This is a genomic window from Rhizobacter sp. Root404, assembly GCF_001425865.1.
Lineage (GTDB): Bacteria > Pseudomonadota > Gammaproteobacteria > Burkholderiales > Burkholderiaceae_C > LMDS01.
The window spans coordinates 55,726-164,953 of the sequence record NZ_LMDS01000006.1; the positions used below are offsets into that span (position 1 = coordinate 55,726).

A 109,228-nucleotide genomic window follows, 5' to 3' on the forward strand; every position below is an offset into this window, starting at 1 on the left:
GCTCCTGAAGGGGGATTCGAGTTCGTGCAGCCGAAAAAAAACCGCCGGGGGTGAGCCCGGCGGTTTTCGGAGATTCTTTGGCGCTTTACTTGGCGTGTGCGCTGGCCTCTCCGGCCGCAGGGCGGTGGGAGCTCCAAAAGTACGCAAAGTAAACGGCGCGGGAAATCATGGGCGCGAATGTAGCACAGGGTCTCGCGCCCGCCGCGCTCAGGCGGTGCCGCCGACCGTGAGGCGGTCGATGCGCAACGTCGGCTGGCCGACGCCGACCGGCACGCTCTGCCCTTCCTTGCCGCACACGCCCACGCCCGGGTCGAGCTTCATGTCGTTGCCGATCATGCTGACGCGGGTCAGCGCATCCGGGCCGTTGCCGATGATGGTCGCGCCCTTCACCGGGTACTGGATCTTGCCGTTCTCGACCCAGAACGCCTCGCTCGCCGAGAACACGAACTTGCCGCTCGTGATGTCGACCTGGCCGCCGCCGAAATTGGTGGCGTACAGGCCGCGCTTGAGGCCGGCGACGATCTCTTCCCTGGTCTTGTCGCCGCCCAGCATGTAGGTGTTGGTCATGCGCGGCATCGGCACCGCGGCGTAGCTCTCGCGGCGGCCGTTGCCGGTCGGCGCGACGCCCATCAGGCGCGCGTTCATCGAGTCCTGGATGTAGCCCTTCAGGATGCCGTCCTCGATCAGCACGTTGCGCTGCGAGGCGTTGCCCTCGTCGTCGACGTTGAGCGAGCCGCGCCGGTCGGGGATGGTGCCGTCGTCGAGCACCGTCACGCCCTTGGCGGCGACGCGCTGGCCGACGCGGCCGCTGAACGCGCTGCTGCCCTTGCGGTTGAAGTCACCTTCGAGGCCGTGGCCGATCGCCTCGTGAAGCAGCACGCCCGGCCAGCCCGGCCCGAGCACCACGCTCATCTCGCCCGCCTTCGCGGGCCGCGATTCGAGGTTGGTCAGCGCCGCGTTGACGGCGTCCTGCACGTAGCCTTCGATCACGTCGTCGTGGAAGTAGCCGAAGCCGAAGCGCCCGCCGCCGCCGCCCGAGCCGACCTCGCGGCGCACCTCGCCGCCGATCGTCTGCTCGGCGATCACCGTGACGCTCAGGCGCACCAGCGGGCGCACGTCCGCGGCCAGGGTGCCGTCGGCGCGCGCGACCATCACCACGTCGTACTCGCCGGCCAGGCCCGCCATCACCTGCACGATGCGCGGGTCCTTGGAGCGTGCCAGCTTCTCGACCTTCTCGAGCAGCGCGACCTTCTGCGTGCTGTCCAGCGTCGCGATCGGGTCCATCGGCGCGTAGAGCACGCGGCTCGCGCCGACCTTCTGCTTCGTGCCGACCTTGACCTTGCGGCTCTGGCCGGCCGCGGCGATCGTGCGCACCGTCCTCGCGGCGTCCATCAGCGCGGCCTCGGTGATGTCGTCCGAGTACGCGAACGCGGTCTTCTCGCCGGCGACCGCGCGCACGCCGACGCCCTGGTCGATGCCGAAGCTGCCGCTCTTGACGATGCCCTCTTCCAGGCTCCAGCCCTCGCTGCGGGTGTACTGGAAGTAGAGGTCGGCGTCGTCGATGCGGTGCGTCGCGATCGTCGCGAGCGCCTTGGCCAGCGTGGCCTCGGTCAGGCCGAACGGCTCGAGCAGCAGCGAGCGGGCAACGGCCAGGCGTTCGATCGTGGGTTCGCGAGAGATCATCGGAGCGTCCTGAAGCGGGGTGCGGCGATTGTAGGAGTCGGCCCCGCGGTACGCGCGCACGGCCGCGCTTGGCCCTGCGCACGACAGGAGCTGCCGTTCAGCGAGCGGACGCGAACGCCGCGGCGAGGAAGTCGAACACGAGCTTGAGCCGCGGCGTGCCGCGCAACTCGCGGTGCGCCGTGAGCCACAACGGCAGCGGCGGCACCGGGATCTTCGGCAGCACCCGCACCAGTTGCGGCGACAGGGCCGCGACGCGTACCATGCCGACGCCGATGCCCAGCCCCGCGAGCACCGCGTGCCAGGCCACGATCTGGTTGTCGCAGCGGAAGGCGAACATCTCCTTGCCGACCTGGAACCCGGCGTCGCGAAAGCCGCGCAGCATCTGGTCCGAACGGTCATAGCCGACCCATTCGTGCCGCTCCAGCGTCGCTGGCGTCGGCTGGCCCTGCGCCAGCACGTAGTCGCCATGGGCGTACAGCGCCAGCGGTTGGTCGGGCAGGCGGCGCGCGATGAGCGTGCCCTGCTGCGGCCGGACCATGCGCAGCGCGATGTCGGCCTCGCGTTCGAGCAGGTTCTCGACCGCGTTGCTGGCCACCAGCTCGACCTGGATCTCCGGGTGCGTGACGCGCAGGGCGCGCAGCATGTCCGGCAGCAGGTAGGCGCTGACCATCTCGCTGGCGGTGATGCGCACCGTGCCGGCCAGCGCCTGCGAACGGCCGGCCGCCACCATCGCGAGCTGTTGCGCGTGCTCGCGCATGCGCTCGGCCGGCTCGCGCAGGGCCGTGCCCGCGTCGGTCAGGCGCACGCCGCGCGTCGTGCGCTCGAACAGCGCATGCCCGAGTTGGGCCTCGAGCTGCGCGATCTGCCGGCTCAGCGTCGGCTGGCTGCTGCCGAGCGCCTGTGCCGCGCGGCTCATCGAGCCGCTGGTCGCGACCTCGAGAAACGTGCGAAGCAGACTCCAGTCCGGCTCGGCGCGGGCCGGTGATCCGACGATCTTGCTATTCATCGATGAATGACGTCCATGCAGCGGAGTCGATTGTGCATCGCGTCGCCGCGCCCAAGAATCAGGTCATCGATCCACCGTCCAGCGAGATCCGCCATGTCATCCACCGTCCTGATCCTCGGCGCCGCCGGTCGCATCGGCCAGTTGCTGGCGCTCGCCTTCGCCTCGGCCGGCTGGCACGTGCGCGCCCAGTCCCGCAAGCCGCTGCCGGTCACGCTCGCAACGCACAGCCGCGTCCAGCCGGTCCGGTGCGACGCGACCGACAACGCCGCGCTGGCGGCCGCAGCCCAGGGCTGCATCACGATCGTCAACGCGCTGAATCCGGTCTACACCGAGTGGGACCGCCTGGCGCTGCCGCTGGCCGACGCGGCGCTCGCCGCGGCGCGCGCCAGCGGCGCCCTGCTGATGCTGCCCGGCAACGTCTACAACTTCGGCCGCGAGCTCCCGCCGGTGCTGACGCCGGACACGCCCGAACGTGGGGACGTGCCGAAGGCGCGGATCCGCATCGAGATGGAGGCGCGCCTGGCCGCCGCCGCGCTCGACGGTGTCGACAGCGTCGTGATCCGCGCCGGCGACTTCTTCGGTGGCCCGGGGCCGGGCACGTGGTTCGACATGGCACTCGCGTCCAAGCTCGGCAAGGACCGGTTCGTCTACCCCGGCCGCGCCGACGTCGCCCACGCCTGGGCCTACCTGCCTGACCTGGCACAAACCTTCGTGAAGGTGGCGGAACGCCGCCAGCAGTTGCGCGGCCACCGGCGGCTGCACTTCGCCGGCCACACACTGACCGGCGAAGACTTCAAGTGGGCGTTCGAGGCCCAGACCGGCCGCACGCTGCGGCGCGTCGATCTCCCATGGACGCTGATCCGACTGGTGTCGCCGTTCGTCCCGATGTGGCGCGAACTGCAGACGATGCGCTACCTGTGGCAGCGCCCGCACGCGCTCGACGATTCGGCGCTGCGTGCGCTGATCGGCCCCGTGCCGCACACACCGCTGCCGCAGGCGCTGCGTGCGGCGCTGGTCGAACTCGACGCGCCGCTCGCCCCGCCGCTGAGCGCGGCCGGCGCAGCGACGCGCTGAGGCGCCCTAGTCGTCGGCGGCGGCGTTCTTCAGTGCCAGCGCACGCTCGTACAGCGCGTTGCGCGGCGCGCCGGTGAGTTCGGCCGCAAGCGCGACGGCCTGCTTCAGCGGCAGCGCCGCCATCAACGTGCGCAGCGTCGCGTCATGGGCCGGCGCCGTCGCGTCGGGCTCGGCGGCGGCGAGCGCGTGCACGACCAGCACGAACTCGCCGCGGCTGCGGTTCGCGTCCGACGCGAGCCACGCCGGCAGCGCGTTCGCGGGCAGCGTCTGCACGGTTTCGAACTGCTTGGTCAGCTCGCGGCACACCGTCACTGCGCGACCTGCGCACGCTTCGGCCAGAGCGGACGCGAGCGCTTCGATCCGGTGCGGCGCCTCGAACAGCACCTGCGTGCGCGCATCGCCCGCCAGGCGCTGCAGCGCCAGCGCGCGCTCGCCGCTGCGCTGCGGCAGGAAGCCGATGAAGGTGAAGGGCCCGCCGAGCGCATCGCCGGCGACGCTCAACGCGGCCACGGCGCTGCTGGCGCCCGGGATCGGCAGGGCCCGGTAGCCGGCAGCCTGAACCGCCGCGACCAGCGCCGCGCCCGGGTCGCTGATCGCCGGCGTGCCGGCGTCGCTGATGTAGGCGACCCGCTCGCCGCGTGCCAGGCGCAACAGCACGCCTGCCGCAGCTTCGCGCTCGTTGTGCTCATGGACCGCCAGCAGCGCCTTGGTCTCGATGCCGAGCTGGCGCAGCAGCGGCCCGCTGTGGCGCGTGTCCTCGCAGGCCACGGCGTCGACCAGCCCGAGCACATGGATCGCGCGCAGCGTGATGTCGGCCAGGTTGCCGATCGGCGTGGCGACCACGTACAGTGCGCCCGCGGGGTACTGCTGCGCGCCAGCCGCATGGGCCGCGGCGGACTGCAGCATCGAGAGCGAGTCGGCGGAGGATGAGGGCACGGCGGTTCCGGGTATGACGACCAAAGAGAGTGGCGACGCCGCCGAGGCGCGCGCCCTGGCGCACCTGCTGGCCCAGGGCCTGACCCTGGTGCGCCGCAATTATCGGGTCGCGCGCGGCCCGAACGCGCGCGGCGGCGAGATCGACCTGATCCTGCGCGAGCGCGACGGCACGCTGGTGTTCGCCGAGGTCCGCGCGCGGCGCTCGGCCAGTCACGGCGGCGCCGCGGCGAGCGTGTCCGCCGCCAAGCAGCGCAGCCTCATCCTCGCGGCGCAGTATTTCCTGCGCACCCTGCGCACCGTGCCCCCTTGCCGCTTCGACGTGGTCGCGATCGACGGCGCGCAAATCGAGTGGCTTCGCGGTGCGTTCGACGCCTGAGCGACCCGCCAGGGCGCGGGACTACGGCGCGCTATTCGCAGTTCCTACAGCCGCCAGGGCACGGCAGGACTAAGCTGCGTGCATGGACCCATCGTCCGCCCCGATCACCGGCATGGCCGAAGCGCTCGCGGCGGTGTGTCTCGTCGCCGTGGCGGTCAGCCTGCGGCCGCTGCGTTGCATCGGTCCTGCCGGGCCCGCCTGGGTCTGGGTCGCGACCTGGGCGGCGATGCCGGTCCTGTGGTCGCTCGATCGATTGCTCGCGAATCCGATCGTGCCGGTCATGTCGCTGGCGCCCTTGTCCGTGCTGCTCGCCGGCTGGCCGCTGACCGTCGTGATGATGGCCCCCGTGGCCCTGGTGGCCGGGCTGGCCGGGCACCTCGAGCCGTTCGAGGCGGTGCACCGGTTGCTGTGGCTGGGCCTGGCGCCCGCCACCCTGACGCTCCTGTTCGGTGCGGCGTCCCGGCGCTGGCTGCCCCGGCACCTGTTCATCTACATCCTCGTGCGCGGCTTCTTCGCGATCATCGTTGCACTGGCGCTGGCGGGAACCGCCGCGCTCGCCGTCGCGCCCGCGGTCTGGCCGGCGAGCGGGCTCGCACGGGGCGACCAGTGGCTCGGCACCCTGCTGGCAGCCTTCGGCGAAGCGACGATCAGCGGGCTCGTTGTGGCCGCACTGGTCGCGTTTCGGCCGCATCATCTCGCGACCTACACCGACCGCCTGTACCTGCCCCGCTGACGCCGCGTCGCAGGGAACTGGCGCGCCAGGACCGTGTCATATGATCCGTGGTCATGCTTGAACAACGAATCCAACAGCAGTTCTTCGACAGCGCCGACCTGAAATACGCCGCCGCCGAGGTTCTCGCGAAGCCCATCGCCGACGCCGTCAGCGCCCTGGTCGGCAGCATCACTGCGGGCGGCAAGGTGCTGGCCTGCGGCAACGGCGGCTCGGCCGCCGACGCGCAGCACTTCGCGGCCGAGTTCGTCGGCCGCTTCGAGCGGGAGCGGCCCGGTCTGGCGGCGATCGCGCTGACGACCGACAGCTCGATCCTGACCGCGATCGGCAACGACTACGACTTCAACGCCATCTTTTCGAAGCAGGTGCAGGCGCTGGGCGCGCCCGGCGACGTGCTGCTGGCGATCAGCACCAGCGGCAACTCCGCCAACGTGATCGCCGCGATCGAGGCGGCCCGCGCCAAGGAGATGGTCGTGATCGCGCTGACCGGCCACAAGGGCGGCAAGATCCGCGAGATGCTGACCGAGACCGACGTGCTCATCTGCGTGCCGCACGAGCGCACCGCGCGCATCCAGGAGGTGCACCTGCTCACAGTGCACTGCCTGTGCGATGCGGTCGACCTGCAACTGCTCGGCGAACAGGAAAACACATGACTTCCAAGACTTCCACCTGGCGCCTGAGCGCGCTGCTCGGCGCCGTCGTCGCCTCCACCGCACTCACCGCCTGCGCGCCGCTCCTGCTGGGTGGCGCGATCGTCGGCAGCTCGATGGTCGTCACCGACCGGCGCAGTTCCGGCGCGCAGGTCGACGACCAGGCGATCGAGCTGAAGGCCACCAAGCGCATCAACGAGACCATCGGCGACCGCGGCAATATCAGCACCACGAGCTACAACCGCATCGTGCTGCTGACCGGCGCGGTGACCAACGAGGCCGACAAGGCCGCCGTCGAGCGCGTCGTCTCGGCGATCGAGGGCGTGCGCTCGGTTGTCAACGAGGTCGCGATCGGGCCGACCGCGTCGTTCGGCAACCGCTCGAACGACACGCTGCTGACCAGCAAGGTCAAGGCCAGCATGGTCGACGCGAAGGACGTTCAGGCGAGCGCCTTCAAGGTCGTGACCGAGCGTGGCATCGTCTACCTGATGGGCCGCGTCACCGAGCGCGAAGCCACCCGCGCCGGCGACATCGCGCGCGGCGTCGGTGGCGTGCAGAAGGTCGTGAAGGTCTTCGAGATCGTCACCGAGGCCGAGCTGAACGATCTGCAGCCCAAGCCCGGCGCCGCGCCCAAGACCTGAGCGCGCGCCGGCGCGTGACTCAGCGCAGGCGGCGCAGCAGGCTCGAGGTGTCGAGCCGGTTGCCGCCCTGGGCCTGGATGTCGGCGTAGAACTGGTCGACCAACGCCGTCACCGGCAGCCGCGCACCGTTGCGCTTGGCCTCGTCGAGCGCGATGCCGAGGTCCTTGCGCATCCAGTCGACCGCGAAGCCGAAGTCGAACTTGTCGTCGATCATCGTCGGCCCGCGGTTGTCCATCTGCCAGCTCTGGGCGGCGCCCTTGCCGATCACGCCGAGCACCGCCTTCATGTCGAGGCCGGCTTTCGTGCCGAAGGCGATCGCCTCGGCCAGTCCCTGCACCAGCCCCGCGATCGCGATCTGGTTGACCATCTTCGCGAGCTGGCCGGCACCGCTTTCGCCGAGCAGCGTCACCGCCTTCGAGAACGCCATCGCGACCGGCTGGATCGCCGCGAACGCGGCCGCGTCTCCGCCGCACATCACGGTCAGCGCGCCGCTGATCGCCCCGAGGTTGCCGCCCGAGACCGGCGCGTCGATGAACTGCAGACCGCACGCCTGCGCGGCTGCGCCGAGTTCGCGCGCCACCTCGGCCGAGGCCGTCGTGTGGTCGACGAAGATCGCACCCGGCGCCATGCCGGCCAACGCACCGTCGTCACCGAGCACGACCGAGCGCAGGTCATCGTCGTTGCCGACGCAGCAGAAAACGATCTCCGCGCCGGTCGCGGCGGCCCGCGGCGTCGCGGCAGCGGCGTGCCCGTGCTCGGCCGTCCACTGCGCGGCTTTCGCCGGCGAGCGGTTGTAGACCGTCACGGTGTGGCCGGCCGCGGCCAGGTGTCCAGCCATCGGGTAGCCCATCACGCCGAGGCCGAGGAAGGCGACACGGCGCGCCGGAGTGGGTTCGTAGGTCCTGGTGCTCATCGAGGGGGTTCCTTGAAATGCGAAGCGGCCTCCGAAGAGGCCGCCGGAATGGTGTGCGCGAAGCCTACACGATCGTCAGGTGTTCGGTGCCGGCGGAGAGATCGCTGCTGCGTGCGCGCTGGCTGTGCAGCTTGATCTGCAGCCGCAGGTCGTTGACCGAATCGGCATTGCGCAACGCGTCCTCGAACGTGATCGCGTGACCCTCGTACAGGTCGAACAGCGCCTGGTCGAAGGTCTGCATGCCGAGCTCGCGCGAGCGCTTCATGATTTCCTTGATCTCGGAGACATCGCCCTTGAAGATCAGGTCGGAGACCAGGGGCGTGTTCAGCATGATCTCGACCGCGGCGACGCGGCCGCGCCCTTCCTGGCGCGGCATCAGGCGCTGCGAGATCAGCCCCTTCAGGTTCAGCGACAGGTCCATCAGCAGCTGCGCGCGCCGCTCTTCCGGGAAGAAGTTGATGATCCGGTCCAGCGCCTGGTTGGCGCTGTTGGCGTGCAGCGTGGCCAGGCACAGGTGGCCGGTCTCGGCGAACGCCACCGCGTGCTCCATCGTCTCGCGGTCACGGATCTCGCCCATCAGGATCACGTCCGGCGCCTGGCGCAGCGTGTTCTTCAGCGCCTGCTCCCAGCCCTCGGTGTCGATGCCGACCTCGCGCTGCGTGATGATGCAGTTCTTGTGCGGGTGCACGAACTCGACCGGGTCCTCGATCGTGATGATGTGGCCGAACGAGTTCTCGTTGCGGTAGTCGACCATCGCCGCCAGCGAGGTGCTCTTGCCCGAGCCCGTGGCGCCGACGAAGATCACCAGACCGCGCTTGGTGACCGCCACGTCCTTCAGCACCTGCGGCAGGTTCAGGCTGTCGATCGTCGGCAGCGTCTGCGGGATCGTCCGCATCACCATGCCGATGTTGCTCTGCTGCACGAACGCGTTGACGCGGAAGCGCCCGATGCCCTGCGGCGCGATCGCGAAGTTGCACTCCTTGGTGCGCTCGAATTCCGCCGCCTGCTTGTCGTTCATGATCGACCGCGTCAGTGCCAGCGTGTGCTGGCTGGTCAGCGGCTGCGGCGAGACCTTGGTGACCTTGCCGTCGACCTTGATCGCGGGCGGAAAGTCGGCCGTGATGAACAGGTCCGAGCCATTGCGCGACACCATCAGCCGCAGCAGGTCGTTGATGAACTTGGAAGCCTGATCGTGTTCCATGACAGGGTCCTAGCCGGGGAAGTTTTCGGGGAATTTGGCCTTGCCGCGCGCCTCGGCGGGCGAGATGACGTTGCGCCGCACCAGGTCGGAAAGGTTCTGATCCAGCGTCTGCATCCCCATCGCATTGCCGGTCTGGATCGACGAATACATCTGCGCGATCTTGGCCTCGCGGATCAGGTTGCGGATCGCCGCGGTGCCCAGCATGATCTCGTGCGCCGCGACGCGCCCGCCGCCGTCCTTGGTCTTGCACAGCGTCTGCGAGATCACGCCGATCAGCGATTCGCTCAGCATCGCGCGGACCATTTCCTTCTCCGCCGCCGGGAACACGTCGACCACGCGGTCGATCGTCTTGGCCGCGCTCGAGGTGTGCAGCGTGCCGAACACCAGGTGGCCGGTCTCAGCGGCCGTCAGCGCCAGGCGGATGGTCTCCAGGTCGCGCAGCTCGCCGACCAGGATCGCGTCCGGGTCCTCGCGCAGCGCACTGCGCAGCGCGTTGTTGAAGCTCAGCGTGTGCGGGCCGACCTCGCGCTGGTTGATCAGGCACTTCTTCGATTCGTGCACGAACTCGATCGGGTCTTCCACCGTCAGCACGTGGCCGAACTCGTTCTCGTTCAGGTGGTTGACCATCGCCGCCAGCGTGGTCGACTTGCCGGAGCCGGTCGGCCCGGTCACCAGCACCAGGCCGCGCGGCTTGAGCGACAGCTCGGCGAACACCTTCGGCGCGTTCAGCTGCTCGAGCGTCAGGATCTTCGACGGGATCGTTCGGAACACGGCGCCGGCGCCGCGGTTCTGGTTGAACGCGTTGACGCGAAAGCGCGCCAGGCCCTGGATCTCGAACGAAAAGTCGCACTCCAGCGTTTCCTCGTAGGCCTTGCGCTGGGAGTCGTTCATGATGTCGTACACCATGCCGTGGACCTGCTTGTGGTCCAGCGGATCGATGTTGATGCGGCGCACGTCACCGTGCACGCGGATCATCGGCGGCAGGCCGGCCGACAGGTGGAGGTCGGACGCCTTGTTCTTGACCGAGAAAGCCAGCAGCTGGGTGATGTCCATGAATCCGTGGGTAGGTTGGCGCGAAGTGCGGTGAACCAGACGGCAGGCTAGGCTCACCCTAAGCCCTGCGGGATACTCCGGCGCATTATGGCGATGATCGCAGACAACTTACAACAAGTGCACGAGCGCGTGGCCGCTGCGTGCACGCAGGCCACGAGGCCCGTGCGAAGCGTCACGTTGCTGGTGGTGAGCAAGACCTTCGATGCGGGCGCAGTTCGCGAGGCTGTTGCGGCCGGCGAGCACCGTTTCGGTGAGAACTACGTGCTCGAAGGCGTCGAGAAGATCGCTGCGCTGGCCGATCTGCGCGCGCAGCTCGAATGGCACCTGATCGGGCCGCTGCAGTCGAACAAGACCCGCATCGTCGCCGAGCAATTCGACTGGGTGCATTCGGTCGACCGACTCAAGATCGCGCAGCGGCTGTCCGAGCAGCGCCCCGCCCACCTGCCGCCGCTGCAGGTCTGCCTGCAGGTCAACATCAGCGGTGAACCCAGCAAGAGCGGGCTGAGGCCCGACGAGGTGCCCGATGTCGCCCGCGCGGTCGACGTGCTGCCCCGGCTGACGTTGCGCGGGCTGATGGCCATTCCCGAACCCGCCACCGACCTGGCCGCCCAGCGCGCCCCGCACCGCGCGTTGCGCGAACTGCTGACGCGGCTGCGCGCCGGTGGGTTGACGGGCCTCGACACCTTGTCGATGGGCATGAGCGCCGACCTCGAGGCGGCGATCGCCGAGGGCGCGACGATCGTGCGCATCGGCAGCGCGATCTTCGGCGCGCGCGGGATCCGGGCATCAGGCTGAGCGTCCACGCGGCAGGGCGCCGCGCCAGAACACGACCACGTTGCCCGCCGCCAACAGCAGCAGGCCGAACAGGGCTGGCGGGGTCCAGCGGTAGCCTTCGACGACCGCCGAGATGTTCAGCGCGACGATCGGAAACAGCACGGTGCAGTAAGCCGCGCGGTCCGCGCCGATGCGACCGACCAACGTGAGGTAGGCCGTGAAGCCGATCACCGAACCGGGGATCGCGAGGTACAGCCAAGCTCCGACGTACTGCGTCGACAGGTCGAAGCGCAACGGCTGGCCACTCGCCACCGCCCAGGCCGCGATCACGGTCGCGCCGATCGTCATGGCCCAGGCGTTGGTCTGGATTGGCGTCTGGCCGCGGCGCTGCATCGCCCCCGACAGCAGGTTGCCGAGCGAGAAGCAGGCGGTGCCGGCCAGGGCGAGGCCAAGGCCCCACCAGATCTGCGGTCGGCCCAGGTCCCTGAGCACCTCGCTGCCGAACAGCAGCAGCAGGCCCGCGAGACCGAGTGCGGCGCCGGCCATCACGCGCGCCGACAAGGCCGTGCCATGGAACAGGCGCCCGTTCAACGCGTTCCAGACCGGCGCGGTCGAGAAGCACACGGCCACCAGGCCGCTGGCGATCCACTGGCTCGCGTAGAGGAAGCACATGAAGTTCAGGCAGAACAGGCACAGGCCCTGGCCGAGCAGGTGGGGCCAGATCGCACGCGGCGGCAGCCGCCATTCGCGCCGCCACGCCAGCCACACCCATATCACCAGCGCGGCGAGCCAGAAGCGTAAGCGATCGACCACGGGATCGGCACGGTGCCGAGTTGCAGCTTGAGCGCGATCCAGGTCGTGCCCCAGATCAGCACGGTGGCCAGGTACAGCAGCAGGTTCGTCATCGTGCGAGCAGTCTGTCCCCACCCGCGCCGTCCGCGAGGCAGGAACTTGCGCATTTGTCGTGCGGTCCGCCGGAGGCAACCGCAGCGGCCGCTAAGCTGGGGCATGGACTCGCCCGCTTCGGCACCGTCACCCATTGCGCAGCTCTCGGTCGGCGGGGCGCTGCTGCGCTCGCGCGCCACGCTGCGCCGCGCCCAGGCGCTGCCCGAGGGCGTTTGGCTCGCGCACTGGCACAACGCAGACACCGCCGCCGACTACGTTCAGCCCGAGCACCACACGCTGTCGTTCTACCTCGAAGGCGGGCGCGCCGTGCGCTGCATGGAGGCGCCGGCGGCGCGGGGCGAACCGGGCGCGATGTGCCTCCTGCCGGCCGGGCACGACTCGCGCTGGTTGATCGAGGACGAGTTGCAGCTGATGCACCTGTACCTGCCACGGCTGCAACTCGCGCAGGCGGCCGAGCGATGGTTCGAGCTCGACCCGCGCACCGCCGCACTGGCCGACCGGATCTACTTTCGCGACGCACCGCTCGAAGCGCTCTTCACGCGCATCGCCGGCACCGACTGGCAGGTCACCGACGCGGACCTGCAGCTTCAGCAGCTGGCGCTCGACGTGCAGGCCCGCCTGCTCGGCGCCCACACCGTGCACCGGCCGCGCGCCGGCGCGTGCTGGAGTGCATCGAGGCCGGGCTCGCCCGGCACGGCGACCTGAGCCTCGCCGCCATGGCCGACGCCGCCCACCTGTCCACCTACCACTTCTCGCGCATGTTCCGTGCGCGGCGCCGGTCTGGCATCCGCCGCACGCTACCGCGCCGCGGGCCGGGGCCATGCCGGCGTCGGCGCCAGCGCCAGCGTCATGAACACGCTGTTCACGTCCTCGACATAGTCGCCGAACGGGCCGGTGCGGACGAAGCCCGCGCTTTCGTAGAGGCGGTGCGCCGGCGCGAAGGCGGCGACCGATCCGGTCTCCAGGCTCAGGCGCTCGTAGCCGCGCGAGCGCGCCGTCGCGATGATGTGCATCAGCAGGGCCCGGCCCGCGCCGGTGCGCCGCCGGGCCTGTGGCGTGCGCATCGACTTCACTTCGCCGTGCCGCGGATCGAGCTCCAGCAGGGCGCCGCAGCCGAGCAGCGCCTCGCCGTCCCAGGCGCACCAGAAGGTGATCCCGGGCTGGCGCAACTTGTCGAGATCGAGCGCATGCACGCTCTCCGGCGGCCCCAGTTCGTGCATGTGGCGCAGGTGCTCCTCGAGCAAGGCGTGGACGGCGGGGTGCGACAGGTCGTCGAGGCGGATGTTCATGGTGTGGCGTGGCGCTCGGGTGGCCGCACAGGTCAGGAGGTGGCGGTCGCGGGACGGCTTGCGGCGCGCTGCGGCGCTGCGGTCGCGATCACGACCGCATAGCGCGCGGGCCGGCGCGTCGGGTTGCAGAACTCGACCGGCCCCTCGATCCGCAGGGCCAGGCAGTCGCCCGCTTCCAGTCGGTGCGCCACGTCGCCGAGGGTGAGCGTCATCGTGCCCTCGAGCAGCCAGACCTGTTCCTCGATCGGGTTCGTCGGCGACCCGCCTTCGAGCAGCACGCGCTGGCCGGGCGGGAACTCGACCTCGACGATGCACAGCGGCGACGGGTGGTCTGGCGGCGAGACGTTGCGCCTCAGGTAGCCCGAGGCGGGGTCGCGCCACTCGGGCTGCTCGGCGCGGCGCATCAGCGGGCCGGGCGCGGCGCGCTCGGTCTCGAACAGCGCGGCCAGTGCGACGCCCAGGCCGGCCGCCACCTTCTCCAGCACCACCGCCGTCGCACTGGTCTCGCCGCGCTCGATCAGCGAGAGCGTCGAGCGACTGACGCCGCTGCGCATCGCGAGCGCGTCGAGCGACAGGCCTTGCCGCGCGCGCAGGTCGGCGACGCGACGTGCGATGCGCTGATTGAGATCGTCGACCGCTGCGGCACGTTCCTTCATGTTGGAACCATTGTCCAACATGTTGGATACGCATTCAAGAGGCCTCAGATCGGCAGCATCGTCGTGTTCTTCACCTCTTCCATCACCGCGTAGGTGCGGGTCTCGCGCACGCCGGGCAGCGCCCAGATCACCGAACCGACGAAGCCTCGGTAGGCGTTCATGTCGGCCACGCGGGTCTTGATCAGGTAGTCGAAACCGCCCGCGACGAGGTGGCATTCGAGGATCTCCGGCCGCACCTGCACCGCGGCCTTGAAGATGTTCATCGCGTCGTGGGTGGTGCGGTCGAGCACGACTTCGATGAACACCAGCAGGCCGGCGCCGAGCTTGTCCGGGTTCAGCCGGGCCTCGTAGCCGAGGATGAACCCGTCGCGGGTCAGGCGCTTGACGCGCTCCAGCACTGCGGTCGGCGACAGGTGCACCGCCTCGGCCAGCTTGAGGTTCGAGATGCGGCCGTCCGACTGCAGCACGCGCAGGATGCGGGTGTCGATCCGGTCGAGCAGCGGCGGTGGCGTGTCGTCAGCTCCCATGCCGAATTATTCTCCACCGAACCGCGGCGATTCGGAGATTAATGCAGGTAGCAAACCCATAGCCTAGCCATCCATCCCGCCCCACCGAGGTTCACGATGTTCGACTTGCCCGCCGCCCGCGCCCGCCTGCCCCAGCCGTATCGGGACGAATTCGAGGTCCTGGGCGCGCTGCTGAAGTCGCTGGAAGGGCAGGTCGACTGGCCGGCCGCGGTCCGCTTGGCGCGGCCGTGGGTGCAGTCGGTGCGCGACGACCCGGCCCCGTTCTGGGCGATGGAATCGCTGCTGCAGGAGTACCCGATCTCCACCGCCGAGGGCCTGGCGCTGATGCGTTTGGCCGAAGCGCTGCTGCGCGTGCCCGACGCCGAGACCGCGATCGCACTGACGGCCGACCAGCTCGGCAAGGCCGACTTCGACGCCGACTCCGGCGGCGCACACAAGCTGCTCGCGAACCTGTCGGCCAGCGCGATCGCGCTGTCGAAGAAGTTCCTGCCCGAGAGCGACGCCGAGCGCGGCATCCTGAAGCGCCTGGGTGCGCAGACGGTCGTCGCCGCGACCGTGCGCGCGATCCAGCTGCTCGGCAAGCAGTTCGTGCTCGGCCGCTCGATCAAGGAAGCGATGGGCGAGGCAGCGTCGGCGCGCAAGGCGTTGAAGGGGCTGCGCTTCAGCTACGACATGCTGGGCGAAGGCGCGCGTACCGAGGCCGACGCGCAGCGCTACCTCGCCTCGTACCTGAACGCGATCCACGCGATCGCCGGCGCGAAGAGCAGCGCCGGCCCGGAGGGGGCCGACGGCATCTCGATCAAGCTCAGCGCGCTGTTCTCGCGATACGAGGACGCGCAGCGCGAGCGCGTGTTCGCCGAACTGCTGCCGCGCGTCTGGCAGCTGATCGAGCCGGCCGTGCGGGCCGACATCAACCTGACGATCGACGCCGAGGAAAGCGACCGCCTCGAACTCTCGCTCGACGTGCTGGACGCGCTGGCCGCCCGCATCGCGCGCGAGTTCCCGCAGTGGCGCGGCTTCGGCCTCGCGGTGCAGGCCTACCAGACCCGCGCGCTCGACGTGGTCGCCGAAGTCGCGCGCATCGCGCGCGAACACCGGCTGCGCTTCATGGTTCGGCTGGTGAAGGGCGCGTACTGGGACGGCGAGATCAAGCGCGCGCAGGAGATGGGCCTGGCCGGCTACCCGGTGTTCACGCACAAGCACCACACCGACATCTCCTACCTCGCCTGCGCCCGCGCGCTGATCGCGAACGCCGACGTGATCTACCCGCAGTTCGCGACCCACAACGCCGGCACCATCGGCGCGATCATCGGCATGGCACAGGCCGCGGGCGCGAACTACGAGATGCAGCGCCTGCACGGCATGGGCGAGGGCGTGTACCGCGAGGTGATGCGCGACCCGCGCATCCCGGTGCGGGTCTACGCGCCGGTCGGCGAGCACCGCGACCTGCTCGCCTACCTGGTGCGGCGGCTGCTGGAGAACGGCGCGAACTCGTCGTTCGTGCACCAGTTGTCCGACGACGCCGTCGAGGTCGACATGCTGCTGGCGTCGCCGCTGGTGCCGGCGGCGCAGGCCGGCATCGCGGCGCCGGTCGCGCTGTACGGGTTCGATGGCCACCGCGGGCGCGCGAACTCGCGCGGCGTCGACCTGGCCTGCCTCGCCGAGCGTGCACCGCTCGACGCGGCACTCGCCGCGACCCGCGTCCCGGTGGTCCGCGAAGCCACCCGCGCCGAGGTCGACGCGGCGATGACGCGCCTGGCCGCCGGCGCCAAGGCCTGGAACGCCACCCCGCTCCCCCAACGGGCCGCGGTGCTGCGCCACGCGGCCGACGCCCTCGAAGCGCGCCTGCCCGAGTTCTGCGGCCTGCTCGTCAAGGAGGCGCACAAGACGCTGGGCGATGGCGTGTCCGAAGTGCGCGAGGCGGTCGACTTCTGCCGTTACTACGCCGACCAGGCCGAGGCGCGCCTCGCCACGCAGGTGCTGCCGGGCCCGACCGGCGAGAGCAACGAGCTGCACCTGCATGGCCGCGGCGTGTTCGTCTGCATCAGCCCGTGGAACTTTCCGCTCGCGATCTTCGCCGGGCAGGTCGTCGCGGCGCTCGTCGCCGGCAATGCGGTCGCGGCCAAGCCGGCCGAGCAGACGCCCGCCGTCGCGCAACGCTTCGTCGAGCTGCTCCACGCCGCGGGCGTGCCCGCCGACGCGCTCGCGCTCCTCCACGGCCCGGGCGAGACAGTCGGCGCGGCGCTGGTCGCCGATGCGCGCACGGCTGGCGTGTGCTTCACCGGCTCCACGGCGGTCGCGAAGCTCATCAACCGCACGCTCGCGGCCAAGGACGGCGCGATGGTGCCGCTGATCGCCGAGACCGGCGGCATCAACGCGATGATCGTCGACAGCACGGCGCTGCCCGAGCAGGTCGTCGATGCGGTCGTGCAGAGCGCGTTCCGCTCCGCCGGCCAGCGCTGTTCGGCACTGCGCCTGCTGTGCGTGCACGAAGGCATCGCAGACGGTGTGATCGAGATGGTGCGCGGCGCGCTGAAGGAACTGAACGTCGGCGACCCGGCGCGCCTCGCGACCGATGTCGGCCCGCTGATCGACTACGAGGCCTTCGCCGGCATCGGCGCGCACGTGGCGCGCCTGCGCGCGCAGGCCAGGACCATCGGCGAGGCTCCGCTCGCGTCCGAGGTTCCGCGCCTGATCGCGCCGATCGCGTTCGAGCTCGACGCGATCGCCGACGTAACGCAGGAGATCTTCGGACCGGTGCTGCACGTCGTGCGCTGGCGCGGCGATGTCGACGGGGTCGTCGCGCAGATCAACGCGCTCGGCTACGGCCTGACGCTGGGCATCCAGACGCGCATCGACTCGCGCGCGCTGCGCCTGGCCGACGCGGCGCGCATCGGCAACGTCTACGTCAACCGCAACATGATCGGCGCCGTCGTCGGCGTGCAGCCGTTCGGCGGCGAGGGCCTGAGCGGCACCGGCCCGAAGGCGGGCGGCCCGCACTACCTGTACCGCTTCTGTGCCGAGCAGACGGTGACGATCAACACCGCCGCGGCCGGCGGCAATGCGACGCTGCTGGCCGGCGGGCACTGACCCGGCTCGCCCGGGCGTTGACCGTGTGGGCGCGTTGAGGCCTGGTCACGCGCTCCACAGGCCGTGGCGCTTGTGCCAGTTCTCCAGCGACTCGTCCGGCATCTGCTCGAAACGCGCGTGCCCGTCGCCCGCCGGCACGTCGATCCAATCGGGCGCCCACGCCAGGCCGATCTCGACCACCTCGGGTGGCTTCGGCAGCGGCGTGTCGATCGCCGACGCGTGCGGGTGCACGAGCTCGGGCCAGCGCGAGTCGAAGAGCCAGAGCGGGCTGCCGCACTGCGTGCAGAAGCGTCGCCCGGCCGGCGAGCGCGTGGCACGCCGGCCCGGCTCGCGCAGCACGGCGTGGTAGACGCCGAGGTGCTTGCGGCCGCGCACCTTCAGCGTCGCGGCATCGGCACCCAGGTTGATCGCATAGCCGCCGCTGCCGGCCGTCTTGCGGCAGATCGAGCAGTGGCAGTGCATGAACGGCACCGGGCTGTGCGACTCGACGCTGAACGTCACCGCGCGACAATGGCATGAACCTTCCAGACGCATCCCCTTCTCCTTCGAGCATCGAGCCTTTCATGAACATGATCGCATTCATCGGCGGCGGCAACATGGCCAGCGCCATCATCGGCGGGCTGGTCAAGAGCGGCCGCCCGCCCGCGTCGATCGTCGTCATCGACCCGGGTGCGGCGCAGCGCGACAAGCTGCACGCCGATTTCGGCGTGCGCACGCTGGCCGCGGCCGACGCGACGCTGGCCCAGGCCGCGATGGTGGTGTGGGCCGTCAAGCCGCAGCTCTTCCAGGAGGCCGCACGGCCGTGCGCACCGTTCATCGGCCCAGCGCTGCAACTGAGCGTGATGGCCGGCATCCGCAGCGATTCGATCGCGCACGCCACCGGCGCGGCACGCATCGTCCGCACGATGCCCAACACGCCGGCGCTGGTCGGCCAGGGGATGACCGGGCTGTTCGCGCGGGACGCGGTCGGCGCCGCCGACCGCGCGCAGGTCGAGGCCGTGCTGGCGCCGACCGGCGCGCTGCTGTGGGTCGATCGCGAGGCCGATCTCGACGCGGTCACCGCGCTGTCGGGCTCCGGGCCGGCGTATGTCTTCTACGTCGTCGAGGCGATGACGCAAGCCGCTGTGCAGATGGGCCTGACCGCCGAGCAGGGCAAGGCGCTGGCGCTCGGCACCTTCGCCGGCGCGACCGCCCTGGCGCAGGCCTCGCCGGACGCGCCCTCGGTGCTGCGCGAGCGCGTCACGTCCAAGGGCGGCACGACCCACGCCGCGCTGACGTCGCTCGAGGCAGCGGGGGTCAAGGCCGCGTTCGTCACGGCGATCACCGCCGCGCAGCAGCGCGCGCGCGAGCTCGGCGACGAGTTCGGCCGCTAGGCGTCGTAGAGCGCCGAGATCTCGGCCACCGTCCGCACCACCGCGTGCCGCAGCGCCGCGGGGCGAATCACCTCGGCTTGCGGGCCGAGGCGCAGCATCTGTCCGGTCGCGTGCTCGATCGTCTCGATCGGGATCGAGACGCGTTGCCAGCCGGGCTTGACCCTGTCGGGGCGCGCGCTGGCCGCCGCCGCATCGCCGAGCGCAGGGCCCAGGTTCTGCAACCGCTTCATGCCGAGCGGCGTGACGCGCAGCACGGCCGTGCCCTGAACCAGCTCCGCCTCGAAGCGCCGGGTGGATTCGGTCCAGTACGCGGCCAGGTCGAAATCCTTCGGCCGCTCGAAGCGCTCGGTGCCCACCGCCAATTCCAGGATGTTCGACAGGCGCCAGGTCCGCGGCCCCTTGCCATGGCTCGCCACGACGTACCAGACGCCGGCCTTCAGCACGATGCCGAGCGGGTCGAGCCGGCGCCGGTTCGTGCCGCGCCAGCTCTCGTAGCGCACGTCGACCCGGCGCTCGCCCCAGACGGCCTGAGCGATGGCCGGCAGGTGATCGGTCTCGGCCGGGCCGCGGTACCAGTCGATCGGGTCGACGTGGAAGCGCGAGCTGACGCGCCGCGCGTCCTCGCGCCAGCCGTCCGGCAGCGCCGCCAGCAGCTTCAGCTGCGCCGAGGCCATCGCCTCGCCCAGGCCGAGATCGGCGGCCGGCCCGGGCAGGCCACCGAGGAACATCGCCTGCGCCTCGCGGGCCGTCAGCCCGTCGACCCGCGTGCGCCACCCGGGCTGCAGCACGAAACCGCCCTGCCGGCCGCGCTCCGCCCACACCGGCACGCCGGACGCACTGAGCTCGTCGACATCGCGGTACACGGTGCGCACCGACACCTCGAGTTCCGCGGCCAGTGCCTGCGCGCTCAGCCGGCCGCGGCCTTGCAGCAGCATCAGGATCGACAACAGGCGGCTCGCTCGCATGCGGGCCAGTGTGCTTCAAAAAGCTGACATCCGTTGGCAGGTATCGGTCGCGATCATGCCGTTCCAATGTTTGCCCGGAGCCTTCATGAACACCTTGCCCCCTGTCATCGAGTTGCGTCAGTACACCCTGCATCCCGCCCGTCGCGACGCGCTGATCGCGCTGTTCGAACGCGAATTCATCGAACCACAGGAGTCGCTCGGCATCACCGTGGCCGGCATCTTCCGCGACCTCGACGAGCCCGACCGCTTCGTCTGGTTGCGCGGCTTCGCCGACATGGCCGGCCGGCCCGCCGCGCTGGCCGGCTTCTACGACGGCCCGGTCTGGCGCACCCACCGCGATGCCGCGAACGCGACCATGATCGACAGCGACGACGTGCTGCTGCTGAATCCGGCGGACCCGCACGCCGTGCTCGGCGAAGCCGGCCTGGTGACCGCGACGGTGTGCACGGTGCGTTCCCACGCCCGCGCGCTGATCGACGCGTTCGAGCAGCACGTGCGCGCGCCGTGGCTGGCGGCCGGCGCGCAGTGGGTCGTCGGCCTCGTCACCGAGGCGTCGCCGAACAATTTCCCGCGGCTGCCGGTGCGCGAGGGCGAATCGGTGATCGTCTGGCTCAGCGGCTTTGCCGACGCCGGGGCGCAGCAGCGCCATGCCGCGCAAATGGCCGCGGGCGCGGACTGGCAGCGCTGGTGCGACGGACTGGAGACGCCCGCGTCGACACGGCGCCTCGCGCCGACCACACGCTCGGCGATCGGGCCCGCGTATGTCGGACGGCGGCACGACTTCGACTTCCTCGTCGGCCGCTGGGACGTCCACAACCGCCGTCTCGCGCGGCGCCATGTAGGCAGCACGGTGTGGGAGGAGTTCCCCGCCCTCGAACAGGCGACGACCCAGCTCGACGGTCTGGTCTCGGTCGACCAGATCGACTTCCCGACCCAGGGCTTCAGCGGCTGCACCGTGCGCACGCTGGACCTGGCCGCGCAACGCTGGTCCATCCACTGGATCAACAGCGGCAGCGGGCGGCTGGAGCCGCCGGTGCACGGCGGCTTTCGCGGCGACCGCGGCGAGTTCTTCGGCGACGACACGGACGACGGCCGAGCGGTGCGCGTGCGCTTCGTCTGGGAGCGCCTCGGCGGCGAGGCAGCGCGCTGGACCCAGGCCTTCGCCCTGCCCGGTCAGGCGTGGGAAACGAACTGGATCATGGAGATGCGGCGCCGGCCCTGAACGTCGCGGCTCAGTTCGGCAGCGACGTGCGCCGCCTGGTTCGCGGCGCCGATGCCGGCTTCCAGGTACGCGCGCGCCATGTTGCGGCCCCGGGCGATGCCGGGCGCGCGTCAACGCATGCAAACCCGGCATGGCGCCGCGCCCCGAAACGGCGCAGGCTGCGCCTACAGTGTCGCCCCATGCCGGTCACGCGCCACGAGCAGGTGGCCGTGCATGTCGCATCGTTCGATTCCCATGAAGAGACAAGCATGAGCCAACTTTCCTACGTCAGCCACACCGGCGGTACCGCCTGGGACACCTACATCTCCCAGGTCGACCGCGTCATCCCCTACCTGGGCCACCTCGCCCGCTGGTCCGAGACGCTGAAGCGCCCGAAGCGCGCGCTGATCGTCGACGTGCCGATCGAGCTCGACAACGGCGAGGTCGCGCACTTCGAGGGCTACCGCGTGCAGCACAACCTCAGCCGCGGCCCCGGCAAGGGCGGCGTGCGCTACCACCCCGACGTGACGCTCGAAGAGGTGATGGCGCTGAGCGCGTGGATGACCGTGAAGTGCGCCGCGGTGAACCTGCCGTACGGCGGCGCCAAGGGCGGGATCCGCGTCGACCCGAAGAAGCTCTCGCTGAAGGAGCTGGAGCGCATGACGCGCCGCTACACCAGCGAGATCGGCATCATCATCGGCCCGCAGCGCGACATCCCCGCGCCCGACGTGAACACCAACGGCCAGATCATGGCCTGGATGATGGACACGTACTCGATGAACACCGGCACCACCGCGACCGGCGTCGTCACCGGCAAGCCGCTGCACCTTGGCGGCTCGCTCGGGCGCGTCAAGGCGACCGGTCGCGGCGTGTTCGTCACCGGGCGCGAGGCGGCGCGCCGCCTCGGCCTGAGCCTGGAGGGCGTGCGCATCGCGGTGCAGGGCATGGGCAACGTCGGCGGCGCGGCGGCCGAGCTGTTCGTGCAGGCCGGCGCCAAGCTGGTGGCGGTGCAGGACCACACCGGCACGCTGGTGAACCCGAACGGCTTCGACATCGCCGACACCATGACCGTGCTGCACCGCGACGGCGGCATCGGCAACTACACCGGCGCCGAGCGGATCGACAACGAGGCGTTCTGGGACGTGGATTGCGACATCCTGATCCCGGCCGCGCTCGAATCGCAGATCACCGCCGCCCGCGCCAACCGCATCAAGGCCAAGCTGGTGCTCGAAGGCGCGAACGGCCCCACGCTGCCCGATGCCGACGACGTGCTCCACGACCGCGGCGTGCTGGTCGTGCCCGACGTGATCTGCAACGCCGGCGGCGTGACCGTCAGCTACTTCGAGTGGGTGCAGGACTTCTCGTCGTTCTTCTGGAGCGAGGACGAGATCAACCTGCGGCTCGACAAGATCATGGTCGACGCGCTGAAGAAGATCTGGGACACCGCCGACCGCCACAAGATCAGCCTGCGCACCGCCACCTTCGCGGTCGCGTGCGAGCGTATCCTCACCGCCCGCGAGGAGCGGGGCCTGTACCCCTGACGCCTCGCGCTGCCATCCCCACTCCAGGAGAACGACCGATGCTTCTTGCTCACGCCACCCGCCTGCTCGTGGCGGCCACCCTGTTCGGCCTCGGCGCCGTCGCGCAGGCTGCCGGCTTCACGCTCACCAGCGCGACCATCAAGCCGAACGCGCTGCTGACCGAGGCGCAGGTGTTCAACGGCTTCGGCTGCACCGGCAAGAACGTCTCCCCGGCGCTGAGCTGGCGCGGCGCGCCGGCCGGGACCCAGAGCTTCGCCGTCACCGTCTACGACCCCGACGCGCCGACCGGCTCCGGCTGGTGGCACTGGGTCGCCTTCAACATCCCGGCCAGCACCACCGAACTGCCGGAGGGCGCCGGCACGGCCGACGGCAAGGCGCTGCCCGCCGGCACCGTGCAGGGGCGCACCGATTTCGGCGCACCGGGCTTCGGCGGCGCCTGCCCGCCCAAGGGCGACAAGCCGCACCGCTACATCTTCACCGTGCACGCGCTGAAGACCGACAAGATCGAGGTGCCGGCCGACGCCAGCGCCGCGCTCGTCGGCTTCATGATCAACGCCAACCGCATCGGCAAGGCGAGTTTCACGGCCCGCTACGGGCGCTGATCGGCAGTCGTCCGGCGACCCCTTGAAAGGGTCGCGCCCCGCCAATATCTCCATCGACGCCCGGCCTGCGGCCCACCGCAGCGGGCGTCGATTTCGTTCACGAACCGCGAAAGGAGATACGGCCATGTATGCATCACTGCTCAACACCCCGGGCGCCCTGTTCGGCGACTTCGAACGCCTGCGCCGCGAGCTCGACGACGTGTTCGAGAGCGCGGGCATGCCCGCCAGCATCCGCTCGGTCGCGCCCGGGGCCTTCCCGGCCATCAACGTCGGCAACACGCCGCAGAACCTCGAGGTCTATGCTTTCGCGCCGGGCATCGACCCGGCGAAGATCGAGGTCACGGTCGACCGCGGCGTGCTGACGATCGCCGGCGAGCGCCCCTCGGACCTGCCGTCGCGCGAGGCGCGCAGCGGCGGCAGCGGCAACAACATCCCCAGCGTCTTCAGCCGCGAACGCATCAGCGGCAGCTTCCGCCGCGCGATCAGCCTGCCCGAGGACGCCGACCCGGCGCAGATCACCGCGCAGTACCGCGACGGCGTGCTGCACGTCAGCGTCGCGCGCAAGCAGGCGGCGCAGCCGACCCGCATCACCGTCCAGTAACCGCCACGCGAGGAAAGGAGAAACCGATCATGAGCAACGACAAGGACCTGACCACCCCCCGCGCCACCGACAACGCCGTGCGCACGTCCCCCGAGAGCGGCAACGGACGCGATCCGCGGGACACCCGCGCACTGCTGCCGCGCGTCGACGTGCTGGAGGACACCGCCGGCATCACGCTGCTGGCCGACCTGCCCGGCGTGGCGAAGGAGCGGCTCGAGCTCAAGGTCGAGGGCGACACGCTGCTGATCGAAGGCGAAGTCGGCACGCCGATGCCGGCGCAGATGCAGTCGGTCTATGCCGAGATCCGCGTGCCGCGCTACCGCCGCGCGTTCACGCTGAGCCGCGAGCTCGACAGCGCGCGCATCGAGGCGAGCATGAAGGACGGCGTGCTGCGCCTGCGCATCCCGAAACAGGAGCATGCACGACCGCGCCGCATCGAGGTGCGGGCGAGCTGAGCGAGCCCGTCAGCGCAGCGCGAACGCCGCCGCCGTTCCGGCGAACACCACGAAGCCGAGCCAGTGGTTGAGCCGGAACGCGCGGAAGCAGCCGTCGCGCGAGCGGGTGCGGATCAGCGTGTAGTGCCAGGCCGCGAGCAGCGCCGCCACGGCCAGGCCGGCGAAGTACGGCCAGCGCAGCCCGAGCTGCGCGCCGAGCACGCCCCAAATCGCGATGAACAGGCCGTAGAACAGCATCACGCCGGCCACGTCGAAACGGCCGAGCGTGATCGCCGAGGTGCGGATGCCGATCTTCAGGTCGTCGTCCCGGTCGACCATCGCGTACTCGGTGTCGTAGGCCAGGACCCAGAACAGGTTGCCGATCAGCAGGCCCCAGGCGAGCGGCGGAACCGTCCCCTGCACCGCCGCGAAGGCCATCGGGATGCCGAAGCTGAACGCCACGCCGAGCACCGCCTGCGGCATCGAGAAGAAGCGCTTGGTGAACGGGTAGGCGATGCTCACCGCGAGCGCGACGACGCTCCACGCGATCGTCGCGGCGTTGGTGGTCAGCACCAGCCCGAACGCGAGCAGCGCGAGCACCGCGCCGAGCAGCAGCGCCTCGCGCACGCCGACGGCGCCGCTGGTCACCGGGCGCTGCGCGGTGCGCTTGACGTGCTTGTCGAAGTCGCGGTCGGCCACGTCGTTGACCGCGCAGCCGGCGCTGCGCATCAGGAACGTGCCGAGCACGAACACGATCAGCAGATGCCAGCCCGGGAAGCCGCCGGCCGCGATCCACAGCGCCGACAGCGTCGGCCACAGCAGCAGGTAGGTGCCGGCCGGGCGGTTCCAGCGGATCAGGTCGAGGTAGAGGCGCATGCGTGTCATGCGCCGAATTATCGAAGCAGCTACTGCACGTGCAGCGCCTTCAGGCGCGCCAGCTTCGACGCATACAGGTCGTGGTCGCGCCGCGTCGTGCTCACCTCCATCGCCCGTGCCAGGTACTTCGCGGCATGGCCCGGATCGTTCAGCTCGGCGTAGCTCACGGCCAGCCAGAAGTGGAATTCCGCGTGATAGGGCGCGCGCGCGACCTCCTTCGAGAACAGATCGCGCGCCGCCTCCGGACGGCCCGCCCGCAGCGCGGCCATTCCGTCGTAGAAATAGCGGAACGGGGGAACGGACTCGAGTCGCGCCAAGGTCTGGGCGAGCGCCGTGGCCTCGGCATCCCGGCCCATATCCCGCAACACGAGCACGCGGTTGGCGAGAATCTTGGTGTTGTCGGGCTCGCGCACAGAAGCGCGTCGCAAGACCTGTTCCGCCGATTCGGTCAAGCCGCGATTTCGGTAGACGACGCCGAGCGTGATGTAGGCATCGACGAGTTGCGGGTCGATACGAAGTGCTTCGCGCACCCACCAATAGGCGTCGTCGGTCCGTCCCGCGACGAGCGATTCGACGGCGCGGTTGTTCAGGAACATCGCGACGACGGTGTGCTCCTCGATGGCGCGCGTTCGCGGCGCGTGGCCGTCCCGGGGCGGCAGAAAGTCGATCGTCAACGGCAGCTCGTTGCGCATGAACGCGCCGAGAAACTGCGGCGGGCGGTCTGCGAGCGTGAGATTCACATGACCCACCGAGATGTAGAGGCCCGTGGACCGATCCCACAGCTCGTTGCCCAGCACGAGCTGGTAGCGCACGTTGACGCCGAGCTCGCGCGCCAGCGCACCGGTCATCATCACCAGCGAGAGGCAATTGCCGGCGCGCGCCGCGAACGCCTGCGAGGCGGTGCGCGTCTGCACCGCGTCATATTCGAGCCGCAGTTCATCGCGGTTGTAGAGCATCTCGACCAGACGCCGCTTGTGATCGCCGAAATGCGATACGCCGACGATCCGCTCATCGAGGTAGCGCCGCATCTCCGGGCTGACGGCCATGGCCTGCCCAGCGTCGACCGGCGTCGAAGGCGGAACGAAGAGCTCGTCCCGGAGCAGGTCGGCGCTCGGAGGCAACGGCAGCGGCGCGGCGCAGCCGACCAGGAACATCGAAATCAGCGCGGCAACGACGAATTTCATGATGAGCACCCCTGCCCGATCTTCGGCGCTCGGACCGAAAATTGCGACCGTGTTTTCACGGTCGGCGCGGCCGGTCCGATTCAGCCGTCCAGCTGCTTCTGGAAAACCAGCCCCGCGTGCTCGCGCAGCGCGTGGAAGTGGATCTTCGGCCAGTTCTCCTGCATCGCGCGCAGCTCGCCGGCGTATTCGAGCAGCACGCAGGGCGCGCCGACGGCGTCGAGCGCCACCCGGTGGGCGTTGTCGTCGATGAAGCGCTTGAGTTCGCGCTCGCCACCGTCGGCGTCGTCGCAAGTGACCCAGCGCGCGACGTTGTAGCGCGCCGGCGCGATCCGGGCCTTCACGCCGTATTCATGCTCCAGCCGGTGCGCGACGACCTCGAACTGCAGCTGGCCGACCGCGCCCAGCAGCAACACCGAGCCGGCCACCGGGCGGAACACCTGGATCGCGCCCTCCTCGCCGAGCTGCTGCAGCCCGGAGCGCAGCTGCTTGATGCGCAGCGGGTCGGCCACCTCGACGCTGCGGAACATCTCGGGCGCGAAGAACGGCAGCCCGGTGTACTGCAGCGTCTCGCCTTCGGTCAGCGTGTCGCCGAGCTGCAGCACGCCGTGGTTCGGGATGCCGATGATGTCGCCGGCGAAGGCCTCGTCGAGCAGCTCGCGGCGCTGGCTCAGGAACGAGACGACGGTGTTCGGCCGCATCTCCTTGCCCGAGCGCGCGACCTTGATCCGCATGCCGCGCTTGAAGTGGCCGCTGGCCACCCGCACGAACGCGATCCGGTCGCGGTGCGCCGGGTCCATGTTGGCCTGGATCTTGAAGACCACGCCGGTGAGCTTGGGCTCCTCCGGCTGCACGACGCGCTGGATCGCTGCGCGCGGGCCCGGCGACGGCGCCAGGTCGACCAGCGCGTCCAGCACCTCCTGCACGCCGAAGTTGTTGACGGCCGAGCCGAAGAACATCGGCGTCTGCCGGCCCGCGAGGAACTCGGCCTTGTCGAACGGCGGCGCGGCGTCCCGCAGCAGCTCGATCTCTTCCTTGGACTGCGCGTACTGCATGCCGAAGCGCTCGGGGTAGACCGGGTTGTCCAGCCCGTCCAGAAACTCGGCGCCGCCTTCTTCACCCCCGAAGACCCGCATGCGCTTCTCGCGCAGGTCCATCACGCCGTGGAACGCCTTGCCCATGCCGACCGGCCAGGTGAACGGCACCACCTCCATGCCAAGCTCGCGCTCGATCTCGTCCATCAGCGCCATCGGCTCCTGCACCTCGCGGTCCATCTTGTTGACGAACGTGAGGATCGGCGTGTTGCGCGCCCGGCAGACCTGCAGCAGCCGCCGCGTCTGCGGCTCGACGCCGTTGGCCGCGTCGATCACCATCAGCGCCGCGTCGACCGCGGTCAGCACGCGGTAGGTGTCTTCCGAGAAGTCCTGGTGGCCGGGCGTGTCGAGCAGGTTGATCACGCAGTCGCGGTACTCCATCTGCATCACGCTGGACGCGACCGAGATGCCGCGTTGCTTCTCGATCTCCATCCAGTCGCTGGTGGCGTGGCGCGTGGCCTTGCGCGCCTTCACCGACCCGGCGATCTGGATCGCGCCGGAGAACAGCAGCAGCTTCTCGGTCAGCGTGGTCTTGCCGGCATCGGGGTGGCTGATGATCGCGAACGTGCGCCGGCGGCGGACTTCCTTGGCCAGCGGGGACGGAGTGGGCTCGGACATGCGTGCGCGGCCGCGTGTGCGGGCCGCCTCATGAGGACAACCCGCGATTATCGGCCGCCGGCGACGCGGCAGCCGGCGCGACGGTCAGCGCCGTGCCGGATCGATGTCCTTGCGCATCCAGTCGTCGATCAGCTTCTTCTCGTACGCCAGCGGGTCGCTCCCGTGGCGCAGGCTGCGCGACATGAAGGCCATGTCGCGCAGCCGGCGGGTGCCTTCGGTCATCACCGCGCCGTTCGCCGCCACGAGCTGGAAGCTCAGGTCGATGCGCGGCGGCGTGGTGTCGCGCACCACGCGCAGGTCGCTCCCGCCGCGTCGCCACGGCTCGACCTGGCCCGCCCGCTGGACATCGGTGATCGTCACAAGCAGCCGTTCGCCATCGGGCACGCTGCCGGCGGCGCGTCTGGCGATATAGCGGCTCAGGTCGTTGAGCCAGTCGGTTCGCGTGTTGAAGCGGCTCACTTCCGTGAGGGCTTCCGGGTTGCGGTAGCTGACCTCCACCTTGTCGGTCGACACCGGCGCGCCGGGCGTCACGGCCGAACAGGCGGCGCCTGCGGCACCCAAGAGCAGCAGCGCCATGCCGGCGCTGCGCAGCAAAACGATTGTCTTCATGGCGGCTTCCTTTCGCGTCGCTCGACGCGGGCGCGAGGCGCGGGCTACGGCGCCGGGATGAACGGTCGCACCACGTCCAGCAGACGCCCAACATACGCCTCTTTCTCGCCGACCGGCGCCGCGTAGTGCAAAGCCCGCGTCGCCGCGTCGACCCCGGCGCCGCGCACCATCAACCAAGCCGCGAGGTACTGCGAGGCGAGGCAACCGCCCGCGGTGGCGATCGGCCCGCGGGCATGGAACGGCGCCTCCTCGACGCGCACGCCCGCCTCGACCAGCCAGGGCTTGGTCGTCAGGTCGGTGCAGGCCGGCATGTCGGCGAGCAGGCCGAGCCGCGCCAGCAGCAGCGCGCCGGAGCATTGCGCGCCGATCAGCTGGCGCAGCGGGTCGAGCTGCAGCCGGTCGAGCAGCGCGCCGCGGCGGCCGTAGTCGGCGGCGATCGCGCGGGTGTAGATGCCGCTGCCGAAGATCACCGCATCGGCCTCGTTCGCGAACTCGAGCGGCTGCTGGGCCTGCACCGTGACGCCGTTCATCGACGTGACCTGCGCGCTCGGGCTCGTGATCTCGGCCTTCCAGCCGTCCGCACCGAGCCGGTTCAGCAAGCCGAGCGCGATGAACGAATCGAGCTCGTTGAAGCCGTCGAAGGTGAGGATCGCGATGCGCACGCCCGGACGTTACACGATCAGGCCTCGAGGTTGGCGCGCAGCATCCAGGCCGCCTGTTCGTGGACGGTCAGGCGCTGGGTCAGCAGATCGGCGGTCGGCTCGTCGCCGGCCCGGTCGGCGAGCGGGAAGATGCTGCGCGCGGTGCGGGCGACGGCCTCGTGCCCCTCGACCAGCACGCGCACCATGTCGAGCGCGCTCGGCGGCACGGCCGGCGCATCCTTCAGCGAGGTCAGCGCACCGAACTGCGCGTACGAGCCCGGCGCCACGTGCCCGAGCGAGCGGATCCGCTCGGCGATCGGATCGACCGCGTTCCACAGCTCGGTGTACTGCGCCATGAACATCGCATGCAGCGAGTTGAACATCGGCCCGGTGACGTTCCAGTGGAAGTTGTGGGTGGTCAGGTACAGCGTGTAGGTGTCGGCCAGCAGCCGCGACAGGCCGTCGCTGATCGCGCTGCGGTCCTTGTCGCTGATGCCGATGTGGATCTCGGCGCGGCGGCCGGTCGGCGTGGCCGATGCCTTCTTGGTCTTGCTGTTCTTTGCCATGGGGTCTTCTCCTGCGGCGGACGGTTGAAAGGTCAGGCCAGATCGTAGCGGTCGAGGTTCATCACCTTGTTCCACGCCGCCACGAAATCGCGCACGAACACGGCCTGGGCGTCGCTGCTCGCGTAGACCTCGGCGAGCGCGCGCAGCTGCGAGTTCGAGCCGAACAGCAGGTCGACGACCGTGCCGGTGAGCTTCAGTTCGCCGGTCTGGCGGTCGCGCCCTTCGAGCACGAACTCGGTGTCGGCCGACTTCTTCCACTGCGTGTTCATGTCGAGCAGGCGGACGAAGAAATCGTTGGTCAGCGCGTCGGTGCGCTCGGTGAACACGCCGTGCTTCGCGCCGCCGACGTTCGCGCCGAGCGAGCGCAGGCCGCCGATCAGCACCGTCATCTCGGGCGCGGTCAGCGTCAGCAGGTTCGCCTTGTCGATCAGCAACTCGGCGACGGCCGCCTCGTGGCCCTGGCGAACGTAGTTGCGGAAGCCGTCGGCCACCGGCTCCAGCGGCGCGAAGGAGGCGGCGTCGGTCTGGGCTTGCGAGGCATCGGTGCGGCCGGGGGCGAAGGGCACGCTCACCACGTGCCCCGCCTTCTTCGCCTCCGCCTCGATGGCGGCGCAACCGCCCAGCACGATCAGATCCGCCAGCGACACCTTCTTGCCGCCGGTCTGCGCGTCGTTGAACGCCTTCTGAACGCGCTCCAGCGTCGCCAGCACCTGGACCAGTTCGGCCGGCTGGTTGACTTCCCAGTCCTTCTGCGGCGCCAGGCGGATGCGCGCGCCGTTGGCGCCGCCGCGCTTGTCGCTGCCGCGGAAGGTCGAGGCCGAAGCCCACGCCGTGGTCACGAGCTGCGGAATGGTCAGGCCCGAGGCCAGCAGCTTCGCCTTCAGCGCGGCGATGTCGGTCGCATCGACCAGCGGATGGTCGACGGCCGGCACCGGGTCCTGCCAGAGCAGTTCTTCCCGGGGCACCAGCGGGCCGAGATAGCGCGAGCGCGGCCCCATGTCGCGGTGGGTCAGCTTGAACCAGGCGCGCGCGAACGCGTCGGCGAATTCCTGCGGGTTGGCCATGAAGCGGCGCGAGATCTTCTCGTAGGCCGGGTCCATGCGCATCGCCATGTCGGCCGTCGTCATCATCGGCGCGTGCCGCCTGGCCGGGTCGTGCGCATCGGGCACGGTGCCGTCGCCGCTGGCGCCGACCGGCTTCCACTGGTGCGCGCCGGCCGGGCTCCTGGTCAGCTCCCACTCGTAGCCGAACAGGTTCTCGAAGTAGCCGTTGTCCCACCGGATCGGGTTCTTGGTCCACGCGCCCTCGATGCCGCTGGTGGTGGTGTGCACGCCGTGGCCGGTCTCGAAGCTGTTAATCCAGCCCAGGCCCATGTGCTCGATGTCGGCGCGCTCGGGTTCGTGGCCGAGGTGCTTGGGGTCGACCGCGCCGTGCGCCTTGCCGAAGGTGTGGCCACCGGCGGTCAGCGCGACGGTCTCCTCGTCGTCCATCGCCATGCGGGCGAAGGTCTCGCGGATGTCACGGGCCGAGCCGAGCGGGTCGGGGGTGCCGTTCGGGCCTTCGGGGTTGACGTAGATCAGGCCCATCTGGACCGCGGCGAGCGGGTTCGCGAGCTCGCGGTCGCCGCTGTAGCGCTCGTCGCCGAGCCAGGTGGTCTCGCTGCCCCAGTTGATGTCTTCGCGCGGCTCCCACACGTCGGGCCGGCCGCCGCCGAAGCCGAAGGTCTTGAAACCCATCGATTCGAGCGCGACGTTGCCGGTCAGGATGAACAGGTCGGCCCACGACAGCTTGCGGCCGTACTTGGCCTTGATCGGCCACAGCAACCGGCGCGCCTTGTCGAGGTTGCCGTTGTCCGGCCAGCTGTTCAGCGGCGCGAAGCGCTGCTCGCCGCTGCCGCTGCCGCCGCGGCCATCGCTGGTGCGGTAGGTGCCCGCCGAGTGCCAGGCCATTCGGATGAAGAACGGGCCGTAGTGGCCGTAGTCGGCCGGCCACCAGGGCTGCGAGTCGGTCATCAGCGCATGCAGGTCCTGGATCACCGCATCGAGGTCGAGGGTCTTGAACTCGGCCGCGTAGTCGAAGTCTGCATCCATCGGGTTCGACAGCGGCGACTGCTGGTGGAGCAGCTTGAGGTTCAGCGCTTCGGGCCACCAGGCTGAGTTCGTGGTGGCGCGGGCGGCGGGCTGGGCGCCGGCGGCGAACGGACATTGGGCTTGCTCGGACATGGGTCTCTCCTGGACGGGTTGCAGCGGTAGGCGCCAGTCTAGGGAAGTCACATAGCTCAAGTCAATTGAACTATCCTATCCAATAGATAGGCGCGATCAGCCCGGGCCTTCGTGCCGCAGGCTGTTGCCCAGCGCCGTCTTGCGCACGATCACCGCGAACGACTGCACCGGCGCGGCCTTCTCGCCGTCCAGCCGCCACAGGATGCCCGGCGTGCGGATCGGCGTCGGGCTCTCGATCGGGATCATCTGCAGCCCGGTCAGCGCCGCCGGCACCGCGTTGATCGCGACGATCGCGCCGATCTGCGTGCGCAGCACCAGCCCGAGCATCGGCGCGATCGTCGACATCTCGGCGACGACGATCGGCTCGGCGCCGCTGGCCTTGAAGCACTCGTCGAGCAGCGTGCGGGTCGAGAAGTAGTCGGGCATCAGCACCAGCCGCTGTTGATGCAGCTCGACCATGCGGATGCGCTTGCGGCCGGCCAGCGGGTGGCTGTCGGAGACGACCAGCACCATCTCCTCGTTGTAGAGCGGCTCGAACCACAGGTCGGTCGGGCCGGTGGGCTTGTAGGCGATGCCGATGTCGAGTTCGCCGGCATGCAGCTTGGCGACGATCTGGTCGGCCGGCAGCTCGTCGATGCGCACCCGCACGGTCGGGTGCCGCGCCAGGAACTGCGCGACGCACTCCGGAATCAGCCCGATGTTGAAGGTGTGGGTCGCGCCGATGCAGACCTCGCCGGTCAGCCCGCCGCCGCCCGGCTTGAGCATCGCGATGCCGTGGTCCACCTCCTTCAGCGCGCGGGTCGCGTAGGCCAGGAACAGCTCGCCGGCCTCGGTCGTCACCACCTTCTTGCCGATGCGGTCGAACAGCGCCTGGCCGACCTCCTCCTCGAGCTGGCGGATCTGGTGCGACAGGGTCGATTGGGTCACATGGACGCGGTCGGCAGCCTTCGTGAAGCTGAGGTACTCGGCCAGCGCCACGAAGTAGCGAAGATGCCTCAGCTCCATGTAAACCCCCGGGTCGAATCGATGCCATCGATCATATCGATGTGAATTCACCATTTCCGTGCGGCGGGTGATCTCCCTAAGCTTCGCCTCCTGCCGAGACCCGGGGGAGTCGAGATGTCCGAGTACAACCAGGAAAAGCTGACCCAAGACGTGCTCGCCGCGTTCGCCAACACGCCCGATGCGCGCCTGCGCGAATTGATGACGGCACTGGTCAAGCACCTGCACGCCTTCGCCCGCGAGGTCGACCTGAAGCCCGACGAATGGCTGGCCGGCATGAAGTTCCTCGACGCGATCGGCCAGATCTCGACCGAGCGGCGCCCCGAGTTCATCCTGCTGTCCGACACGCTCGGCCTGTCGATGATGGTCGTCGCGCTGGAACAGGCCCGCGCCACCGGCGGCGCGAAGGGCGCGACGCCCGCGACCGAGGCGACCGTCGAAGGTCCGTTCTACTGGCCCGGCGCGCCGGACCTGCCGCTGGGCGCCGACATCGGCGAAGGCGTGCCCGGCGAGCCCACGTTCTACATGGGCCGCGTGACCGACACCGACGGCCAGCCGCTCGCCGGCGCGCTGCTCGACGTGTGGTCCGGCGACGGCGAGGGCAAGTACGACGTGCAGCTGGCCGCCGAGCCGACGATGCGCGCCCGCGGCCGCTTCCGCACCGATGCCGAGGGCCGCTACTGGTTCTGGTCGATCCTGCCGGCGTACTACCCGATCCCGGACGACGGCCCGGTCGGCACGATGATGCGCGCGACCGACCGCAGCATCTACCGCCCCGGCCACATCCACATGCAGGTCTCGGCGCCCGGCCACGTGATGCTGACGACGCACATCTTCGTCGCCAACAGCCCGTACATCGACCAGGACGCGGTGTTCGGCAAGCGCGACAGCCTGGTCGTCGACTTCGACCACCACGCGCCCGGGAAGGCCCCCGACGGCCGCGAGATGGCCAAGCCCTACCACTCGGCGAGCTACGACTTCCGCCTGGCACCGACACCCGCGCCGACCCCGGCCTGAAAGACGCTCCCATGAAGATCGGCAAAGCCACCGTTCCGCGCAGTTCGATCTGCACCTCCGATGAGCACACCATCGTCGTGCGCGGCCGCGACCTGTCGAAGGAACTGATCGGCAAGGTCTCGTTCATCGACCACTTCTTCCTGCTGCTGACCGGCCGCCCGCCGACCTCCGGAGAGGCGGCGGTGCTGAACGCCACCCTCGTCGCGATCGCCGAGCACGGCCTGGTGCCGAGCGTGCAGGCGGCACGCATGACGTTCGCCGCCGCGCCGGACGCGATGCAGGGCGCGGTCGCGGCCGGCATCCTGGGCTGCGGCTCGGTCGTGCTCGGCTCGTCGGAGACGGCCGGGCGCATGTATGTCGAGATCGATGCGATGGTGCAGGCCGGCACGCCGCTGGAGGCCGCCGCGCTGCGCGTGATGCAGTCGTGGCGCGCCGCCGGCAAGGCGATCCCCGGCTACGGCCATCCGCTGCACAAGGAGCGCGACGAGCGCGTCGGCGCACTGTTCCATGTCGCCCGCAACGCCGGCACCGACCTGCGCTTCATCGCGATCGCCGAGGCCGCTGAGGCGCAGATGCCGGCCGTCCTGAAGAAGGACCTCAAGCTCAACGTGTCCGGTGCGATCCCCGCGGTGCTGCTCGGCGCCGGCTTCCCGGTGCAGGCGCTGAAGGGCGTGCCGATCCTCGCGCGCACCGCCGGCCTGATCGCGCACCTGTTCGAGGAGATCAACGACCCGATCGGCTTCGCGCTGTCGTACCAGGCCACGCGCGAGGCGGTGTACGAGGGCCAGGTGCCGGCCGGCTTCGGAGCGCACCGATGATCCAGGTGTTGAACGGGCTGAAGGTCGTCGAGCAAGGGACCTTCATCACCGGCCCCGCGGCCGGCATGCTGCTGGGCGACCTCGGCGCCGACGTGATCAAGGTCGAGATGCCCGGCACCGGCGACCCGTTCCGCGCCTTCAAGGACGGCCTGTACAGCCCGCACTTCCAGACCTACAACCGCAACAAGCGCAGCATCACCCTCGACACCAAGTCCGAAGCGGACCGCGCGGTGTTCGACGCGCTGATCGCGGACGCCGATGTCTACATCCAGAACTTCCGCCCCGGCGTCGCCGACAAGCTCGGCGCCGGCGAGGCGCGGCTCCGGGCGCTGAACCCGAAGCTCGTCTACTGCTCGATCAGCGGCTTCGGCGCGACCGGCCCGGCCGCGAACCGGCCGGCCTACGACACCGTCGCGCAGGCCGCGAGCGGCTTTTTGAACCTGCTGGTGAACCCCGAGAACCCGCGCGTCGTCGGCCCTGCGATCGCCGATTCGCTGACCGGCTTCTACGCGGCCTACGGCGTGCTGGGCGCGCTGTTCGAGCGCAGTCGCACGGGGGTGGGCCGCACCGTCGAGGTCTCGATGCTCGAGGCGATGGCGCACTTCAACCTCGACGCGTTCACGCACTTCTTCCAGGCGAACGAGGTGATGGGCCCGTACAGCCGACCGAGCGTCTCGCAGTCGTACGTGCTGGAGTGCAGCGACGGCAAGTGGATCGCGCTGCACATGTCCTCGCCCGAGAAATTCTGGCAGGGCCTGGCCCACGCGATCGAGCAGCCCGACCTGTTCGCCGATCCGCGCTTCGCGACCCGCGACGCCCGCATCGCCAACCAGGAAACGCTGATCGGCCTGCTCGGCGAGCGCTTCAAGCGCCGCACCCGCGACGACTGGTGCGTGCGGCTGCAGGCCGGCGACGTGCCGCACGCGCCGATGTACGACACCAGCGAGGCGCTGGAGGATCCGCAAGCCATCCACCTGCAGATGACCACGCAGGCCGAGCACCCGGTGATGGGCCTGTTCCGCACCGTGCGCTCCCCCGTCTCGTTCGACGGCCAGCGCGCGCTGCACGTGCGTCCGCCGCCGACGCTGGGCGAACACAACGACGAGATCCGCGCGTCACTCCACCTGCCGAAGGCCTCCGCATGAACCGCCGCCACCTGATCGTGTCCTGCCTTCTGGCCGCCTTCGCCGCCGCCCACGCACAGGACGGCGCCGTCAAGATGATCGTGCCCTTCGGCCCGGGCACCACGACCGACACGATCGCCCGCGTCGTCGCCGAGGGCCTCGGCAAGGAGCTGAAGCAGACCGTCGTCGTCGACAACCGCGCCGGCGCCGGCGGCTCGGTCGGCACCGACCAGGTCGCGAAGGCCGCGCCCGACGGCAAGACGCTCGTGATGGGCACCGTCGGCACGCACGCGATCAACGCCGCGCTGTTCCGCAAGCTGCCGTACGACACGCTGCGCGACTTCGCGCCGGTCGCGTTCGTCGGCTACACGCCGACGCTGCTGGTGGTCGGCGCAAATTCGCCGATCAAGTCGCTGAAGGACCTGGCGGCGCTGGCCGCGCGGCCCGACGGCGTGACCTTCGCGTCGGCCGGCAACGGCACCTCGGGCCACCTGGCCGGCGAACTGCTCGCGCAGCGCCTGGGCGGCCGGATGATCCACGTGCCGTACAAGGAAGGCGCGGTCGCGATGACCAGCGTGATGGCCGGCCTGGCCGACTTCATGTTCTATCACCCGGCTGCCGTGATGCCGCAGATCAAGGCCGGCAAGCTGCGCGCGCTCGGCGCCAGCGGCGCGGTGCGCAGCAGCGCGGCCAGCGACGTGCCGACGCTGATGGAACAGGGCCTCAAGGACTTCGACCTCGTCGCCTGGTTCATGCTCTACGCGCCCGCGGCCACCCCGCCGGCCACGCTCGCGCAACTGCGCGGCGCGAGCGCTGCGGCGCTGGCGAGCTCCGAAGTCGCGACGCGGCTGCGCGAGCAGGGCGTCGAGCAGCGCGCGATGCGCGCCGACGAGATGGCGCCGTTCAACAAGGTCGAGCTCGGCAAATGGGCCGAGCTGGTCAAGCGCTCCGGCGCGCAGGTCGATTGAGATTCCCCGACAACAACTGGAGACGAGGCTGATGAACACGACGAACTTCTCGCGCCGCACCGCGGTGGCCGCCACGCTGCTCGGCCTGACGGGCCTCGGTATCTCGGGAGCGCAGGCGCAGACGCCCACCGGCGCGCCGATCCGCGTCGGCAGCACGCTCGCGCTGACCGGCCCGCTCTCGGCCACCGCGCAGATCCACAAGCTGGCCGGCGAGATCTACATCGAGCAGGTCAACAAGCGCGGTGGCTGGCTCGGCCGGCCGGTCGTCTGGGAGGTCAAGGACGACCAGTCCAAGCCCGACCTGGCCCGCACGCTGTACGAGCAGCTCGTCACCGCCGACAAGGTCGACCTGCTGATGGGGCCGTATGCGACCGGCGCGATCCTGTCGGCGATCGGCGTCGCGCAGCGCTACAACAAGGTGCTGGTGCAGCACACGCTGGGCATCCCGTCGCTGGCGAAGTACGACATGACCTTTCCGGCCTGGTCGATCGGCTCCGAGCCCCAGACCACGGTGCCGAACACCGTGTTCGACGCGCTCGCCGCCGGGCCGAAGCCGCCGAAGACCGTCGCGGTCGTGACCAGCAAGTTCCCGTCGATCCAGTTCATGAGCGCCGGCGCGCGCGAGGTGCTGAAGAAGCGCGGCCTGACCGAGGTGCTGTTCCTCGAATGGGACTTCGGCAACCGCGACTTCGGCCCGATCGCCAACCGCGTCAAGGACGCCAAGCCCGACTTCGTCTGGGTCGGCGCGATCGGCCTCGAGGGCAACCTGCTGCTCGACGCGATGAAGAAGATCGACTACGTGCCGCCGCAGCACTTCTACATGTACCCGGCGCCCGGCCCGCTGGTCTCGCTGCCGGAAGCGAAGAATGCGCTGTCGGTGACGATCTTCGAGGACCAGCCGCCGTTCACGTCGAACACCGGTGCGGCCGAGTTCGTCAAGCTGTACCGCGAGCGCGCCACCAAGGCGGGATTGACCGATCCGTCCGTCGAGACCCAGGCCGCCGCGTCTTACACCGCATGGCAGATCCTCGAGGCCGGCGTGGTCGCCACCAAGAGCATCGACGACAAGAAGATCGGCGAGTGGCTCAAGGCCAACAAGGTCGACACGCTGCAGGGCAAGCTGCGCTTTAACGGCACCGGCAATTTCGGCGACGACCTGATGCGCGTCAAGCAGGTGCAGAACGGCAAGTGGGTCGTGGTGTGGCCGAAGGAAGTGACCTCTGGCGGCGCGAAGCTGCTCGCGCAGTGATGTCCGCCCCCACGTCGCTTCGCTCCTGCCCCCCGAGGGGGCGCTCAGCCGCCTTGGGGCGGCCCGGCGCCGGCTGAGGCCCAACATGGGCTTCACGCTGCCCAGCGTCTCGCTGCTGTCGCAAAGCATCCTGTCGGGCATCTTCGTCGGTGGGCTGTACGGCTTGATGGGCCTGGGCCTCAGCCTGAGCTGGGGCCTGCTGCGGCTGATCAACCTGGCGCACTTCGCGTTCGCGTTCCTGGCGGCGTACCTGTGCCTGCAGCTCACGACGACGATGCACATCGACCCGCTGCTGACGCTGCTGGTGATCGCGCCGGGGTTCTTCGCGCTGGGGGCGGCGCTGCACTGGGTGATGGCACGCTTCAAGGTCACGCCGTTCAACTCGCTGCTGCTGACTTTCGGCCTGGTCGGCATCATCGAGGCGATCATCCAGACGATCTGGACCGCGGACTTCCGCAAGCTCGAATCGCACTACGGCGAGATGAAGTTCAAGGTCGGCGGGCTGTTCGTGCCGGTGCCCGAGCTGATCACGCTGGTGCTGGCCGTGGGCATCTCGGTCGCGGCCTGGGCGCTGCTGCGCTACACCGACCTCGGCAAGGCGATGCGCGCCGCGGCCGAGGACGCGCCGATCGCCTCGGCGTTCGGCGTCAACCAGCAACGCAACGCGCTGCTGCTGGCCGGCACGTGCGCGGCGCTCGCGAGCATCGCCGGCGTGTGCCTGGCGCTGAGCTTCACGCTCGCGCCGTCGCAGATCTACGCCTGGATCGGCGTGGTGTTCGCCGCGGTGATGCTGGGCGGCCTGGCGCGCCCGCTCGGCCCGCTGATCGCCGGCACCGTGATCGGCGTCAGCGAGGCGATCACGATGGCGGTGACCGCGCCGTCGTGGGCACCGATCGTGTCGTTCACGCTGTTGATCGTGATCCTGGTGCTGCGGCCGGGACGGGCGGCATGAGGGCCGCCGCGCCGGGCCGCCATAGGCCACGAAGGGGCCTATCGCCGTGGCCCCTGCAAGGCCCGACCCTCCCGGAGGGTCGCTCGACGTACTCGGCGAGCGGGGTGTCGTCATGAAGCGCACGCCTCGGATCATCGTTGCTGCCGCGATCGCGCTGGCCTTCGTCCCGCAGCTCGGCCTGCCGGCGTTCTACGACTCGCTGCTGTACCTGATGCTGCACTGGATCGTCCTCGCGACCTCGTGGAACATCCTGTCCGGCTACACCGGCTACTTCTCGTTCGGCCACGGTGCGTTCTTCGGCGCGGGGCTGTACACGACCAGCACGCTGCTGGCGCGCTACGAGTGGCCGTTCCTGTGGACGCTGCCGGTGGCGGCGCTGGTGGCGGCGGTGCTGGGCGTCGCGCTCGGCGCGGTGGTGTTCCGGGTCAAAGGCGTGCGCGGCGAACTGTTCGCGCTGCTGACGCTGGCGATCACGTTCGTGATCGGCACGATCGTCGTCAACACGCCGCTGGACGGCGGCAACGGCGTGTCGCTCAGCGCGGTGCCGATCCCGAAAATCGGGCCGACGGCCTCGTCGACGTTCTACCTCTTGGCGCTGGCCGCCGCCACCGCGACGCTGCTGATCGCCTGGGCGATCTACGTCTCGAAATTCGGCGCCGGCCTGTTCGCGATCCACGACGACGAGGACGCGGCCGAGGTCATGGGCGTGCCGACCTACCGCTACAAGCTGATGGCGCTGGCGATCTCGTGCGCGCTGGCCGGCGTGGCCGGCGGCATCCACGCCCTGTTCCTGTCGTACGTGACGGTCGGCGAGGTGTTCACGATCGCGGTGCCGCTGACCGTCGTGCTGATGAGCGTGCTCGGCGGCACGCGGCACTGGGCCGGGCCGGCCATCGGTGCGATCGCGATCACCGCGCTGCTCTACAGCTTCACCGCGGCCGATCACGCGATCGCCGGCAAGGCCATGGTCGGCGTGATCCTGATCGCGGCGATCCTGTTCATGCCGGACGGCATCCTCTCGCGGCTGCAGAAGCTGTTCGCGCGGCGCACGGCCGCGGTCCCGCTCGCGACACACGGCGCCCCGGCGCCCGCACCCGTCGACGCGCCGATCGCGCCCTCCGCCGGCGTCGCACCCGGCGAGGTGCTGCTGCGGGTGCGCGGCCTGAAGAAGTCGTTCAAGGGCGTGCACGCGCTGACCGGCGTCGACGTGGACGTGCGCCGCGGCGAGATCCTCGGCCTGCTCGGGCCGAACGGCTCGGGCAAGTCGACCTTCATCAACGTCGTCACCGGCCACTACACGCCGACCGCCGGGCAGATCGTGTTCGAGGGCCGCGACCTGACCGGCCGCGCCGCGCACGAGATCGCCGCGTCGGGCATCGCCCGCACGTACCAGATCCCGCGGCCGTTCGCGCACCTGAGCGTGCTCGACAACGTGGCGCTGGCGACGATGTTCGGCGGCGCGGTGCACGACGTGGCGGCCGCGCGCCGACAGGCGATGACCTGGCTCGACTTCACCGGCCTGCACGACAAGGCCGCCGCGCGCCCCGACGACCTGAACCTGCACCAGCGCAAGTTCCTCGAGCTCGCCCGCGCGCTCGCCTCGCGGCCGCGCCTGGTGCTGCTCGACGAGGTGCTGTGCGGCCTGACGCCGAGCGAGATCGACGACGCGGTCGCGCTGATCCGGCGCATCCGCGACCAGGGCTCGACGGTTCTGTTCGTCGAGCATGTGATGCGCGCAGTGATGGCGCTGACCGACCGGATCGTCGTCTTCAACCACGGCGACCTGTTGGCCGAGGGCAGCGCGACCGACGTGATGCAGCGCCCCGAGGTGATGACGGCCTACCTGGGGAAAGCGCATGCTTGAAGTCCGCGACCTGCAGGTGGCCTACGGTGCGGCGCGCGCGCTGTGGGGCGTCTCGCTCGACGTGCGCGCCGGCGAACTGCTGTGCGTGGTCGGCCCGAACGGCGCCGGCAAGACGACGCTGATCAACACGCTGGCCGGCATCCTGCGCGCCAATGCCGGGCGGCTCGTGTTCGAAGGCCGCGACATCACGCAGCTCGCGCCGCACCGCTTCTGCGAGGCCGGCATCGCGGTCGTGCCGGAGGGCCGGCGGCTGTTCACCGGGATGAGCGTGCTCGAGAACCTGGAGCTCGGCAGCTACCTGCCGGCCGCGAAGGCACATCGGCAGGAGTCGCTCGATTCGGTGCTCGACCTCTTCCCCGCGCTGAAGGCCAAGCTCGCCAGCGCCGCCGGCGAACTCTCGGGCGGCCAGCAGCAGATGGTCGCGATCGCGCGCGCGCTGATGGCGCGGCCGCGGCTGCTGCTGCTCGACGAACCGTCGCTCGGCCTGTCGCCGCTGATCGTGCACGACATGTTCGCCGCCATCCGCCGCATCAACGCCGCCGGCATGTCGGTGCTGATGGTCGAGCAGAACGTCGTGATGGCGATGCAGGTCTCGACCCGCGCCTACGTGCTCGAGGAGGGCCGCATCGTGGCCGAGGGCGCACCCGACGACCTGCTCGCCCGACCCGAAATCCAGCGCGCCTACCTCGGCGTGTAACGCAACCGGAGACCTCCCATGCTGTTCCCCACCACGATCGTCGGCAGCTTCCCGCAGCCGGACTGGCTGATCGACCGCGCCAAGCTGGCCGGCCGCTTCCCGCCGCGCACACGGGCGAAGGAGCTGTGGCGCATCCCGCCGCAGTATCTGGAGCAGGCGCAGGACGACGCGACGCTGATCGCGATCCGCGCGCAGGAAGCCGCGGGCCTGGACATCGTCAGCGACGGCGAGATCCGCCGCGAGAGCTACTCGAACCGCTTCGCGACCGCGCTCGAAGGCGTCGACCTCGACAACCCCGGCACCGCGCTCGACCGCTCCGGCCACCCGAACCCGGTGCCGCGCATCGTAGGCAAGATCCGCCGCATGCACGCGGTCGAGGTCGACGACCTGAAGTTCCTGCGCGCCAACACCGACCGCATGGTGAAGATCACCGTGCCCGGCCCGTTCACGATGCTGCAGCAGGCCCAGAACGACTTCTACAAGACGGAAGAAGAGGCGGCGATGGACTACGCCGCCGCCGTCAACGCCGAGATCCGCGACCTGTTCGCAGCCGGCGCCGACGTGGTGCAGATCGACGAGCCCTACATGCAGGCACGGCCCGAGAAGGCCCGCCAGTACGGCCTGGCGGCGCTGAACCGCGCGCTCGACGGCATCACCGGCACGACCGCCGTCCACATCTGCTTCGGCTACGCGGCGATCATCCACGAGCGGCCGAGCGGCTATTCCTTCCTGCCCGAGCTGGCTGGCTGCAGCTGCAAGCAGATCTCGCTCGAGACCGCCCAGTCCCACCTCGATTGCTCGGCCCTGGCCGCGCTCGACGGCAAGCGGCTGATGGTCGGCTGCATCGACCTGTCCGACCCGCAAATCGAGTCGGTCGCGACGATCGTCGAGCGCATCGAGCGCGCGCTGCCGTACGTCAAGCCCGAGAACGTGATCCTCGCGCCCGACTGCGGCATGAAGTACCTGCCGCGCGAGACTGCGATCGGCAAGTTGAGCGCGATGGTCGAGGCCGCGAAGGTGCTGCGGCAGCGCCACGGCGGCTGAGCCACGATGCTGTTCGCGTTCCACCTCGTCGATCGCGCCGATGCCGGCGACCTGCGCGCGCGCGTGCGGCCGGAACACAAGGCCTACCTCGCGCAAGCGGCGGACCGCATCGCGTTCGCCGGGCCCCTGACCGGGGACGACGGCCAGGCGATGCTGGGCAGCCTGCTGGTGATCGACTTCGCCGACCGGGCCGCGGCGCTCGCCTGGCTGTCACGCGAGCCGTTCACCGTTGCCGGCCTCTACGGCCAGACGCAGGTGCACGCCTTCCAGAACCTGTGGCCGCAGCGCACCGGGTTCGTCGCCCCACCGAACTGAGGAGTTTCTTTCAACCCAGCACTGCGCAAGCAGCACACCAAACAACGGGTCATGGCTGGGCGTGACTCACCTTTGAGGAGACAACGCCATGTGCAGACTCTGTGACGAAGGGAAGCCCCAGAACCATTACTTCGGCTCGCGACGAGGATTCTTCAAGGCCGCCGCGGCCACCGGCGTCGCGGCCACCGCGTTCGACCTGCTCGCCGCCGGCCCGGCCGCCGCCCATGAGGACAAGGCGCCGGACGACAGCGGCCAGCATGGCCGGCGCTACGTGATCCGCGGCGGCGCGGTGATGTCGATGGACCCGAAGGTCGGCGACTTCGCCCAGGCCGACGTGCTGGTCGAAGGCAAGAAGATCGTCGCCGTCGGGCGCAGCCTGCACGCCGGCGGCGCGGCCGAGATCGATGCGCGCGGCCGCATCGTGATGCCAGGCTTCATCGACACCCACCACCACCTGTTCGAGACCGCGCTGCGCAGCTTCCTGGCCGACGGCATCCTGATCAACGACGGCTCGGGCACGCGCAGCGCCGACCCGACCTACTTCGAATACATCCTGCTGAAGTTCGCGCCGGTCTACCGCCCGCAGGACGTCTACATCAACCAGCTGTTCGGCTCGCTGAGCCAGCTCGATGCCGGCGTCACGACCGTTCACGACATCTCGCAGATCCACCACTCGCCGCAGCACTCGGACGCCGCGATCAAGGGCGTGATGGACTCCGGGCGGCGCAGCGTGTTCGGCTACTTCGAGAGCGCCGGCGCGGCGATCCTCGGCACCAACCCGGGCAACAAGTACCCGGACGACGCGATCCGCATCAAGAAGCAGTGGTTCTCGTCCAGCGACCAGCTGATGACGATGATCATGGGCGGCGAGCTGTACCTGCCGGCCTACGAAAAGGCCTGGAAGATCGGGCGCGAACTCGGGCTGCAGGTGGCCGCGCACGTGCTCTCGCCGTTCGGCATCCGCCCGACCCTGGACCTGCTCGCGCAGGGCAAGGGCGGCGACAGCGGCACGCTCGGCCTCGGGCCGGACAACCTGTTCGTGCACATGACCGGCATGTCCGACCTGGGCTGGCAGCGGGTCAAGGAGGTCGGTGCGCAGGTCTCGCTGGCGGTGCCGATCGAGATGAACATGCGCCACGGCATGCCGCCGATCCTCAAGGCGCTGAGCCTGGGCATCGAGCCGTCGTTGAGCACGGACGTGGAGTGCACGCTGACGGCCGACTTCTTCACCCAGATGCGCTCGACGATGAACGTGCAGCGCGCGCTGGTGAACCAGATGGTGCTGGAGCAGGGCGCGCTGACGCCGCCGACCCAGTACCCGACGCCCGCCGCCGGTGTGCCGCCGCTGCTGACGACCCGCGACGTGCTGCGCTACGCGACGATGAACGGCGCGAAGGGCCTGCGCCTGGACAAGAAGGTCGGCTCGCTGACGCCGGGCAAGGAGGCGGACATCATCATCCTCGACGCCAGCGCGATCAACGTCGCGCCGCTCAACAGCGTGCCCGGCGCCGTGGTCTCGCTGATGGAGCGCTCCAACGTCGAGACCGTGATCGTCGCCGGCAAGGTGCGCAAGTGGAAGGGGCGTCTGCTCGACACCAACCTCGCGCGGTTGCGCACGCAACTCGAGGACTCGCGCGACTACCTGTTCAGCGCCGCCGGCATCGCGCAGGACGTGTTCCGCTGATCCGTCGCGGCCCGCACATCCGCGCGGGCCGCCGGTCGGTCACGACAGCCGCTTCACGCCTTCGAGCGGGCACGCGTAGATCGCGTTGCGCAGCGCCGCGATCGCCTCGTAGCGGGTGAAGGTGCGGCGCCATGCGAGCACCACGCGGCGCGTCGGCACCGGCTTGGTGAACGGGATGTAGGCGATGTGCGGCTGCTTGTCCTTCGGCACGCTCAGTTGCGGCACGACGGTCACGCCCATGCCCGAGGCAACCATGTACTTGATCGTCTCGAGCGACGAGCCTTCGAAGCTCTTGCGGATCCCCTCGGCCTCGCTGCTCGCGAAGCGCGCGTACTCGGGGCAGACCTCGAGCACGTGGTCGCGGAAGCAGTGGCCGGTGCCGAGCAGCAGCATGGTCTCGTCCTTCAGCTCGTCGGTGCTCAGGCTCTTGCGCTTGGCGAGCGGGTGCAGCTTGGGCACCGCGGCCATGAACGGCTCGTCGTACAGCGGCGCGACGGCCAGGCCGGTGTCGGGAAAGGGCTCGGCCATGATCGCGCAGTCGAGCTCGCCATTGCGCAGCATCTCGAGCAGCTTGGCGGTGAAGTTCTCCTGCAGCATCAGCGGCATCTGCGGCACGCGCTCGATCGCCTGCTTCACCAGGTCGGGCAGCAGGTACGGACCGATCGTGTAGATCACGCCCAGACGCAGCGGGCCGCTGACCGGGTCCTTGCCGCGCTGCGCGATCTCCTTGATCGCGGCGGCCTGCTCGATCACCATCTGCGCCTGGCGCACGATCTCCGCGCCCAGCGGCGTGACGGTCACCTCGTTGGCGCCGCGCTCGAAGATCTTCACGTCGAGCTCTTCCTCGAGCTTCTTGATCGAGACGCTGAGCGTGGGCTGCGAGACGAAGCACGCCTCGGCGGCGCGCCCGAAATGGTGTTCGCGGGCCACGGCGACGATGTAGCGCAATTCGGTGAGCGTCATGCCCGCGATTCTGTGGGCAATTCAGGCCTTCAGGTAGTCGGAGCGACCGCCGAGCCAGCGGTTCACGTGCGCGAGCGCGACCTCCGGGTGGCGGTCCAGCAGCAGCGTCGCCGCGTCACGGGCGAGGTGGACCAGCGCCTCGTCCTCGGCCAGGTCGGCGAAGCGCAGCAGCGGCGCGCCCGACTGGCGCGCGCCCATGAACTCGCCGGGCCCGCGGATGTCGAGGTCGCGGCGCGCGATCTCGAAGCCGTCGCCGGTCTCCAGCATCGCCTTCAGCCTGGCCTTGCCGGTGTCCGACAGCGGCGCGGTGTAGAGCAGCACGCACACGCTGGCCACCGTGCCGCGGCCGACCCGCCCGCGCAGCTGGTGCAGCTGCGACAGGCCGAAGCGCTCGGCATGCTCGATCACCATCAGCGACGCATTCGGCACATCGACGCCGACCTCGATCACCGTGGTCGAGACCAGCACCGCCATCTCGCCCGCCGTGAACAGCGCCATCACCGCGGCCTTCTCGGTGGCCTTCATGCGGCCGTGCAGCAGGCCGACCATGCGCTCGGGCAGGGCCGCACTGAGGTGCGCGTGGGTCTCGGTCGCGTTCTGCAGGTCGAGCGTCTCGCTCTCCTCGATCAGCGGGCAGACCCAGTAGACCTGCTGCCCCTGCGCGACCGCATCGCGGATGCGCCCGATCACCGCCTCGCGCTTGTCGTCGGCGAACAGCTTGGTGACGACCGGCGTGCGGCCGGGGGGGAGTTCGTCGATCGTGCTGACGTCGAGGTCGGCGAAGAGGGTCATTGCCAGCGTGCGCGGGATCGGTGTGGCGCTCATCATCAGCGTGTGCGGTTCGATCTGATTCGAGCGCAGCTTCTCGCGCAACGCCAGCCGCTGCTGCACGCCGAAGCGATGCTGCTCGTCGATGATCGCCAGCCCCAGCTTCGCGAACTGCACCTGCTCCTGGATCACCGCATGCGTGCCGACGACCAGCATGGCCTCGCCGGACGCGACCTGCGCCAGCATGGCGGCCCGCCCCTTGCCCTTGCGGCTGCCTGTGAGCCACGCGACCGTGATGCCCAGCGGCTCGAGCCAGCCGACCAGCTTGCGCAGGTGCTGCTCGGCGAGGATCTCGGTCGGCGCCATCAGCGCGCACTGCCAGCCGTCATGGATCGCGACCGCGGCCGCGACCGCGGCAACCACGGTCTTGCCGGAACCCACATCGCCCTGCAGCAGCCGATGCATCGGCACCGCGCGCTGCAGGTCGTGCGCGATCTCGTCGACGACCCGGCGCTGCGCCTTCGTCAGCGCGAACGGCAGCGCGGCGAGCAGCTGCTCCTGAAGCCCGCCGTTGCGGACGCGGAACGGCGGCGCGCGCTGCAGCTCGCGTTCGCGCTTGGCCTGCAGCTGCGAAAGCTGCTGCGCCAGCAATTCCTCGAACTTCAGCCGCTGCCAGGCCGGGTGGCTGCGGTCTTCGAGCGTCGCCAGGCCGACGTTCGGCGCCGGGTGGTGCAGGAACATCAGCGCCTCGCGCAGGTTCATCATGCCGGCCGGGACCGCCTCCGGCGGCAGCAGCTCCGACAGGTCGACGCGCGCGAGGTTCGCATCCATCGCCTTGCGCAGGTAGGCCTGCGGCAGCTGTGCGCTGGTCGGGTAGACGGGCGTCAGCGCGGTCGCGAGCGGCGCGCCTTCGGTCACGGCCTTGAAAGTCGGGTGGACCATCTCCAGACCGAAGAAACCGCCGCGCGCCTCGCCGCGCACGCGGACTCGGGTGCCGACCGCGAGCGCCTTCTGGTGCGACGGGTAGAAGTGCAGGAAGCGCAGCACCAGGTCGTCGCTGCCGTCGTGCAGGCGCGCGACGAGCTGGCGCCGTCCCCGGATCTGCACCTCGCACGATGCGACGACGCCTTCGACCTGGCCGACGCTGCCGTCGCGCAGGCTCGCGATGGACACCAGCCGGGTCTCGTCCTCGTAGCGCATCGGCAGGTGCAGCGCGAAGTCGATCGGGCGCACCAGGCCGAGCTTCTCCAGCGCGCGTTGCGGGCCGGACTTGTCCTTGGCGGCAGGAGAAGCAGTCACGGCGGGCATGGGAGAATTCTGCCCTTCTTCTTCCAGTTGGCACGGGCCGGTCCAGCCCTCAACCGCATGACGCCTACCTATACGCTGAGCGACTTCGATTTCGCTCTGCCCCCCGAACTGATCGCCCAGCAACCGGCCGCCGAGCGCAGCGCTTCGCGGCTGCTCGACGGCACCGGAAGCGCGCCGGTCGACCGCGTGTTCCGTGAGCTGCCGGCGCTGCTGCGCGCCGGCGACCTGCTGGTCTTCAACGACACCCGCGTGATCAAGGCGCGGCTGCTGGGCGCCAAGGCCAGCGGCGGCGCGGTCGAGGCGCTGGTCGAGCGCGTGCTGCCGGGCCATGAAGTGCTGATGCACCTGCGCGCGAGCAAGTCGCCGAAGGCGGGCAGCACGGTGCGCTTCTTTGGTGTCGATCGCACCGATGCGTTCAATGCCGAGGTGCTCGGTCGCGCCGGCCCGCAGGAGTCGCTTTTCCACCTGCGCTTCCCCGCCGACCCGCTGGCCCTGCTCGCCGCGCACGGCCACGTGCCGCTGCCGCCCTACATCACGCATGCCGACACGGCCGAGGACGAGCGCCGCTACCAGACCGTGTTCGCCGCCAAGCCGGGCGCGGTCGCGGCGCCGACGGCCGCGCTGCACTTCGACGACGCGCTGCTGGCCGAGCTGGCGCGCCGCGGCATCGCCACCGCCGGCGTCACGCTGCATGTCGGCGCCGGCACCTTCCAGCCGGTGCGCACCGAGATCCTGGCCGAGCACACGATGCACAGCGAGTGGTTCGACGTGCCGCGCGCGACTGTCGACGCGATCACGCGGACCCGCGCCGCGGGCGGGCGCATCGTCGCGGTCGGCACGACGACGCTGCGTGCGCTCGAATCCGCGGCGCGCGAAGGCGCGTTGCAAGCCGGCAGCCGTGACACCGACATCTTCATCACGCCCGGCTTCGCGTTCCGCGTCGTCGACGTGCTGATCACCAACTTCCACCTGCCGAAGAGCACGCTGATGATGCTGGTCAGCGCGTTCGCGGGCTTCGACCGCATCCGCGCGCTGTACGCCCACGCGATCCGCGAGCGCTACCGCTTCTTCAGCTATGGCGACGCGATGCTGCTGCAGCGCGCGCCGCACGACCCCGGGACCGACCATGCTGACCTTTGACCTGCTGAAGACCGAGGGCCACGCGCGCCGCGGCCGGCTGACCCTCAACCACGGTGTCGTCGAGACCCCGGTGTTCATGCCGGTGGGCACCTACGGCACGGTCAAGGGCGTGATGCCCGCGTCGCTCGAGGCGATGGGCGCGCAGATCATCCTCGGCAACACCTTCCACCTCTGGCTTCGGCCCGGGCTCGACGTGCTGAAGCAGTTCGGCGGCCTGCATCGCTTCGAGGCGTGGAACAAACCGATCCTGACCGACAGCGGCGGCTTCCAGGTCTGGTCGCTCGGCGAAATGCGCAAGATCAGCGAGGAGGGCGTGAAGTTCGCGTCGCCGGTCAATGGCGACAAGCTGTTCCTGACGCCCGAGATCAGCATGCAGATCCAGCGCGTGCTGAACAGCGACATCGTGATGCAGTTCGACGAGTGCACGCCCTACGAAACCAAGGGTCACCTGACGACCGAGCGCGAGGCCCGCGTCTCGATGGAACTGAGCCTGCGCTGGGCGAGCCGCTGCCTGACCGAGCACGCGCGGCTCGAGAACCCGAACGCGCTGTTCGGCATCGTGCAGGGCGGCATGTTCGAGAACCTGCGTGAGGAGTCGCTCGCGAAACTGGTCGAGCTCGACCTGCCCGGCTACGCGATCGGCGGCGTCAGCGTCGGCGAGCCGAAGCCGCTGATGCAGCGCATCGTCGCGCACACGCCGCACCGGCTGCCGGCGCACAAGCCGCGCTACCTGATGGGCGTGGGCACGCCGGAGGACCTGGTCGAGGGTGTCGAAGGCGGCGTCGACATGTTCGACTGCGTGATGCCGACGCGCAATGCGCGCAACGGCCACCTGTTCACCCGCTTCGGCGACCTGAAGATCCGCAACGCGCGCCACAAGGCCGACGAGTCGCCGCCGGACATGACCTGCACGTGCCACACCTGCGCGAACTTCTCGCGCGCCTACCTGCACCACCTCGACCGCTGCAACGAGATGCTCGGGCCGATGCTCGCGAGCATCCACAACCTGCACTACTACGTGAACCTGATGCGCGAGGTGCGCGAGGCGCTGGACGCCGGCGCGTTCGCGACGTTCGCGACGCGGTTCCGGGAGGACCGGGCGCGCGGGGTGTAGCGGTTCAGTCTTTGACGCTGTTCGCGCGCACCCAGTCCGCGAATTCCAGTTCACTCGACTCCCCGCCCGCGAGCCGCAGCATCGCGAGCACGCAATCGACATCGCTCGCCGTCAGCGACCAGCCGTTGAGCGCGAGGAAGAGTTCGACCGCGACAAACGCCGTGCGCTTGTTGCCGTCGACGAACGGGTGATTCTTTGCCAGGCCGAAGCCATAGGCGGCTGCCAGCGCGGCGGCATCCGGCTCGCCGTACGCCGCGAGTTGCAGGGGCCGGGCCAGCGCAGATTCGAGCAGGCCGGCATCCCGCAACCCCGTCGAGCCACCGTGCTCGGCGAGTTGCTCTTCGTGCACCGCGTGAATGACTGAAGGATCGATCCAGATCCACGGGTCGTTGGCCGGAGTCATTTCGCCAACTCATGGAGCACGTTGCGGCGCTTGCGCATGATCGCGCGCGCCGCCTTCATCTGCGCCTCGAAGGTCGGATCGTGCGGCGTGATGCGCAGGCCGTCGGCGCTGTCGGTCAGGTAGATCAGGTCGCCCTTCTCCACCTTCAGCCGCGCCAGCACCTCCTTCGGCAGGATCACGCCGACCGAGTTGCCGATCTGGGTGAGCTTGAGTGCGTGCATGGCGATGTCCGATAAAGTTATAACTTTCGTTATATTAATCGCCACGCCGACCCGACGCAAGCCGCGTCGTCGGAGATGTCTTACGCGGCGGGCGGCCGTCCCCCGATATCTCGCACGCTGCGCGGCGCCTAGTCTTCGAACCAGCCGAACGCCCCGTTCGCCGCATCCCCAGGGACACCGACATGGCCACCATCAACGACATCATGACCCGCGAGGTCACGACCATCCAGCTGACCGACCACCTGCAGACCGCCGCGCAGCAGATGCGCGACCTCGACGTGGGCGTCCTTCCGGTCTGCGACGGCGAGACGCTGGTCGGCATGGTGACCGACCGTGACATCGCGGTGCGCGGTGTCGCCGCCGGTCTCGCGCCCGGCGAAGCGTTGGTCTCGGACGTGATGACCGACGAAGTGCATTCGTGCAGCGCGACCGACACCGTCGACACCGCGATGAAGCTGATGGGCGACGCGCAAGTGCGCCGCCTCGCGGTGGTCGACCCGAACGGCAGGATCATCGGTATCGTCGCGTTGGGCGACCTGGCCACGCGCCAGAGCGCACCCACCGATGAAGCCCTTCGAGAGATCTCCGAGAACGACGCGCAGGTCTAGGCGCGCCATGGCGCCCGTGGCGGCCGAGGGCAAGCCGCCGCGCGGTCGCGTCGCGCTCTTTCGCGAACGCGTCCTCGGTCCCCAGTTCACGACGGTGCTGCAGCACCCCGGCGCGTTCGCGTGGAACACGCTGAAGGCGTTCCGCAAGAACCAGGGCCTGCTGCTTGCCGGTGCGGTCGCGTACTACGCGTTGTTGTCGATCGTGCCGCTGTTGATCCTCACCGTGATCGCGCTGTCGCACTTCGTCGACCAGGCGGCGCTGCTGCAGACGCTCGCGCGCTACCTCGAATGGCTGGTGCCGGGGCAATCGCGCGCGGTGATCGCGGAATTGTCGAACTTCCTCGCCCACCGCGAGCTGATCGGCGGGGTGCTGGTCGTCACGATGATCTTCTTCAGCACGCTGGCGTTCACGGTGCTGGAGAGCGCGATGACGGTGATCTTCCTGCACCGGCTGGTCGTGCGGCGCCGACATTTCCTGGCCTCGGCGATCTTGCCGTATCTCTACATCCTGTCGCTGGGCATCGGGCTCCTGCTGGTCACGCTCGTGGCCGGCAGCTTGCAGGCGATCGGCCAGGAGAACGTCGAGCTGTTCGGCCGCGCCTGGTCGCTGCACGGCGTGTCGGGCGCATTGCTGTACCTGCTCGGCGTGGCCGGCGAGATCTTCGTGCTGACGTCGGTGTACCTCGTGATGCCGGTCGGGCGGCTGCGGGTCAGCCACGCGCTGATCGGCGGCGTCACGGCGGCGGTGCTGTGGGAGATCACGCGCCACGTGCTCGTCTGGTACTTCGCGACGCTGTCGCAGGTCAGCGTCGTCTATGGCTCGATGACGACGGCGATCGTCGTGCTGCTCAGCCTGGAGATCGCGGCGACCCTGCTGCTGCTCGGCGCACAGGTGATTTCGGAGTACGAGCGGCTCGGCCGCACGGCCGCGAAGCCGGCCTGAGCTTCAGCGCGCGTTCACCAGAACGCCCACTGCCGCGTCGCCAGCACCCACACGCCGAGCGCCCCGTTGGTCACGGCATGCGCGATGACCGGCACCCACAGCTTGCCCGTGCGCACGTACAGCAGGGCGTACGCCAGACCGGCGACGATCGCTGCCAGCCACAGCGTGTGCGCCAGCACGAACACGAACGTCGACAGCACGATCGCCTTCAGCGCCACCTGCTGCGGCACGACCGATTCGAACTGCGGGCTCTGAATCCAGCGCATCAGGAACGAGCGCCAGAACAGCTCCTCCATCAGCGGCACGATCAGCGCGGCACCGATCCAGCGGGCGATCACCAGCGGCCAGATCAGCGCGCCTTGGGCATCGATCGGCAGGAAGGTCGCCGAGGGGCTGCCGATCGTCATCCACGGGGCGTCGAGGTGAATCCACAGCCCGAACACGACCAACCCGGCTGCGACCGCCAGCGCCAGTTCGGTCAGGTTGGGCCAGGTCTGCGCGACCAGCTCTCCGTATTCGCGCCAGAAGTACGCGAGCAGCCCGCCGACCACCAGCACCGTGAGGCCGTAGATCCAGCGCGGGTCGATGCCCCACGAGCCGTCGACCGGCACCGCGCCGCGCGCGGCCAGCAGCAACATGAATGCCGCGAACGGAAGGATGCGCGCGACGGCGGCGCGGCTCAACTGCAAGGCCATTCTTGTTCGACTCCCGGGGCGGCAAAAGCCGCAGAGGATGCCAGATCAGGAGGCCAGCAGGTGCGAAACCCTTTCACGCAGCCCGGCCGGCGTGACCGCGGCCGGCGCCACCGCGTCGCCGGCGACCAGACCGACCCGGCTGAACCAGCCGCGCCGGAACGGCTTGCTCATCGCCGAGCCGTCCTTGCGTGAGAAATACGAGCCCCACAGGTTCTGCAGCGCCAGCGGCACGACCGGCACCGGGTTCGATTCGAGTAGCTTCATCACGCCGCCCTTGAACTCGCCGAGCTCGCCGTCGCGGGTCAGCGCGCCTTCGGGGAAGATGCACAGCAGGTCGCCGTCGTTCAGCACCTCGCGCGCCTTCGCGAATGCCTGTTCGTAGGCGACCGGGTCGTCGCGCTGCGGTGCGATCGGGATCGCCTTGGCGAGCCTGAAGAACCAGCCGAGCACCGGCATCGCGAAGATCTTGTGGTCCATGATGAAGCGGATCGGCCGCGGGCTCGCCGCCATCAGCAGCACCGGGTCGACGAACGCGACGTGGTTGCACACCAGGATCGCCGCGCCGGTGGCCGGGATGTTCTCGTCGCCGCGCACCTTGAAGCGATAGACCAGGCGCGTGACGATGAACGCGACGAAGCGCAGGAAGTACTCCGGCACCAGCATGAAGATGTAGAACGCGACCACCGCGTTCAGCAGACCGGTGATCAGGAACACCTGCGGGATCGTGAAGTGCGCGGCCAGCAGCGCGCCGACGATCAGCGAACTCACGATCATGAACAGCGCGTTCAGGATGTTGTTGGCCGCGATGATGCGGGCGCGGTGGCTCGGCTGCGAGCGCAGCTGGATCAGCGCGTACATCGGCACGCTGTACAGCCCCGCGAACAGCGACAGCAGCGCCAGGTCGGCCATCACCCGCCAGTGCGGCGGCTGCGCGAGGAAGCTGCCCAGCGTGTAGCCGCTTGATGGCGCGAGGCCGCGCGCCGCGAAGTACAGGTCGATCGCGAACACGCTCATGCCGATCGCGCCCATCGGCACCAGACCGATCTCGACATGGCGCTTGGAGAGCATCTCGCACAGCAGCGAGCCGGTGCCGATGCCGATCGAGAACACCACCAGCAGCAGCGAGGCGACGCGCTCGTCGCCATGCAGCACGTCCTTCGCGAAGGCCGGGAACAGCGACAGGAACACCGCGCCGAAGAACCACATCCACGAGATCCCGAGCAGCGAGCGGAACACGACGATGTTCTCGCGCGCCAGCATCAGGTTGCGCCAGGTCTCGGTGACCGGGTTCCAGTTGATGCGCAGCTGCGGGTCGCTGCTCGGCGACGGCGGCACGCCCTGCGCCGTCAGCCGGCCGAGCAGCGCGACCGCGACGCAGCCGATCGCCACATAGTGCCGGCCGACTTCCGGAATCGCCACCAGCAGCCCACCCGCCACCTGCCCGAGCAGGATCGCGACGAAAGTGCCCATCTCGACCATGCCGTTGCCGCCGGTCAGCTCGCGCTCGTTCAGGTGCTGCGGCAGGTAGGCGAACTTGACCGGGCCGAAGATGGTCGAGTGCAGGCCCATCAGCAGCACGCAGGCGAGCAGCACGATCACGTTGCCGGTCCAGAAGCCGAACGCCGCGAGCGCCATGATCGCGATCTCGAGGTTCTTGACGAAACGGATCACCGCGGTCTTGTCGTACTTGTCGGTCGCCTGGCCGGCAGTCGCCGAGAACAGCAGGAACGGCAGGATGAACAGCGCGCCGATCACGAGGCCGGCCATGCTCGCCGGCAGCCAGCTGACCTGCAGCTGGTAGGTGATCATCACCGTGAACGCGAACTTGAACAGGTTGTCGTTGCCGGCCCCGAGGAACTGGGTCCAGAAGAACGGTGCGAAGCGCTTCTGCTTCAGCAGCGCGAACTGGTTCGGATGCGCGGCGGCGTGCTCGTTCGGGGTCATGCGGGTCCCTGTCGTGTTGTTGAGCGCAGGCGGAATCTACCGGATCACCTGGACCGGGCCGCCCAGGCCGCTGCGATTCATCCAGCTGAACACCGAGTCCACCGTGACGGTGTCGATGCGATCGGCGAAGCGCTTCTCGTTCGGGTGATCGTCGAACGCGACGTTGGCGGCGGTCAGGCGACCACCGAGGCGCTTCAGCGCGCCGATGCGCAAGGTCGTTGGCTGGTAGTCCTTCAGCTGCAGCCAGGCCTGCGCACGTTCGCGGGTGCGGGCGCCCGGCTCCTGCGTCATCGCCAGCGTCTCGATCGCCCACTGGTTCGACTGCTGGTAGCGCTGCGCCCACGGGTACGCGACCACGCTGTAGGCCGGTGTGTTGAGCTGCGCGAGCCGGGCGTTGTCCTTCAGCGCCGGCAACAGCTTCGCCTGCACCTCGGGTTGCGGCACGACGATCGCCGCCTCGTAGTCGAACAGGTCGTCCAGGAAGAACTCGCCGAGACCTTGCCGATAGACCGAGCCGTTGGCGGTGCCGCACTGGTTCAGCTTGTGGACGACGCGCCAGCGCTCGCCGTCGCGGTACGCGAAGCCGAGGTGCGAATAGCGCAGGTGGTACTCGCTCAGGTCCTGCCCGGCGCGCGCCAGCAGCACGACCTGCGCGCCGCTGCGCTCGAGCTGTCGCGCAGTGTGCTCGGCCAGCGCCATCGAGCGCTCGACGGCGGCGACGGTCGGCGGCCGGTTCTCGCAGCTTCGGCCGGCCTGCGCCTGAGTGGCCGCAAGCGCGAGCAGCGCCGCAGCGAGGCCGGCGCGCAGGGCGGGCGCGTTCACCGCGTCACCCGTTCGTTGTAGAGCAGCGCGTTGCCGCTCTCGTTCGGCACGAACGCGATCGCGCGGCTCGCGGTCGACAGCACCCAGCCGGTGCTGACGGCCGTGACGACGACCACGGTGCCGGCCGCCAGCGACAGGCCTGCCGCCGCCTGCCCGCTCAATCGCAGCGTCGTGCGGGCGCCGTCCGAGGCGCGCTCCAGCACGCACAGCGCGCCGGCCGCGGAATACTCGACCGCGACGACGCTGAGCGTCGCGCCAGCCGACAGCAGCACGACGGGCGCGGCGACCGACACCGCGATCGGCAGCGCCGACAGCGCGCTCGCCTCGGACACCTCCGAATGCGCCTGCGCGCCGGCGACAAGCCCGGCCAGCACGGCCGCGAGGGTGAAGTGACGAATCGATTTCATGAAGAGTCTCCGGATCGAGTCAGGGGTCAGGCGACGTCGCGCTCGGCGCGCATCGCTTCGTGGGCATCGCGCAGCGTCTTCGCCAGCGTGAACACGGTCGAGATCAGGAACAGCCAGCTGACGCCGAGGAAGGCCTTGTAGGTCGGGTTCACGTCCATGCGCCACAGCCCCCAGCCCGTCAGGACCATCGCCAGCGCGAAGCCGCCCCAGACGACCAGACCCCACATCGGCGTGTCGTTGCGGGCGATCTCGTTGTCCCGCACGTACTTGGCGAGCGCGAACGCGGTCGACAGGCAGAACATGTAGCCCATCACCATGAACGCCCGGTCCAGGTCGGCGCCGGGCAGGTAGGCCAGGCCGGTGCCGCAGAGCAGCACGGCCACACCGAACGAGACCCAGACCTGAAGTTTCCAGGCGCGGGTGTCTTGGCGGATCGAGGTGCGTGACATGAGGTGCTTTCGGGGTGGGTTGAACACGGAGCGAATGGTCGTCGTCGCGACCTCGGGTATCAATCACCCGAAGGAGGGTCGCAGAGTTGCAGCCCTCTGGTATCGTTTCAAGGTACTTTTGGGGACCGCATGAGCACCACCCACGACCTCGTCATCGCGCTGAAGGCCGAACTCAAGGCCGCCGGCATCACCTACGCCGACCTCGCCGATCAGCTCGGCATGGCCGAGTCCAGCATCAAGCGCATCTTCGCGAAGGGCGACATGCCGCTGTCGCGCATCGACGAGGTGCTGCGCGTGCTGAAGATGGACTTCGCCGAGCTCGCGCGCAAGATCGCCGACGCGCAACCGCTGCGCCGCGAGCTGACGCTGGAGCAGGAGACCGCGGTGGTGGCCGACCGCAAGCTGATGCTGCTGGCGCTGTGCTGCGTGAGCCAGTGGACCTTCGAGCAGATGGTGGCCACCTACGCGATCAGCGAGGCCGAGTGCGTGCGTTACCTGCTGCAGCTCGACAAGCTCGGCTTCATCGAGCTGCGGCCGCTGAACCGCTACCGGCTCAAGGTCGGCAAGGGCTTCCGCTGGCGCCCGCACGGCCCGGCGATGGCCTACTTCCGTGAGCACGTCGCCGACGACTACTACAGCGGCGGCTTCGACGGCGAGGGCGAGACGCTGATGCTGGTGCACGGCCACATCAGCACCGCGCAGGCGGTCAACTTCGTCGAGCGGCTACAGCGCGTCGGCCAGGACTTCGCGCAGCAGCACCTGGCCGACCAGAAGCTCTCCGCCGACCAGAAGGGCCACTACACCCTGGTCGTCGGCATGCGCTCGTGGCTGTTCGGCCCGTTCCGCGACCTGAAGCGCGGCGCGCCGCCGCCCGCCTGATCGATCGCACCTCAGCGCTGGCGGCGCCGCACCATCCAGCCCATCAGGCCGAGGCCGGCAAGCATCAGGGCGTAGGTTTCGGGTTCCGGAATCGGCGGCGTGCCGCCGTTGCTCTGCAGGAACGAGAACGTGTTCAGCGCATAGATCCCGTTGGCGTTCAGCGGCGAATAGCTGCCGCCGCAGACCGGCAGGCCGCACGCGGTGGTGGTCGAGATCATGTCGATGTCGGCAATGATGAACAGCGCGCCAGCGCCGGGCGCGTACTCGCCCGCCTTCCAATACGCCGAGGTGATCTGGCCCTCGGCGTTGGTACCCCCGACATGACCGTTGCGGGCGGCGATCGCGGCGGCGTCGAGCTGGCCGATGTTGTAGTACTGCTTGACGTCAGTCGCGACACCGAACGGGCCGTCGAACAGCGGCGCGCCGCCGTTCGACACCGAACCGGTGCTTTGGGTCGTGCTGATGCCCAAAGCGGTTCCGAGGCCGTCATGCGCTGCATCGTCCTGGAGCAGGAACAGATCGCCGCCGCCGAGAAAGAAGTTCATCACTGCCGCGCTCATCGGCGCAGCCTGCGCGTCGGAGATCCAGGTGCCGACGAACATGTTGACGCCCGCCAGCGTGCCGGCGTTCACGGCACCGAGCGTCGTCGTCTGGATGCTGCGGTTCACGACGCCGGCGGGGCCGAAGTAGACCGGGTTCTCGAGCGCCGCGCGAAAGCCGGTGAGATAGCTCCCGTCCCAGGCCCACGAGTCGCTGTCCGACGTGATGGCCTGGCTTGCGCCGCCGACCACGTACGGCGCAGCGACCGCCTGGAGAGCCGCGCCGCACAGCGCGAGCGCGGCGGCACCGCGCCGCAAGGTTGAAGAGGTGACTGACATGATGACGCTCCTTCGAAGTCCGGCCGACCGAAGGTGGCGACCGCGGCTGCGATGGTCGTGGCGCGCCGCCATCGCAGCCATCCCACGCTCGACGACCGCGCTCCCTATTCCTTGGGGGGCCGGCGACTCACGCGGCGCGCTGCTCGAGCAGGTAATTGGCGCCGTCGTACTGGCCGAGCACGTCGGTCAGGTACGGCAGCACGGTCAGCAACTCGTCGTGCAGCGTGAACGGCGGGTTGATCACGAACATGCCGCTGCCCGCGAGGCCGAAACCCTGCTGGTCGGGTTGCTGCACCGTCAGCCGCGCGTGCAGCCAACCCTTTGGCGCGAGGGCCTCGAGCCGCTTGGGCAGCTGCGCGGCCTCGAGCTTGCTGACCTGCGGGTACCACACCAGGTACACGCCCTCGGCGAAGCGCAGCAGCGCTTCGCGCAGCGAACTGATGACCTTGCCGTAGTCCTTGTGGCCCTCGTAGCTCGGGTCCATCAGCACCACGCCGCGCCGCGACGACGGGGGCACCTGGCCTTTGAGGCCCTCGAAGCCGTCGGTGTCGTAGACCGTCGCGCCGGGCACCTCGCCGATGTACGACTGCAGGATGCGGTGGTCGGTCGGGTGCAGCTCGAACATCCGCAGCTGGTCCTGGGCCCGCAGCAGCATCTGCGCGAAGGCGGGCGAGCCGGGGTATTGCTCGAGCATGCCGTCGGGATTGAACTGGCGCACGAGCTGGACGTAATCGGCCACCGCGGGCGGCAGGTCGTCGCGGTCCCAAAGACGCAGGATGCCCTGCTCGAACTCGCCCTTCTTCTGCGCGAAGCGGCCCTCGAGCGAGTAGCCGCCGGCACCGGCGTGGGTGTCGACCAGGCGGTACGGCTTGTCCTTCTGGTTCATGTAGCGCAGCACCAGCGTCAGCACGGTGTGCTTGAGCACGTCGGCATGGTTGCCCGCGTGGAAGGCGTGTCGGTAGGCAAGCATGGCGCTAGTGTCGTCGCGTTTGGAGGTCGGGGGCCGGGCAGGCACTGTAGCCGCTTGCGGGCAATCCGCTTTAACCGATTTCGCGGCGCGCCGTGCGCCGGCCTGTTATTCGGCGCAGCCGTACGATGGCTTCATCCACTGACTTCCCGGCCCGCCCGCATGACCACGCTGTTCGACCCCATCCACTTCGGCGACATCGCCGCCGCCAACCGCATCGTGATGGCCCCGCTGACGCGCGACCGCGCCGGTCCCGATCAGGTGCCGACGCCGTTGATGGCGACCTACTACGAGCAGCGCGCCACGGCCGGCCTGATCGTCACCGAAGGCACGCAGATCAGCGCCGAGGGCCAGGGCTACCTCGACACGCCGGGGATCTACAGCGCCGCGCAGATCGCCGGCTGGAAGAAGGTCACCGACGCCGTGCACGCCAAAGGCGGCAAGATCGTCGTGCAGTTGTGGCACGTCGGGCGGATCTCGCACCTGTCGCTGCTGCCGCCGGGCCTGCAACCGGTGTCCAGCACCGCAACCCGCGCGAAGGGCAAGACCTTCACCGCGCAAGGCTTCGAGGACGTGTCCGAGCCGCGTGCGCTGCGCACCGACGAGATTCCGCGCCTGATCGCCGACTACCGCCAGGCCGCGCGCAACGCGATCGAAGCCGGATTCGACGGCGTCGAGGTGCACGGTGCCAACGGCTACCTGCTCGAGCAATTCATGCGCGACAGCATCAACGACCGCACCGACGCGTACGGCGGCTCGCGCGAGAACCGCGCCCGGCTGGTCGTCGAGGTGATGACCGCGATCGTCGACGAGATCGGCGCCGGCCGCACCGGCATCCGCCTGTCGCCGGTCACGCCGGCCAACGACGCCGGGCCGGACAGCGACCCGCAGGCGACCTACGAGCTCATCGTCGAGAAGCTCGCGACACTGAAGCTCGCCTTCATCCACGTCGTCGAGGGCGCGACCGGCGGCCCGCGCGATGTGGCGCCGTTCGACTTCGCGGCACTGCGGGCGCGCTTCAAGCAGGGTCACCCGCAAGGCGCCTGGATCGTCAACAACGGCTACACCCGCGAGATGGCGATCGAAGCCGTGGCGAGCGGCGCGGCCGACATGGTCGCGTTCGGCAAGCACTTCATCAGCAACCCGGACCTGGTCGAGCGCCTGAAGCGCGACGCGCCGCTCGCGCAGCCGAACCGCCAGACCTTCTATGGCGGCGGCGCCGAGGGCTATACCGACTATCCGCCGATGGAGCTGGCCCCAGCCTGATCGACGCGCGGTCCCATGCAAACGGGCGGCCCGCGGGCCGCCCGTTGTCCACTCGAGGCGAGATCGATCAGGCGGGGATGCGCAACACCTGGCCCGGGTAGATCTTGTCCGGGCTGGTCAGCATCGGCTTGTTGGCCTCGAAGATCTTCGGGTACTCGTTGGCATTGCCGTACTGGGTCTTGGCGATCGCCGACAGCGTGTCGCCGCGCACCACCGTGTACCAGCGGGATTCGTCGGCCGGCTCGGCCGTCGTCATCGCGTCGTCGACCTGGGTGACGCCCGACACGTTGCCGCAGCACAGCACGACCTTCTCGCGGGTCGCCTGGTCGGCGGCCTCGCCGGCCACCGAGACGGTGCCGGTCGCGCCGTCGAACGCCACGTCGAGGCCCTCGACCTTCAGGTTCTGCGTCTTGATGTACGCGGTGATCGCATCGGCCGCGGTCTTGTTGGCGGCATCGACGTCGGGCGCTTCGGCGGCAGCGGCGGGCTTGTGACCGAACAGCTTTTCGCCGGCTTCCTTGATGAAACTGATGATGCTCATGGGTGCTTTCCTGGTGGGTGATCGAACGGATGCGGCTTCGATCGAGAGCTTTCAGCCGCACAGCCCCGCAATGTAGCGAGGCAGTGCAAAGCCGCGCAGCACCAATGGTCGGCGGTTGTAACAGGCGCCCGCTGCACGTGCCTCAGCGTCGGTGCGGCGCCACGCGCGCGCGGAACAGTTCCGCGATGCCGACCTCCTGCGGCCCGGGAACCCATTCGAACGCCTCGCCCGCACGCAGCGTGCCGGGGTGGCGCACGTCGAGGTAGAAGCCGCACCAGCTGTTCTGCACCATCAACTTCGACGCCTGCTTGAACCCCATCGCGGCATTGAACTTGAAGCACGGGAAGCGCGGCTCGCTGACCGCCAGCTCGCAATCCGGGAAGCGCAGCACGTCGCCGACACAGACCTGGTCCTCGAGCAGCCCGGCGATCGTCAGGTTCTCGCCCAGCGCACCGGGCACCAGCGTCTCGCCCCATGCCGCGGCGCGCGCCTGGGCCCGAACCGTCTGCCAGAACGGGTAGTGCTCGCTCGGATAGGCGTAGATCGCCTTGCCGGGCCCGCCGTGCACCGACAGATCGGCCTGCTCGTCGCCCGCGAGGCCGAGCGGCCCGACCTCGACCGGGCCGGCGACGCCCCGCTTGAGGATGCCGGTCATCACCTCGCGGTCGTCGATCAGCATCGGTCGCGCGGCGGACACGTTCAGGCTCAGCAGCTGGCCGAAGCGCGAGGCAGGATGGGTCACGGTGAGCGGTACTTTCCGTGGTGTGCGGCGACCACGCGGCGACCGCGTGGCCCGGCGACCCACGCGACGAACAGCTTGCCGGCGGGGTGTCGGCTGGCGAACGCGCGCATCACGTGCACCGGCTCCGCCAGCACCGGATCGCCTTCGACCAGCACGCCGAGCGGCGCGCCACCCTGCGCGGCCCAGGCGCCGCGCTCCACGAGCGCGTAGGCACCGCGGGTGCGCGCTTGCGCGATCAGGCGCGTGGCTGGGTCGCCGCTCGCGTACCAGGGCGCCACGGGCGCAATGCCGGCACGGCGCCAGAGCGCCTGTTCGGCCAGGTGCAGGCCGGAACCGTCGGCTGCGGACAGGAAGGTCACCGCACCGGGCATGGCGAGCGCGGCGCGCTGCACCTGCGCCAGCGCGGAGGCGGCGTCGGCCGCGCCGGCGATACCGGCCGGATCCTTGTCCCTTTCCTTGGACTTACCGCGCACCAGCGGGCCGACCAGCACGAACTCCCCCGTCGCGACCGGCTGGCGGTCGTGCGCGAAGCCCTGCTGCACCAGGCGCGCTTCGGCGTCGGGGGCGTTGGTCAACGCCGCATCCAGCTCGCCGCGCTCCAGCGCGTCCAGCAACGGCCGCGCCGGACCGGCCACCGACTTCACGGCGATTCCGGTATCGATGCCGAACGCGCGGAGCAGCGCCGGCGCCAGGCCCGACTCGACCAGCGACGTGTCCACGCCCAGGCGGAACGGGTCGGCGTTCGACCGTTGCGGCTGGGCCGCCCCGGGCGCCGTGACGGCGATCCACGGCAACGACAACAGCAGGCGGCGGCGCAAGGGCATGGTCGATTATCGCCAGGCCTCGAGGCGGCATAAAGTCATACCGAAAGCGCATGACCCCCCGGGAAATGGTGGTTACCTGCCCATTACACTGGGACGACAATCCCCAAAAGGAACTGTAGAGAGCGGCGCCGGTCCGACCGATTCGGGCGCTCGTAATCGGCCCGTAACCACCGTTGCGGGGCTTGCGCCCAGCGGCATTGGGCAAGCCGGTCCGGCCCCTGCTACGGGCCGAGCGGGTTTGCCCAATCCCGCTTTTTTTGACTCCGATGACTGGACCCACGATGAACCGTCCCGCAATGGAAGGCGTGCGCCTGAACGTGCCCTCGAGCGTTCGCCACGCCCAATTGATCGAATGGGTGGCCGAAATGGCCGCGCTGACCGAAGCCGCCGACGTCTACTGGTGCGATGGCAGCAGCGCCGAGTACGACCGCCTGTGTGCGCAGCTGGTCGCCGCCGGCACGTTCAGGAAGCTCAACCCCGAGCTCCGGCCGAACAGCTACCTCGCCTGCAGCAGCCCGAGCGATGTGGCCCGGGTCGAAGACCGCACCTTCATCTGCTCCGAGAAGAAGGAGGACGCCGGCCCCACCAACAACTGGATGGCGCCCGGCGAGATGCGTGAGCTGCTGCAGACGGGCCCGAACGCGCTGTTCCGCGGCGCCATGAAGGGCCGCACGATGTATGTCGTGCCGTTCTCGATGGGTCCGCTGGGTTCACCGATCGCGCACATCGGCGTCGAGCTGTCGGACAGCGCGTACGTCGCCGTCAACATGAAGCTGATGACGCGCATGGGCGCCAAGGTGCTGGACGTGCTCGGCACCGACGGCCATTTCGTCCCTTGCATGCACACCGTCGGTGCGCCGCTGGCCGCCGGCCAGAAGGACGTGGCCTGGCCGTGCAACACGACCAAGTACATCGTCCACTACCCCGAGACGCAGGAGATCTGGAGCTACGGCTCAGGCTACGGCGGCAACGCGCTGCTCGGCAAGAAGTGCTTCGCGCTGCGGATCGCGTCGACCATGGGCCGCGAGCAGGGCTGGCTGGCCGAGCACATGCTGATCCTCGGCGTCACCTCGCCCTCGGGCAAGAAGCACCACGTCGCGGCGGCGTTCCCGAGCGCCTGCGGCAAGACCAACTTCGCGATGCTGATCCCGCCGGCCCAGCTCGGCGACTGGAAGGTCACGACGATCGGCGACGACATCGCCTGGATCAAGCCGGCGGCCGACGGCAAGCTCTACGCGATCAACCCGGAAGCCGGCTACTTCGGCGTGGCCCCGGGCACCAACGACAAGACCAACTTCAACTGCATGGCCAGCCTGAAGCGCGACGTGATCTTCACGAACGTCGCGCTGACCGACGACGGTGACGTGTGGTGGGAAGGCATGACCGACACCCCGCCGGCGCACCTGACCGACTGGCAGGGCAAGGACTGGACGCCCGCGATCGCGAAGGAGACCGGCGCCAAGGCCGCCCATCCGAACGCCCGCTTCACCGTCCCCGCCACCAACAACCCGGCGCTCGACCCGGAATGGGACAACCCGGCCGGCGTGCCGATCGACGCGTTCATCTTCGGCGGGCGCCGCTCGACGACCGTGCCGCTCGTCACCGAGGCGCGCAACTGGGTCGAGGGCGTGTACATGGCCGCGACGATGGGCTCGGAGACCACCGCCGCCGCTGCCGGCGCGCAGGGCGTCGTTCGCCGCGACCCGTTCGCGATGCTGCCGTTCATGGGCTACAACATGAGCGACTACTTCCAGCACTGGCTGGACCTCGGCCGCAAGCTCGAGGCGTCCGGCGCCCAGCTGCCCAGGATCTATTGCGTCAACTGGTTCCGCAAGGGCGCCGACGGCAAGTTCGTCTGGCCCGGCTACGGCGAGAACATGCGCGTGCTGCAATGGATGATCGGGCGTGCCGACGGCACCGCGCAGGGCGAGGAAACCGCCTTCGGCGTCACGCCGCGCTACGGCGACCTCGACTGGACCGGCCTTGACTTCACGCCGACCCAGTTCGACCAGGTGACCCACCTGGACAACGCGGCGTGGAAGACGGAACTCGGTCTGCACGCCGAGCTGTTCCAGCAACTGGCCTACCACCTGCCGACCGAGCTGATCGCCGCGAAGGCCGCGTTGGAGCGTCGCCTGGCCGCCTGACGGCGCGTCGCCTCACCAAAGCAAAGGCCGGCGATCGCCGGCCTTTTTTCAGTGTGCGTGCGCGGTGCGCCAACTCGAGAACCACGCCGCCAGCCGCACCAGCGCGCTGATCGGCCCGTTCGCCTCGTGGTCGATCGCCGGCAGGCGGCTGCGCGGTGCGAACCGCGACGTGTCGTGGCCGTCAGTCCGCATACAGGCCTTCATGGCGTGCCGCGGCGGCGTACAGGTCGGCGGCGAAGCCCGGGTCGGTCTTGGCGTAGGTCGAGGCGAGCTGGCGGACCTTCTGGGCTTCGATCGAGGCCGATTCGGCGGCACCGGCCGCAGCGGTCGGCGCCGCGGTGCGCGCGGCCGGGATCAGGTTGGTCAGCGCGGCGAGCAGGTGATGGGCGAAGCGGTTGCGTTGCACGTTCGCGTGCAGGGTGGCGGTGGTCATGGTGTGTTCCTTGCTGTATTCGATTTGAGAGGTGGTGCGCGGCGCGTCAGGCCAACGGGCCCTGGCGGGACGCGGCCCGGAGTTCCTTGGCCAGTTCAGGCTGGAGCGCCTCGCACTGGGCGGCAAAGGCGAGCAGGTGGCGCTGGGCGCGGGCGCGACCGGCAGCCTCCAGCGCGCGCCAGATGACCGCACCGGCCTGCTTGAACTGACGGCGCAGACCGGCGCCGGTCGATGCGGCGGCCGCGGCAGCGGACGTCATCGGCAGCGATGTGACAGCGGTGTTCATGCGAATTTCCCTTCTTTGCCGGGGCCGTTCTGGTCCCGATGCGCAGATACTAGGGTTAACCCGGATAATTCGCCAATCAATCTTATGAATCGCCGTTATCACGACGGCGTATGACGAATGCCCACCGCGCTGAATTTCCGAACCCTCGACCTGAACCTGCTCCGCGTGTTCGACGTCGTGATGGCCGAGCGCAACCTCACCCGCGCCGCCGAGCGCCTGTCGATCACGCAACCCGCCGTCAGCAACGCCTTGAAGCGCCTGAAGGAGTCGGTAGGTGAGGACTTGCTTACGCGCGCAGCGACCGGCGTGAAGCCGACCCCGCGGGCCGAAGCCCTCTGGCCGGAAGTCCGCACGGCGCTGGGCCACCTGCGCGCGGCGCTGGCGCCCGGCGAGTTCAACCCGCAGACCGACGCCGCCAGCTTCCGGATCGCGATGGCCGACGCGACTGCGGCGCTGTTCATGCCGCCGCTCGTGGCGCAGATCGAGTCCAGCGAGGCGCTGGCCAACGTGCGGGTGCTGCCGTTGGCCACCCGCGACCCGAGCGAGATGCTGGAGCGCGGCGATGCCGACCTGGCGATCGGTTACTTCCCCGAAACGATCGCCGCGCTGACCAGCCAGGGCAGCGATTCGCCGCTCCACCATGCGCACCTGCACGACAGCGAGTACGTCTGCGTCATGCGCGAGGACCATCCGCTCGCCGCCGGCGAGCTGACGCTGGACGCCTTCTGCGCGGCCGATCACCTGCTAGTCAACTTCGCGGGTCGCCCGTACGGCCTGGCCGACCAGGCGCTGGCGGCACTGAACCGCAAGCGCCGCATCGTCCTGACGGTGAACCAATACTTCACGGCCGGTCGCGTCGTCGCCAACAGCAACCTGCTGACCGTGCTGCCGGCCTACTTCGTCGAGGCGACGGGCTACCACGAACACGTCGTCACCCGACCGCTGCCGTTCGACCTGGCCGGCTTGCACGTGGCGATGGTCTGGCACCAGCGCAACGACCGCTCCAGTGCGCACCAGTGGCTGCGCGCTCGGTTGCTGGAAGCCGCAGCGCAGCACACCGCCAACGGTTGACGCGGCGCGCTTCTTCCCGCATGCTCCGCAAAGTGGTCTAGACCACTTTGCCTCCATGCATGGAAAGACGCGCGATGAACTCCTCCACCGATCCGAACACGCTCGCCGACGCCGCCGCGCGCGGTGCACGCTCCGCCCCTGGCCGCGTCGTGCGCGCCCCGCACGGCAGCACGCTCCATTGCAAGTCGTGGCTGACCGAGGCCGCGTTCCGCATGTTGCAGAACAATCTCGATCCGGACGTCGCGGAGCGCCCCGAAGAACTGGTCGTCTACGGCGGCATCGGCCGCGCCGCGCGCGACTGGGCCTGCTTCGACAAGATCCTCGATTGCCTGCGCGTGCTGGAAGACGATGAATCGCTGCTGATCCAGTCCGGCAAACCGGTCGGCGTGTTCAAGACCCATGCCGACGCGCCGCGCGTGCTGCTGGCCAATTCCAACCTGGTGCCGAAGTGGGCCACGTGGGAGCACTTCCACGAGCTCGACCGCCAGGGCCTGTTCATGTACGGCCAGATGACGGCCGGCTCGTGGATCTACATCGGCACCCAGGGCATCGTGCAGGGCACCTACGAAACCTTTGCCGAGGCCGCGCGCCAGCACTACGGCGGCAGCCTGGCCGGCAAATGGATTCTCACCGCCGGGCTCGGCGGCATGGGCGGCGCCCAGCCGCTGGCCGCGACCTTCGCCGGAGCGGTTTCGCTGAACATCGAGTGCCAGCAGGCCAGCATCGACTTCCGGCTGCGCACCCGCTACGTCGACGAGCAGGCGACCGACCTCGACGACGCGCTGGCCCGCATCGCGAAATACACCGCCGAAAAGAAGGCGGTCTCGATCGCGCTGCTCGGCAACGCAGCGCGCATCGTGCCGGCGCTGGCCGAGCACTTCAAGAACGGCGGCTCGAACCGGCCGGCGCTGGTGACCGACCAGACCTCGGCCCACGACCTGATCCACGGCTACCTGCCGGCCGGCTGGTCGGTCGAGCAGTGGCAGGCGGCACAGGCAGACTCCTCGCAACACGCGACGCTGAAGGCCGCGGCTGCAAAGAGCTGCGCCGAGCATGTCAAGGCGATGCTGCAGTTCCAGGCGATGGGCGTGCCCACCGTCGACTACGGCAACAACATCCGCCAGGTCGCGTTCGACGAAGGCGTGAAGAACGCGTTCGACTTCCCCGGTTTCGTGCCCGCGTACATCCGCCCGTTGTTCTGCGAGGGCAAGGGGCCGTTCCGCTGGGTCGCGCTCTCGGGCGACCCGGAGGACATCCGCAAGACCGATCGCAAGATCAAGGAGCTGTTCCCGCACAACGCCCACGTGCACCGCTGGCTCGACATGGCGGGCGAGCGCATCGCGTTCCAGGGGCTGCCCTCCCGGATCTGCTGGCTGGCGCTGGGCGAGCGGCACCTGGCCGGGCTGGCGTTCAACGAGATGGTGCGCACCGGTGAACTGAAGGCGCCGATCGTGATCGGCCGCGACCACCTCGACACCGGGTCGGTCGCCAGCCCCAACCGCGAGACCGAAAGCATGCGCGACGGCACCGACGCCGTCTCCGACTGGCCGCTGCTCAACGCGTTGCTCAACTGCGCCGGCGGCGCGACCTGGGTCTCGATCCACCACGGCGGCGGGGTCGGCATGGGCTACTCGCAGCATGCCGGCATGGTGATCGTCGCCGACGGCAGCGAGGCTGCGGCGAAACGGCTGGCGCGCGTGCTCGTCAACGACAGCGGCTCGGGCGTGATGCGCCATGCCGATGCCGGTTACGAACTGGCGATCCGGACCGCGCGCGAGCAGCACCTGGACCTGCCGATGCTCGCGACGTGAGCGCCGCGCCGCAGCGCTTCGACCTGCGCGAGATCGCGCCGCAACCGTGGAAGAACGGCGCCGGCGTGACGCGCGAAATCGCGTTCGGCGGCGCCAGCGCCGGCGACTTCGACTGGCGGCTCAGTGTCGCCGAGGTCGCGCGCGATGCGCCGTTCTCGGCCTTCCCCGGGATCGATCGCTGCATCGTGCTGCTGCGCGGTGCCGGCATGCGGCTGCGCTCGCCGGACGGCACGCTCGATCACGCGCTGACCGTGCCGCTCGACCCGTTCCGCTTCAGCGGTGACGTGGCGCTCGACGCGACGCTCGTCGATGGGCCCTGCCGCGACTTCAACGTGATGACGCGCCGCGGCGCGTGGCGAGCCGAGGTCAGCGTGCAGCGCGGCCAGGGTCTGTTGTCACCCGCCGACGTGACGATGGTGATGTGCGTGGACGGCAACTGGACCGTCGATGGCGTGACGCTCGAGCCGATGCAGGGACTCCTGCTCGCCATCCCTCCGGCAGCGGGGTGGGGCGAAGGCGCCTCGCTGCTGGCGGTTCGACTCCTCGAAGACCGATCTCCATGAAGAACATGCTGCACGCCGAACACGCGTTGCTGCCCGGCGGCTGGGCGCGCGACGTGCTGCTGTGCTGGGACGCCGCGGGCATGTTGACCGGCGTGACCGTGGGCGCCGCGCCGGCACCCGACACCGTGCGCGCGAACGGCCCGGTCCTGCCCGGCATGCCCAACCTGCACTCGCACGCCTTCCAGCGCGCGTTCGCCGGTCTCTCGGAATTCCGCGGCGCAGACCGCGCCGACGACAGCTTCTGGACCTGGCGCGCGCTGATGTACCGCTTCGCCCGCGACCTCGGCCCCGACCAGCTCGAGGTCATCGCAACCCAGCTCTACATCGAGATGCTGCGCGCCGGCTACACCACGGTGTGCGAATTCCACTACCTGCACCACGCACCCGACGGCCAGCGCTACGCCGAGGCGGCCGAGATGTCGATGCGGCTGCTGGCGGCCGCCGAGCGGGCCGGCATCGGCATCACGCTGCTGCCGGTGCTGTACCAGGACGCCGGCTTCGGCGGACAACCGCCCAGGCCCGAGCAGCGGCGCTACCTGAACAGCGTCGACGCGCTGCTCGACCTCGTGCAGCGTGGCCGCGCGCACGGGGCGCGCGTCGGCGTGGCGCCGCACTCGCTGCGGGCGGTCGGACCGCAGGCACTGCGTGAGCTGCTCGCGGGCCTGCAGTCGATCGACCCGCGCGCGCCGATCCATCTCCACATCGCCGAGCAGCAGCAGGAGGTCGACGATTGCCTGACCTGGAGCGGGCAGCGCCCGATTGCATGGTTGCTCGCGAACGCATCGGTCGATGAACGCTGGTGCCTCGTTCACGCGACCCATCTCGACGCCACCGAACGCAGCGCGCTGGCGGCGAGTGGCGCCGTCGCCGGGCTGTGCCCGACGACCGAGGCGAACCTGGGGGACGGCGTGTTCCCGGCCGCCGCCTTCCTCGGCGCCGGCGGCGCCTGGGGCATCGGCTCGGACAGCCACATCAGCGTCGACGCCGCCGAAGAGCTGCGCCTGCTCGAGTACACGCAGCGGCTCGCGCAGCAACGCCGCAACGTGCTGGTCGGTGACGGTCGGCACGACGACGCGGCCCCGCGCCAGGTCGCCGATCACCTGTGGCTCGGCGCCGTCGCCGGCGGCGCACAAGCCAGCGGTCGCGCGGTCCGCGGCCTGGCGGTCGACCAGCAGGCCGATTTCGTCGTGCTCGATGGCAGCGGCCTGCTGGGCGGCCTGGGGCCGGCGCAGGCTCTCGCCAGCCACGTGTTCGCGAACAGTGGCCGCAGCGCGGTTCGCGACGTGTTCGTCGGCGGCGTGCAGCGCGTTCGCGATGGCGAGCACGCGCTGCAGGGCGTCGCCTGCCGGCAGTTCGTCGCCACGCGCAGCGCGCTGCTGCAGGAGGATTGAGCCGCCATGTCCACACCCGAGTTCGACCTGCTGATCCGCAACGTCCGCATCGTCGCGTGCGACGACGACGCCGGTGCGGCGTCGCCGCCTTCCTTCGTCGCGATCTCGAACGGCCAGATCGCGGCGCTCGGTCCCAGCGAAACGCTCGCCCCGGGCGCGACCGCGAAAGCCGAACTCGACGGCGCCGGCGCGCTGCTGACGCCAGGGCTGATCGACTGCCACACCCACCTCGTGCACGCCGGCAACCGCGCGCGCGAGTTCGAGATGCGGCTGTCCGGTGCGAGCTACGAGGAGGTCGCGCGGGCGGGCGGCGGCATCGTCTCGACAGTGCGCCAGACCCGCGCCGCCAGCGCGGACGACCTGTTCGCGGCCTCGGCACGCCGGCTGATCGAGCTGATGCGCCACGGCGTCACCACGGTCGAGATCAAGTCCGGCTACGGCCTGTCGCTGGCCGACGAGGTGAAGATGCTGCAGGTCGCGCGCGCGCTCGGCCAGCGATACCCGATCGACGTGCGCACGACGCTGCTCGCCGCGCACGCGATCCCGCCCGAGTTCGCCGGCCGCGCCGACGCCTACGTCGACGCGATCGTCACGCAGATCATCCCCGAGGCCGCGCGCCTCGGGCTGGCCGACGCCGTCGACGCGTTCTGCGAGCACATCGCGTTCACACCGGCGCAGACGCGGCGGGTGTTCGAGGCGGCGCGCGCGCACGGGCTGCCGGTCAAGCTGCATGCCGAGCAGCTGTCGAACCAGGGCGGCGCGGCGCTGGCCGCCGAGTTCGGCGCGCTGTCGGCCGACCACCTGGAGCACGTCGACGAGAGCGGCGTGCGGGCGATGGCGCAGGCCGGCACCGTCGCGGTGCTGCTGCCCGGGGCCTACTACTTCCTGCGCGACACGCAGCCGCCGCCGATCGCGCTGTTCCGCCAGCATCGCGTGCCGATGGCGATCGCCACCGACTGCAACCCGGGCACGAGTCCCGGCACGCACCTGCCGCTGATGCTGAACATGGCCTGCACGCTGTTCCGGATGACGCCATCCGAGGCGCTGCTCGGCGTCACGCGTCACGCCGCGCAGGCGCTGGGGCTGGCGCACAGCCGCGGCCGCATCGCGCCCGGCCTGCGTGCCGACCTGTGCCTGTGGGACGTCGACCAGCCCGCCGAGCTGGCCTACGCGATCGGCTCAAGCCCCTTGCGCGCGCGCCTGCAGAACGGCGTCCAGCATCCGCTGTAGCAGCGGCTGCACCTGTGCCGCCAGGTCGGGGCGGTAGTCGAACGGCGCCGTCTCGTTCATGTAGGTCGACTGGCACATTTCCAGCTGCAGCGCGTGCACGCCCGTGTCCGGCTGCCCGTAGTGGCGCGTGATGTAGCCGCCCTTGAAGCGACCGTTGCTGACCTGGGTGAACTGCGCCTGTCCGGCCATCGCCGCTTCGGCCGCCGCCTGCACGGCGGGCGCGCAACTGGTCCCGTTGGCGGTTCCCAGGTTCAGGTCCGGCAGCTTGCCGTCGAAGAAGCGCGGCAGCACGCTCGCGATCGAGTGCGCGTCCCACAGCACGACGCTGCCATGCAGTCCCCGCAGACGCGTCAGTTCGGCGCGCAGCGCATCGTGGTACGGCTGCCAGTAGGTCGCACGGCGCTGCTCGACTTCGCCGGGTGTCGGCGCCTCGCCGGGGCGGTACAGCGGCTCCTTGCGAAAGGTGTCCAGCGGCAGCAGGCCGGTCACGTCCTGACCCGGGTAGAGGCTCTCGTCCTTCGGCGGGCGGTTCAGGTCGACCACGTGGCGCGCGAAACGCGCCACCAGCGTGCTCGCGCCCAGCGCCCGCACGAACGCGTACAGCTGCGGCAGATGCCAGTCGACATCGGCGCGCTGCAGCGCCTGCGGGGTCATGCGCGCGGCAAGCGCGTTCGGGATGTCGGTGCCCGCGTGCGGGAACGAGACCAGCAGCGGCGCGGTGCCGGGCGTCAGCGTGAACATTGTCGAAAGTGGTCTAGACCGGTTGGAACCCGAGTGTAGACTGCGCGGCACGCGGCTTGCATCCGGGCTGCGCACCACCTCACATCCTCACGGGAGTCACGATGAGTCCAGTTCGCCGCCTCGCCAAGCTCACTTCGCTCGCCGCTGCGCTCGGCGCCGCCTTGCTCGCCGCATCGGCCTCGGCCCAGGACACCAAGGTCGCCATCGCGATCTCCGGCTGGACCGGCTTCGCGCCGCTCACGCTGGCCAAGGAAGCCGGCCTGTTCCAGAAGCAGGGCCTGGACGTGACGATCAAGAAGATCCCGCAGAAGGACCGCCACCTCGCGATCGCCTCGGGCGACGTGCAGTGCGCCGCGACCACCGTCGAGACCTGGATCGGCTGGAACGCCAGCGGCGTCGCGACCACTCAGATCTTCCAGCTCGACAAGAGCTACGGTGCCGACGGCCTGGTCGTCAAGCCCGGCATCGCCAGGGTCGCCGACCTGAAGGGCAAGACGGTCGCCGCGTCGGCCCCGGGTACCGCACCGTACTTCGGCCTGGCCTGGATCCTGAAGAAGAACGGCCTGTCGATGAAGGACGTGAAGGTGCTGACGCTCGAGCCGCAACCCGTCGCCAACGCGATGATCGCCGGCACGACCGACTTCGACGGCGGCATGACCTACGAACCCTATCTGTCCGCCGTCCGCGCCAAGCCCGAGGCCGGCAAGATCATCGCGACCACGCTCGACTACCCGATGGTGATGGACACCTTCGGCTGCTCGCCGAAGTTCCTGAAGGAGAACCCGAAGGCCGCGAAGGCGCTGGCCGACGGCTACTTCGCCGCGCTCGACATGATCAAGTCCGATCCGAAGAAGTCCTACGAGATCATGGGTGCGGACGTGAAGCAGAGCGGCGAAGCGTTCGAGAAGTCGGCCGCCTACCTGCGCTGGCAGGACAAGGCCGCGAACCAGAAGTTCTTCGCCGGCGAGCACGCGCAATTCACGAAGGAAGCGGCCGACCTGCTGCTCGAGATCGGCACGATCAAGGCGATCCCCGACCTGAAGGCGCTGGCCGACACCAGCTTCATCAAGTAAGCCTGCGCCGACGATCTTGAAGCCGCTGCGCGAGATCAGCCCGGGGCGCCGCAACGCCCTCGGCCTGGCCTTCTTCGTCCTGTTCTTCGTCGCGTGGGGGATCGCGACGCTGGGCGGCTTCGTCCCGAAGACCTTCCTGGCCGACCCGATCGCGATGCTGCGTTCCGGCTGGGTGCTGCTGACCGAGCAGGGCTTCGCGAAGGACATCGGCTTCACGATCTGGCGCGTGCTCGGCGGCTTCGTGCTGGCCGCAATCGTCGCGGTGCCGCTGGGCGTGGCGATGGGCGCGTACAAGCCGGTCGAAGCGTTCTTCGAGCCGTTCGTCTCGTTCGCCCGCTACCTGCCGGCCTCGGCCTTCATCCCGCTGCTGATCCTGTGGGCCGGCATCGGCGAGGCGCAGAAGCTGGCGCTGATCTTCATCGGCTCGTTCTTCCAGCTGGTGCTGATGATCGCGCTGCAGGTCGGCGGCACCCGGCGCGACCTGGTCGAGGCGGCGTACACGCTGGGTGCGAGCGATGTCGGCATCGTCCGCAGCGTGCTGATCCCCGCCGCGGCGCCGCAGATCGCGGAGACGCTGCGGCTCGTGCTCGGCTGGGCCTGGACCTACGTGATCGTCGCCGAGCTGATCGGCGCGTCGAACGGGATCGGGCACATGATCACCGACAGCCAGGCGTTGCTCGCAACCGACCAGATCATCTTCGGGATCATCACGATCGGGGCGATCGGGCTGGTGTCGGACGTGCTGTTCAAGCGTCTGAATCGGAGGATGTTCGGATGGGCATCGATCTGATGGGCGAGTTCGGCGCGTCGCGGCAGGCGGCACGCGGGCGCGCCTTTGCCGCTCCAACCGACGCACAGCCATGAGCACCCTCTCCATCCAAGGCGTTGGAAGAACCTTCCCCGCCGTCCACGGCGGCAAGCCGACGCTCGCGTTGCAGCCCACGAACCTCGACGTCGCGCACAACGACTTCATCACCGTGCTCGGGCCGTCGGGCTGCGGCAAATCGACGCTGCTGCGCATCGTCGCCGGGCTCGACACGCCCACGGTCGGCCAGGTGCTGCTCGACGGGCAACCGGTCACCGGCCCCAGCGCCGACCGCGGCATGGTGTTCCAGAGCTACACGCTGTTCCCGTGGCTGACGGTGCGCGAGAACATCTGCTTCGGGCTCAAGCAGAAGGGCATGCCGGCCGGTGAACAGGCCGAGATCGCAAAGCGGTTCATCGCCGAGGTCGGGTTGACGGGCTTCGAGTCGCATTACCCGAAGCAGCTGTCCGGCGGCATGCAGCAGCGCGTCGCGCTGGCCCGTGCGCTCGCCAACGATCCGAAGATCCTGCTGCTCGACGAACCGTTCGGCGCGCTCGACAACCAGACCCGCGCCTTGATGCAGGAGCTGCTGCTGTCGATCTGGGAGCTGCACAAGAAGACCGTGCTGTTCGTGACCCACGACATCGACGAGGCGATCTTCATGGCCAACCGCTGCGCGGTGTTCAGCGCGCGGCCCGGCCGCATCAAGAACGAATTGCGGATCGACCTGCCGTACCCACGGCACTACACGGTCAAGACGACGCCCCGCTTCTCGGAACTGAAGGCGCAGGTCACGGAAGACATCCGCGTCGAGACCTTGCGCGCGGTGCAGATGGAGCGGTAGCGGCTACGCGTCGATCCCGGCTTCCACCAGCGACGTCGCCGCGGCGATGTCCGGCGCCATCAACCGATCGACGCTCAAGTGCTCGACCTTGGCGCGCAGACGCGCCAACTGCGCCTCGAGTGCCTCGGACGAGCGCAGCGGCCGGTGGAACTCGACCGCCTGTGCCGCGCACAGCCACTCGATCGCCACCACCGCCGCGGTGTTGTCGAGCATCGCGTGCAGGCGGCGCGCGGCGAAGGTCGCCATCGAGACGTGATCTTCCTGGTTGGCCGACGTCGGCAGCGAATCGACGCTGGCCGGGTGCGCGAGCGACTTGTTCTCGGACGCGAGCGCGGCCGACGTGACCTGCGCGATCATGAAGCCCGAGTTCAATCCGCCGTGTTCGATCAGGAACGCCGGCAGGCCCGACAGGCCCGGGTCCATCAGCATCGCGGTGCGGCGCTCGGCGAGCGCGCCGATCTCGGCGATCGCGAGCGCGAGGTTGTCCGCGGCGAAGGCGACCGGCTCGGCGTGGAAGTTGCCGCCGGACAGCGCCTCCTTGGTGTCCGAGAACACAAGCGGGTTGTCGGAGACGCCGTTTGCCTCGATCAGCAGGATGCCCCAGGCGTGCTCGATCTGGTCCAGGCATGCGCCCATCACCTGCGGCTGGCAGCGCAGGCAGTACGGGTCCTGCACGCGGTCGCAGTCGAGGTGCGACGCACGCAGCGGGCTGCCGGCGAGCCAGTCTCGGTAGCGCGTCGCGACCTCGCGCTGGCCGCGCTGGCCGCGCACCGCGTGGATGCGGTCGTCGAACGGCGTGTCGGAACCCTTCGCGGCATCGACCGTCATCGCACCGACCGCGACCGCGGTATCGAAGACGCGTCGCAGGCGCTGCACCGCGTGGATCGCCAGCGCTGTCGAGGCCTGGGTGCCGTTCAGCAGCGCGAGACCTTCCTTCGGGCCGAGCTGCAACGGCGCCAGCCCGGCGTGCGCGAGTGCCTGCGCGGCCGGCATGCGTCGACCGTCGACGAACGCCTCGCCGACGCCGATCAGCACGCCGGCGAGATGCGCCAGCGGCGCCAGATCGCCCGAGGCGCCGACCGAGCCCTTCTCGGGCACGACCGGCAGCACGTCGGCGTTCAGCAGCGCGAGCAAGGCATCGATCACCTCGGGCCGCACGCCCGAGACGCCATGCGCGAGGCTCGCCGCCTTCAGCAGCAGCATCAACCGCACCACCGGCGCCGCCAGCGGCTGGCCGACGCCGGCGCTGTGCGACAGCACCAGGTTCTTCTGCAGCTGCGCGAGATCGTCGTCCGCGATGCGGGTCTGCGCCAGCTTGCCGAATCCGGTGTTGATGCCGTAGACCGCCGCGTGCTGCGCGACCAGCTCGCGCACCGTGGCGACGCTCGCCTCGATGCCGGCGCGGGCCGAGGCGGCGATCGCCCAGCGCGCGCCGCCGGCGGCGGCCTGCTCCAGCATCGTGGCGTCGAGTCGACCGGGGACGATGGTGTGCTGCGGCAGGGTCGAGTGCATGGATTGAACTCCAAAGTGGACTAGACAACTTTAGCATGCAGGTCGATAGAATGCGGCGATGAGATCACCCTCCGTGGCCACCCGCACGCTGCCGTACGCCACCGTCAAGGCGGCGTTGCGCGAGCGCATCGCGCAGGGCGGCTGGGAGCCGGGGGTGCGCCTGCCGTCGGAGCGCGAGCTGGTGCAGGAGTTCGGCTGCGCGCGCATGACGGTGCAGCGCGCGCTGCGTGAACTCGAAGAGGAAGGCCTGATCGAGCGCCGCCAGGGCTCCGGTTCGTACGTGGCCGAACTGCACCCGATTTCGAACCTGCTGCAGGTGCGGGATATCCACGACGAGATCCGCGAACGCGGCCACGCGCACACCACGCGGGTCGTCGGCGTCGTGCGCGAGAAAGCCGACGCGCGCACCGCGGCGGCGATGCGGCTGACGAAGGGCGCGCCGGTCTATCGCGTACAGCTGGTCCATCTGGAGAACGGCGTGCCGATCCAGCTCGAGGACCGGCATGTCAACCCGGCCCTGGCGCCGGACCTGCTGGCGCGCGACTTCACGCAGGTCACGCCGTCGTTCGTGCTGTTCGAACACGCGCCGCTGACGGAAGCCGAGCAGGTCGTCGAGGCGGTGCTGGCCAGCGCGGAGCAGGCGTCGCTGCTCGACGTGGCCGAAGGCAGCGCGCTGCTGATGGTGTCGCGCCGCACCGTCTCGCAAGGCGCCGTCGCATCGGTGGCCCGCCTCTATCACCCCGGCGCCCGCTACCGCCTGATCGGCCGCTTCTCCGTCTGACGGAGCGAACGATCACAATCCGGGCATGACGCCCAAAGAAACACCCCCGTCGACCGCCGCGCGCGCCCACGACCTGACCGACGCCGAGTTCGCCGAGCTCGACGACCTGCTGCTCGAGACTCCCGAGCCGCTCGAACCCCTCGACGCGGTGATGCTCGACGGCTACCTGTGCGGCGTGATCGTGCAGCCGGTGCTGCTCGAACCCGCGACCTGGCTCGCGCACATCTTCGACTTCGACGGCCGGCCGCTGCCGGACGAGGTCAATCAGGAATGGCTCGCCCGCACCACCGCGCTGATCATGCGCCGCCACGCGGCGCTGAACCGCGCGATCGTCGAGGACGGCTGGTTCGATCCGCTGGTGCTCGAGTTCGACGACGAGCACCCGCGCGAGCCGGTGCCGGAGGGCGAGATCGACCACATGGCCGGCCTGAGCCCGGTGTCGCAGTCGCTGATGCCCTGGGTCGCCGGCTTCCACCACGCCGCCGAGACCTTCCCCGACCTGGCCGAGATGCCCGACGACGCGGTGATGGCTGCCCTCGCGCGCCTCTACCGCCACCTGCCGGTCGAGGACGACGAGCAGCGCGAGCTGGTCGCGCTGCTCGACCGCGAGCACCCGCTGGCGACGCTGGACGACGCGATGGAAGAGCTGGTGGTCACGATTGCCGACCTGCAGGACCTCACCGCCGAGCAACGTTACAAGGTCGAGACCGTCAAGCGCGAGACGCCCAAGGTCGGCCGCAACGAGCCGTGCCCGTGCGGCAGCGGGAAGAAGTTCAAACAATGCCATGGAGCGTGAGCCCCGGCGCCGATGCGACTGCAGCTGCTGTCCGACCTGCACCTGGAGCGTGACCCGTCGTTCCACCCGAAACCCGCACCGGACGTCGATGTGCTGGTCCTTGCCGGCGACATCGGCTCGTACCAAGCCGGCTCGCGCCTGAGCGACGACGCTTTCGGGCTCGCCCGCTTCTCGCCGCTGCGTCCCGGTGCGCCCTGGCCGGTGGTGCTCTACGTCCCCGGGAACCATGAATTCGACGGGCTGGATTTCGACGCGACCACCGCCCGGCTGAGACGTGTGTGCGCCGACCTCGGCATCACCTGGCTCGAACGCGAGACCGTCACGCTGGGCGGCGTGCGCTTCATCGGCACGACGCTGTGGAGCGACTTCGACGCATTCGCCAGTGCGGCGACCAAGCCGACCGAGCAGGCCAAGCGGCGCGACAAGGCATTCCGCGCCGCGAACTTCTACCTGCGCCGCTTCACGACCCTGCGCGACGGCCAGCCGATGCTCGCCGAAGCGATCCGCGAACTGTCGCTCGACTGCCAGGCCTGGCTGCGCGCCGCACTGGCGCAGCCGTTCGACGGCACGACGGTGGTCGTCACGCATTTCGCGCCGAGCCTGCGCAGCGCCGACCCGCGCTACGGGCTCACGCCCGGCACCGCGGGCTTCTGCAACGCGATGGACGACTGGCTGCCGCGGGCCGACCTGTGGCTGCACGGCCACCTGCACTGCGCCAACGACTACCTCGCGCAAGGCGAGGCGGGCGCTCGGCCCTACCGCTGCCGCGTGGTCGCCAATCCACTGGGCTATGCCGACAAGGGCGAGCAGCTCGCCTTTCGCGAGGACCTGGTGATCGAGATCCCCGACTGAAGCGCCGGGCGCGCCGCGTCAGGCCCGCGCCGGCGGCGCCCCGGCCAGGCCGCGGAAGCAGGTCGAGAGCAACAATTCGACGATCCGCTCGTCAGTGAAGTTGGCGCTCGCCTTCAAGACGCCCGACACCGGGTCGCAGGCGCGGGCGTAGATCGTGTAGAGGATGACCTCGGGCGGCAGCGCCGGGTCCAGCTCGCCGGCGGCCTGCGCCGCCAGGATCCAGGCCCCGAGCAGGTCGCTGACCTGCATCACCCGGTCCAGGTAGGCGCGGTTGGCCATCAGCGCGCTGCGCAGGGCCGAGTTCTGCGCCGGCAGCGACGGCATCTCGCCCGCGAGCTGTGCCTGCATGGCCCAGCGGGTCACGGCTTCGAGGCGCTCGCGCGCGCTGGTGGTCTTGTCGCGCTCCAGGGTCTCGATCAACGCCAGCGCCCGGTCGAGCACGCCGATCATGGCTGCGGCGGCCAGGTCTTCCTTGGACTTGAAATGCTTGTAGAGGCTGGCCTTGGCGATGCCTACTTCGGCGGCGACCTCGTCGACCGTCATCGCCTCGAAGCCCTTTTCGGCCAGCAGGCGGTTGACGGCCTCGACGATCGCCCGTTCGCGCGCGATCAGCACCTGTTCCCGGAATGAGCCTCGCGCCATGGACCGATTCTAGGCGGCCCGCGCGGTGGGCAAACGTGCCGGTCGCGGCGCGACCGACAAGTTCAGCGTGGACTCACAACCCGGTGCGTCGGGTCAGGCGGTGTTCCCACGGCACGGGCGACCCCGCCGCGGCGGGTGCCGGCGACGGCTCGTCCCTGCCGACGGCATCGAAGCTCGCGTCGAGCCCGAACGCCGTGCCCATGTCGGCCGGATCCGCGTCGTCGGTGGCGGAATGGGCGGGCGGCCGGAGTGCCGCCAACCATGAAAGACCTGTGGACCAGCTCATCGCGACCTCCCGCGTGACCTTGTGATGTGCAATCAGTGTGCAATTGTTTTCGGCCGGCGATACGCCGATATGAGGGCGAGTTCGGTCGCAGTTGGCACCACCCCTGTGCGCGATGCGCCGCAACGCCTCGGCGTGGGGCGATTCCCCTCATTGACGGATGGCGCGGAGCTTGCGGGCCGCCTATGGTTGAGACGGCGCGCGCCACCTTTTCGCGCCACTGGCAACGCAGGGAGCCGATCATGATTCTGGAAGGGCGCAAGACGCTGGTGTGGGGCACCATCGCGGCGGCGGTGTTCAGCGCGCTGTGGCTGGGCGCTTCCGATGGCAGCATTCCGCGCCTGAACGCCCAGCCCGGCGCGGCCGAGCGGCGCGATGCGCCGACGCTGATGCGTCAACGCGCCCCGTCGTCCGGCCCGGTCAGCGCGGCGCACTGAGCCCCCGGCCCGGCCAATGTCGGGCGCGATGCGGTCTAATTCGGTCTGACCCGCGATGCGGCCGCTGCCGCGCGCGCCCACCTCCCGAACCGAAGGACCGCCATGTACTCCGACGTCAAGCTTTTCATCAACGGTGAATGGACCACCGGCTCCTCGGGCAAGAGCGAGCCGATCGTGAACCCCGCGACCGGCCAGGTGCTCGCCCGCCTCGCCCACGCCGGCACCGCCGATCTCGACGAGGCGCTGCACGCCGCGGACAAGGGATTCAAGGTCTGGCGCAAGGTCTCGGGCTTCGAGCGCTCCAAGCTGCTGCGCAAGGCTGGCGACATCATCCGCAGCCGCGCCGACGAGATCGCCGCGCTGATGACGCAGGAGCAGGGCAAGCCGCTGGCCGAAGCCAAGATGGAGACGATGCTCGCCGGCGACATCATGGACTGGTTCGCCGAGGAATCGCGCCGCACTTACGGCCGCATCGTCCCGGCGCGTGCCGACGGCGTGATGCAGCTGGTCGTGAAGGAGCCGGTCGGTCCGGTCGCTGCGTTCACGCCGTGGAACTTCCCGATCAACCAGGCGGTCCGCAAGGTCTCGGCCGCGCTGGCCGCCGGCTGCTCGGTGATCCTGAAGGGGCCGGAGGAGACGCCGGCGAGCGTCGCCGCGCTGGTCAAGGCGTATGCCGACGCGGGCCTGCCGGCCGGCGTGCTGAACCTGGTGTTCGGCGTGCCGTCGGAGATTTCCGAGTACCTGATCCCCAGCCCGGTGATCCGCAAGATCACCTTCACCGGCTCGACACCGGTCGGCAAGAAGCTCGCCGCGCTCGCCGGCCAGCACATGAAGCGCATCACGATGGAACTCGGCGGTCACGCGCCGGCCATCGTGTTTGGCGATGCCGATGTCGACACCGCCGTCAAGCAGCTCGCGGCGTCCAAGTTCCGCAACGCCGGCCAAGTCTGCATCGCGCCGACCCGCTTCCTCGTCCACGAATCGGTCTACGAGCGCTTCACCGACGGCTTCGTCAAGGCCGCGCAGGCGATCAAGGTCGGCGACGGCATGAACGCCGACTCGCGCATGGGTGCACTGGCGAACTCGCGCCGGATCGAGGCGATGCAGATGTTCGTCGACGACGCGGTAGGCAAGGGCGCCAAGCTGCTGACCGGCGGCAAGCGCATCGGCACGACCGGCAACTTCTTCGAGCCGACTGTCCTCGGCCACGTGCCGGCCGGCGCCCGCATCATGAGCGAGGAGCCGTTCGGCCCGATCGCGCCGATCGTGTCGTTCAGCTCGTTCGACGAGGTCGTCGCCGAGGCGAACCGGCTGCCGTTCGGGCTGGCCTCGTACGCGTACACCCGCTCGTCGAAGACGGTGCAGGCGATCGGCGCAGCGATCGAGAGCGGCATGGTCACGATCAACCACGTCGGCTTCGCGTTGCCCGAGCTGCCGTTCGGCGGCATGAAGGATTCGGGCTACGGCTCGGAGGGCGGCACCGAGGCCATCGAGGCGTACCTCAACACCAAGTTGATCACGCAACTCGGGGTCGAGTAAGCAGCTCGCTCAAGGCGACGCGACGTACTTGTTGCCGTTCGCCTTGAAGCGCGCCACCGACTTCTTCAGGTCGGTGTACTCCTCGCACGGCAGCCGGCAGACCTGGTCGAGCGTGGCCAGGCGCTCCTCGGCCTTCGCGAGGTCGCCGGTCATCAGGTACAGCTCGCCCGAGTATTCGAGCGCGCCGCGGTGCTTGGGGTCGATCCGCAGCGCCTCGTTGTAGAACTTCTCGGCGGCGGCATAGTCCGACGCCGGGCCCTTGCGCAGGCTGTAGCCCATCAGGTTGTTCCAGTCGGCGCTGCCGGTCTCGTTCACCTTCTTCAGCTCGTCGATCGCGCCACGCCAGTTCTTCTTGGCGATCTGGGTGCGTACCGGCGCGAGCGAATCGGCCTGGGCAGGTGCGGTGTCGGCCGCGTGACTGGCGCCGAGCATCAAGGCGAGCAGGGCGGCAGCGAGGGTCGGGCGGATGCGCATCGGTCTCTCCGTGGAACGAACTCAGGGCTCAGCGTCGCACCATTGCGCGCCCGGCGCAAGCCGGTCGAGCGGCGGTCAGTAGAATCGCGCCCCCGCCCCACTGCCGTCGCCGGCCCTCGCCCCATGTTCTGCGCCATCGACTTCGGCACCTCGAATTCCGCGATCGCGATCCCGGCCGCCTCGGGCGCGATGCGCCTGGTGGAACTGGAGCCGGGGCACACGACGATGCCGACGGCCGTCTTCTACTTCGTGGATGACCCCAGAGCGGGGCCCGAGTTCGACGGCCCGCCCCGCGCGTTCGGCCGCGCCGCGGTCGCCGCGTACGTGGACGGGCTCGACGGCCGACTGATGCGCTCGATGAAGAGCATCCTCGGCAGCAACCTGATCGACCAGACCACCGACGTCGGCGGCGGCCGCGGTGCGAAATACCTGGACATCGTCGCCGGCTATCTGAAGCACCTGAAGGGCCGCGCCGAGGCGCAGGCCGGCGCGCCGATCCGCCGCGCCGTGCTCGGGCGGCCGGTGTTCTTCGTCGACGACGATGCGGCGCGCGATGCGCAGGCGCAGGCCGCGCTCGAGGCGGCGGCGCGGCAGGTCGGCTTCGACGACCTCCAGTTCCAGTACGAGCCGATCGCCGCCGCGTTCGACTACGAGCGCAGCGTCGACCGCGAACAGGTCGTGCTGGTCGCCGACATCGGCGGCGGCACCTCCGACTTCTCGGTCGTGCGGGTCGGTCCGCAGCGCATCGACCTGCTCGACCGCAAGGCCGACATCCTGGCCAACCACGGCGTGCACGTCGCCGGCACGGACTTCGACCGCCGCATCGAGCTCGCCGCGATCCTGCCGCAGTACGGCTACGGCGCGTACGGCCCCAGCGTGGCCGGCGCGCCGGCGCGCGAGGTGCCGAGCGGCGTGTATTTCGACCTCGCCACCTGGCACCTGATCAACACCGTCTACAGCCCCGGCCGCGTCGCGGAGCTGCGCGGCATGCGCAGCTTCTACGGCGATCCCAAGCACCACGAGCGGTTGATGGTCGTCGTCGACGAACGCCTCGGCCACGAGCTGATGGCGCGAGCCGAAGCCGCCAAGATCGACGTGGCCGACGGCGGCGCGACAACGATCGACCTGAGCCACACGGAACGTCACCTCGCGGCCGCGCTGACCGAGCGGCAGGCGGTCGAAGCGATCGAGGTCGACATCGCGCGGATCGTCGACGCCGCCGGCGAAGCCGTCGCGCAGGCCGGGCTGCAGCCGGCGCAGGTCGACGCGCTCTATTTCACCGGCGGCTCGACCGGGCTGCGCCTGCTGGCCGACCGCATCGCCGCGGCGTTCCCGTCAGCGCAGGTCGCGCGCGGCGACCGCTTCGCCAGCGTCGCGACCGGGCTCGGGCTGCACGCGCAGCGCTGGTTCGGCAGCGCCTGACGCGTCAGCCGGCGAGCACCGCCGCCATCGCCACCGCGGTCGCCTCGACATTGCCGCTGTTCAGCCCGGCGACGCAGATGCGCCCGGAGCGCACCATGTAGACGCCGTGCACTTCGCGCAGCGTGTCGACTTGCGCGGTCGTCATGCCGGTGTAGCTGAACATGCCGCGCTGGGTCAGGAAGTAGCCGAAGTCGCGGCCGGGCACCTTGGCGGCGAGCACCGCGTGCAGCTGGGTGCGCATCGCCAGGATGCGCTCGCGCATCGCGCCGAGCTCGGTCTCCCAGCTCTGCCGCAGGCCGGGGTCGGTCAGCACCGTCGCGACGATCTGGCCGCCATGGATCGGCGGGCTCGAATAGTTGCGGCGCACCGTGAACTTCATCTGGCCGAGCACGAGCGCGGCCTCGTGCGCGTTCGGGCAGACCACGCTGAGCGCGCCGCAGCGCTCGCCGTACACGCTCATGCTCTTCGAGAACGAGTTCGCGATGAAGAAGCTGACCCCGGCGCTCGCCAGCGCGCGGGCGGCGTACGCGTCCTGCTCGATGCCGTCGCCGAAACCCTGGTACGCGAGGTCGAGGTAGGGGATCAGCTGGCCGTCGCGCAGCACCGGGATCAGCTGCTCCCATTGCGCGCGGGTCAGGTCGACGCCGGTCGGGTTGTGGCAGCAGGCGTGCAGCAGCACGATGCTCTTGGCGGGCAGGCCGCGCAGCGTGGCGAGCATCGCCTCGAACTTCAGGCCACCGGTGGCGGCGTCGTAGTACGGGTAGGTGTTCACCGTCAGGCCCGCACCTTCGAACATCGAGCGGTGGTTGTCCCAGGTCGGGTCGCTGACCCAGACCTGGCTGCCCTTGAAATACGTCGCCAGGAAATCGGCGCCGACCTTCAGCCCGCCGCTGGAGCCCACCGACTGGATCGTCGCGACGCGGCCCGACGTGACCGCCTCATGGCCGGCGCCGAACAGCAGGTGCTGCACCGCGGTGCGGAAGTTCGCGGCGCCCTCGATCGGCAGGTACGGCTTGGGCCCGCCCTTGGCGACGACCATCGCTTCGGCGCGGCGTACCGAGTCCATCACCGGGATGCGCCCGGCATCGTCGAAGTAGATACCGATGCTGAGGTTGATCTTGTGCGGCCGCGGGTCCTTCTGGAAGTCCTCGTTCAGGCTCAGGATCGGATCGCCGGCAAAAGGGGGAATGTGCTCGAACATGGGGCTTGCGTGTCGGTGGGTTCAGGAAGGCTCAGGCGGCGAGTGCCGCCTCGATGTCGCGAGTGATCGATTCGGGCTTGTCGGTCGGTGCATAGCGCTTGAGCACGCGACCGTCGCGGCCGACCAGGAACTTGGTGAAGTTCCACTTCACCGCCTTGCTGCCGAGGATGCCCGGCGCCTCCTTGGTCAGCCATTGCCACAGCGGGTGCGCCTCGGCGCCATTGACCTTGACCTTGCTCATCATCGGGAAGCTGACGCCATAGTTGAGCTGGCAGAACGACGCGATCTCGCCGTCGCTGCCCGGGTCCTGCCCGCCGAATTCGTTGCTGGGAAAGCCGAGCACCACCAGGCCCTTGTCGGCGTAGGTCTTCCACAGCTTCTCCAGCCCCTCGAACTGCGGCGTGAAGCCGCAGGCGCTCGCGGTGTTGACGATCAGCATGACCTTGCCGCGCTGCGTCGACAGCGCCGCCGGCTGGCCGTCGATGCTTTGCGCCTCGAAGTCGTAGATGCTGGTGGGCGTGCTGGCCATGACGTGTCTCCGATGTGCCGCGATGCTGCGGGATGCGTGCAATCGTACCGCCGCCGCCCGGTGCGACCGGGCCGGCGGATTGCGCCGCCGCGGGCGGCCAACGACGATGTGCCCCGCGCAGCCCACGCCTGTCGCGATCGCCGCCCCCTTCGCAGATGACATCCTCCACGCCAGTCCCTTCCGCCGACGTCGACCTGCTGCTCGACATCGAGGCCCCGCGACGAGCCCGCTCGCAGCGACGTGACGGTGCCGGGCGCGACGTGCTGGTGGTCGACGGCATCGCAATCGCGCGCAAGTTCCTGATGCAGCGGCTGGAGCGCTTCGGCTATCGCGCGCAGGGCGCCGGGCGCGGCGACGACGCGCTGGAACGCATCGGCACGCAGCCGTTCGCGATCGTCTTCTGCGAACTCACGCTCGGGACGAACGACCCGCTCGACGGGCTCGGCCTGTGCCGGGCCGTCAAGCAGCTGCCGCGCGCGGGCGGGACCGGCGCGCCGGGCTTTGTGCTCGTGACGGGCCGGCTCGGCGCCAGCGACCGGGTGCGCGGCGCCCTGGCCGGCTGCGACGCCTACCTGACCAAGCCACTGGACGAGAGCGCGCTGCTGGCCGTGCTCGCGGGCGTCGACCCGGCCTTCCGCTAGGCGGGCCGCGCCGCGGTCAATGCTTGTCGCTTCGGGCGATAGCCAGCAGGTGATCGAGCTCGGTCTTGTACTTCACCCCGTTCGAGCGGTGCCAGCGGTAGATCAGCCACATCGTGCCGGCGACGACGCCGCCGAACAGCGCGATCGCGGTGAACGCCGACAGGCCGAACTTCGTCATGCCGGTGTAGAACGCGCCCAGGCCGAGGATGCAGGCCTGCTCGTTGAAGTTCTGGACCGCGATCGAGCGGCCCGCGCCCATCAGGTTGGCGCCGCGGTGCTGCAGCAGCGCGTTCATCGGCACGACCATGTAGCCGCCGATCGCGCCCAGCATGATCAGGAACGGCGCGGCCACCCAGACGTTGGTGATCGCGTTCAGGCCGATCACCAGCAGGCCGAGCAGGATGCCCATCGGGATCACGCTGGTGGCCTGGTCGAGCCGCATGCGCATCGACGCCACGACGGCCCCGGCCGCCGTGCCGATCACCACCACCGCCACCAGCGAGGTCGCCTGCGTCGTCGTGTAGCCGAGCGCCGCGGTCGCCCACGCGAACACGATGATCCGCAGGTTGCCGGAGACGCCCCAGAACAGCGTCGTCGTCGCCAGCGAGATCTGGCCCAGCTTGTCCGACCACAGCCGCGCGTTGCAGCTCGAGAAGTCGCGCATCAGGCCGATCACGCCGTGCGCCAGCGGCTGCAGCGGCGCGTCGGTGCGCGGGATGCGCAGGTTGAACGCCGCCGCGATCAGGTACAGGAACACGATCACCGCGATCGCCGATTCGGGCGCGGTGACGATGCCGGTGTCGATCAGCGGCAGGTCGATCGCCAGCAAGTGGCGCGACACCACGGCGCCGATCAGTTGCCCCCCGAGCGCGATGCCCAGGATGATCGACATGATCGTCAGCCCTTCGATCCAGCCGTTGGCCTTGACGAGCTGCGAGTTGGGCAGCAGCTCGGTCAGGATGCCGTACTTCGCGGGGGAGTAGGCGGCGGCGCCGAGGCCGACGATCGCATACGCCAACAACGGATGGCCGCCGAACAGCATCAGCAGGCAGCCGACCACCTTGATGCCGTTCGACAGGAACATGACCTTGCCCTTGGGCACGGCGTCCGCGAACGCCCCGAGGAACGGCGCAAGGATCACGTAGAACAGCGCGAACATCGGCCCCAGTGCCGGAATGTTCCACGACGGCGCGTTCGTGGTCTTCAGCATCTCGATCGCCGCCACCAGCAGTGCGTTGTCGGCCAGCGAGCTGAAGAACTGCGCCGACATGATCGTGTAGAAGCCCTTTTTCATGCGTGCGGTGGCTTCTCTTCAAACTGGGGGGGTCGGGCGAGCATGCCGGCATTGTCGCCGGAGCCAGGTGACGTTTTGTCACGGCCCGTACGCCGGGTTACCCCTTAGCTCGGTGGTGCAGAATCGATCGATGCCCCGTCCCATCGAAGCGCTGATCCACACAGAGGCCCTGGCCCGCAACCTCACCCGCGCCCGCGCCGCGGCCCCGGAAGCGAAGGTCTGGGCGATCGTCAAGGCCAACGCCTACGGCCACGGCATCGAGCGCGCGTACGCGGGGCTCAGAGGTGCGGACGGTTTCGCGCTGCTCGACCTGGCGGAGGCCGAGCGCATCCGCGCGCTGGGGTGGCGCGGACCGGTGCTGCTGCTCGAAGGCTGCTTCGAGCCGCGCGACCTGGAGCTGTGCTCGCGCCTGAACCTCTGGCACACGGTGCACCACGAGGCGCAGATCGACTGGCTCGCCGCGCACAAGACGCACGTGCCGCACCAGGTGTTCCTGAAGATGAACAGCGGCATGAACCGGCTCGGCTTCAAGCCGGCGGCGTATGCGCATGCGTGGCGGCGCCTGAGCGGGCTGACGCAGGTCGAGGGCATTGCGCTGATGACGCACCTGTCGGATGCCGACGGCCCGCGCGGCATCGCGCACCAGCTCGCGGTGTTCGACGAGGCCACGCGCGACCTGCCCGGCGAACGCACGGTCGCCAACAGCGCCGCGACGCTGCGCTTCGCGCCCGGTGCGGAGAACGTGCGCGGTGACTGGGTGCGCCCCGGCATCATGGTCTACGGCTCGTCGCCGGATTTCCCGGATCACTCGATCGCCGATTGGGACCTGCAGCCGACGATGAGCCTGCGCGCGCAGGTGATCGCGGTGCAGGACCTGAAGGCCGGCGAGCAGGTCGGCTACGGCAGCCGCTTCACCGCCGAGCGCGACATGCGCATCGGCGTGATCGCCTGCGGCTACGCCGACGGGTATCCGCGCGTCGTGCCCAACGGCACGCCGGTGTTGATCGGCGAAGCGCGCACGCGCCTGATCGGCCGCGTCTCGATGGACATGATCACGATCGACCTGACGGCGGCACCGGAGGCCGGCGTCGGCAGCGTCGCGACGCTGTGGGGCACGAGCCCGGGCGGCGCAGTGCTGCCGATCGACGAGATCGCGGCCGCGGCCGGCACGATCGGCTACGAGTTGATGTGCGCGCTGGCTCCGCGGGTGCCGACTCGCGCGGTCTGAGCGGCCGATGCCCACCATCCCCGAGCACGAGGTCGGGTTCACCGCGATCCGCGCGCAGGGCGCCGGCGGACAGAACGTCAACAAGGTCTCGAGCGCGGTGCACCTGCGCTTCGACATCCGCGCCTCGTCGCTGCCCGAGCCGATCAAGGAGCGCCTGCTCGCGCTGAGCGATTCGCGCATCACCTCCGAAGGCGTGATCGTGATCAAGGCCCAGACCACCCGCAGCCAGGACATGAACCGCGCCGACGCGCTGGCACGCCTGCAGGCGATGGTCGATGCGGTCGCGGTGCCGCCCAAGGCGCGGCGGCCGACCAAGCCGACCTTCGGCTCCAAGCAGCGGCGTCTCGCCGGCAAGAGCCAGCGCGCGCAGATCAAGGCCGGGCGCGGCCGGGTCGACGAGTAGCGCGAGCGCACGCCCGCATTTCGCGCCGGCTGCCGACGCCTCGCGCCGCGCGTCGCCGCTTCGTCGCAACATGGGTGCGCGACACGGGCCGGCTTTCTACAGTGACTCATCCGCCACCTTCGGGAGTCCCCATGAAAGCCCTTCTCACCGTCGCCACCGCCACCCTCGCGCTGCTTTCGTTCGCCACGCTGGCGCACGGACAGACCGGCTGCGCCAACGTCGAGGTCCAGAACCTGCGCGTCGGCCAGGGGCCGTTGATGCTGGCCGCATACAGCGATGCGGCCACCTTCCGCAAGACCGCAGCGACGCAGATGCAGGTCGCCGTGACGAACCCGACGATGACGCTCGCCGTCTGCGGCCTGAGCGGCGACGCGATCGCCATCACGCTGTATCAGGACCTCAACGCCAACGGTCGCATGGATGCCAACCCGTTCGGCATGCCGACCGAGCCGTGGGGCGCCTCCGGCAAGCCGGCGCCGATGGGCCCGAGTTGGGCGTCGGCGCAGGTGCCGCTCGGCACCGAGACCATCGTCGTCAAGCTGTCGCAGTGAGGAGCGCCGTCATGCAACGCCGCGACTTCCTGATCGCCTCTCTGCGCGCCGGCGCCGCCTTCGGCGCTGCGAACGCGTGGCCCGCGTTCGCGCTCTCGCCCGAGGGCCGGGCCTTCGATGCCGCGATCGCCGCGCAGCCGTGGCTCAAGCCGTTCAAGGGCGTGACCGACCAGGACCTGCGCTGCGACGCGCTGACGCTGTCGGGCCGCTGGCCGGCGGACTTCCGGGGCCGCTTCTACCGCAACGGCCCGGCGCTGTACGAGCGCGACGGCCAGCGCTACCACCACTGGTTCGCCGGCGACGGCATGGTGCAGCAGTTCAGCTTCGGTGGCGGTGCGCGACCCGCGGTGCGTCACCTCGGCCGCCTGGTGCGCACGCCCAAGCTCGCCGCCGAGCAGCAGGCCGGCAAGTTCCTGTACAGCGCCTACGGCACGAAGATCGAGAGCGACGCGCCGACTCAGGGCACCGACAGCTTCAACGTCGCCAACACCAACGCGATCGAGCACGCCGGCCGGGTGCTGGCGATGTGGGAGGGCGGCTCGGCGTTCGCGATGCGCCCGGACGACCTCGCCACGCTCGGCCCGGTCACCTGGCAGGAGGGCTTGGCGCAGATGCCGTTCTCGGCCCATCCGAAACTCGACGCGCACGGCCACCTGTGGAACTTCGGCAGCGCCGGCAGGAACCTGGTCGTCTGGCACATCGACCCGGCCGGCCGACTCGTCGACGCGCAGATCGGCGAGACGCCCTACCCCGGCGGCATGGCGCACGACGCGGCGATCACCGAGCGCTACATCGTGCTGCCGCTGCCGCCGATCAAGCTGCACTTCGGCGAGGACGCGGCGTCGGGCCAGGCCTTCACGTACGAAGCGAACGAGCCACTGCGCATTCTCGTGATGAGGAAGGACGACATCGCGCAGCGCCGCGTCTTCGAGCTGCCGTCGCAGATGGTGTTCCACGTCGGCAACGCGCACGAGCGCGCCGACGGCAGCATCGCGCTGAGCTTCGTCGGCTCGCCGACGCCGGAGTTCGTGATGAACACGGCGTCGTCACTGCTCGCCGGTCATCCCGGCAGCTTCGGCGGCTCGAGCACGCAGCTCGCGGTGCTCGACATGCGCAGCGGCCGCGTGCGCGTGGAGTCGATGAACGACATCGTCGAGTTCCCGCGCGTGCACCCGCTGCGCAACGGCCTGGACACGCGCTGGCTGCTGACCGCCGCGACCTGGGCCGGCAGCGCCGCCAAGCCGCTGTGGTTTCACGGCCTGCAGCTGCGCGACCTGCGGACCGGTCGAGCGCAGCGCTACGACTACGGCCCGCAGACCGTGGTCGAGGAGCACATCCTCGTGCCCAAGCCCGGCGCGCAGGGCGAACTCGACGCGTGGCTGCTCGGCACGACCTACGACGTGAAGCGGGGCGTGACCCGCGTCAACCTGCTCGACGCCCGCCACCTCGCCGACGGCCCGATCGCGCAGGCGACGCTGCCGTACGGGTTGCCGTACGGGTTCCACGGCAATTTCACGGCGGCGTGAGGTCGGCCACCGGCCGCGCCGCCCGCAACGCCGTCACCTCGATCTCGATCCGCATGCGCGGGTCGGCGAGGCCGGCGTGGATCATCATCGCGGCGGGGCGCACGTCACCGAAGTGACGGCGAAGCACCGGCCAGCAGCGACTGAAGTCATTGCCGGGCGGCAGCACGTAGTGAACGCGCACCACGTCCTTGAACGCGGCGTTCGCGAGCGCCAGTGCGGCCTCGATGTTGCGGAAGCACTGCTCGGTCTGCTCGACCAGGTCGTCGGCGATCGTCATCGTCGCGTAGTCGAAGCCGGTGGTGCCGGAGACGAACACCCAGTCGCCGTCGACGACGGCGCGGGAGTAACCCATCTCCTCCTCGAAGCGGGAACCGGAACTGATCAGCTGGCGGGTCATGGCGGGTCGGGAGAGTCGGGACGGCCGATTGTCGGGGGCGCCCGTCGCTGCGCCGGCGGCGAAGAAGCGTCCGGTTGTGACGGCGACGACGATGCGCGGGTCCGCCGCGGGCTTGCGATGACAATCCCCGAATGGCCAAAGAAAAGTCGATCTACCTCTGCACCGAATGCGGCGGCACGTCCGCGAAGTGGCTCGGCCAGTGCCCGAGCTGCGAGGCCTGGAACACGCTGGTCGAGTCGGTCGCCGACGCGACGCCCAAGAACCGCTACGCCACGACCACGCGCGGCCTGATCGCGAGCCAGCCGGTCACCACGCTGTCCGAGATCGAGGCCAGCGACGTCGACCGCCAGCCCACCGGCATCGACGAACTCGACCGCGTGCTCGGCGGCGGCATCGTCGCCGGCGGCGTGGTGCTGATCGGCGGCGACCCGGGCATCGGCAAGTCGACGCTGCTGCTGCAGGCGCTCGATTCGCTCTCGCGCGGCATGAAGACGCTCTACGTCACCGGCGAGGAGAGCGGCGCGCAGGTGGCGCTGCGCTCGCGCCGCCTCGGCCTGAACGGCTCGCAGGTGCGCGTGCTCGCCGAGATCCAGCTCGAGAAGATCAGCGCCACGCTCGACCAGGAGCAGCCCGCGGTCTGCGTGATCGATTCGATCCAGACGGTCTACAGCGATCAGCTGTCGTCCGCGCCGGGCTCGGTCGCCCAGGTGCGCGAGTGCGCGGCGCAGCTCACCCGCATCGCCAAGCGCAGCGGCACGACGATCGTGCTGGTCGGCCACGTCACGAAGGAGGGCGCGCTGGCCGGCCCGCGCGTGCTCGAGCACATCGTCGACACGGTGCTGTACTTCGAGGGCGACACGCATTCGAGCTTCCGCCTGGTGCGCGCGATCAAGAACCGCTTCGGCGCGGTCAACGAGATCGGCGTGTTCGCGATGACCGAGAAGGGGCTGAAGGGGGTCGCGAACCCGAGCGCGATCTTCCTGTCGACGCACGGGGATCCGGTGGCCGGCTCGTGCGTGCTGGTCACGCTCGAAGGCACGCGGCCGCTGCTGGTCGAGATCCAGGCGCTGGTCGATTCGGGGGGGCCGTCGCCGCGGCGGCTGTCAGTCGGCATCGAGCGCGACCGGCTCGCGATGATGCTGGCGGTGCTGCACCGCCACGCCGGCGTCAGCGCGTCGGACCAGGACGTGTTCGTCAACGCGGTCGGCGGCGTGCGCATCAGCGAGCCGGCCGCCGACCTGGCGGTGATGCTGGCGATCCAGAGCAGCCTGCGCGGCAAGGCGCTGCCGCGCGGCTTCATCGCGTTCGGCGAGGTCGGGCTGGCCGGCGAGGTGCGGCCCGCGCCGCGCGGGCAGGAACGCTTGAAGGAGGCGGCCAAACTCGGCTTCTCGGTCGCGATCGTGCCGAAGGCCAACGCGCCGAAGAAGCCGATCGAGGGTCTGACGATCCACGCCGTCGACCGCATCGAGCAGGCGATCGACGTGGTGCGCGGGCTGTGAGAAGGGCCGTGAGCCGCGCCGTCGGTTACAACAGCGGCCTTGTCATCGCCCGCGCCGCCCGCACGTTGAGCGCTGGTCGCCCTGTCGCGACGCCTCGATTGGAGTAAGTCCCATGTTCAAACGCATCGCCGTGCTCTGGTCGCTGGTCAAGGGCGACGCCCGCTTGCTGTGGCGCGCGCTGCGGCATCCGCAGGCGCCGGGCTGGCTCAAGCTCGGCACGCTCGGCGTGGTGCTCTACCTGATCTCGCCGATCGACCTGATCCCCGACGTGATCCCGGTCTTCGGCGTGCTCGACGACATCGTGATCGTGCCGCTCGCGATCCGCTGGCTGCTCGGCCGCTTGCCGTCGCACCTGCGGGCGGACATCGGCGCGGGGCCGCGCGCCGCATGAATCCGGTCGTCGGCTGGGCGCTCGCGTTCATCGCGCTGGTCGCGGGCTGGTTCAGCTACGGCTGGCCCGGTATCGCGCTGGCGTTCAGCGTGATCGTGTTCTGGCTGCTGATCCAGTTCAACCGCTCGGTGCGGGTGATGCGCGACGCGTCGGAGGCGCCGGTCGGCCACGTCCCCAGCGCGGTGATGCTGCACTCGAAGCTGAGCGTCGGCCAGCCAATGCTGCAGATCGTCAGGATGACGAAGAGCCTCGGCCGGCGCGTCAGCGAATCGCCGGAGATCTGGTCATGGACCGACGACTCCGGCGCCGACGTGCGCATCACGTTCGACAAGGGCGTCTGCGCCAGCTGGACGCTGGACCGTCCGGGCTGAACCGGCGGGCCGCTGGCGATGCGATCGATCGACGCCGCGACGACGCGCCGCCACCTTCCATTCGACGCGCTGATCCCCGCGCTGCGGACGATGTTCGTCGCCGGCGCCGAGGTGCCGTTGCGCACCACGCACCGCGTCGGTGGCCGGGGTGATGACGGCAGCGGCGGCACGATCCTGCTGATGCCGGCCTGGCGCAACGGCGCACGGCTCGGCATCAAGACCGTGACGATCTTCCCCGGCAACGGCGCGCTCGGCCTGCCCGGCCTGCACGCCACCTACCTGCTGTTCGACGCCGCCACCGGCGTGCCGCTGGCGCAGCTCGACGGCAACGAAATCACCTCGCGGCGCACTGCGGCCGCCTCCGCGCTGGCCGCGTCGTACCTCGCGCGCACCGATGCGCGGCGGCTGCTGATCCTGGGCACCGGCCGCGTCGCCTCGCTGCTGGCGGAGGCGATGCGCGTGGTGCGACCGATCGACGACGTCGTGATCTGGAACCACCGGTCCGCGTCTGCCGAACGGCTCGCGGGCGAGTTGCGGGTCGCGGGCATCGCCGCGCGGGCGTCGACGGATCTCGAAGCCGCCGTCGCGCAGGCCGACATCGTCAGCTGCGCCACGCTCGCGACCGCCGCGCTGGTGCGCGGTGCATGGTTGCAACCCGGCACGCACCTCGACCTGATCGGCAGCTTCACGCCGCAGATGCGCGAGGCCGACACCGACTGCTTCGCCCGCAGCCGCGTGTTCGTCGACACCGCCGAGGCGCTCGCGAAGTCCGGCGATGTGCTCGAGGCGATCGCCGCGGGCGCGTTCGATCCGGCGCAGCTGCAAGGCACGCTCGCCGAGCTGTGCGCCGGCACGCGGCCGGGCCGGCTGGACGCGGCCGAGCGCACGCTGTTCAAGGCGGTCGGCACCGCGCTGGAGGACCTGGCGGCGGCCGAGTTGGTGTTCGACGCGGTCCAGCGCGAATCGCTATCCTCGTGCGGATGAACGACACCACCCCGGCCGCCGCACCCGCGGCCCGCACGATCCGCTGGTACTGGGAGGATTTCCCGGTCGGCAACCTGCGCGAGTTCGGCGCGATGCACGTGACCCGCGCGGCGATCCTCGCGTTCGCGGGCCAGTTCGACCCGCAGCCTTTCCACCTCGACGACGCAGCCGCCGAGGCGTCGCTGTTCGGCAAGCTGTCCGCCAGCGGCTGGCACACCTGCGCGATGTCGATGCGGATGATGTGCGACGAGTACCTGCTCGAATCCAGCAGCCTCGGCTCGCCCGGCATCGACAGCCTGCGCTGGACCAAGCCGGTGCTGGTCGGCGACACGCTGAGCGTGCGCATGACGGTGCTCGAGGCGCGGCCGATGAAGAGCCGTCCCGCGGTCGGCCTGATCCTGTCGAAGTGGGACGTGCTCAACCAGGATCGCGAGCAGGTGCTGACGATGCAGGGCTGGGGCATGTTCGGCCGGCGCACGCCGGCGGTCGCGTAGCGGTGGCGTCGCCGCACATGGACGCGCCGGTGGTGCGTGCAATACACGCGCTGACGCGCCGCGCGAACCCCCAAGTTGATGACGCGGCGTGCGGCCCGGCGCCGCCAGAATCACGGCTCCCGCGCGACCCGCGCCATCCCCCGGAGACCGACCCATGCTGACGATGAACAAGTACGCGATCGTGACGACCGACGGCACGCACTGGACCGCCTACGCGGAGCAGTACAGCCCCGCGACCGGCTCGGTTTCCTTCTTCGTCGGCGGCAATGCGTTCACGACGATCGCGAACGTGGTCAGCGTCACGCTGGTCGGGCTGGCACCGGCCGGCACGACCGACGGCATGGCCCGCATCGACGAACTCACCTGAGACGGCGCGCGCCGCGCGCGCTCAGGCCGCTGCCGCGGCGCGGTCCGCCCTCAGCAGCGTCTCGAGGCATTGGTCGCGGATGCCGTAATGGCCCTTGACGGCCTCGATCTCGCGCCAGATTTCATCGGCGGGCGTGGCCCGCGCCCGCTTCACCGCCAGGATCATCTTGTTCTTGTTCGTGTGCTCGAGCGCGACGAATTCGAACACCTGCGTGTCGTAGCCGCAGGCCTCGAGCAGCATCGCGCGCAGGCCGTCGGTCAGCATCTCGGCCTGCTGGCCCTGGTGCACGCCGTGCTTCAGGATCGGTCGCAGCGGGTGCGGGCTGAGCAGCTGCGGCCGCAGCTCCTTGTGGCAGCACGGCGAGCACATGATGATCTGCGCGCCGGCGCGCACGCCGGTGTGGATGGCGTAGTCGGTGGCCACGTCGCACGCGTGCAGCGCGATCATCACGTCGATCTTGGGCGGCACCACGCTGCGCACGTCGCCCTCCTCGAAGCGCAGGCCCTGCGCACCCAGCCGCTGCGCCGCGCCGTTGCACAGCGCGACCATGTCCGGGCGCAGTTCGACGCCGGCCACGCGCGCCGGCAGGCCGAGCGTCGTCCGCAGGTAGTCGTGCATCGCGAACGTGAGGTAACCCTTGCCGCTGCCGAAGTCGACCACGTCGAGCTGCGCGGCCGACTTCAGCGTCGTCTCGGCCAGTGCGTGGTCCAGCACCTCGATGAACTTGTTGATCTGCTTCCACTTGCGCGCCATCGCCGGCACCAGCCTGTGCTGCGCGTCGGTGACGCCGAGCTCAGCGAGGAACGCGCGGTCCAGGTCCAGGTAGCGGTGCTTCTCGCGGTCGTGGGCCGCGGGCGTGGCGCTGTGGCTCGCCTTGCCGCGCAGCAGCGTGCGCTTGCCCTTCTTGCTGACGAGCAGCTGGATCTCCTCGGTGGCGGTGAACAGGTGCGCGTGGCCGAACGCGCCGTCCATCAGCGCCCGGACCCGCTGCACGCCGTCCGCCGGATCGAGGTTCTTGGTGATGTCGCGGGTCGGGTGGGTGTGGACAAACGACAGCTGGGTCGCCCCCTTCAGCGTCACCGGCCGCACCGTCACGCGCACCAGGTCACCCGCCGCTGCACCGGGCTTGGCGAGCACGAGTTTGGCGAACGTGCCCTGCGCGATCGCGTTGTCGAGCAGCGAAGCGAGGGTCGCGAGGGGATCGGTATCGGCCATGCTGCTAGTGTAGAGAGCATGGCCACGCGCGCGCCCCGCAGCAACCGGAAGCACCACTACAGCGTGTACGTCGTCGAACTAGACGACACGGTCTGGAACCTCGCCGGCTTTCGCAAGGCCAACCCCGGCTACGTGCTCGGCAAGCCGTTCGTCTACGTCGGCATGACCGGTCTGGACCCGGACCTGCGCTTCGACCGCCACAAGGCCGGCATCCAGGCCAACCGCTACGTGCGCGAATATGGCCTGCGGCTGCTGCCGCAGCTGTATGCCGTCTACAACCCGATGCCGTACCACGGCGCCTGCGAGATGGAGGTCGAGCTCGGCATCGCGCTGCGCGAAGCCGGCTATGGCGTCTGGCAGGGATGACGGATCATCATCGCGCCATGACCGCCACCGCTTTCACGCTCTTCGACACGCCCGTCGGCACCTGCGCGCTGGTCTGGGGCGAAAACGGCATCGTCGGCACCGCGCTGCCCGAGGCCAGCGACGCGGCCACGCGGGCCCGGGTGCAACGCCGGTTCGGTGCCCTGCCCGACGCGGCGCCGCCCGCCGAGCTGCAGGCCGTGATCGCGCGCGTCCAGGCGCTGCTGCACGGCGCGCCCGACGATCTGACCGACATCGCACTGGACCTGCGCGGCGTGCCGGCGTTCAACACCCGCGTCTACGCGTACGCACGTGGCATCCCGCCGGGCCAGACGCGCAGCTACGGCGAGGTGGCCGCAGCGCTCGGCGAGGCCGCGCCGATGGCGCGCGCGGTCGGCCAGGCCCTGGGCGCCAACCCGTTCCCGATCATCGTGCCGTGCCACCGGGTGCTGGCCGCGGGCAGTCGCGCCGGCGGCTTCTCGGCGCCGGGCGGCACGCGAACCAAGCTGCGGTTGCTGGAGATCGAAGGCGCGCGGCTCGGCGGGACGCCGGGCCTGTTCGACCGCTGACCGGTCAGCCCGCGGCGGCTGCCGTGGGCGAATCCGGCGGCAGCGACTGGGGCGGCGCGGGCGGCGCCAGCAAGCGCGCCAGGACCGCGTCGAGCTCGATCCGCGCCGTCAGCACCTGGGCCATCTTCGGCGTGCACAGCTGGGCGATCCGCTCGAACGCGAACCAGCCGTAGCCGTCCATCTCGGGCAGCTGGCGGCCGGACCAGCGGTCGAGGTAGCGCGTCTCGCAGCGCAAGTCCTTCAGGTCGAAGCGCGGCATGCAGGTCGCGAACAGGTGCAGGTTCTTCTTGTTCGTGTAGTGGAAGCGGCCCAGGTCGATCAGCGCGTCAGGCTCGAGCCGCACGCCCGATTCTTCGCGGGTCTCGCGCACCGCCGCCTCCAGCGGCGTCTCGCCGGGATCGATGCCGCCCTTGGGCAGATCCCAGTGGTTCTGCCCGGTGACGTGGCAGAGCAGCAGCTCGCGACCCGGATTCAGGATCACGACACCGCAGCTCAGGCGCTTGGGGTTGAAGAACGACATGGCGGGCTCGATCGGAGCCCCGAGTCTGGCACGGCCGGGCCCCGGCGAACCCCCGCCGCGCTGCACCTCACGTGCACAGGTCCGCGACTCAGACCCTGCGGCGCGACGCCGCCTTCTTCGCCGCAACCGGCCGGGCGGCCTTCTTCGCAGGCACCTTCTTGGCGGGCACCGTCTTCTTGCTCGCCGCGCGCCGGCGGGCGGGCGCCTTCGCGTCGGCCACGATCGCCTCGTACCCGCGACCCAGCGGCGCTTCCCTCGGCGCGGCGCCGACGCCGAGGACCGCGAGCGCCAGCGCGTAGTAGCGCTGGCGATCGGCCAGCCCGTTGGTGCCGCCGTTGATGCGCTTGGTGATCGCGACGAAGTCGCGCACGTCGGCCAGCTCGTTCAGGCCGTTCTTCTGCCAGTAGAGGCCCGCGGTCGCGAACGCGACGCCGGGCGTGGCCGCGAGCGCCGGGTCGCTCGTCAGGTCGAGGCCGAGCAGCGCGCCGTACTTCTCGTAGTTGAAGCGGCCGGTGATCTGGATCGGCCCGCGGCCCTTGAAGCGCTTGCCGTCGCCGGCCTGCGTGTTGCCGAGTCGCTTGGCCAGGTCGCTCGGCGGTTCGTAGCGGCGCTGCGCATCGGTCGGACCCCAGATCTCCTCCATCCAGCGGAACTCGCCGGACTCGTGCGCCAGCTGCGCGACGAAGGCCGCGATGCGCAGCGGGCCGTCGATACCGTGCGCCTGCATCGCGGCGTCGAGGTGCGGCAGGTACAGCGCCCGCTTTGCCGCAGCGAGGTTGGGCATGATCTGCTGGAGCTGGGCGTCGGTGAGCATCGCGGGTCCCCTCGGCCGGGTGCGGGCCGCCGGGCACTATGACCACGCCCCACCGCCGACGGAATCCCTACTGTGAAGTCACCGCTTCACCCGGCAGGCCGGTACGCGATGCAACGCTCGCCCTCCTCGAAGCTGTCGAGCGACTGGGCCCAGCGCTGGTCCGGCCACAGCAGCTCGACCTGCCCGCTGCGCGGGCGGTACACCGCGCCGTACAGCGTGCCGTAGCCGCGCAGGTAGGCCGACTGGAACAGCGGCGCACGCAGCAGCGCCTCGGTCGCCTCGGTCAGCGAGCCCGGGCGGTCGATCTGCGCCTGCAGCGCGTCGCAGCGCTCCACGGAATGGGTCGCCCGTGCGTGCTCCGGCCACTCGACCCGATGCTGGAAATTCGTGACGACCTGGCGGCGCGTCACCTCGGTCGGCCGGTCGGGCGCGACGAACACCGTGGCCCAGTCACCGGCGGCGTCGAGCAGCGTGACGCTGTAGCACATGCTGACCGGCACGCGCTGCAGGATCGCGATGGCTTCCGCGGTGCTGTGCGCCACGTCGAGCACATGGCGCAGCACCAGCGGGATGCCGAAGCCGGTGCCCGAGACCGTGCGCCCGCCGAACGAGAGCGAGGCGGCGAGCCCGGCGTCGTTCAAGCCGTCGAGCGCGCCCCACAGGCAGTCGCCCAGCGCCGCCACGCGCTGGCCGCTCCAGCGGGTCGCGAGCCAGCTGCCTTCGAGCAGGCCGGGCGCGAAGTCGTAATTGCGCAGCAGCGCGGGCTCTTCGTTACCGAGCGGGTCGACCCAGATCGCCTGCGAGCAGCCGGCGATGTAGGGCGGCGGGCACCACAGCGACAGGAAGCGCGCCTCGACGTCGCCGCCGCCAGCGAGCGCGACCAGCTTCTCCCAGGTCGGCACCAGCTCGGGCATGTGCTCGCGCAGCGCGCGCCGGCTCTCCAGGTAGCTCGGCCGGCCGACCGCGCCGCTGCGCAGGAACCACGAACGGTACGCCGGCCACAGGCGCTCGAAAAGCGCCTGCCACTGCGGCCCGGGCGCGTCCTCGATCAGCGTCCTGAAGGTGACCGAAATGTCGGCCATCAGAGGATCTTGAACGAACCCGGCTCCGGCGCCGCCGCGTGCTGGGTCGTCACGATCGGCTTGCCGTCGTAGTGCTGCTTGATGCCGCGGATCCAGTCGCGGGCGCGGATGTTCAGGCGGAAGTTGTCGTCCATCGAGCGCCCGCGCGTGATCAGGATGCCGAGGTCGGCGCCTTCGTAGCGGTAGTCGCCCGGGCCGGTGATGCGCATGAAGAAGGCCTCGCGCTCGCTGTCGATCGCGCGGCGCTCGTGGTCATAGCGTTGGTAGCCGATCGAGCCGTCCTCGTTCATCTTGTAGATGCCGGTGGCCGGCGCGCGCGTGACCTGGTCGACCTTGTCTTCGGTGTACTTGATGACGACCTGGCTCCAGCTGTCGATGAAGTGCGACTGGGCCCAGCGCTCGTTGATCTCCTTGACGTTCAGGTCGAACGGCGCGCCCGAGAACTCGAGCAGGTGGAACAGGAACAGCGGCGCGTCGGCATACGCGAACGCGGCGTGGTTGGTCATCGGGCTGGCGCCGCAGATGCGCGGGTTCAGCTCGCCGAGGTAGACCTCGCCGTTGTCCTGGTCGATCAGGAAGTCGAGGTCGAAGTAGCCGCGGTAGCCCTCGGCCAGCAGCTGGTTGCCGAACTTCTCGGCCATGTCGCGCGCCTTCTGGCGCACGCCTTCGCTGAACGCGCCCGGGAACACCTCGTTGCCGCACCAGCCGCCTTTGTACGGCGTCAACTCCTTGGCGCCGACCACCTCGGTCAGCAGCGGCCCGACCAGCGTGCCCGACTGCGTGGCGCACGCCTCCAACGTGGCGCCGCGGCAGTTGATCCGCTTCATGATCTTGACCTCGGGATCGTTGACGATCTCGTCCTTGTGCTTGTTGAACTCGTCTTCATTCGAGATGAAGAAGGTCGTGTGGCCCGAGTCGCCGAACGCCGATTGCACGACCAGATCCCGGCCGAGCTTGTTGCGCTCGGCGATCTGCATCAGGTGCTCGAAGCTGTCGACCTTCTCGAGCGCGTTCGGCACCGAGAACACGCCGGCCTTGTTGCCGATGCGCACGGTCTCCATCTTGTTGTCGCAGCGCTGGCGCAGCTTGGCGGGCGGGAACCAGATGTCCAGGCCGATCTCCTTGGCGAGCGCCTCGGTCTTCTCGTCGAACATCAGGAAGGTGCCCACCGGCTTGCCGCCACGGCGCTCGATCAGGTCGACCACGTCCTTGTGCTGCAGCAGGTAGTTGTTGATGTCCTCGATCGACTCGAACTCGGCGTGCGGCGCCTCGCTGGGCACGAACACGTTCGGGTGCCGGCCGTCGAAGCAGTCGATGTAGCTGATGTAGCGGAAGCGGTTGACCCAGCGGTCGATGCCCAGCAGGTTGAAGTTGGTCGCGCTGATGAAGTAGATCGGTCGCTCGTTCGTGTGGAACATCAGCTTCAGATCGGAAACGTTCCTGACTTTGTTCATGCTCATGACTGGACTCGCGTGGTGGCTGGGGTGGACGGGGTGATGCCTTCTTGAACTTCGACCGTTTCGGACACGGTCTGCGAACCACGCTCGACCGGGAACGCCGCGCGCCCGGTCGCGGCCAGCGCGGCGCGCGCCGCGGTGGCCTCGGCGACGCGCCCGAGCGCCTCGTCGTTGAAGATGCGGAACCCCAGTTCCGGCCGGAAGCCGTGAATCTCCTTCACGTCGAGCGCCTGCATGAACTGCAGGATCTCGGCGCTGATCACTTGCCCCGGCACCAGGATCGGAAAGCCCGGCGGGTACGGGATCACGAACAGCGCCGACACCAGTTCACGTCCTCCCTTGATCGCTTGCGCCGCCTCGGCCATGCCGATGTACTCGCAGTTCTCGTCGTCGTACGACAGGAAGAACGCGCTGCGGATGTCGCCATCGCGCGTCTGCGCGCGGCCTTCCACGCTGCGCCCACGGAACGCGAAGTGGAAGCTGCTGAAGTCGGGCAGCGGCGGCTGCTCCTGCGTCAGCGAGCGCACCCGCTTGTCGTGGATGCGGCGCTCGATCGCGCTCATGTCGGCCACGCGCTTGTCCACATCGCGCGCGATCTTCACCAGCACCTCCAGCAAGTACGCCACCGCCGACCGCGTGCTGCCGATGTTCGTCATGAACAGCACCGTGTTGCGCGAGGTCTTGTTGATCTGGATGCCGTACTTGTCCATCAACTCCTTGTTCTTGAAGGTGTCGCCGTCCATGCCGGTCAGGCCGATGTAGAGCGTCGCGCGGGTCGGGTCCATCGCGAACTCGTCGGTGCGCCAGGCCTGCTCGAGGTTGTTCCAGCCGCTGTCGACGTTGTAGTAGGTCTCGACGCCCGACTCGCGGTACTGCGGCGGCACCAGGTCACCGACGCGCATGAAGCGGAAGTACTTGCTCAGCAGCGGGTGGTTCAGCACCTGCTCGCGCAGCGTCATCGCCAGTTCGAGCTGGCGCTGCACGAGCTCGTAGCCTTCGAGCTCGACCTGGCGGCGGCCGACGTCGAGCGACGCGAGGATCTGGTAGTTCGGCGACGTGGACGTGTGGGTCATGTAGGCCTCGTGGAAGGCCTCTTCGGCCTTGTCCTTGAAGTCCTGATCCCACACGTGGATCATCGAGCCCTGGCGCAGCGCGGTCAGCGTCTTGTGCGTGGAGTGCGTGGCGTAGACGCGCACGCGGGCCTTCGCCGGGTCGGGCAGCAGGCGCGTGTTCAGCACCTTCTCGTCGTCGCCCCAGGCGGCATCGTCGAAGCCGGCCTTGAACTCCTCGTAGCGCTTCGCGTACGCCGGGTCGGCGAACAGGTCGGCCAGCTTCGCGGCGGTCGCCATGCCGGTGCGCTGGCGGTAGATCGGGTGGCAGCGCGCGAACGCGAACCAGGCTTCGTCCCACAGGAACACGAGGTCGGGCTTGATCGCCAGGCACTCCATCATCACGCGCTCGACGTCGTAGACCACGCCGTCGAAGGTGCAGTTGGTCAGCAGCACCATGCGCACGCGGTTCAGCGTGCCGGCCTTGCGGAAGTCGAGCAGCGTCTGCTTGATGTGGCGCACCGGCACCGCGCCGTACATCGAGTACTGGTCGAGCGGATACGAGTCGAGATAGGTCACCTGCGCGCCGGCCAGCACCATGCCGTAGTGGTGGCTCTTGTGGCAGTTGCGGTCGACCAGCACGATGTCGTCGGGCCGCACCAGCGCCTGCACCACGATCTTGTTGCAGGTGCTGGTGCCGTTGGTCGCGAAGTAGGTGCGCTTGGCGCCGAACGCGCGCGCCGCGTACTCCTGCGCCACCTTCAGCGGGCCCACCGGGTCGAGGAGCGAATCGAGGCCGCCCGAGGTGGCCGAGGTCTCGGCCATGAACAGGTTCATGCCGTAGAACTGCGCCAGATCGCCGATCCAGTTCGAGTTCATGATCGACTTGCCGCGCGCCAGCGGCAGCGCGTGGAACACGCCGGTCGGCTGCTTGGCGTACTCGCGCAGCGCGTTGAAGAAAGGCGTCTTGTGGCGCTCGCCGACGCCCTTCATGATCGAGCTGTAGAGCTCGATGTGGTCTTCCTCGCGGAAGAAGATGCGCTTGAAGATTTCACCGGCACGCGCGGCGATTTCTTCGACGTTCACGTCGGTCACCAGGTACAGATCGAGCTCGGGCCGCAGCTGCGCGATCTGCCGGCCGAGCAGCGGGCCGCGCTCCGATTCAGCGAGCTTCTCGATGCTGTTGTCCACGCCGTCGAGAAAGCGTCGCAGCATGTCGTTGTGGTACATCGAGCGGAACGGGAACCCGTGCCGGATCACGACGGCCTGCAGGTTGAAGTTGACCAGCGTCGCGATCAGCGCGTCCTCGAAGCTCGGCACGATCACCACATCGAACATGAAGTCGTCGTCGGGGTTGCGCTTGCTCTGCACGCGGCGGCGCAGCGCCTGCTCTTCACCGGCGCTCATCTCGTCGACGATCAGCACCTCGAAGTACGGCCGCGAGAGCTGCTTCTCGCGCTCGCTGTCGGTCTCGATCTGAGACGGCAGGTCGCCCTCGGCGTCGATCGCCGCCGACTCGTGGCGGTAGGTCTGCGCCGCCAGCATGCGGTGGATGCGGCGCGCGGCCTGGTGCGCGCGGGCCAGCTCGCCACGCTCGATCCAGTTGCCGAGTTCGCCGAACACGCGGCCGCCTGGAAACGCCCAGTAGCTCTCGATCGGCGCGAGGATCGCGACGACCGATCGGACCCGCGCGAGCGTGGGCTCGAAGTCCGCGTGGTCGCGGGCGAGCGTCGCGAGGCGGCCGAGGTCGTCGACCAGCCCGATCCAGCCGTCGGCGCGCATCTCCCAGACGCTGCGGTGCCGGCTGAGCGAGTCGGCAGTGTGGCTGTTCGCCACGGTGGCTTCTGTCATGTCACCTCCAATGAGCGCGGTGTTCGCGTGGAACCCGGCTTCGTGTTGTCGCCTGTCGGCTCGAGAAAGTATCAGGAAAGCATCAGGTCGGCTTCGTCAGCGGGCCGAGTGTGTGCAGGAATGCCTCGGCCTCGCTGCCCTTGCGGTACACATCGAAATCGCAATCGCGGTCGCGGAAGCTCTTCAGCGGCTGGCCGAGGTTGCTGCGCAGCCCCTGCTCGCGCTCGCGGCGCACGAGCGCGAAGTCGACGGCGACCGGCACGATCTCGGCGCCGACCTGCGACTGGTGAATGATGTTGCCCGACGGGTCGCAGACGATCGAGCGGCCCACGCCGCCGTCCCCCACACCGTTGATGTCGAAGAAGTACACCTGGTTCGTCACCGCCGAGGCGCGCGCGATCGCCAGCTCCACGTCGCGGTCGATCGTGTCGGTCATCGTCGGGTGCAGGATCACCTCGGCGCCCATCGCGGCGAGCGTGCGCGTCGTCTCCGGGAACCACATGTCGTAGCAGATCGAGACGCCGAAGCGACCGGCGCCCGGCACGTCGAACACGCAGAACTCGGTGCCGCCTTCCACGTCCTTTTCGTACGGACGGAACGGGAACAGCTTGCGGAAGCGCCGGATCACCACGCCCTGCGGGTTGATCACCGAGGTGGTGTTGTAGACCTTGCCGTCCGCCTGCTCGAACAGCGAACCCGGGATCAGCCACAGCCCGGTTTCGCGCGCCAGCTCGCACAGGCGCTGCTCGGTCGGCCCGGGCAGCGGCTCGGCCTTCGAATGCTTCGGACCGAGGGCGGCCAGCTCGGAAAACAGCACCATCCGCACCCACGGAAAGCGCATGCGGATGTGGCGCATGTACGCGCCCATCTTGTCGACGTTGTCCTCGAACGCGGACACGCTCATCTGCACGCCGGCGACCCCGAAAGTGGCCGCGAACGTGCTCACGGGAACGCTCACTTGTCCAGACCCCCGAGGCAGACGTACTTGACCTCGAGGAAGTCGTCGAGCCCGTACTTCGAGCCCTCGCGGCCCAGGCCCGATTGCTTGACGCCGCCGAACGGCGCCTCGGCCGTGGAGATCAAGCCGGTGTTGACGCCGACGATGCCCGACTCGAGCTGTTCGGCGACGCGCATCACGCGGCCGATGTCGCGGCTGTAGAAGTACGCGGCCAGGCCGAACTCCGAGTCGTTGGCCAGCTCGATGACCTCGGCCTCGGTGTCGAACGCGAAGATCGGCGCCAGCGGGCCGAAGGTCTCTTCCTTCGCGAACAGCATGTCGGACGTTGCGCCGCCGACCACCGTCGGCTCGAAGAACAGCCCGCCGAGCGCATGGCGCTTGCCGCCGGTCAGCACCTCGCCGCCCTTGGCGCGGGCGTCGGCGATGTGCTCCTCGATCTTCGCGACCGCCTTGGCGTCGATCAGCGGGCCCTGGTTGACGCCGGCGTCGACGCCGTTGCCGACCTTGAGCGCCTTGACCTTCGCGACCAGTTTGTCGGTGAAGGCCTGCAGCACGCCGCGCTGCACATACAGCCGGTTCGCGCAGACGCAGGTCTGGCCGGTGTTGCGGTACTTGCTGACCATCGCGCCGTCGACCGCCGCATCGATGTCGGCATCGTCGAACACGATGAACGGTGCGTTGCCGCCGAGTTCGAGCGAGAGCTTCTTGATCGTGTCGGCGCTCTGCCGCATCAGCGTGCGGCCGACTTCGGTCGAGCCGGTGAAGGTCAGCTTGCGCACGATCGGCGAGCGCGTCATCTCGCCGCCGATCTTCGAGGCCGAGCCGGTCAGCACCGCCAGCAGGCCCTTGGGCACGCCGGCGCGCTCGGCGAGTTCGGCGAATGCCAGCGCCGAGAACGGCGTCTGCGTCGCGGGCTTGACGACCATCGAGCAGCCCGCCGCCAGCGCCGGGCCGGCCTTGCGGGTCAGCATCGCGGTCGGGAAGTTCCACGGCGTGATCGCCGCGGTCGTGCCCACCGGCTGCTTCAGCGCGAGGATGCGCTTGTCGTTCGAGGTGGCGGGGATCGTGTCGCCGTAGACGCGGCGCGCCTCGTCGGCGAACCACTCGATGAACGACGCGGCGTAGGCGATCTCGCCCTTGGCCTCGGCCAGCGGCTTGCCCTGCTCGCTGGTCATGATCAGCGCGAGGTCGTCGGTGTTCGCGAGCATCAGGTCGTTGAGCTTGCGCAGGATCGCCGAGCGCTCCTTCGCGGGCACATTGCGCCACTGCTTCTGCGCCTTGTCGGCGGCCTCGATGGCGCGCACGGTCTCGGCCGTGCCGCACATCGGCACGGTGCCGAGCTGCTCGCCGGTCGCGGGGTTGGTCACGGCCACGGTCTCGCCGCTGTCGGCATCGATCCATTGGCCGGCCACGTAGGCCCGTTGCTTGAACAGGCTGGGATCCTTCAACTTCAACATGGGCTGCTCCTTAAGCGGTCATCGCTGTCGTGAGGATAGCCAGACCTTCGTCCAACACCGCGTCCTGGATCGTCAGCGGGAACAGGAAGCGCACGACGTTGCCGTACACGCCGCAGGTCAGCAGCAGCAGGCCGGCCGCTTGCGCGCGGGTGACGATGGTCTTGGTGAACTCCGGGTCCGGGGTGCCGTCCGCCTTCGCGAACTCGACCGCGACCATCGCGCCGAGGCCGCGCACGTCGGCGATGCCCGGCACCTTGGCGCGCAGCGCGTTCAGGTGGGCCTTCAGCTTGTCCCCTAGCACCGCGGCGCGGGCGCAGAGCTGTTCGTCCTCGATCACGTCGAGCACCGCATGAGCGCTCGCGATCGCCAGCGCGTTCGCGGCGTAGGTGCCGCCCAGGCCGCCGGGGGCCGGTGCGTCCATGATCTCGGCGCGGCCGCACACGGCCGACAGCGGAACGCCGCCGGCCAGGCTCTTGGCCATGGTCATGATGTCGGGCAGCACATCGTGGTGTTGCATCGCGAACATCTTGCCGGTGCGCGCGAAACCGGTCTGGATTTCGTCGCAGATCAGCACGATGCCGTGCTGGTCGCAGATGCCGCGCAGCGCGCGCATCAGCTCGGCGGGCATCACGTAGAAGCCCCCCTCGCCCTGGATCGGCTCGAGGATGATCGCGGCGACCTGGGTCGGCTCGATGTCGGACTTGAACAGGTTCTGGATCGCCTTCAGCGTGTCGTCGACCGAGACGCCGTGCAGCGCCATCGGCGCCGGCACATGGAAGATGCTGCCCGGGAACGGCCCGAAGCCGATCTTGTACGGCGCGACCTTGCCGGTCAGCGCCATGCCCATGTAGGTGCGGCCGTGGAACGCGCCGGTCAGCGCGATCACGCCGGGGCGCCGGGTGTGGGCGCGGGCGATCTTGATCGCGTTCTCGACCGCCTCGACACCGGTCGTGAAGAACGCGGTCTTCTTGGCGTGCGTGCCCGGGGTGAGCTTGTTCAGGCGCTCAGCCAGGCGCACCACGCTCTCATAAGGCACGACCTGGTAGGCGGTGTGCGTGAAGTGATCGAGCTGGGTGCGGATCGCCTCGACGATGCGCGGGTGGCGGTGGCCGGTGTTCAGCACCGCGATGCCCGAGCCGAAGTCGATGTAACGCTTGCCTTCGACATCCCACAGCTCCGAGTTCAGCGCGCGCTCGGCATAGATGTTGAAGCCGATGCCCACGCCGCGCGGGGTGGCCGCGACGCGGCGCGCGTCGATCTCGGCGTTCGTGAGGGCCTTGCTGGCGGCCGCCTGGAGGCGGGCGGATTCGGTCTGGGTGGTGGTGTTCATGGGGCCTCCGGACGGGCACGCACGGGGCCCGAAAAGATGGGTTCAAAGCGCGAGTCTAGGTCGGCCTTGGCCCTATGATTGGAACCAATCTTGGCCATTTCATAGAACCAATGCGATGAGTTTTGCATCCGCCCATGCCGCCACGCCGAAGCGGCCCCAGGCCGCGGCGCTGCCTGACTTCGTGCTCCGCCAGTTCGATCCGCGGAGCACCGAGCACGACCACCGGCAGCTGTACCGGATCCTTCAGTCCGGCATCCGCGAGGCGGTGCTGTCGGCCGGATCGAAGTTACCGCCCACTCGCGCGTTGGCTCAGGCCCTGGGCATCGCTCGCAACACGGTCGTTCATGTCTACGAGCAGCTGGCGCTCGAAGGTTACGTCCAGGCGGGGGTCGGGCGCGGCACCTTCGTGGCCGCCGTCGGACCGCGGCTGGTCGAGCGCGGGAGCACGCCTTCCGCCGCGACCTTGCCGACGCGGCAGGCCGCGTTGTCGCAGCGCGGCGGCAGGCTCGTCGCCGACGCCAGCGCCGCTCGGCTGCAATGGGGGGCGTTCACGCCCGGCGTGCCGGAGGTCCGGATGTTCCCGTCGCCGGTCTGGACTCGCCTGCAGGCCAAGGTCTGGCGCAGCGCGACCCCGCATCACCTCACCTACGCCACCGGCGCCGGCGATCCCGGCCTGCGCGCGGCGGTCGCCGAGTACCTGCAGGGCACACGCGGCGTCAGCTGCACGGCCGAGCAGGTCGTGATCACCAGCGGCACCCAGCAGTCGCTCCACCTGATCGCGCAACTCCTCGCCGACCCCGGCGACGCGGTCTGGCTGGAGGACCCGGGCTACTGGGGGGCGCGCAGCGTGTTCCGCGCGCTCGGGCTCAAGCTGGTGCCGGTGCAAGTCGATGCCGAGGGCCTCGCGCC

At 69.7% G+C, this 109,228-nt stretch carries 114 protein-coding genes and 1 pseudogene (1 of these 115 cut by a window edge); 60 read left to right on the forward strand and 55 right to left on the reverse strand.

Annotated elements, in window-relative coordinates; genetic code table 11:
* Nucleotides 1–207: 207 nt before the first annotated feature.
* Both tldD and ASC76_RS20955 read right to left on the reverse strand, forming a co-directional pair.
* Entirely contained in the window at nt 208–1,683 is a 1,476-nt protein-coding gene (tldD, locus tag ASC76_RS20950; protein ID WP_056471374.1) for a metalloprotease TldD, read from the reverse strand.
* Nucleotides 1,684–1,780: 97 nt separating this feature from the next.
* Nucleotides 1,781–2,689: a LysR family transcriptional regulator gene (locus ASC76_RS20955; RefSeq protein WP_056471377.1), complete on the reverse strand. Its 909-nt coding sequence runs from the start codon at nt 2,687–2,689 to the stop codon at nt 1,781–1,783.
* 93 nt (nt 2,690–2,782) lie between these two features.
* Here ASC76_RS20955 and ASC76_RS20960 point away from each other — a divergent pair, with 93 nt between their 5' ends.
* Nucleotides 2,783–3,763, forward strand: coding sequence for an NAD(P)H-binding protein (locus ASC76_RS20960; protein ID WP_056471380.1), 981 nt, complete (start codon nt 2,783–2,785; stop codon nt 3,761–3,763).
* Between the two features lie 6 nt (nt 3,764–3,769).
* Here ASC76_RS20960 and rsmI read toward each other — a convergent pair whose 3' ends face one another.
* A complete protein-coding gene (gene rsmI / locus ASC76_RS20965) occupies nt 3,770–4,669 on the reverse strand; it encodes a 16S rRNA (cytidine(1402)-2'-O)-methyltransferase (RefSeq protein ID WP_056471383.1) in 900 nt (299 codons plus the stop codon).
* A gap of 43 nt (nt 4,670–4,712) precedes the next feature.
* Here rsmI and ASC76_RS20970 point away from each other — a divergent pair, with 43 nt between their 5' ends.
* The 4 genes from ASC76_RS20970 to ASC76_RS20985 all read left to right on the forward strand — a co-directional run bounded on the left by ASC76_RS20970 (nt 4,713) and on the right by ASC76_RS20985 (nt 7,096).
* A complete protein-coding gene (locus ASC76_RS20970) occupies nt 4,713–5,075 on the forward strand; it encodes a YraN family protein (RefSeq protein WP_056471385.1) in 363 nt (120 codons plus the stop codon).
* A gap of 82 nt (nt 5,076–5,157) precedes the next feature.
* Nucleotides 5,158–5,808 carry a hypothetical protein gene (locus ASC76_RS20975; RefSeq protein ID WP_235580546.1) on the forward strand — a complete coding sequence of 217 codons (651 nt, stop codon included), beginning with the start codon at nt 5,158–5,160 and terminating at the stop codon, nt 5,806–5,808.
* Between the two features lie 53 nt (nt 5,809–5,861).
* Nucleotides 5,862–6,458, forward strand: coding sequence for a phosphoheptose isomerase (locus ASC76_RS20980; protein ID WP_056471390.1), 597 nt, complete (start codon nt 5,862–5,864; stop codon nt 6,456–6,458).
* Entirely contained in the window at nt 6,455–7,096 is a 642-nt protein-coding gene (locus ASC76_RS20985) for a BON domain-containing protein (RefSeq protein WP_056471393.1), read from the forward strand. The genes ASC76_RS20980 and ASC76_RS20985 overlap by 4 nt, the downstream gene beginning before the upstream one ends.
* 19 nt (nt 7,097–7,115) lie before the next feature.
* Here ASC76_RS20985 and ASC76_RS20990 read toward each other — a convergent pair whose 3' ends face one another.
* From ASC76_RS20990 to ASC76_RS21000, 3 genes are all read right to left on the reverse strand, one after another.
* The gene (locus ASC76_RS20990; protein WP_056471396.1) at nt 7,116–8,009 is read right to left on the reverse strand and encodes an NAD(P)-dependent oxidoreductase; all 894 of its coding nucleotides are present in this window, start codon (nt 8,007–8,009) and stop codon (nt 7,116–7,118) included.
* A gap of 64 nt (nt 8,010–8,073) precedes the next feature.
* Nucleotides 8,074–9,210 carry a PilT/PilU family type 4a pilus ATPase gene (locus tag ASC76_RS20995; RefSeq protein WP_056471398.1) on the reverse strand — a complete coding sequence of 379 codons (1,137 nt, stop codon included), beginning with the start codon at nt 9,208–9,210 and terminating at the stop codon, nt 8,074–8,076.
* A gap of 9 nt (nt 9,211–9,219) precedes the next feature.
* A complete protein-coding gene (locus ASC76_RS21000) occupies nt 9,220–10,263 on the reverse strand; it encodes a type IV pilus twitching motility protein PilT (RefSeq protein WP_056471401.1) in 1,044 nt (347 codons plus the stop codon).
* An 87-nt stretch (nt 10,264–10,350) separates the two neighbouring features.
* Between ASC76_RS21000 and ASC76_RS21005 the strand changes: the two genes are divergently transcribed.
* Nucleotides 10,351–11,058, forward strand: a complete 708-nt coding sequence (locus tag ASC76_RS21005; protein ID WP_056471404.1) for a YggS family pyridoxal phosphate-dependent enzyme — start codon at nt 10,351–10,353, stop codon at nt 11,056–11,058.
* Here ASC76_RS21005 and ASC76_RS21010 read toward each other — a convergent pair.
* Nucleotides 11,050–11,942: pseudogene (locus ASC76_RS21010) on the reverse strand (DMT family transporter). The gene ASC76_RS21005 and the pseudogene ASC76_RS21010 sit on opposite strands and share 9 nt — an antisense overlap.
* Nucleotides 11,943–12,045: 103 nt before the next feature.
* Between ASC76_RS21010 and ASC76_RS21015 the strand changes: the two are divergent.
* Complete coding sequence (locus ASC76_RS21015; protein WP_056471407.1) at nt 12,046–12,648, forward strand: hypothetical protein; 603 nt, start codon at nt 12,046–12,048, stop codon at nt 12,646–12,648.
* A gap of 92 nt (nt 12,649–12,740) precedes the next feature.
* Here ASC76_RS21015 and ASC76_RS21020 read toward each other — a convergent pair whose 3' ends face one another.
* Genes ASC76_RS21020 through ASC76_RS21030 form a run of 3 tightly spaced genes read right to left on the reverse strand, consistent with a single transcriptional unit; the run spans nt 12,741 to nt 14,415 of the window.
* On the reverse strand, nt 12,741–13,232 hold the full coding sequence (locus ASC76_RS21020; protein WP_056471410.1) for a GNAT family N-acetyltransferase: 492 nt from the start codon (nt 13,230–13,232) through the stop codon (nt 12,741–12,743).
* A gap of 32 nt (nt 13,233–13,264) precedes the next feature.
* Nucleotides 13,265–13,888 (reverse strand): helix-turn-helix domain-containing protein, encoded by a 624-nt coding sequence (locus ASC76_RS21025; protein ID WP_056471413.1) that lies wholly within the window; start codon nt 13,886–13,888, stop codon nt 13,265–13,267.
* Between the two features lie 44 nt (nt 13,889–13,932).
* Nucleotides 13,933–14,415 carry an Lrp/AsnC ligand binding domain-containing protein gene (locus tag ASC76_RS21030; protein WP_056471416.1) on the reverse strand — a complete coding sequence of 161 codons (483 nt, stop codon included), beginning with the start codon at nt 14,413–14,415 and terminating at the stop codon, nt 13,933–13,935.
* Nucleotides 14,416–14,511: 96 nt separating this feature from the next.
* On the opposite strand from ASC76_RS21030, the gene ASC76_RS21035 reads away from it, so the two are divergent.
* The gene (locus ASC76_RS21035; protein ID WP_056471419.1) at nt 14,512–17,505 is read left to right on the forward strand and encodes an L-glutamate gamma-semialdehyde dehydrogenase; all 2,994 of its coding nucleotides are present in this window, start codon (nt 14,512–14,514) and stop codon (nt 17,503–17,505) included.
* Nucleotides 17,506–17,550: 45 nt separating this feature from the next.
* Here the strand turns inward: ASC76_RS21035 and ASC76_RS21040 are convergent, their stop codons facing one another.
* Nucleotides 17,551–18,039 (reverse strand): GFA family protein, encoded by a 489-nt coding sequence (locus ASC76_RS21040; protein ID WP_056471422.1) that lies wholly within the window; start codon nt 18,037–18,039, stop codon nt 17,551–17,553.
* A gap of 29 nt (nt 18,040–18,068) precedes the next feature.
* Here ASC76_RS21040 and proC point away from each other — a divergent pair, with 29 nt between their 5' ends.
* A complete protein-coding gene (gene proC, locus ASC76_RS21045) occupies nt 18,069–18,878 on the forward strand; it encodes a pyrroline-5-carboxylate reductase (protein ID WP_157615945.1) in 810 nt (269 codons plus the stop codon).
* On the opposite strand, the gene ASC76_RS21050 is transcribed toward proC, so the two are convergent.
* Entirely contained in the window at nt 18,875–19,843 is a 969-nt protein-coding gene (locus ASC76_RS21050) for a YafY family protein (RefSeq protein ID WP_056471427.1), read from the reverse strand. The two genes, proC and ASC76_RS21050, sit on opposite strands and share 4 nt — an antisense overlap.
* An 85-nt stretch (nt 19,844–19,928) precedes the next feature.
* On the opposite strand from ASC76_RS21050, the gene ASC76_RS25790 reads away from it, so the two are divergent.
* The 5 genes from ASC76_RS25790 (at nt 19,929) to ASC76_RS21075 (ending at nt 24,243) form a co-directional block, all read left to right on the forward strand.
* Nucleotides 19,929–21,065, forward strand: a complete 1,137-nt coding sequence (locus ASC76_RS25790; protein ID WP_056471430.1) for an NIPSNAP family protein — start codon at nt 19,929–19,931, stop codon at nt 21,063–21,065.
* A gap of 248 nt (nt 21,066–21,313) precedes the next feature.
* On the forward strand, nt 21,314–22,585 hold the full coding sequence (locus tag ASC76_RS21060) for a Glu/Leu/Phe/Val dehydrogenase (RefSeq protein WP_056472118.1): 1,272 nt from the start codon (nt 21,314–21,316) through the stop codon (nt 22,583–22,585).
* A gap of 38 nt (nt 22,586–22,623) precedes the next feature.
* Nucleotides 22,624–23,187 (forward strand): YbhB/YbcL family Raf kinase inhibitor-like protein, encoded by a 564-nt coding sequence (locus ASC76_RS21065; RefSeq protein ID WP_056471434.1) that lies wholly within the window; start codon nt 22,624–22,626, stop codon nt 23,185–23,187.
* Nucleotides 23,188–23,311: 124 nt separating this feature from the next.
* Nucleotides 23,312–23,788 (forward strand): Hsp20/alpha crystallin family protein, encoded by a 477-nt coding sequence (locus ASC76_RS21070; RefSeq protein ID WP_056471437.1) that lies wholly within the window; start codon nt 23,312–23,314, stop codon nt 23,786–23,788.
* Nucleotides 23,789–23,817: 29 nt separating this feature from the next.
* Nucleotides 23,818–24,243, forward strand: a complete 426-nt coding sequence (locus ASC76_RS21075; protein WP_082549363.1) for an Hsp20/alpha crystallin family protein — start codon at nt 23,818–23,820, stop codon at nt 24,241–24,243.
* A gap of 9 nt (nt 24,244–24,252) precedes the next feature.
* Here the strand turns inward: ASC76_RS21075 and ubiA are convergent, their stop codons facing one another.
* The 8 genes from ubiA to ASC76_RS21115 all read right to left on the reverse strand — a co-directional run bounded on the left by ubiA (nt 24,253) and on the right by ASC76_RS21115 (nt 33,034).
* Nucleotides 24,253–25,107, reverse strand: a complete 855-nt coding sequence (gene ubiA, locus ASC76_RS21080) for a 4-hydroxybenzoate octaprenyltransferase (RefSeq protein ID WP_056471440.1) — start codon at nt 25,105–25,107, stop codon at nt 24,253–24,255.
* A 20-nt stretch (nt 25,108–25,127) separates the two neighbouring features.
* Entirely contained in the window at nt 25,128–26,282 is a 1,155-nt protein-coding gene (locus ASC76_RS21085) for a tetratricopeptide repeat protein (RefSeq protein WP_056471444.1), read from the reverse strand.
* Between the two features lie 80 nt (nt 26,283–26,362).
* Nucleotides 26,363–27,991: a peptide chain release factor 3 gene (locus ASC76_RS21090; RefSeq protein ID WP_056471447.1), complete on the reverse strand. Its 1,629-nt coding sequence runs from the start codon at nt 27,989–27,991 to the stop codon at nt 26,363–26,365.
* An 84-nt stretch (nt 27,992–28,075) separates the two neighbouring features.
* Nucleotides 28,076–28,600: a DUF3016 domain-containing protein gene (locus tag ASC76_RS21095; RefSeq protein WP_082549364.1), complete on the reverse strand. Its 525-nt coding sequence runs from the start codon at nt 28,598–28,600 to the stop codon at nt 28,076–28,078.
* A 44-nt stretch (nt 28,601–28,644) separates the two neighbouring features.
* Nucleotides 28,645–29,262: a DJ-1/PfpI family protein gene (locus tag ASC76_RS21100; protein ID WP_056471454.1), complete on the reverse strand. Its 618-nt coding sequence runs from the start codon at nt 29,260–29,262 to the stop codon at nt 28,645–28,647.
* Between the two features lie 17 nt (nt 29,263–29,279).
* On the reverse strand, nt 29,280–29,807 hold the full coding sequence (locus tag ASC76_RS21105) for a Dps family protein (protein WP_056471456.1): 528 nt from the start codon (nt 29,805–29,807) through the stop codon (nt 29,280–29,282).
* Between the two features lie 32 nt (nt 29,808–29,839).
* Nucleotides 29,840–32,029 carry a catalase/peroxidase HPI gene (gene katG, locus ASC76_RS21110; protein WP_056471458.1) on the reverse strand — a complete coding sequence of 730 codons (2,190 nt, stop codon included), beginning with the start codon at nt 32,027–32,029 and terminating at the stop codon, nt 29,840–29,842.
* Between the two features lie 96 nt (nt 32,030–32,125).
* Nucleotides 32,126–33,034 carry a LysR substrate-binding domain-containing protein gene (locus tag ASC76_RS21115; protein WP_056471461.1) on the reverse strand — a complete coding sequence of 303 codons (909 nt, stop codon included), beginning with the start codon at nt 33,032–33,034 and terminating at the stop codon, nt 32,126–32,128.
* Nucleotides 33,035–33,148: 114 nt separating this feature from the next.
* On the opposite strand from ASC76_RS21115, the gene ASC76_RS21120 reads away from it, so the two are divergent.
* The 11 genes from ASC76_RS21120 (at nt 33,149) to ASC76_RS21170 (ending at nt 44,763) form a co-directional block, all read left to right on the forward strand.
* On the forward strand, nt 33,149–34,048 hold the full coding sequence (locus tag ASC76_RS21120) for a dioxygenase (RefSeq protein WP_056471464.1): 900 nt from the start codon (nt 33,149–33,151) through the stop codon (nt 34,046–34,048).
* Nucleotides 34,049–34,059: 11 nt separating this feature from the next.
* The gene (locus ASC76_RS21125) at nt 34,060–34,866 is read left to right on the forward strand and encodes a citryl-CoA lyase (protein ID WP_056471466.1); all 807 of its coding nucleotides are present in this window, start codon (nt 34,060–34,062) and stop codon (nt 34,864–34,866) included.
* Nucleotides 34,863–36,011 carry a CaiB/BaiF CoA-transferase family protein gene (locus tag ASC76_RS21130; RefSeq protein ID WP_056471468.1) on the forward strand — a complete coding sequence of 383 codons (1,149 nt, stop codon included), beginning with the start codon at nt 34,863–34,865 and terminating at the stop codon, nt 36,009–36,011. Before ASC76_RS21125 ends, ASC76_RS21130 begins: the two co-directional genes overlap by 4 nt.
* Nucleotides 36,008–36,958 carry a tripartite tricarboxylate transporter substrate binding protein gene (locus ASC76_RS21135; RefSeq protein ID WP_056471470.1) on the forward strand — a complete coding sequence of 317 codons (951 nt, stop codon included), beginning with the start codon at nt 36,008–36,010 and terminating at the stop codon, nt 36,956–36,958. The genes ASC76_RS21130 and ASC76_RS21135 overlap by 4 nt, the downstream gene beginning before the upstream one ends.
* A 31-nt stretch (nt 36,959–36,989) precedes the next feature.
* Nucleotides 36,990–38,207, forward strand: coding sequence for an amino acid ABC transporter substrate-binding protein (locus ASC76_RS21140; RefSeq protein WP_082549365.1), 1,218 nt, complete (start codon nt 36,990–36,992; stop codon nt 38,205–38,207).
* An 85-nt stretch (nt 38,208–38,292) separates the two neighbouring features.
* A complete protein-coding gene (locus tag ASC76_RS21145) occupies nt 38,293–39,159 on the forward strand; it encodes a branched-chain amino acid ABC transporter permease (protein ID WP_056471473.1) in 867 nt (288 codons plus the stop codon).
* Between the two features lie 112 nt (nt 39,160–39,271).
* The gene (locus ASC76_RS21150) at nt 39,272–41,023 is read left to right on the forward strand and encodes an ATP-binding cassette domain-containing protein (protein ID WP_056471476.1); all 1,752 of its coding nucleotides are present in this window, start codon (nt 39,272–39,274) and stop codon (nt 41,021–41,023) included.
* Nucleotides 41,016–41,720: an ABC transporter ATP-binding protein gene (locus ASC76_RS21155; protein WP_056471479.1), complete on the forward strand. Its 705-nt coding sequence runs from the start codon at nt 41,016–41,018 to the stop codon at nt 41,718–41,720. Before ASC76_RS21150 ends, ASC76_RS21155 begins: the two co-directional genes overlap by 8 nt.
* A gap of 18 nt (nt 41,721–41,738) precedes the next feature.
* A complete protein-coding gene (locus ASC76_RS21160; RefSeq protein ID WP_056471482.1) occupies nt 41,739–42,764 on the forward strand; it encodes a uroporphyrinogen decarboxylase family protein in 1,026 nt (341 codons plus the stop codon).
* A gap of 6 nt (nt 42,765–42,770) precedes the next feature.
* Nucleotides 42,771–43,079, forward strand: coding sequence for a YciI family protein (locus ASC76_RS21165; protein ID WP_056471485.1), 309 nt, complete (start codon nt 42,771–42,773; stop codon nt 43,077–43,079).
* Nucleotides 43,080–43,167: 88 nt separating this feature from the next.
* Nucleotides 43,168–44,763 (forward strand): amidohydrolase family protein, encoded by a 1,596-nt coding sequence (locus tag ASC76_RS21170; protein ID WP_056471488.1) that lies wholly within the window; start codon nt 43,168–43,170, stop codon nt 44,761–44,763.
* Nucleotides 44,764–44,802: 39 nt separating this feature from the next.
* Here the strand turns inward: ASC76_RS21170 and ASC76_RS21175 are convergent, their stop codons facing one another.
* Complete coding sequence (locus tag ASC76_RS21175; protein ID WP_056471492.1) at nt 44,803–45,726, reverse strand: LysR substrate-binding domain-containing protein; 924 nt, start codon at nt 45,724–45,726, stop codon at nt 44,803–44,805.
* 21 nt (nt 45,727–45,747) lie between these two features.
* Nucleotides 45,748–47,802: an ATP-dependent DNA helicase RecG gene (recG, locus tag ASC76_RS21180; RefSeq protein WP_056471496.1), complete on the reverse strand. Its 2,055-nt coding sequence runs from the start codon at nt 47,800–47,802 to the stop codon at nt 45,748–45,750.
* A 57-nt stretch (nt 47,803–47,859) separates the two neighbouring features.
* Between recG and queA the strand changes: the two genes are divergently transcribed.
* Entirely contained in the window at nt 47,860–48,942 is a 1,083-nt protein-coding gene (gene queA, locus ASC76_RS21185) for a tRNA preQ1(34) S-adenosylmethionine ribosyltransferase-isomerase QueA (protein WP_056471499.1), read from the forward strand.
* A complete protein-coding gene (gene tgt, locus ASC76_RS21190) occupies nt 48,929–50,056 on the forward strand; it encodes a tRNA guanosine(34) transglycosylase Tgt (protein WP_056472126.1) in 1,128 nt (375 codons plus the stop codon). The genes queA and tgt overlap by 14 nt, the downstream gene beginning before the upstream one ends.
* A gap of 4 nt (nt 50,057–50,060) precedes the next feature.
* On the opposite strand, the gene ASC76_RS21195 is transcribed toward tgt, so the two are convergent.
* Nucleotides 50,061–50,459, reverse strand: coding sequence for a type II toxin-antitoxin system death-on-curing family toxin (locus tag ASC76_RS21195; protein ID WP_056471503.1), 399 nt, complete (start codon nt 50,457–50,459; stop codon nt 50,061–50,063).
* On the reverse strand, nt 50,456–50,680 hold the full coding sequence (locus tag ASC76_RS21200; protein WP_056471506.1) for an AbrB/MazE/SpoVT family DNA-binding domain-containing protein: 225 nt from the start codon (nt 50,678–50,680) through the stop codon (nt 50,456–50,458). The genes ASC76_RS21195 and ASC76_RS21200 overlap by 4 nt, the downstream gene beginning before the upstream one ends.
* A gap of 182 nt (nt 50,681–50,862) precedes the next feature.
* Between ASC76_RS21200 and ASC76_RS21205 the strand changes: the two genes are divergently transcribed.
* Nucleotides 50,863–51,288, forward strand: a complete 426-nt coding sequence (locus ASC76_RS21205) for a CBS domain-containing protein (RefSeq protein ID WP_056471510.1) — start codon at nt 50,863–50,865, stop codon at nt 51,286–51,288.
* A 7-nt stretch (nt 51,289–51,295) separates the two neighbouring features.
* Complete coding sequence (locus ASC76_RS21210; RefSeq protein WP_082549366.1) at nt 51,296–52,231, forward strand: YihY/virulence factor BrkB family protein; 936 nt, start codon at nt 51,296–51,298, stop codon at nt 52,229–52,231.
* 14 nt (nt 52,232–52,245) lie between these two features.
* Here the strand turns inward: ASC76_RS21210 and ASC76_RS21215 are convergent, their stop codons facing one another.
* The 5 genes from ASC76_RS21215 to ASC76_RS21235 are packed head-to-tail and all read right to left on the reverse strand — an operon-like array spanning nt 52,246 to nt 56,548.
* The gene (locus tag ASC76_RS21215; RefSeq protein ID WP_056471513.1) at nt 52,246–52,926 is read right to left on the reverse strand and encodes a CAAX prenyl protease-related protein; all 681 of its coding nucleotides are present in this window, start codon (nt 52,924–52,926) and stop codon (nt 52,246–52,248) included.
* A gap of 45 nt (nt 52,927–52,971) precedes the next feature.
* A complete protein-coding gene (locus ASC76_RS21220; protein WP_056471517.1) occupies nt 52,972–54,870 on the reverse strand; it encodes an MFS transporter in 1,899 nt (632 codons plus the stop codon).
* 36 nt (nt 54,871–54,906) lie between these two features.
* The gene (locus tag ASC76_RS21225) at nt 54,907–55,692 is read right to left on the reverse strand and encodes a DUF2145 domain-containing protein (protein ID WP_235580547.1); all 786 of its coding nucleotides are present in this window, start codon (nt 55,690–55,692) and stop codon (nt 54,907–54,909) included.
* The gene (locus ASC76_RS21230) at nt 55,689–56,099 is read right to left on the reverse strand and encodes a hypothetical protein (protein WP_056471520.1); all 411 of its coding nucleotides are present in this window, start codon (nt 56,097–56,099) and stop codon (nt 55,689–55,691) included. Before ASC76_RS21230 ends, ASC76_RS21225 begins: the two co-directional genes overlap by 4 nt.
* 26 nt (nt 56,100–56,125) lie before the next feature.
* Nucleotides 56,126–56,548 (reverse strand): YiaA/YiaB family inner membrane protein, encoded by a 423-nt coding sequence (locus ASC76_RS21235; RefSeq protein WP_056471522.1) that lies wholly within the window; start codon nt 56,546–56,548, stop codon nt 56,126–56,128.
* Nucleotides 56,549–56,677: 129 nt separating this feature from the next.
* Here ASC76_RS21235 and ASC76_RS21240 point away from each other — a divergent pair, with 129 nt between their 5' ends.
* Nucleotides 56,678–57,427, forward strand: a complete 750-nt coding sequence (locus ASC76_RS21240) for a helix-turn-helix transcriptional regulator (RefSeq protein ID WP_056471525.1) — start codon at nt 56,678–56,680, stop codon at nt 57,425–57,427.
* Between the two features lie 11 nt (nt 57,428–57,438).
* On the opposite strand, the gene ASC76_RS21245 is transcribed toward ASC76_RS21240, so the two are convergent.
* Together ASC76_RS21245 and ASC76_RS21250 are read right to left on the reverse strand one after the other, a co-directional pair.
* Complete coding sequence (locus ASC76_RS21245) at nt 57,439–58,305, reverse strand: PEP-CTERM sorting domain-containing protein (protein ID WP_056471529.1); 867 nt, start codon at nt 58,303–58,305, stop codon at nt 57,439–57,441.
* A gap of 127 nt (nt 58,306–58,432) precedes the next feature.
* Nucleotides 58,433–59,275 (reverse strand): 23S rRNA (adenine(2030)-N(6))-methyltransferase RlmJ, encoded by an 843-nt coding sequence (locus ASC76_RS21250; protein ID WP_056471532.1) that lies wholly within the window; start codon nt 59,273–59,275, stop codon nt 58,433–58,435.
* A 159-nt stretch (nt 59,276–59,434) separates the two neighbouring features.
* Here ASC76_RS21250 and ASC76_RS21255 point away from each other — a divergent pair, with 159 nt between their 5' ends.
* On the forward strand, nt 59,435–60,538 hold the full coding sequence (locus ASC76_RS21255; protein WP_056471535.1) for an alkene reductase: 1,104 nt from the start codon (nt 59,435–59,437) through the stop codon (nt 60,536–60,538).
* Nucleotides 60,539–60,605: 67 nt separating this feature from the next.
* Here the strand turns inward: ASC76_RS21255 and lysM are convergent, their stop codons facing one another.
* The 3 genes from lysM to ASC76_RS21270 form a co-directional block, all read right to left on the reverse strand.
* Nucleotides 60,606–61,079, reverse strand: coding sequence for a peptidoglycan-binding protein LysM (gene lysM / locus ASC76_RS21260; RefSeq protein WP_056471538.1), 474 nt, complete (start codon nt 61,077–61,079; stop codon nt 60,606–60,608).
* Nucleotides 61,080–61,221: 142 nt separating this feature from the next.
* Nucleotides 61,222–61,758, reverse strand: a complete 537-nt coding sequence (locus tag ASC76_RS21265) for an MOSC domain-containing protein (protein WP_056472136.1) — start codon at nt 61,756–61,758, stop codon at nt 61,222–61,224.
* Between the two features lie 59 nt (nt 61,759–61,817).
* Entirely contained in the window at nt 61,818–62,645 is an 828-nt protein-coding gene (locus ASC76_RS21270; protein WP_056471541.1) for a substrate-binding domain-containing protein, read from the reverse strand.
* A gap of 281 nt (nt 62,646–62,926) precedes the next feature.
* Here ASC76_RS21270 and ASC76_RS21275 point away from each other — a divergent pair, with 281 nt between their 5' ends.
* Entirely contained in the window at nt 62,927–64,792 is a 1,866-nt protein-coding gene (locus ASC76_RS21275) for a phosphoenolpyruvate carboxykinase (GTP) (protein ID WP_056471544.1), read from the forward strand.
* A gap of 48 nt (nt 64,793–64,840) precedes the next feature.
* Here ASC76_RS21275 and ASC76_RS25585 read toward each other — a convergent pair whose 3' ends face one another.
* From ASC76_RS25585 to ASC76_RS21285, 3 genes are read right to left on the reverse strand one after another with little or no spacing between them, the layout of a single operon-like run.
* Nucleotides 64,841–64,984 (reverse strand): hypothetical protein, encoded by a 144-nt coding sequence (locus ASC76_RS25585; RefSeq protein WP_157615947.1) that lies wholly within the window; start codon nt 64,982–64,984, stop codon nt 64,841–64,843.
* Nucleotides 64,974–65,225, reverse strand: coding sequence for a hypothetical protein (locus tag ASC76_RS21280; protein WP_056471547.1), 252 nt, complete (start codon nt 65,223–65,225; stop codon nt 64,974–64,976). Before ASC76_RS21280 ends, ASC76_RS25585 begins: the two co-directional genes overlap by 11 nt.
* A 46-nt stretch (nt 65,226–65,271) precedes the next feature.
* Nucleotides 65,272–65,511 (reverse strand): hypothetical protein, encoded by a 240-nt coding sequence (locus tag ASC76_RS21285; RefSeq protein WP_056471550.1) that lies wholly within the window; start codon nt 65,509–65,511, stop codon nt 65,272–65,274.
* A gap of 117 nt (nt 65,512–65,628) precedes the next feature.
* Between ASC76_RS21285 and ASC76_RS21290 the strand changes: the two genes are divergently transcribed.
* From ASC76_RS21290 to hutI, 5 genes are all read left to right on the forward strand, one after another.
* Nucleotides 65,629–66,582: a LysR family transcriptional regulator gene (locus tag ASC76_RS21290; protein WP_056471553.1), complete on the forward strand. Its 954-nt coding sequence runs from the start codon at nt 65,629–65,631 to the stop codon at nt 66,580–66,582.
* 74 nt (nt 66,583–66,656) lie between these two features.
* The gene (gene hutU, locus ASC76_RS21295) at nt 66,657–68,393 is read left to right on the forward strand and encodes a urocanate hydratase (protein WP_056471556.1); all 1,737 of its coding nucleotides are present in this window, start codon (nt 66,657–66,659) and stop codon (nt 68,391–68,393) included.
* Nucleotides 68,390–68,956 (forward strand): HutD family protein, encoded by a 567-nt coding sequence (locus ASC76_RS21300; RefSeq protein ID WP_056471558.1) that lies wholly within the window; start codon nt 68,390–68,392, stop codon nt 68,954–68,956. The genes hutU and ASC76_RS21300 overlap by 4 nt, the downstream gene beginning before the upstream one ends.
* Nucleotides 68,953–70,347 (forward strand): formimidoylglutamate deiminase, encoded by a 1,395-nt coding sequence (locus ASC76_RS21305; RefSeq protein WP_056471562.1) that lies wholly within the window; start codon nt 68,953–68,955, stop codon nt 70,345–70,347. The genes ASC76_RS21300 and ASC76_RS21305 overlap by 4 nt, the downstream gene beginning before the upstream one ends.
* A 6-nt stretch (nt 70,348–70,353) precedes the next feature.
* Nucleotides 70,354–71,577: an imidazolonepropionase gene (gene hutI, locus ASC76_RS21310; RefSeq protein WP_056471566.1), complete on the forward strand. Its 1,224-nt coding sequence runs from the start codon at nt 70,354–70,356 to the stop codon at nt 71,575–71,577.
* Here hutI and hutG read toward each other — a convergent pair.
* Nucleotides 71,527–72,318, reverse strand: coding sequence for an N-formylglutamate deformylase (gene hutG / locus ASC76_RS21315; RefSeq protein WP_056471569.1), 792 nt, complete (start codon nt 72,316–72,318; stop codon nt 71,527–71,529). The two genes, hutI and hutG, sit on opposite strands and share 51 nt — an antisense overlap.
* Before the next feature lie 101 nt (nt 72,319–72,419).
* Between hutG and ASC76_RS21320 the strand changes: the two genes are divergently transcribed.
* The 3 genes from ASC76_RS21320 (at nt 72,420) to ASC76_RS21330 (ending at nt 75,040) form a co-directional block, all read left to right on the forward strand.
* A complete protein-coding gene (locus ASC76_RS21320; RefSeq protein WP_056471572.1) occupies nt 72,420–73,391 on the forward strand; it encodes an ABC transporter substrate-binding protein in 972 nt (323 codons plus the stop codon).
* A 13-nt stretch (nt 73,392–73,404) separates the two neighbouring features.
* Nucleotides 73,405–74,181 carry an ABC transporter permease gene (locus tag ASC76_RS21325; RefSeq protein ID WP_371262166.1) on the forward strand — a complete coding sequence of 259 codons (777 nt, stop codon included), beginning with the start codon at nt 73,405–73,407 and terminating at the stop codon, nt 74,179–74,181.
* A 70-nt stretch (nt 74,182–74,251) separates the two neighbouring features.
* A complete protein-coding gene (locus ASC76_RS21330; RefSeq protein WP_056471576.1) occupies nt 74,252–75,040 on the forward strand; it encodes an ABC transporter ATP-binding protein in 789 nt (262 codons plus the stop codon).
* A 3-nt stretch (nt 75,041–75,043) separates the two neighbouring features.
* On the opposite strand, the gene hutH is transcribed toward ASC76_RS21330, so the two are convergent.
* Complete coding sequence (gene hutH / locus ASC76_RS21335) at nt 75,044–76,552, reverse strand: histidine ammonia-lyase (protein WP_056471578.1); 1,509 nt, start codon at nt 76,550–76,552, stop codon at nt 75,044–75,046.
* 58 nt (nt 76,553–76,610) lie between these two features.
* Between hutH and hutC the strand changes: the two genes are divergently transcribed.
* The 3 genes from hutC to ASC76_RS21350 are packed head-to-tail and all read left to right on the forward strand — an operon-like array spanning nt 76,611 to nt 78,981.
* The gene (gene hutC, locus ASC76_RS21340; protein WP_235580548.1) at nt 76,611–77,333 is read left to right on the forward strand and encodes a histidine utilization repressor; all 723 of its coding nucleotides are present in this window, start codon (nt 76,611–76,613) and stop codon (nt 77,331–77,333) included.
* Nucleotides 77,334–77,358: 25 nt separating this feature from the next.
* Entirely contained in the window at nt 77,359–78,129 is a 771-nt protein-coding gene (locus ASC76_RS21345; RefSeq protein WP_056471582.1) for a YecA family protein, read from the forward strand.
* Nucleotides 78,130–78,141: 12 nt separating this feature from the next.
* On the forward strand, nt 78,142–78,981 hold the full coding sequence (locus ASC76_RS21350) for a metallophosphoesterase (protein WP_056471584.1): 840 nt from the start codon (nt 78,142–78,144) through the stop codon (nt 78,979–78,981).
* 18 nt (nt 78,982–78,999) lie between these two features.
* Here ASC76_RS21350 and ASC76_RS21355 read toward each other — a convergent pair whose 3' ends face one another.
* Both ASC76_RS21355 and ASC76_RS21360 read right to left on the reverse strand, forming a co-directional pair.
* A complete protein-coding gene (locus tag ASC76_RS21355; RefSeq protein ID WP_056471587.1) occupies nt 79,000–79,623 on the reverse strand; it encodes a TetR/AcrR family transcriptional regulator in 624 nt (207 codons plus the stop codon).
* Between the two features lie 73 nt (nt 79,624–79,696).
* Complete coding sequence (locus ASC76_RS21360) at nt 79,697–79,909, reverse strand: hypothetical protein (protein WP_056471590.1); 213 nt, start codon at nt 79,907–79,909, stop codon at nt 79,697–79,699.
* Nucleotides 79,910–80,148: 239 nt separating this feature from the next.
* Here ASC76_RS21360 and ASC76_RS21365 point away from each other — a divergent pair, with 239 nt between their 5' ends.
* Together ASC76_RS21365 and ASC76_RS21370 are read left to right on the forward strand one after the other, a co-directional pair.
* Nucleotides 80,149–80,343, forward strand: coding sequence for a hypothetical protein (locus ASC76_RS21365; protein WP_157615949.1), 195 nt, complete (start codon nt 80,149–80,151; stop codon nt 80,341–80,343).
* Nucleotides 80,344–80,445: 102 nt separating this feature from the next.
* Nucleotides 80,446–81,882 (forward strand): NAD-dependent succinate-semialdehyde dehydrogenase, encoded by a 1,437-nt coding sequence (locus ASC76_RS21370; protein WP_056471598.1) that lies wholly within the window; start codon nt 80,446–80,448, stop codon nt 81,880–81,882.
* Nucleotides 81,883–81,891: 9 nt separating this feature from the next.
* Here ASC76_RS21370 and ASC76_RS21375 read toward each other — a convergent pair whose 3' ends face one another.
* On the reverse strand, nt 81,892–82,356 hold the full coding sequence (locus ASC76_RS21375; protein WP_056471600.1) for a lipopolysaccharide assembly protein LapB: 465 nt from the start codon (nt 82,354–82,356) through the stop codon (nt 81,892–81,894).
* A 123-nt stretch (nt 82,357–82,479) separates the two neighbouring features.
* On the opposite strand from ASC76_RS21375, the gene ASC76_RS21380 reads away from it, so the two are divergent.
* On the forward strand, nt 82,480–83,778 hold the full coding sequence (locus ASC76_RS21380) for an Hsp70 family protein (RefSeq protein ID WP_056471605.1): 1,299 nt from the start codon (nt 82,480–82,482) through the stop codon (nt 83,776–83,778).
* A 4-nt stretch (nt 83,779–83,782) separates the two neighbouring features.
* Here the strand turns inward: ASC76_RS21380 and ASC76_RS21385 are convergent, their stop codons facing one another.
* The gene (locus ASC76_RS21385) at nt 83,783–84,979 is read right to left on the reverse strand and encodes an amino acid aminotransferase (RefSeq protein WP_056471608.1); all 1,197 of its coding nucleotides are present in this window, start codon (nt 84,977–84,979) and stop codon (nt 83,783–83,785) included.
* A gap of 31 nt (nt 84,980–85,010) precedes the next feature.
* Nucleotides 85,011–85,508 carry a glutathione peroxidase gene (locus ASC76_RS21390; protein WP_056471614.1) on the reverse strand — a complete coding sequence of 166 codons (498 nt, stop codon included), beginning with the start codon at nt 85,506–85,508 and terminating at the stop codon, nt 85,011–85,013.
* 155 nt (nt 85,509–85,663) lie between these two features.
* Here ASC76_RS21390 and ASC76_RS21395 point away from each other — a divergent pair, with 155 nt between their 5' ends.
* Nucleotides 85,664–86,149: a response regulator gene (locus ASC76_RS21395; protein WP_056471617.1), complete on the forward strand. Its 486-nt coding sequence runs from the start codon at nt 85,664–85,666 to the stop codon at nt 86,147–86,149.
* 16 nt (nt 86,150–86,165) lie between these two features.
* Here the strand turns inward: ASC76_RS21395 and lplT are convergent, their stop codons facing one another.
* Nucleotides 86,166–87,443 carry a lysophospholipid transporter LplT gene (gene lplT, locus ASC76_RS21400; protein WP_056471620.1) on the reverse strand — a complete coding sequence of 426 codons (1,278 nt, stop codon included), beginning with the start codon at nt 87,441–87,443 and terminating at the stop codon, nt 86,166–86,168.
* A gap of 130 nt (nt 87,444–87,573) precedes the next feature.
* On the opposite strand from lplT, the gene alr reads away from it, so the two are divergent.
* From alr to ASC76_RS21420, 4 genes are all read left to right on the forward strand, one after another.
* Nucleotides 87,574–88,671 carry an alanine racemase gene (gene alr / locus ASC76_RS21405; RefSeq protein WP_056471629.1) on the forward strand — a complete coding sequence of 366 codons (1,098 nt, stop codon included), beginning with the start codon at nt 87,574–87,576 and terminating at the stop codon, nt 88,669–88,671.
* Nucleotides 88,672–88,678: 7 nt separating this feature from the next.
* Nucleotides 88,679–89,074 carry an alternative ribosome rescue aminoacyl-tRNA hydrolase ArfB gene (gene arfB, locus ASC76_RS21410; protein ID WP_056471631.1) on the forward strand — a complete coding sequence of 132 codons (396 nt, stop codon included), beginning with the start codon at nt 88,679–88,681 and terminating at the stop codon, nt 89,072–89,074.
* 131 nt (nt 89,075–89,205) lie between these two features.
* Complete coding sequence (locus ASC76_RS21415; RefSeq protein ID WP_056471634.1) at nt 89,206–89,625, forward strand: DUF2141 domain-containing protein; 420 nt, start codon at nt 89,206–89,208, stop codon at nt 89,623–89,625.
* A gap of 11 nt (nt 89,626–89,636) precedes the next feature.
* A complete protein-coding gene (locus ASC76_RS21420) occupies nt 89,637–91,151 on the forward strand; it encodes a carotenoid oxygenase family protein (protein ID WP_056471637.1) in 1,515 nt (504 codons plus the stop codon).
* Here the strand turns inward: ASC76_RS21420 and ASC76_RS21425 are convergent.
* A complete protein-coding gene (locus ASC76_RS21425) occupies nt 91,138–91,548 on the reverse strand; it encodes a RidA family protein (protein ID WP_056471639.1) in 411 nt (136 codons plus the stop codon). The genes ASC76_RS21420 and ASC76_RS21425 overlap by 14 nt on opposite strands.
* Before the next feature lie 131 nt (nt 91,549–91,679).
* On the opposite strand from ASC76_RS21425, the gene radA reads away from it, so the two are divergent.
* From radA to ASC76_RS21455, 6 genes are all read left to right on the forward strand, one after another.
* Nucleotides 91,680–93,047, forward strand: coding sequence for a DNA repair protein RadA (radA, locus tag ASC76_RS21430; RefSeq protein WP_056471641.1), 1,368 nt, complete (start codon nt 91,680–91,682; stop codon nt 93,045–93,047).
* A 112-nt stretch (nt 93,048–93,159) separates the two neighbouring features.
* Nucleotides 93,160–93,438 carry a YkvA family protein gene (locus ASC76_RS21435; RefSeq protein ID WP_056471644.1) on the forward strand — a complete coding sequence of 93 codons (279 nt, stop codon included), beginning with the start codon at nt 93,160–93,162 and terminating at the stop codon, nt 93,436–93,438.
* Entirely contained in the window at nt 93,435–93,809 is a 375-nt protein-coding gene (locus ASC76_RS21440) for a hypothetical protein (protein ID WP_056471646.1), read from the forward strand. Before ASC76_RS21435 ends, ASC76_RS21440 begins: the two co-directional genes overlap by 4 nt.
* 18 nt (nt 93,810–93,827) lie before the next feature.
* On the forward strand, nt 93,828–94,793 hold the full coding sequence (locus tag ASC76_RS21445) for an ornithine cyclodeaminase family protein (RefSeq protein WP_056471650.1): 966 nt from the start codon (nt 93,828–93,830) through the stop codon (nt 94,791–94,793).
* The gene (locus tag ASC76_RS21450) at nt 94,790–95,287 is read left to right on the forward strand and encodes a MaoC family dehydratase (RefSeq protein ID WP_056471653.1); all 498 of its coding nucleotides are present in this window, start codon (nt 94,790–94,792) and stop codon (nt 95,285–95,287) included. The genes ASC76_RS21445 and ASC76_RS21450 overlap by 4 nt, the downstream gene beginning before the upstream one ends.
* 154 nt (nt 95,288–95,441) lie before the next feature.
* On the forward strand, nt 95,442–95,654 hold the full coding sequence (locus tag ASC76_RS21455; protein WP_056471655.1) for a hypothetical protein: 213 nt from the start codon (nt 95,442–95,444) through the stop codon (nt 95,652–95,654).
* Nucleotides 95,655–95,675: 21 nt separating this feature from the next.
* Here the strand turns inward: ASC76_RS21455 and ASC76_RS21460 are convergent, their stop codons facing one another.
* A complete protein-coding gene (locus tag ASC76_RS21460; protein ID WP_056471658.1) occupies nt 95,676–96,869 on the reverse strand; it encodes an SAM-dependent methyltransferase in 1,194 nt (397 codons plus the stop codon).
* Between the two features lie 18 nt (nt 96,870–96,887).
* On the opposite strand from ASC76_RS21460, the gene ASC76_RS21465 reads away from it, so the two are divergent.
* Entirely contained in the window at nt 96,888–97,235 is a 348-nt protein-coding gene (locus ASC76_RS21465; RefSeq protein WP_056471660.1) for a hypothetical protein, read from the forward strand.
* 17 nt (nt 97,236–97,252) lie between these two features.
* Nucleotides 97,253–97,801, forward strand: coding sequence for a methylated-DNA--[protein]-cysteine S-methyltransferase (locus ASC76_RS21470; RefSeq protein ID WP_157615951.1), 549 nt, complete (start codon nt 97,253–97,255; stop codon nt 97,799–97,801).
* Nucleotides 97,802–97,805: 4 nt separating this feature from the next.
* Here the strand turns inward: ASC76_RS21470 and ASC76_RS21475 are convergent, their stop codons facing one another.
* The 8 genes from ASC76_RS21475 to gabT all read right to left on the reverse strand — a co-directional run bounded on the left by ASC76_RS21475 (nt 97,806) and on the right by gabT (nt 108,319).
* Entirely contained in the window at nt 97,806–98,321 is a 516-nt protein-coding gene (locus ASC76_RS21475) for an NUDIX hydrolase (protein ID WP_056471664.1), read from the reverse strand.
* An 88-nt stretch (nt 98,322–98,409) separates the two neighbouring features.
* Nucleotides 98,410–99,135: a glycoside hydrolase family 19 protein gene (locus ASC76_RS21480; RefSeq protein ID WP_082549368.1), complete on the reverse strand. Its 726-nt coding sequence runs from the start codon at nt 99,133–99,135 to the stop codon at nt 98,410–98,412.
* 86 nt (nt 99,136–99,221) lie between these two features.
* On the reverse strand, nt 99,222–100,217 hold the full coding sequence (locus ASC76_RS21485) for a C45 family autoproteolytic acyltransferase/hydolase (protein WP_056471667.1): 996 nt from the start codon (nt 100,215–100,217) through the stop codon (nt 99,222–99,224).
* A complete protein-coding gene (locus tag ASC76_RS21490) occupies nt 100,217–101,677 on the reverse strand; it encodes a biotin carboxylase (RefSeq protein WP_056471670.1) in 1,461 nt (486 codons plus the stop codon). Before ASC76_RS21490 ends, ASC76_RS21485 begins: the two co-directional genes overlap by 1 nt.
* Entirely contained in the window at nt 101,674–104,574 is a 2,901-nt protein-coding gene (locus tag ASC76_RS21495; protein ID WP_082549369.1) for an aminotransferase class I/II-fold pyridoxal phosphate-dependent enzyme, read from the reverse strand. The genes ASC76_RS21490 and ASC76_RS21495 overlap by 4 nt, the downstream gene beginning before the upstream one ends.
* An 82-nt stretch (nt 104,575–104,656) precedes the next feature.
* Entirely contained in the window at nt 104,657–105,520 is an 864-nt protein-coding gene (locus ASC76_RS21500; RefSeq protein ID WP_200947197.1) for a carbon-nitrogen hydrolase family protein, read from the reverse strand.
* A gap of 8 nt (nt 105,521–105,528) precedes the next feature.
* Nucleotides 105,529–106,989, reverse strand: a complete 1,461-nt coding sequence (locus ASC76_RS21505; RefSeq protein WP_056471673.1) for an NAD-dependent succinate-semialdehyde dehydrogenase — start codon at nt 106,987–106,989, stop codon at nt 105,529–105,531.
* 10 nt (nt 106,990–106,999) lie between these two features.
* Nucleotides 107,000–108,319 carry a 4-aminobutyrate--2-oxoglutarate transaminase gene (gene gabT, locus ASC76_RS21510; protein ID WP_082549370.1) on the reverse strand — a complete coding sequence of 440 codons (1,320 nt, stop codon included), beginning with the start codon at nt 108,317–108,319 and terminating at the stop codon, nt 107,000–107,002.
* Between the two features lie 115 nt (nt 108,320–108,434).
* On the opposite strand from gabT, the gene ASC76_RS21515 reads away from it, so the two are divergent.
* Nucleotides 108,435–109,228: the 5' portion of a PLP-dependent aminotransferase family protein gene (locus tag ASC76_RS21515; protein ID WP_056471676.1), read on the forward strand. Its footprint extends 721 nt past the window's final position; 794 of the gene's 1,515 nt are visible here — the first part of the coding sequence; its start codon is at nt 108,435–108,437; the stop codon falls past the right edge of the window.

Bases quoted from the DNA above. Each gene is read 5' to 3' on its own strand.
- tldD (WP_056471374.1), bottom strand. From the start codon at position 1,683: ATGATCTCTCGCGAACCCACGATCGAACGCCTGGCCGTTGCCCGCTCG.
- ASC76_RS20955 (WP_056471377.1), bottom strand. From the start codon at position 2,689: ATGAATAGCAAGATCGTCGGATCACCGGCCCGCGCCGAGCCGGACTGG.
- ASC76_RS20960 (WP_056471380.1), top strand. From the start codon at position 2,783: ATGTCATCCACCGTCCTGATCCTCGGCGCCGCCGGTCGCATCGGCCAG.
- rsmI (WP_056471383.1), bottom strand. From the start codon at position 4,669: ATGCTGCAGTCCGCCGCGGCCCATGCGGCTGGCGCGCAGCAGTACCCC.
- ASC76_RS20970 (WP_056471385.1), top strand. From the start codon at position 4,713: ATGACGACCAAAGAGAGTGGCGACGCCGCCGAGGCGCGCGCCCTGGCG.
- ASC76_RS20975 (WP_235580546.1), top strand. From the start codon at position 5,158: ATGGACCCATCGTCCGCCCCGATCACCGGCATGGCCGAAGCGCTCGCG.
- ASC76_RS20980 (WP_056471390.1), top strand. From the start codon at position 5,862: ATGCTTGAACAACGAATCCAACAGCAGTTCTTCGACAGCGCCGACCTG.
- ASC76_RS20985 (WP_056471393.1), top strand. From the start codon at position 6,455: ATGACTTCCAAGACTTCCACCTGGCGCCTGAGCGCGCTGCTCGGCGCC.
- ASC76_RS20990 (WP_056471396.1), bottom strand. From the start codon at position 8,009: ATGAGCACCAGGACCTACGAACCCACTCCGGCGCGCCGTGTCGCCTTC.
- ASC76_RS20995 (WP_056471398.1), bottom strand. From the start codon at position 9,210: ATGGAACACGATCAGGCTTCCAAGTTCATCAACGACCTGCTGCGGCTG.
- ASC76_RS21000 (WP_056471401.1), bottom strand. From the start codon at position 10,263: ATGGACATCACCCAGCTGCTGGCTTTCTCGGTCAAGAACAAGGCGTCC.
- ASC76_RS21005 (WP_056471404.1), top strand. From the start codon at position 10,351: ATGGCGATGATCGCAGACAACTTACAACAAGTGCACGAGCGCGTGGCC.
- ASC76_RS21015 (WP_056471407.1), top strand. From the start codon at position 12,046: ATGGACTCGCCCGCTTCGGCACCGTCACCCATTGCGCAGCTCTCGGTC.
- ASC76_RS21020 (WP_056471410.1), bottom strand. From the start codon at position 13,232: ATGAACATCCGCCTCGACGACCTGTCGCACCCCGCCGTCCACGCCTTG.
- ASC76_RS21025 (WP_056471413.1), bottom strand. From the start codon at position 13,888: ATGAAGGAACGTGCCGCAGCGGTCGACGATCTCAATCAGCGCATCGCA.
- ASC76_RS21030 (WP_056471416.1), bottom strand. From the start codon at position 14,415: ATGGGAGCTGACGACACGCCACCGCCGCTGCTCGACCGGATCGACACC.
- ASC76_RS21035 (WP_056471419.1), top strand. From the start codon at position 14,512: ATGTTCGACTTGCCCGCCGCCCGCGCCCGCCTGCCCCAGCCGTATCGG.
- ASC76_RS21040 (WP_056471422.1), bottom strand. From the start codon at position 18,039: ATGCGTCTGGAAGGTTCATGCCATTGTCGCGCGGTGACGTTCAGCGTC.
- proC (WP_157615945.1), top strand. From the start codon at position 18,069: ATGAACATGATCGCATTCATCGGCGGCGGCAACATGGCCAGCGCCATC.
- ASC76_RS21050 (WP_056471427.1), bottom strand. From the start codon at position 19,843: ATGCGAGCGAGCCGCCTGTTGTCGATCCTGATGCTGCTGCAAGGCCGC.
- ASC76_RS25790 (WP_056471430.1), top strand. From the start codon at position 19,929: ATGAACACCTTGCCCCCTGTCATCGAGTTGCGTCAGTACACCCTGCAT.
- ASC76_RS21060 (WP_056472118.1), top strand. From the start codon at position 21,314: ATGAGCCAACTTTCCTACGTCAGCCACACCGGCGGTACCGCCTGGGAC.
- ASC76_RS21065 (WP_056471434.1), top strand. From the start codon at position 22,624: ATGCTTCTTGCTCACGCCACCCGCCTGCTCGTGGCGGCCACCCTGTTC.
- ASC76_RS21070 (WP_056471437.1), top strand. From the start codon at position 23,312: ATGTATGCATCACTGCTCAACACCCCGGGCGCCCTGTTCGGCGACTTC.
- ASC76_RS21075 (WP_082549363.1), top strand. From the start codon at position 23,818: ATGAGCAACGACAAGGACCTGACCACCCCCCGCGCCACCGACAACGCC.
- ubiA (WP_056471440.1), bottom strand. From the start codon at position 25,107: ATGACACGCATGCGCCTCTACCTCGACCTGATCCGCTGGAACCGCCCG.
- ASC76_RS21085 (WP_056471444.1), bottom strand. From the start codon at position 26,282: ATGAAATTCGTCGTTGCCGCGCTGATTTCGATGTTCCTGGTCGGCTGC.
- ASC76_RS21090 (WP_056471447.1), bottom strand. From the start codon at position 27,991: ATGTCCGAGCCCACTCCGTCCCCGCTGGCCAAGGAAGTCCGCCGCCGG.
- ASC76_RS21095 (WP_082549364.1), bottom strand. From the start codon at position 28,600: ATGAAGACAATCGTTTTGCTGCGCAGCGCCGGCATGGCGCTGCTGCTC.
- ASC76_RS21105 (WP_056471456.1), bottom strand. From the start codon at position 29,807: ATGGCAAAGAACAGCAAGACCAAGAAGGCATCGGCCACGCCGACCGGC.
- katG (WP_056471458.1), bottom strand. From the start codon at position 32,029: ATGTCCGAGCAAGCCCAATGTCCGTTCGCCGCCGGCGCCCAGCCCGCC.
- ASC76_RS21115 (WP_056471461.1), bottom strand. From the start codon at position 33,034: ATGGAGCTGAGGCATCTTCGCTACTTCGTGGCGCTGGCCGAGTACCTC.
- ASC76_RS21120 (WP_056471464.1), top strand. From the start codon at position 33,149: ATGTCCGAGTACAACCAGGAAAAGCTGACCCAAGACGTGCTCGCCGCG.
- ASC76_RS21125 (WP_056471466.1), top strand. From the start codon at position 34,060: ATGAAGATCGGCAAAGCCACCGTTCCGCGCAGTTCGATCTGCACCTCC.
- ASC76_RS21130 (WP_056471468.1), top strand. From the start codon at position 34,863: ATGATCCAGGTGTTGAACGGGCTGAAGGTCGTCGAGCAAGGGACCTTC.
- ASC76_RS21135 (WP_056471470.1), top strand. From the start codon at position 36,008: ATGAACCGCCGCCACCTGATCGTGTCCTGCCTTCTGGCCGCCTTCGCC.
- ASC76_RS21140 (WP_082549365.1), top strand. From the start codon at position 36,990: ATGAACACGACGAACTTCTCGCGCCGCACCGCGGTGGCCGCCACGCTG.
- ASC76_RS21145 (WP_056471473.1), top strand. From the start codon at position 38,293: ATGGGCTTCACGCTGCCCAGCGTCTCGCTGCTGTCGCAAAGCATCCTG.
- ASC76_RS21150 (WP_056471476.1), top strand. From the start codon at position 39,272: ATGAAGCGCACGCCTCGGATCATCGTTGCTGCCGCGATCGCGCTGGCC.
- ASC76_RS21155 (WP_056471479.1), top strand. From the start codon at position 41,016: ATGCTTGAAGTCCGCGACCTGCAGGTGGCCTACGGTGCGGCGCGCGCG.
- ASC76_RS21160 (WP_056471482.1), top strand. From the start codon at position 41,739: ATGCTGTTCCCCACCACGATCGTCGGCAGCTTCCCGCAGCCGGACTGG.
- ASC76_RS21165 (WP_056471485.1), top strand. From the start codon at position 42,771: ATGCTGTTCGCGTTCCACCTCGTCGATCGCGCCGATGCCGGCGACCTG.
- ASC76_RS21170 (WP_056471488.1), top strand. From the start codon at position 43,168: ATGTGCAGACTCTGTGACGAAGGGAAGCCCCAGAACCATTACTTCGGC.
- ASC76_RS21175 (WP_056471492.1), bottom strand. From the start codon at position 45,726: ATGACGCTCACCGAATTGCGCTACATCGTCGCCGTGGCCCGCGAACAC.
- recG (WP_056471496.1), bottom strand. From the start codon at position 47,802: ATGCCCGCCGTGACTGCTTCTCCTGCCGCCAAGGACAAGTCCGGCCCG.
- queA (WP_056471499.1), top strand. From the start codon at position 47,860: ATGACGCCTACCTATACGCTGAGCGACTTCGATTTCGCTCTGCCCCCC.
- tgt (WP_056472126.1), top strand. From the start codon at position 48,929: ATGCTGACCTTTGACCTGCTGAAGACCGAGGGCCACGCGCGCCGCGGC.
- ASC76_RS21195 (WP_056471503.1), bottom strand. From the start codon at position 50,459: ATGACTCCGGCCAACGACCCGTGGATCTGGATCGATCCTTCAGTCATT.
- ASC76_RS21200 (WP_056471506.1), bottom strand. From the start codon at position 50,680: ATGCACGCACTCAAGCTCACCCAGATCGGCAACTCGGTCGGCGTGATC.
- ASC76_RS21205 (WP_056471510.1), top strand. From the start codon at position 50,863: ATGGCCACCATCAACGACATCATGACCCGCGAGGTCACGACCATCCAG.
- ASC76_RS21210 (WP_082549366.1), top strand. From the start codon at position 51,296: ATGGCGCCCGTGGCGGCCGAGGGCAAGCCGCCGCGCGGTCGCGTCGCG.
- ASC76_RS21215 (WP_056471513.1), bottom strand. From the start codon at position 52,926: ATGGCCTTGCAGTTGAGCCGCGCCGCCGTCGCGCGCATCCTTCCGTTC.
- ASC76_RS21220 (WP_056471517.1), bottom strand. From the start codon at position 54,870: ATGACCCCGAACGAGCACGCCGCCGCGCATCCGAACCAGTTCGCGCTG.
- ASC76_RS21230 (WP_056471520.1), bottom strand. From the start codon at position 56,099: ATGAAATCGATTCGTCACTTCACCCTCGCGGCCGTGCTGGCCGGGCTT.
- ASC76_RS21235 (WP_056471522.1), bottom strand. From the start codon at position 56,548: ATGTCACGCACCTCGATCCGCCAAGACACCCGCGCCTGGAAACTTCAG.
- ASC76_RS21240 (WP_056471525.1), top strand. From the start codon at position 56,678: ATGAGCACCACCCACGACCTCGTCATCGCGCTGAAGGCCGAACTCAAG.
- ASC76_RS21245 (WP_056471529.1), bottom strand. From the start codon at position 58,305: ATGTCAGTCACCTCTTCAACCTTGCGGCGCGGTGCCGCCGCGCTCGCG.
- ASC76_RS21250 (WP_056471532.1), bottom strand. From the start codon at position 59,275: ATGCTTGCCTACCGACACGCCTTCCACGCGGGCAACCATGCCGACGTG.
- ASC76_RS21255 (WP_056471535.1), top strand. From the start codon at position 59,435: ATGACCACGCTGTTCGACCCCATCCACTTCGGCGACATCGCCGCCGCC.
- lysM (WP_056471538.1), bottom strand. From the start codon at position 61,079: ATGAGCATCATCAGTTTCATCAAGGAAGCCGGCGAAAAGCTGTTCGGT.
- ASC76_RS21265 (WP_056472136.1), bottom strand. From the start codon at position 61,758: ATGCTGATCGACGACCGCGAGGTGATGACCGGCATCCTCAAGCGGGGC.
- ASC76_RS21270 (WP_056471541.1), bottom strand. From the start codon at position 62,645: ATGCCCTTGCGCCGCCGCCTGCTGTTGTCGTTGCCGTGGATCGCCGTC.
- ASC76_RS21275 (WP_056471544.1), top strand. From the start codon at position 62,927: ATGAACCGTCCCGCAATGGAAGGCGTGCGCCTGAACGTGCCCTCGAGC.
- ASC76_RS25585 (WP_157615947.1), bottom strand. From the start codon at position 64,984: ATGCGGACTGACGGCCACGACACGTCGCGGTTCGCACCGCGCAGCCGC.
- ASC76_RS21280 (WP_056471547.1), bottom strand. From the start codon at position 65,225: ATGACCACCGCCACCCTGCACGCGAACGTGCAACGCAACCGCTTCGCC.
- ASC76_RS21285 (WP_056471550.1), bottom strand. From the start codon at position 65,511: ATGAACACCGCTGTCACATCGCTGCCGATGACGTCCGCTGCCGCGGCC.
- ASC76_RS21290 (WP_056471553.1), top strand. From the start codon at position 65,629: ATGCCCACCGCGCTGAATTTCCGAACCCTCGACCTGAACCTGCTCCGC.
- hutU (WP_056471556.1), top strand. From the start codon at position 66,657: ATGAACTCCTCCACCGATCCGAACACGCTCGCCGACGCCGCCGCGCGC.
- ASC76_RS21305 (WP_056471562.1), top strand. From the start codon at position 68,953: ATGAAGAACATGCTGCACGCCGAACACGCGTTGCTGCCCGGCGGCTGG.
- hutI (WP_056471566.1), top strand. From the start codon at position 70,354: ATGTCCACACCCGAGTTCGACCTGCTGATCCGCAACGTCCGCATCGTC.
- hutG (WP_056471569.1), bottom strand. From the start codon at position 72,318: ATGTTCACGCTGACGCCCGGCACCGCGCCGCTGCTGGTCTCGTTCCCG.
- ASC76_RS21320 (WP_056471572.1), top strand. From the start codon at position 72,420: ATGAGTCCAGTTCGCCGCCTCGCCAAGCTCACTTCGCTCGCCGCTGCG.
- ASC76_RS21330 (WP_056471576.1), top strand. From the start codon at position 74,252: ATGAGCACCCTCTCCATCCAAGGCGTTGGAAGAACCTTCCCCGCCGTC.
- hutH (WP_056471578.1), bottom strand. From the start codon at position 76,552: ATGCACTCGACCCTGCCGCAGCACACCATCGTCCCCGGTCGACTCGAC.
- hutC (WP_235580548.1), top strand. From the start codon at position 76,611: ATGAGATCACCCTCCGTGGCCACCCGCACGCTGCCGTACGCCACCGTC.
- ASC76_RS21345 (WP_056471582.1), top strand. From the start codon at position 77,359: ATGACGCCCAAAGAAACACCCCCGTCGACCGCCGCGCGCGCCCACGAC.
- ASC76_RS21350 (WP_056471584.1), top strand. From the start codon at position 78,142: ATGCGACTGCAGCTGCTGTCCGACCTGCACCTGGAGCGTGACCCGTCG.
- ASC76_RS21355 (WP_056471587.1), bottom strand. From the start codon at position 79,623: ATGGCGCGAGGCTCATTCCGGGAACAGGTGCTGATCGCGCGCGAACGG.
- ASC76_RS21360 (WP_056471590.1), bottom strand. From the start codon at position 79,909: ATGAGCTGGTCCACAGGTCTTTCATGGTTGGCGGCACTCCGGCCGCCC.
- ASC76_RS21365 (WP_157615949.1), top strand. From the start codon at position 80,149: ATGATTCTGGAAGGGCGCAAGACGCTGGTGTGGGGCACCATCGCGGCG.
- ASC76_RS21370 (WP_056471598.1), top strand. From the start codon at position 80,446: ATGTACTCCGACGTCAAGCTTTTCATCAACGGTGAATGGACCACCGGC.
- ASC76_RS21375 (WP_056471600.1), bottom strand. From the start codon at position 82,356: ATGCGCATCCGCCCGACCCTCGCTGCCGCCCTGCTCGCCTTGATGCTC.
- ASC76_RS21380 (WP_056471605.1), top strand. From the start codon at position 82,480: ATGTTCTGCGCCATCGACTTCGGCACCTCGAATTCCGCGATCGCGATC.
- ASC76_RS21385 (WP_056471608.1), bottom strand. From the start codon at position 84,979: ATGTTCGAGCACATTCCCCCTTTTGCCGGCGATCCGATCCTGAGCCTG.
- ASC76_RS21390 (WP_056471614.1), bottom strand. From the start codon at position 85,508: ATGGCCAGCACGCCCACCAGCATCTACGACTTCGAGGCGCAAAGCATC.
- ASC76_RS21395 (WP_056471617.1), top strand. From the start codon at position 85,664: ATGACATCCTCCACGCCAGTCCCTTCCGCCGACGTCGACCTGCTGCTC.
- lplT (WP_056471620.1), bottom strand. From the start codon at position 87,443: ATGAAAAAGGGCTTCTACACGATCATGTCGGCGCAGTTCTTCAGCTCG.
- alr (WP_056471629.1), top strand. From the start codon at position 87,574: ATGCCCCGTCCCATCGAAGCGCTGATCCACACAGAGGCCCTGGCCCGC.
- arfB (WP_056471631.1), top strand. From the start codon at position 88,679: ATGCCCACCATCCCCGAGCACGAGGTCGGGTTCACCGCGATCCGCGCG.
- ASC76_RS21415 (WP_056471634.1), top strand. From the start codon at position 89,206: ATGAAAGCCCTTCTCACCGTCGCCACCGCCACCCTCGCGCTGCTTTCG.
- ASC76_RS21420 (WP_056471637.1), top strand. From the start codon at position 89,637: ATGCAACGCCGCGACTTCCTGATCGCCTCTCTGCGCGCCGGCGCCGCC.
- ASC76_RS21425 (WP_056471639.1), bottom strand. From the start codon at position 91,548: ATGACCCGCCAGCTGATCAGTTCCGGTTCCCGCTTCGAGGAGGAGATG.
- radA (WP_056471641.1), top strand. From the start codon at position 91,680: ATGGCCAAAGAAAAGTCGATCTACCTCTGCACCGAATGCGGCGGCACG.
- ASC76_RS21435 (WP_056471644.1), top strand. From the start codon at position 93,160: ATGTTCAAACGCATCGCCGTGCTCTGGTCGCTGGTCAAGGGCGACGCC.
- ASC76_RS21440 (WP_056471646.1), top strand. From the start codon at position 93,435: ATGAATCCGGTCGTCGGCTGGGCGCTCGCGTTCATCGCGCTGGTCGCG.
- ASC76_RS21445 (WP_056471650.1), top strand. From the start codon at position 93,828: ATGCGATCGATCGACGCCGCGACGACGCGCCGCCACCTTCCATTCGAC.
- ASC76_RS21450 (WP_056471653.1), top strand. From the start codon at position 94,790: ATGAACGACACCACCCCGGCCGCCGCACCCGCGGCCCGCACGATCCGC.
- ASC76_RS21455 (WP_056471655.1), top strand. From the start codon at position 95,442: ATGCTGACGATGAACAAGTACGCGATCGTGACGACCGACGGCACGCAC.
- ASC76_RS21460 (WP_056471658.1), bottom strand. From the start codon at position 96,869: ATGGCCGATACCGATCCCCTCGCGACCCTCGCTTCGCTGCTCGACAAC.
- ASC76_RS21465 (WP_056471660.1), top strand. From the start codon at position 96,888: ATGGCCACGCGCGCGCCCCGCAGCAACCGGAAGCACCACTACAGCGTG.
- ASC76_RS21470 (WP_157615951.1), top strand. From the start codon at position 97,253: ATGACCGCCACCGCTTTCACGCTCTTCGACACGCCCGTCGGCACCTGC.
- ASC76_RS21475 (WP_056471664.1), bottom strand. From the start codon at position 98,321: ATGTCGTTCTTCAACCCCAAGCGCCTGAGCTGCGGTGTCGTGATCCTG.
- ASC76_RS21480 (WP_082549368.1), bottom strand. From the start codon at position 99,135: ATGCTCACCGACGCCCAGCTCCAGCAGATCATGCCCAACCTCGCTGCG.
- ASC76_RS21485 (WP_056471667.1), bottom strand. From the start codon at position 100,217: ATGGCCGACATTTCGGTCACCTTCAGGACGCTGATCGAGGACGCGCCC.
- ASC76_RS21490 (WP_056471670.1), bottom strand. From the start codon at position 101,677: ATGAGCATGAACAAAGTCAGGAACGTTTCCGATCTGAAGCTGATGTTC.
- ASC76_RS21495 (WP_082549369.1), bottom strand. From the start codon at position 104,574: ATGACAGAAGCCACCGTGGCGAACAGCCACACTGCCGACTCGCTCAGC.
- ASC76_RS21505 (WP_056471673.1), bottom strand. From the start codon at position 106,989: ATGTTGAAGTTGAAGGATCCCAGCCTGTTCAAGCAACGGGCCTACGTG.
- gabT (WP_082549370.1), bottom strand. From the start codon at position 108,319: ATGAACACCACCACCCAGACCGAATCCGCCCGCCTCCAGGCGGCCGCC.